Raw genomic sequence first — 111414 nt, forward strand, 5'->3', positions numbered from 1 at the left:
GCGGCCTTAACGCTTTAATGCCACAATACTTTTTTATCGGTTTGTGGGATGGATGATGAAAAAGATTGTTATGGCTGGCACGCTGCTTACCCTGGCCGGATGCGTTCAGGTTGATACCTATGAGGCGGTGGTCAAAGCGCCGGCGCCTGCAGGGCTGGAAGGGTTCTGGCAATCGAAGGGACCGCAGAGCGCAATGGTAAGTCCTGAGGCGATAGCGACGTTTATCGTTACCAAAGACGGAGATACTCTCGATTGCCGTCAGTGGCAGCGGGTAATTGCTGAGCCGGGAAAATTAATGAACCGCGACAATCAGGTTTATAATGTGACCAGCAGCCTCGATATTTATCCTATTGAACGTACTGGAAACACGCTGGAATACGATCGAATGACGTTAACCCGTGTTGAACGCTTAACGCCGGAATGCGAGCAGGCCTGGAAAAAGAACCAGACGGCGAGTACGACCGCGCAGTAATCGATGTTGGCGGGCCGGCTATAAAGCCAGCCCGCTGACCTCAAAGCACCTCTTCAATCACCCACACGCTTACGCTGCCTGCATTACAGGTGAATACGGCATTGCCCTCGTCATCAGTCTCAATAACCTCTTGTCGATTATTGAGAAAATCCTTCCAGCGTTTATTGGCATAATTCTCGCCAAGCGGTAACGTTTTCTCGCCATCGTCGCCGTTGGAGAGCACCACTACGCAGCCAGGATGTTCATCGGTGCCGCTGCGGCTGAAGGCGATACAGTTAGGATGATCGAACCACAGTGTTTGTACGCCGTGGGCGAAACGCTGACGCGCATCGATGAGTTCGTGAAGCTGCTCGATAACCGGCATCTCGATGGAGTATGTCTGGCCATCTCCGCCGGTATCTTCATAACTTGCGCCGAACAGGTCGGCGTAAAATACCGAGGGAACACCGTTTTCACGCAGTAAAATCAGCGCATAGGCTAACGGCTTAAACCAGGCCTCGACCGGCGCTTCCAGCGCCTGAAGCGGTTGGGTGTCATGATTTGTGACCAACGTGACCGCATGGAATGGGTCGGCTTCCACCAGCGTCCCGGTGAAGATTTGACTCATGTCGTAATCGCGGCCCTGACGCGAGGCTTCATGGAATTTCATCTGCAGCGGCGCATCAAACAGCATGGTATTACCGTCAACAAGGTCGATGTACTGCTGTAGCTTATCCACCTCGTGTGACCAGTATTCGGCAACAATGAATAGCGGTTTATCGGTGGACCCCTGCACATGCTCAATCCACTCTTTATAAAACCATGCCGGAATATGTTTGACGGCATCAAGGCGGAAACCATCGCAGCCGGTCTGTTCAATGACCCAGCGGGCCCAATATTTTATCTCTTCGGTCACGGCATGGTTACGGAAATCGATATTTTCGCCCATGAGATAATCGAAGTTGCCCATTTCATCGTCGACCTGATCGTTCCAGCCATCGCCGGTGTAGTCATTAACAACTTTGAATACGCCATCTTCATCGGGATTTTCGATATGGTCGATACCGCTAAAACATTTATAGTCCCAGATAAATTGTGAATATTTGCCACCGCGGCCCGGAAAGGTATAGCGGGTCCAGGCTTCACATTCGATGATTTCTTCCGCGATTTGCGTGCGGTCCTGTTCATCAACGCGTTGTACGCGGATGCGTTCTTTCTCATCGGCGCCCATCTTGTGGTTTACGACGACATCAAGAAGTACGGCAATTTGATGCTCTTTTAGCGCATTAATCGCCGCTAACAGCTGAGCTTTATCGCCGTATTTGGTGGCAACCGATCCTTTCTGATCGAATTCACCGAGGTCGAAAAGATCGTAACTATCGTAGCCAACTGAATAACCGCCGGAAGCGCCCTTATAGGCGGGCGGCAACCAAATCATATTAATGCCAATTTCATTGAGATTTGGCGCAAGGGCTTCTACTTCCCGCCATAACTCGCCACCTTCCGGGTAATACCAGTGAAAACATTGCAACAACGTGGGATTTTTCATCTTCCATGCTCCTGGCGTCATCAAGCTGACCTTTGCAGTATGGGAGATAACTGGCAAATATGAATAATTTCGTTGCTTTTTCGCTATACCCTAAATAGCCGCATATATAATAAATTGGCATAAGATGTAGCGGATAGATGTTGGTAGGCTGCTGCTAAACGCCTTACACTACACGAAAATCTCATTATATTCGGGGTATCTATGAAATTAGCACTTCTGGGTCGTCAGGCGCTGATGGGCGCAATGGCCGTAGCATTGATGGCTGGTGTAAGCGTGAAAACCTTCGCCGCTGAAAATCTGCTTAATCAGGTCAAAGAGCGCGGCACGCTACGCGTTGGCCTGGAAGGTACATACCCGCCGTTTAGTTATCAAGGCGATGATGGCAAATTGACCGGTTTTGAAGTTGAGTTTGCCAATGAACTGGCGAAACACATCGGGGTGAAAGCCGATCTCAAACCCACCAAATGGGACGGCATGCTGGCTTCTCTCGATTCTAAACGTATTGATGTGGTGATTAACCAGGTCACTATTTCCGACCAGCGCAAGAAAAAATACGACTTCTCCACCCCTTATACTATTTCTGGTGTTCAGGCGCTGGTGAAAAAGGGTAACGAAGGCGTGATTAAAACCGCGGCGGACCTGAAAGGTAAAAAAGTCGGCGTTGGCCTGGGTACCAATTATGAAGAGTGGTTGCGCCAGAACGTACAGGGCGTTGATATCCGCACCTATGATGATGACCCGACAAAATATCAGGACCTGCGCGTAGGCCGTATTGACGCCATTTTGGTTGACCGTCTGGCAGCGTTGGATTTGGTCAAGAAAACGAACAACACTCTGGCTGTAACCGGTGAAGCATTCTCCCGTCAGGAGTCCGGGGTGGCGTTACGTAAAGGAAATGAAGATCTGCTGAAAGCGGTGGACACCGCTATTGCAGATATGCAGAAAGATGGCAGCCTGAAGGCGCTTTCAGAAAAATGGTTTGGTGCTGACGTCACTAAGTAACGTCTGAAGATGAAAAAAGGCGCTGATAACGGCGCCTTTTTTTATTTCGCCAGCAACTGCGTGCATAATAAGGATAACTGAGTCTGGAGGTGCCATGTCACTACAAAATTTAACGCGTTTTCCGCGCCTGGAGTTTATTGGCGCGCCGACGCCGCTGGAATATCTACCACGCCTGTCCGATCATCTCGGACGGGATATTTTTATAAAACGCGATGATGTCACCCCCATGGCGATGGGAGGAAATAAACTGCGTAAGCTGGAGTTCCTCGCCGCCGATGCGCTGCGTGAGGGCGCTGATACGCTGATCACCGCAGGGGCGATTCAATCGAACCATGTGCGCCAGACGGCAGCCGTGGCTGCGAAACTGGGGCTGCACTGCGTCGCGTTGTTGGAAAATCCGATAGGCACGCGTGCTGAAAATTATCTGACTAACGGTAACCGCCTGCTGCTGGATCTGTTCAATACTCATGTTGAGATGTGTGATGCATTGACCGATCCCAACGCGCAGCTTGAAGAGCTGGCGACACGTATTGAAGCTCAGGGATACCGTCCTTATGTCATTCCGGTCGGCGGATCTAACGCCCTGGGCGCGTTAGGTTATGTCGAAAGCGCACTGGAAATCGCCCAGCAATGTGAAGGCGCGGTGGAGATCTCTTCGGTAGTGGTCGCCTCCGGTAGCGCGGGTACTCATGCCGGGCTGGCGGTAGGCCTGGAACAGCTGATGCCGAACGCAGAGTTAATCGGGGTGACCGTGTCACGTAGCGTTGCCGACCAGTTGCCTAAGGTGGTGACGCTGCAGCAGGCCGTTGCCAACAGTCTTGAGCTGCAGGCCAAAGCGGAGATTACCTTGTGGGATGATTATTTTGCTCCCGGATACGGTACGCCCAATGAAGAAGGCATGGAAGCGGTGAAACTGCTGGCGCAGCTGGAAGGTATCCTGCTGGATCCGGTTTATACCGGAAAGGCCATGGCCGGGCTGATTGACGGCATTAATCAGAACCGCTTTAAGGATGAGGGGCCGATTCTGTTTATCCATACCGGTGGCGCGCCCGCGCTGTTTGCTTATCATCCGCACGTCTAATGCAGAATAAATCGAATGCAAGAAAGTATCCAACTGGTCATTGACTCCGCGCCTTACCTTTTAAAAGGCGCGGTTTTTACGTTACAACTGAGCATCGGCGGTATGTTCTTCGGCCTGCTGCTGGGATTTATCCTCGCACTGATGCGCATGTCGTCAATCTGGCCGGTCAGATGGCTGGCGCGGATGTATATCTCTATTTTCCGCGGCACCCCGCTGATTGCCCAACTGTTCATGATCTATTACGGTTTGCCGCAGTTCGGCATTGAGCTGGATCCGATTCCGGCGGCGATGATTGGCTTGTCATTGAATACAGCGGCCTATGCGGCGGAAACGCTGCGCGCGGCGATTGCCTCTATAGACAAAGGGCAGTGGGAGGCCGCCGCCAGTATCGGCATGACGCCGTGGCAGACTTTGCGTCGGGCTATTTTACCGCAGGCTGCCCGCGTGGCGCTGCCGCCGCTCTCTAACAGCTTTATCAGCCTTGTCAAAGATACTTCGCTGGCGGCGACGATTCAGGTACCGGAACTGTTCCGCCAGGCACAGTTAATTACCTCACGTACGCTGGAAGTATTTACGATGTATCTGGCCGCCTCGCTGATCTATTGGGTGATGGCGACCGTACTATCCACCTTGCAGAATTATTTTGAAAATCAGCTGAATCGCCAGGAGCGTGATCCAAAATGAGTGCGATTGAAGTCAAAAAACTGGTGAAAAAATTCCACGGGCAGACCGTGCTGCACGGTATCGATCTCGAGGTTCAGGAAGGGGAGGTCGTGGCGATTATCGGCCCGAGCGGCTCTGGTAAAACCACGCTGTTGCGCAGCATTAACCTGCTTGAACACCCCGAAAGCGGTACCATTCGCGTAGGCGATGTGACTATCGATACTTCGCGTAGTATTGGCCAGCAAAAAGGGTTGATCCGCCGTCTGCGACAGCATGTTGGCTTTGTGTTCCAGAACTTCAATCTTTTCCCGCATCGTACGGTGCTGGAAAATATTATTGAAGGGCCGGTTATCGTAAAAGGCGAAGATAAGAACGAGGCCATTTCTCTGGCGCGTGAACTGCTGGCAAAGGTAGGGCTGTCGGGAAAAGAGAATAGCTATCCGCGTCGTTTATCCGGCGGGCAGCAGCAGCGTGTGGCGATTGCCCGCGCGTTAGCAATGCGCCCGGATGTTATTCTTTTTGATGAGCCAACTTCTGCATTGGATCCAGAGTTAGTGGGCGAGGTACTCAACACCATCCGTCAACTGGCGCAGGAAAAGCGCACCATGGTTATTGTCACCCATGAGATGAGTTTCGCTCGCGATGTCGCCGACCGCGCCATTTTCATGGATCAGGGGCGTATCGTCGAACAAGGTAAGGCCAGAGAGCTATTTGCTAACCCGCAGCAACCGCGTACTCGTCAGTTCCTCGAAAAATTTCTCATGCAATAACACTTCTCTCTCATCGTGGTCCTCACATTTGGCTGGGGGCCGCGATCGGACAACCTGCCAATCACCGCCGTTGCTGGCGTGGCAGAACATATTTTCTTCCTTAGTTCGATAAATAATCGTCAGCGAAAATCGAATAATGCGATGGCTACGTTATTTTATACATATAAATAAGATTTATGTGTTAGTTTTATGTATTTATAATAATGATTATCAATCAGGGGTTATTTGGTAGGCTATGAGGGACATTGATTTTTTCAGCTGGCGGCGGGAAATGCTGCAACAATTCCAGTCAACTCATGATGGGGATTCGGTTTATAACCTTCTCCAACAGCAAACAGAAGAACTGGAATACGACTACTACGCACTCTGTGTGCGCCATCCGGTGCCTTTTACACGCCCGAAACTGACGTTGCAATCAACTTATCCTCAGGCCTGGATGTCACATTATCAGGCGGAGAATTATTTTGCTATTGATCCGGTATTACGCAGAGAAAATTTTCTTCGTGGACATCTACCATGGAATGACCAGCTTTTTTGCGAGACCCCAGAATTGTGGAATGGCGCGCGCGATCATGGTTTAAATAAAGGCGTGACGCAGTGTCTGACCTTGCCAAATCATGCGTTGGGCTTCTTATCGGTTTCTGCTAAAAATGCGCAGCCGGGTCCGTATCACGAGGACGAATTAGAGTTACGTCTAAGAACGCTGACCGAGCTTAGCCTGCTGGCGTTGCTGCGGCTGGAGGATGAAATGGTGATGCCGCCGGAGATGAAGTTTAGCCGGCGCGAGCTGGAGATCCTAAAATGGACCGCAGAAGGAAAGACCTCGGCAGAGGTGGCGATGATATTGTCTATTTCAGAAAATACGGTCAATTTTCATCAGAAGAATATGCAGCGGAAATTTAACGCCCCCAACAAAACGCAAATTGCCTGTTATGCCGTCGCAACAGGATTAATTTGAGCGAATCGCTCGTTCTGCGTGTCAGACGTGAAACCGGCTGTCAGCGATCGCTTTCAGCCGGTCCTTTCTTACTGACGGTAAGCTTGTTTAATTTGCTTAACGGTGCTGGAGAATACGGCAGCCTGAGCCTCATCTTCCATCTGCGCGATTTGCTTTTCCATTTTAATAATCACGCGGCCAGCATCTGCCTGACCCATAGCCTGAAGCATTAGCGTCAGCAGGGCTTTCAGGCAGGAGACTTCCTGCGCCAACTGTTGATTATTTTCTGCAGTGGAAAAATCTGGTGTGCTCATCGATATCCTCGTTTGCTATCAGCGCTGTCGCGCAATACTAAATGTTAAGGCGGCGCAGTATACCACAAGCGGTAGAAAAAAAAGGAGCGCGTGATTTGTGTTGCTGATGTTGCGCGCTGAGCGGTTAAATTTACTGAATAATATCTGTTCATCTAAGTGCTCATCGTTAATATTTTCCGCCGCTTTTGGCGGAAGTTAATTATTGTTACATCTTTCGAATCCTATTAATCCGCAACCCGTTCTGTTGCTTTTTTTGCGCCTTCTGTAGGGTGAATGTTAAAAAAGAAACATAATCCAACTATATGTTCTGTATAGGTTTCCACCTGGTGTGGAGACAAATTGCCATAAATGGGAGGGAAATCTTCTTCAGGACACTTTTTGGGCTTTTAAAGTTACGATAAAACCCGGTAATATATGGGAGATAAACTATCAGTAGCGTTATCCCTAATTCTGGAGATTATTCCTTTGATCAACGTACTTCTTGTTGATGACCACGAACTAGTGCGCGCAGGGATACGACGCATTCTGGAAGATATAAAAGGGATTAAAGTTGTCGGTGAGGCCTGCTGCGGCGAGGATGCCGTTAAGTGGTGCCGTGCGAATCCTGTGGACGTCGTCCTGATGGATATGAACATGCCTGGTATTGGGGGGCTTGAAGCGACACGAAAAATCGCGCGCTCCATTGTCGATACCAAAGTGATCATGTTGACCGTGCATACTGAAAATCCGCTGCCTGCGAAGGTCATGCAGGCTGGCGCCGCCGGTTACTTAAGTAAAGGCGCTGCCCCGCAGGAAGTGGTAAATGCGATTCGTTGTGTTGCTTCGGGTCAACGTTATATCGCTTCCGATATCGCCCAACAGATGGCGCTCAGTCAGATTGAACCGGAAAAAACGGAATCACCGTTTGCCAGTTTGTCTGAACGTGAGTTGCAGATTATGCTGATGATCACTAAGGGCCAAAAGGTCAATGAGATCTCAGAACAATTAAATCTGAGTCCCAAGACGGTGAATAGCTATCGTTATCGAATGTTCAGCAAATTAAACATTCATGGCGATGTGGAGCTAACTCACCTGGCAATTCGCCATGGCCTGTGCAATGCGGAGTCGTTAGCAAGTCAGTGAGTGATGTTTTTGACGCAAAAGCTTTCCTCAAGACGGTGACCAGCCAACCGGGCGTCTATCGTATGTATGATGCTGGTGGTACCGTCATTTATGTTGGCAAAGCAAAAGATCTGAAAAAGCGCCTTAGCAGCTATTTTCGCAGCAACCTGGCTTCGCGTAAAACCGAGGCTCTGGTGGCGTTGATCGCGCAAATTGACGTGACCGTTACCCATACCGAAACGGAAGCGCTGCTGCTTGAGCATAACTACATCAAGCTGTATCAACCGCGTTATAACGTGCTGCTGCGTGACGATAAATCCTATCCCTTTATTTTCCTCAGCGGCGATACCCATCCACGACTGGCGATGCACCGTGGCGCTAAACACGCCAAAGGCGAATATTTTGGCCCATTCCCTAACGGCTATGCCGTTCGCGAAACGCTCGCGCTGCTGCAAAAAATTTTCCCCATTCGCCAATGTGAAAATAGCGTCTACCGCAATCGCTCTCGTCCCTGTCTGCAATATCAAATTGGCCGTTGTTTAGGACCGTGCGTCGCCGGACTTGTAAGTGAAGAAGAGTACCAGCAGCAGGTAGAATACGTGCGGCTGTTTCTCGCCGGGAAAGACGATCAGGTATTGACGCAACTGATTGCCCGGATGGAAAAGGCCAGCCAGGCGCTTGAATTTGAAGAAGCCGCCCGCATCCGCGATCAGATCCAGGCGGTACGTCGGGTGACGGAGAAACAGTTCGTTTCCAATAATGGTGACGATCTGGATGTTATCGGCGTGGCTTTTGATGCCGGAATGGCCTGTGTGCATGTGCTGTTTATTCGCCAGGGTAAGGTTCTCGGTAGCCGCAGTTATTTCCCGAAAGTTCCGGGTGGCACTGAGTTGGGTGAGGTAGTGGAAACCTTTGTGGGGCAGTTCTATCTACAGGGCAGCCAGATGCGAACCTTACCGGGGGAAATTTTACTCGATTTCAACTTGAGCGATAAAACCCTGCTTGCGGATTCGTTGTCCGAGCTGGCCGGTCGTCGGGTGAATGTGCAGACTAAACCCCGCGGCGATCGCGCGCGTTATCTGAAGCTGGCGCGCACCAACGCCGCCGTTGCGCTTACTACCAAACTGTCGCAACAATCAACGGTCAGCCAACGTCTGCAGGCTCTGGCGACACTACTTAAGCTGCCGGCGGTGACGCGGATGGAGTGCTTTGATATCAGCCATACCATGGGGGAGCAAACCGTCGCATCCTGCGTGGTGTTCGATAGCAATGGTCCGCTACGGGCGGAATACCGTCGCTACAATATTACCGGTATTACCCCTGGTGATGATTACGCGGCCATGAATCAGGTATTACGACGCCGGTACGGTAAAGCAATTGAAGAGAATAAAATCCCGGACGTTATCCTGATAGACGGCGGTAAGGGCCAGCTTGGTCAGGCCAAAGCCGTGTTTGCCGAACTGGATGTGCCATGGGATAAAAATCATCCGCTACTGCTGGGGGTGGCGAAGGGGAGCGATCGTAAAGCCGGGTTGGAGACGTTATTCTTTGAGCCAGAAGGTGAGGGCTTTAGTCTGCCGCCGGATTCTCCTGCTCTGCATGTTATCCAGCACATTCGCGACGAATCACACGATCACGCTATCTCAGGGCATCGTAAAAAACGGGCGAAGGTGAAAAGTACCAGTACACTTGAGACGATTGAAGGTGTTGGCCCGAAACGCCGACAAATGTTGTTGAAATATATGGGCGGCCTGCAGGGGTTGCAGAAAGCTAGCGTAGAGGAAATTGCGCAAGTACCGGGTATATCTCACGGACTGGCAGAAAAGATCTACTACTCGTTGAAACATTAGGGGCTCTGTAGCACCATAGGGCTAATTAACACTTACAACATACAGTTACCCGTTACCATGCGATTTAATATTCCGACGTTGCTCACTCTGTTTCGCGTTATTCTGATACCGTTTTTTGTGCTGGCGTTCTATCTGCCTTTTAGCTGGGCGCCTTTTGTCTGCGCATTGATTTTCTTTGTTGCCGCTGTTACCGATTGGTTTGATGGCTATCTGGCGCGTCGCTGGAACCAGAGCACTCGCTTTGGCGCCTTCCTTGATCCGGTTGCGGATAAAGTGATGGTGGCTATTGCCATGGTGTTGGTCGCAGAACACTATCATACCTGGTGGGTGACTTTGCCGGCAGCGACAATGATCGCGCGTGAAATTATTATTTCTGCTCTGCGCGAGTGGATGGCTGAGCTGGGTAAACGCAGCAGCGTAGCCGTATCATGGATTGGTAAAGTGAAAACGACGGCCCAGATGGCGGCGCTGGTCTGGATGCTGTGGCGGCCTAATGTGTGGGTGGAGTGGGCTGGTATCGTTCTGTTCATGGTTGCTGCGGTGTTGACGCTGTGGTCAATGTTACAATATTTGAACGCTGCGCGCGGCGATTTGCTTGAACAGTGATCGTTTCGACGCAAATTTCAGCAAACGACACGAAGTAGCGAAAAATACCGTTGACTCACCGCGTGAGATAAGTAGAATGCAACGCATCGAACGGCGGCACAGTCTTCCAGACGATAACAAAATCAAGTGATTAGCTAATCTACTTGATGATGCGGGAATAGCTCAGTTGGTAGAGCACGACCTTGCCAAGGTCGGGGTCGCGAGTTCGAGTCTCGTTTCCCGCTCCAAATTAAAAGCATCGGCAGTAGCGGGTGTTCAGGTATTAAAGGCGCGTTAGCAAAGCGGTTATGTAGCGGATTGCAAATCCGTCTAGTCCGGTTCGACTCCGGAACGCGCCTCCACTTTATATCCCGAGCCCGGATGGTGGAATCGGTAGACACAAGGGATTTAAAATCCCTCGGCGTTCGCGCTGTGTGGGTTCAAGTCCCACTCCGGGTACCATTGGGATAAAGTAGAATAATCAAAGCAATAAGCAGTGTCGTGAAACCACCTCCGGGTGGTTTTTTCATTTTCGAAGCGTCATTTCCGAAGATGCGTCCGAAGATGTTTTTTCTACGAACGCATAGCGATTCATTTTTTCTGACCGCCAACAACCGGCACAATTTTAGTTTTCCTGTCATAAATCGCCGTTTGTCTCGAATTCTTATGGCCAGAAATCGCCTGCTTCTCTTCGAGGCTTCCTTCCAGATCAGAAACACCTTTAGCCTTCAGATCGTGAAATGTGAAATCAATCTGCAGGTGTGGATATTTCTCCTGTGCTGCAATTTTGGCTTCGCGCCAGCGTGAATTAAAACCGTCGCGAGTGTATTTACTGCCGCTGGTCTGGTGAATGACAAACAGGCTACGGATACCAGGCTTTAACGGCAGGGAACGGGCGAGGGCGACGGCAGCGCGGAGGCGTGGCGACCATGCCTTGATTTGCTTCACTCCTGTTTTCCCCTGGCGGATAAATATCCCGGTTTCCCGAATCTGGTCTTCAGTTAAAGCCAGCACATCGCTTTGTCGGGCCAGACACAAATAAGCTATTTCCATGGTGGCGCGCACTACGTCCGGAGCAACATCGTAAACCGCTTTGTATTCTTCGTCGGTGATGTAACGCTCTCGGGCTGTCTCTTTGAACTTCTTAACGCCCTGGCAGGGATTGTGCTGGACGTAACCCCGCTCGTAACCCCAGCGGAATACCCGCGAAAGAAAACTCTTTTCCCGGTTGGCCTGCGTTTTACTGGCAATACCACGTTGATCCATATATCGCCGGATGTGTTCAGGTTTAATTTTATCAGGGTTAACTTTCCCGAATACTGGCAATACTTTTCCTGCGTATTTCGTATAGTCTTTTCTGGTTTCTGCCGCTAAATCCTGCCAGTCCGGGGACGCCATAAACTGTTCTGTGAGCGCCTGGAACGTTTTTCTGTCCGTCACTTCACCTACAGCTTTTTCATATGCCAGCCATACAGCGGATTGTGGTTCATTTAACCCACACAGGCGGATCCCTTTGTTGTCTTTCGTACGGAATTCAAATGCAGCCTTGCCCCGGTATACTCGCGGGGGCATCCAGCTATCGGCAGGATTCTTTCGCTTTCCGGCCATCGAATATAGCTCCAAAATCAGGTTCGTCATTTTCGTGTGTTATATCTTCCTTCTGGCCGCGGTACTTGATCGGGTTCAGGAAGTGGCCCCATGTGGTTTTAGGGTGGCCATCTGCTCTTTCCATAAAGAAGATGCCGGCCCGGCCCAGCGCCTCACATTGTTTTGATTTAAGTGACGTCCCCGTCAGCTCGATCATTTCCTCTCTGGTTATGATGTCGTGATCGTGTCTCATGGTCTTTCCTCAGCATGTCGGCTATAGCGTTGTCTGCTGCATCGCAAGCGCGCTGGATATCGGACTGGGTCAGAGTCCTCTTTCTAACGCTGGCTGATAGCCTGCCAATTTTGATATCGAATTCTGAAAGTAAAACTACACCTGGTTGCCAACGTAGCATTGTGATCTCCGGTTTATTGGTAGACCACAATGCTATCGGTAGTGATGGGTTATTTCTGATTACGCTTAATCAGGTTTTGTTTTGGTCGGAATGCACCATCTTCACGCGTTATCTTAATATTGCGGGGGAAGTGCATGCCGAGTTCGCAACGGGCCCGCGCTTCGATAATTGCGTTGGTTCCATCTGGTAAAACGACATGAACCGCATCACCTTTCTTCAGGGATAGTCTCAGCATATCAGCGCACCTGCAGTGAACGTTCGCCGATTTCAATATGGGCGCCCGGAACCGGGTTTAAGAGTTCTTCCGGGATTTCCCCACCATCTGCGGCAATCTGAGCTGCGGCCGCTTCTGCTGACTCGATAGCCTCTTTGATTGCCTTTTTGTCAGGCGCAACTACTGTCTGAACGGTCACCAATTCATCCGGGAGTAAATCAACGTTATCGATCACCACGTTGATTGCACCTTTACGGGCGGTGAAGGTGTTTTTTGCCGTTTTTACGGTATCCTGTCCGGCGGCCAGAAGGCACTGGAGAACATATTTCTTCAGGTTGGTGATCTTACCTTCGAAAGACTTTTTACGGGCGGCCAGGCGTTTGGCTTCTTCGTCGCAGGTTTTCGCCAGACCTTCAAGGTTGCGAACGTGGACGAATACCGCGTCCAGTTTGTCGCCGAGCTGCAGCTCGAGCCCCTCCATTGTATCGGCGATCATTTCAGCTGACAGACCAGAACCGTTTTCGTTTTCCAGAAGCGCCTGGAGTTTAGACATATCAGCAGCGATAGCAATTGCGGTTGTGGAAGTCATTATGCTTTCTCCTCGGCTTTATTCAGTTCTTTGATGCGGCCGTCTTTAATCGTAATGAGTCGGCGCAAGCGGCCAGACAGATAGCGTTCATGTTGCGCGTCACCGTTGGCCTGTGCGGCCTTAATGTGAACATCGATTTCACGTGCGATAGGGGAGAACACGCCGTTTATTTCGTTCACTGTCACGCCATGTGCCAGGGTGTTAGCAACACGGCTAAGTTTGTCGTCAAACTCCTGGCGAAGACGTACTGCGTCCTCTGCGGTTTCGCTGGCATTCTTCAGATCAAACTCTGCCTTGTTTCTCTGGCGGTATTCCAGATTGTCGTAAAGGCCCATGAAGATATCGCCACTGAATCCGAGTCCAGATAAAGCCTTTTTGGTTGCATCAGTCAGCGATTTTTTTGTTGCCTCACCATCGCAGGTAATACCGTACTTACTGCCGTAAATGTATGGCGTGCAACCGTAGGCCGTTTCCTCGCCGCGCACACCATTCAGGATGTACCAGAGTCGCACGGTAACGACGTGATGCTGCTCGTTGACGGTATTTCCATTCCCGTCGAGCACTAACTCCCATGACGCATTGTTATCTTTCCCTTTCACCTGGCGTGTAATGGGGGCGCCGATATCGAAACGTTCCTCGAGGATGTCCACACCCCAGCCGATTCCCTTTGGCCCAAACTCGCGAGTGGCAAGCATGGTTAAATAGGTACCGTTGATCGAGGTACCGCCGCCGTTCTGCGTAAAGGCTTTAGTAAACCGTTCATCAGTTTTGAATACACGTTTCCACAGTTCTAAATTATCCTGTCCGATACTCTGCGCGCCGGCAGACTTCATTACTTCTTCAGCGTCAGGCAGTCTTTCAGCATGAATAATTTGCTTTGCCAGCACCTCGGCGTTATCAGCTATTGTTTCCGCTTTAGTGCTTAACTTCTCTACTGGCTGTTCTGCATCACCAGAGGCATATACGCCATAGCCCATATCGTTGAGCGTCTCACGCGCCTGTTTGGCCTGGGTATCGGTTACCACCGGCTGTGGTACTTCCGCTTTTTCGACCACGTTTGAGGCGGTATTTTGCGTTGCCTCTGGTTGTTTAACGGATCCTGTCTCTGTTTCTTCAAAGCGGCCATTTGCGTCGAGCCATGAATCAATGTGGCGGCGTAGGCTGTCAGGGAAATGGTAGGTATCTTTTGCCGGTACGTTCTGCACTACGCCAAAAATACTGTCTCGGTCATATTTGAGAATGTGCTCCGTGGTGCGAAGCGCCATTGACCAACGTTTAAAATCTTCGCGCTCGTCTGCAATGATTTTCTCAGCATCGCGAAGGTTGCCTGATAATACTGGCGCGTCGGGAGAAATAGGGAGTAGGGCGACTGCGATCTCCTGATCCAGTGTTGCATAGGTATGTTTATAACCACGTTTTGGCGCGATTTTAACGTTGGTATCAGTGCTGGCGGCGCCGAGTGAGGAATTTTGGCCTGGTACCATTTCATCACGTTTGCCGGGGTTCTCCAGCCAGCGTCTTACAAATTGGGAAATGGCAGATCTGCCAGGTGTCTGATTCTCAAAATGGGAGAAAATCCCCTGAATAAGATTATTCAGGCCTTCAACATGCATGTGTTTAACTGGTTCGTTATTGTGCAGAGCACACAGAACGTTAAGGTTAAAACGATCTTCTTCTTCCAGTTCTGTATCACGGTTATTCAGGTTATCCAGATAATCCACAACCTGAGAATAAAGATGGCCATCAATTGCCGCGGCACTAAACAGCAGGACGGCAGCAAAGCGTTCGCTAGGAGAAACAGTCATCAGATCGATAACATCATCACCAGCGGGTAAATTTGATTCCCCACCGGCGGTACCGTTCGAGGCAATGGAAACCCATTTTTCACCGTCGAAAGTATGTTGCTGGGCGAATAGCTCGTCGAACTGGCCAACGGTCGGCAGCGGCTGGCCTTCTTCGTGTTCCCACAGCTTCGGTTTGAAATAGTTGTCACCGTTCGCCGGGTAAGATTCCCAGAGTTTGCCGGTGATAATGCTTTCGGCGATTTTCTTGTTTGGTGCTTCGACGGCGATCGCCAGCTGCACGGCGCCGCAGTCTTTGATGGCCGATTTTTTTGGCTCGAATAAGCCGTTGTAGATGGTCATTGGTCTTTCCTCTTGGTTGCAGGCGCAGGTCAAGCGCCAGTTAATTAAAACGGTACGTCGCTTTCTTCAATCGGAGAGTGGTCGATGCACAGCAGCTGCTGGATCTGGTCTTCAATAACGCTTAACTGTTTGTTGGCATCAGCAGATATTTGCTCTTTCTTCGCGCGAAGGGCATTAACCTGCATCCCGATAATATCGATTGGCTCTAAAGCAGGAATGGCAATCTCTACCGTTTTGGTAGTAACAAGCACGTACGAATCAGGATATTTCTGTGACATGTCACAGGTGAATGAGTGATAAGACGTTGGTAGATATGGATTGGTTGTTGCCATAACGTAGATAGTTACGGGGATGGTAAGCGCTTCCATAGCGACTCCTTGGTGATGTATACTCAGAGCCGATCGGCGACTCTGTCGTTGGTCTTTCCTCGCTACAGGGTTGGTCCCCTGTAGCACTCCTGGCGGATTGGTCTCCGCTGGGGTAAATCAGCCCACTCCGGTGGGCTTTTTTACGCCTGAAGGTTGCCGGTCTTTCCCGGCTGTCAGGATGGTCAGTCCCATTGGTCTTTCCTCGTTACCGTGTGAAAAAAATGCCCCGGGCGCCGGGGCCAAGACTACACACAGCAATTCGCATTCGTTGCGGTCTTTCCCGCATGTCATCGTACTGTCGGCGACCCGAAGAATTCTTGCCCGTCTTTCCGGACTGTCAGAACTGTTTCTGAACAACTGCCGCGTGGTTAGTGCGTCGTTGATGTGATGGAGCTTAACCAAAGGTAAGTTATTGGTCAATGCAATTTACTTAAAAAATGTTAAGTTTGAAGGGGTGCGATTATAACTAAATGAATTGTATGGTTATTTTTTTTGTGATTTTTTTCTTGTTGCTAAGAGCTCTTCAAATAGCTTGTTAAAGCCTTCAACGCGAGACTCCAATTCAGTCAAATGTCTATCTTTTTCAGATTCGGGAAGTGAATCAAATAGATCCAGAAGTTTTAACTGGCGAGCATCTAATTCTTTTGGCAATTCTTCAACGGGAAGGGGGGATTGATCTTCGTCGCCGTATAAGAGCCAGGTAGGGGAACACTTGAGAGCTTTACTCAATTTGAACAGGTTTTGCCCTCTAGGTTCTGTCTCACCGTTTTCCCATTTGAAAATTGTGACGTGCGAAACCTTCACAGCATCAGCCAGCTTTTGCTGTGACATATCGAGTTCTGTTCTTCTGCGACGAATACGGTCGTTTAGCTCTGCGTTTTTCATGGGGTTAATGTAAATTAATTTGACTTAGCTTTTGTTAAGTTATAATTTCCAAACAAACGTTAACGAAGGAGGTACCCAGTGCTAACCGAAGATGCAGTTAAGTATTTTGGCAGTAAGGCCAAATTGGCGAAGGCACTCGATGTCTCGCAACCAGCTGTTTCACGTTGGGGAACGATGATCCCTGAAAAGAGGGTTGCTCGTTTGTCACTGATGACTGATGGTGTTCTGGTCTATGACCCGAAGGCCTACCAACTGCCAGCTAAATCAGCTTAACAACCCGCGTGATCTAAATCTGATTACGCTTAATCAATTTTCAGCGACAGGAGACGCGAAGTGGAGAACCTCGAGGAACTGAAACGAGAGATATTTAGCTGGGCAGCTGAAAGCGGGCAGGAGCTGGTTGCTATCGAGATAAGCCGTATGTGGTTTCGTCTCGGTGGTAACACTGGCGTGCTGAAGCTGCACCAGATTGAAGATGCAGACGGAAATGCAGACTGGCGGGCCATCAACAATAACCGCCAACAGATTTTTCGCTGGCTGCGTGGTGAGACGAAAGCGGCCAGAACTAAAACCCAGACGCTGGCTAAAGCGATGGAAGCGGCACTGCCGGCAGAACGCTACGCGCGCCTGGACATGTCCACCCAGTATTTGATCTGCGTGGCCATACGCGAATTTGCGGCGGCCATTATCGCGTTATTGCTCGAGGCCAGAGACGGCCCGCAGCAAGTAGCGAAGGCATTGCAAGCGATGCGAGAAACACAGCGCCTGACCAGCGTTTAACCTGTACCGAGGAAAGACCAACATGCAGACAACTACAGACCGTATCACCTGGCGGAACGGCTTCCGCCTGAATGGTGAGCCTGCCTTCATGTGTGACGTGCAGGAGATTTTCGAAGAACGTCTCACTGCCAAAAAATGGGAACTCTACGAACTGCGCAAAGCCGAGCTGCGGGAAGAGAACCTCACGCCAAAAGAATACGAAAACGCCTGCCGCCAGCTGGCTGATATGCTGGGGATCTGATTATGAGTATGACGCTTATGGCCAAAGCTATGGCTATCAAGACCGGTAATCCGATTAGAAAACTGGTGCTGATCAAACTGGCCGATAATGCCAATGATTACGGCGAATGCTGGCCGTCTTACAAACATATTGCGGATCACTGCGAGTGCAGCAAAAGCGCAGTGCGCGATCACATCGATGCGTTGATTTCTATGGGCCTCCTGGTGAAAGAAAACCGCCCTGGCGTAAAAAACGGGAAGGGTAACGCGTCGAATCTGTACTGTATGAAACTTGATAACCCTATGCCGCCAAAAAGCATAGCCCCTATGCCGTCAGAAAGCACAGGTATGCCGCCAGAAAGCATACCCCCTATGCCGTGTGGCGGCACCAGAACCAGTCACTCTTTTGAACCAGTCATAGAACCTAAAGATCCCCCTAACCCCCAAACGGGGGAAAGCGGCGAGCGTATTTTTTCTGATGCTCAAAAAGCGCTTGAGTTTTACAACGAAAAAACCGGTACCCGCTGCCGTGACCTTAAGCCGTTTGTGATGATGCTGACGCCGACCACTACCCGGGACGGGTATACCCTGGCAGAAATCCAACTGGTGATCCGCTGGGTGCTTGCTACATGGCGCCGCCGCGGCGAAAGCCTGCCGAAGCCCGCGAACATCTGCCGGGTAAATCGCTTTGATGGTTATCTCGCTGACGCTGAAGCATGGGCGGTGACCGAAACCGATATTGACCCGGAAGCCGTCATGAGCGGCTACAACGAAATTTTTTCTGATACGTTGCCAGCGGCAGAACTGGACGACGATCGCCGCCGGATGATTACCAGACTGGCCGCCCACATGAAAAACAAAACTACAGGCGCATTCCTGGGCTACTTCGAAAAATTCCGTGCTGATGCGTCAGATTTTTATTTCGGCCTCAGCGGAGGATGGCGCGCCAGCTTTGACTACCTGATGAAACCTGAAACGTTACGTAAAACCCGGGAAGGTTCGCTATGACTCCGCAGGAACTGGAAGCTTGTGTGCTGGCCGGACTGCTGAACGGCGGCGCAAGCCCGGACGCATTCGACGTGATTGCTTCAACGCCTGAAGAATCTTTCAGCATCGGATTTCACCGTCGCGCGTTCTCCGAAATTAAAAAACAGGCGCTGGCGAACGGCCTTATCGACATGCTGTTTATCAGCGAAGCGCTGGGCGGTAGCAGCCTGGCAGATTTATCAGAAATTACGCGCATGCCGGCCACGGTACCGAACCTGAAAGGGTACGCCGGGAAAATGGTTAAGGCATGGCGCAGCCGCCGCATGGCAGAGCTACTACAGCAGGGTGCCGACGGCATCCGACAGGCCAATAACCAGGAGCAGCGCGATCAGGTTGTCGAAAGTGCGGTGGCGCAGCTGCTGGACATGACCGGCGATACTGGCGACGTGCAGCCGGTTCACATCAGCGATTTGCTGCCAACCTACATGGAGACGATACAGAAACGCATGGACGGCGAAGCCGGTACCCGAAACCTGAAGACTGGCATCGACGAACTGGATGATGCCACCGGTGGCATTAACCTGCAGGATCTGATTGTTGTCGCTGGCCGCCCGGGCATGGGTAAAACCGAATTCGCGTTGAAGATTGTCGATGGTGTTACCGCTGCCGGCGGCGGGGCGCTGATATTCAGTATGGAAATGGCCGCTGCGCAAATCGTAGAACGCTCTCTGGCAGGCTCTGGCAACATGTCGGTGTCACGCCTGCGTAATCCTCTAGATATGCAGGACGAGGACTGGGCGCGCTTTACAGCGGCCATGGAGACCATGAACGGGCGCGATATCTGGATCGTTGACGCTACCGATCTCACGATTGAGCAAATCCGCGCCGTTGCTGAGACACATAAGCGCCGTTATCCGCATCTGGCGATGATCGTAGTCGATTACCTCGGCCTGATTAAAAAGCCGAAGGCAGAGCGTAACGACCTGGCGATCGCCCACATTTCCCGAAACCTTAAAACTATGGCTATGCGCCTGCATACGCCGACGTTTGCACTCAGTCAGCTTTCGCGCGCGGTGGACTCCCGCCAGGCAGGCCAGCGCCGCCCGGTTATGTCAGACCTTCGTGACTCAGGTTCTATTGAGCAGGATGCCGACAGCATCATGTTTCTGTACCGCGATGAAGTCTACAACCCGGAAAGCCCTGCAGCAGGCATCGCCGAAATTATCCTGGGGAAAAGCCGATTCAGTGCCGCCGGCGCGGTTATCTACCAGGAGTTTAAAAACGGCCATTTCCTTCACGTCGATCAGCATGTCGGCAAAGAGAAAACCCGTATTCAACTGGAGGCAGCAAAACCACGAAAACAACCGCGTAAATACGCAGAGAAATATAACACCGATGCATTTTAACCGCGCCTGACCAGCGCGATATAACCGAGGAAAGACCAATGACCACGAATTTAAATTACCCAAAACCAGTTAATCCGGATGATGGTTGCAACTGGTTACCCGTTATTTTATGGCGCATGAACGCCGGCGCCCGCGCGCGTAGTCGTTCTGTATTTGTTGCCGCACCGCGACCAGAACCAGTGCCGGGGATTACTCCGCAAAAGCCAATTAAACGCGAAGCGCCGCTGCCAGCAGTTTCAGGCCGTCGCCGTAAAACCCATCTCGGTACCGTGATTTATTCCAAAGGCGAAAAAACCGTGCGCCTGAGCGAAGGTGTCACCGTCTGGTCTGCCGGCGCTAATGAGCATTTCGACAAAAAGACCGGTCAGCGTGTCGGCGGTGCTGGCCGTCATCGCCTGGTACTCGACAGCGTTCGTCCACTGCTTGCCAGCGACGATCAACCGGGCGCCGGGAAAGTTACCGCGCAGCAGCTGGTTGCCGTGATGAAAGGTAAAACTCTTTCTTATCAGACCATTCTCGCCCAGCTACAGAAACACTATCCAGAATGCCAGGTAACGATTAAAGAAATTCAGGATCGTGTGTTCAGCATGTTCAATTCGAACTATGTCGGCATCACTCGCCATGACGATACGCCAGTGGTTCATTTCACGCTTAACAGCGTGGATCCCCGTTATTACATCGAGTCAGCGAAAAACAAGAGGGTGTAAGGCATGGCCGGGCAATCAGATTACCTGCCGCCCGGCCTACCGCTCAATCGCGCCAAATGGCCGCAGGAGTACCAGCTCAAAGAGCACTACGACATGCGCGCCTCGGCACTCATACGACAGCTGTTTGAGAAGAAAGTCACTCGGCAGTCTATCGTAGAGCAAATTGCAGCGACGCCGGAAAGCTACCGTGAGTTTTTTAGAGAACGATTAAATTTTTGGCTAATGAAGTAGTAATTAAAGTTAAACTTAAGTGTTTACAGGTTGTGCAAAAACTAAACAGCAGAACTGTATTCGTCTTTAATCATGTTCATTTTGCTATCTCTGGTATCTATAGACTTTTGGGCTGGCGATATGTTAAAAATATACGCAGTTGTTTCATGTGGCATTAGTTTAAATACTATTGTTTAAGGGCTTATTAATACTAGGTTTTGTTATGATAAAAATAGATGAGTTAGAAGAAGCAATTTCAACTTTTGATGATGTTTCTGATATTGATGTTAATAAAAAAGGTGTTACTTTTAAATATCAAGGCGTTCATACTATCGTTAATACATATGAGGGTGATAGAGTCTCGTCAAATAAAATAGTCGTCATGAACTCTTTTAAATCTCCAGAATCTATTGACAGTAAGGTTGCTGGTGAAAAACTCGCTGAGTTAGTTAATATGACATCTTTGTCACCAGCTAAAACTACTTATGTGCACTTCTCTGATGAGGGCGGGGCGTTCATATGTAGAAATATATTCTCAGACAAAATGAATACATTGAAATATGATGATGATTTTTCCAGGAAATTATTTATATCTAATTTGAAGGTGGTAATTCTTGGGATGATGCTGGAGAATTATAGCTGTTTTTATGATATTAAAGCTGAGGCTTCTAGATTAAGTGAGGGGCAGGGCGATGAAAGTAAATGATGCTCCGCGTATAATCATTCAACTAATTTTAAGTGCATTAGTTTTTTTTGTTTTCTCTTTTAAATATAAGTCCCAATTAATAGGGGTTCTTTCGGAACAGGTATATTATCAATTATTAATAATTACAGTTATATTAACTGGATATTTTTCCCGTTGGATTGATGAGTTGCGAATTTGTTTGTGTCATCATTTCATGATGTTTTTTAATAAGAAATATAAAGTAAAATATCTCAAGGATAATGCGACTGTTTTATTAAAGCAGGCTGAGAATGCTAATATTTCAGATGAAGCTAAAGCTATGGTTTCTGAAATGACTAGTTCTGATTTTGAGTTGGAAGGAAAAATTAAATCGTTAAGTGAAGAGATAAGTAGAATAAAAAAATAACGCAACGCCTTTAATTATATTTTAACATTTATTAATTCTTGTAAATTTAAACACATGATGGGAACTCCCCTTCATGTGTTATTTTTTATTGTTATCTTTTTTACTGTGCGCAGGATATTTTATGTTGATGTGATTATTTAATTAGGATTCTGTACAAAATCGCAGGAATTGCGCCGCACGGGTTAGCTGTATGAATTGGCAAAGTACCTTAAAATCACTAATCCATCAGAGGGGATATGAGTTTATTTATGGGTGACAAGGAACGAAGTTGACTGTGTGACGTTCAACCATACCAGACGTGTGGAGACCGCCAGAAATGGCGGTTTTCTTTTTAATACAGATAGATAAACAATCAGTTAACTAAAAATTTTAACGTTTTGTGCCTTTAAAGGTTTGCGATTAATAACGGATGGGAGTATATATACTGTGAATTTATACAGTATAGTTATTGGGGGGTTTAGGAGTTGTGGTTGATAAGAACGATGCAGGAGTCCTTCTCCCCGATGATGGTGACGTCCTGATAAGGTGCAAAAGTGGTAAGGCAAGAAAGCTCCGCAACGTAAAGCCCGACGAGCATGTTGCAACACTTAACGCGTTGTTTGAATTAGCTAAATTGTCTGGTTACACCATTATAAAACCAGACGGGACTGTGCTATAATTAACACGTTGGCTTGAACACCCAACACACTGTATTTCTGAGCAATTGCTGCGCTAAAGGGGAACCCAATGGCGCAGTATTCTTTTGTAAAAGCACCTGGCAATGTATTAATTCCGGCGACGCCTGACGCCCGCGAATTTTTAGAAAAAAAAGTCCGTATGGGCGGTATTTTGTATGCGGATTTTAAGCAGGCAAGAAACCCGGCATTCCACCGTAAATTTTTTGCCCTCCTGAATCTGGGCTTTGATTACTGGCAACCGTCCGGCGGAGCAATATCGCCAGCCGATAAAAAACTGGTACACGGCTATGTGCAGCTGGTGGCCCACTATGCCGGGCATGCTGACACTTTGCAGGAACTGGCGGATCAGTATCTCCGTGATGAAGCAGAAAAACGCGCCGGGAATATCAGCGCGGTAAAATCTTTTGAAGCGTTCCGTTCCTGGGTGACTATCGAAGCCGGTTTTTATACCGAATACCAGATGCCTGATGGCACTACCCGCAAAGAACCAAAATCCATATCGTTCGCAAAAATGGACGATGTAGAATTTTCCCAGCTGTATAAATCCGTGTTAGACGTCCTCTGGAATTTTATTTTATTCCGCACATTCCCCAATCAGCAGGCAGCAGAAAACGCAGCCTCGCAATTATTCAGCTATGCCGCCTGAGAAATATCGCCATGACCAAAGACGATAAGCGCTGGCTGGAAGACGTTGCATCACTGGGTTGCGTCGTATGCAGAAATCTTGGCTATGGCGCCACACCTGCAGAAGTTCACCATATCCGCAAAGGGCAGGGCATCGCCCAGCGCGCCGACCATAAAAAAACACTCCCGCTTTGCCCGCCACACCATAGAACCGGAGGACATGGCGTAGCTATCCACGCAGGGCAAAAAACATGGGAAGAAAACTACGGTACCGAATCTGAATTACTCAATCAGGTAACCGCTGAGGTGGGGGAATTACGTTTATGCAGAATTTAATTCCATCCTTAAGAGCAGCAGATAAATCTAGAAAGTGTGGTTGGCCAACGCGACGGGAAAGCATGAAATTCTGTCTGGCTCCTTTTTCCATTCTGGTGGGTGGCGATTTTGCCCCTCTCTATGCTCGCGCACGCGCGCGTTTAGGGGGCTGATTTATGCCGCTGGTTGCCACCTTCCGAACAGACTGGTTCCGCGTGATTACCGACCTGACCAGAAAAAACCTCACCACTCAGCAAATCGCCGATGAACTTGGCGTTTCGAAATCTGCCGTTCTCGGTTGGAAATCCGGATCAGAACCTCGCCACGGTCACGGTGAGGCGCTAATTGCTCTCTGGTGTCTGGCTACCAGCTCAGACCGTAAAAAACTCCCCACGGTGCTTTATCGGCAGTGGTGGACGTTCCGCCGCCCTGTTTTTGGTCGGGAAACTGACCAGAAGGGCAACACACAATGACGACTCACTAATTCAGGAGTGAAAAAAATGGCTCGACCGAAAAAAATCGTTGAGACGCCGGGGCAGGAAAAAACTGTGTCGGATGAAAATACGCTTGTGGCGGAATCGCAATTGCTGAATTCAGAAACTGCGCCGCTTCCGGTCGCTGTGGAGAAAAAAGCCTCAGCGCCAGAAATTCAACAGCGTGTAGCGCAGCTGCTTGATGGTACCGCTCTTGCCGAACGTAACGCGATCCTTGCCGCTCTCAATTCTCAGGGTGCAACGATCATCGCTCGTTTTGATGAACTGGATTTTATTTCCATCAATGGCCAGCGCCTTACCGACAACCTCGAATTTCTTACCCTCGTACGCAAAGCCACTGATGTAAGCACCGGCGGCGCGGGCGCAATGGTGACGAACGAAGAGGGCAAGCCGCAGCCGGTACGTGGCGCACCTGTATTAACCGAACACGGCTGGCATGTGCCGGGCTAAGGAGACTTGTTATGTGTGGGGGTGGTGGACCAAAAGTCGTACAGCAGGATCCGCAGGCTGAGGCAGATGCAGCAGCCGATGCAGCAGCGAAGGCCGCGAACGCCGACGCCGCAGCGCGTAAGAAGCGCAAGAAAGGTTCCTCGCTGCTGGCAAGCGGTGCCGAAGGCGCAACGGATACAGGTTCATCCCTGCTTTCCTCCGGCGCTCAGGCAGCAAAAAACACCTTAGGGGCATAATCGATGGATGAACTCGCCGTAAAGCTGGTTAAGCGTGCCGATACGCTGAAAGCCAACCGACAGGTGCACGAAAGCGTCTGGCGGGAATGCTATGACTACACCTATCCGCTGCGCGGCGCGGGGCTATCCGATGAGGTGCTGGACGCACAGAGCGCAAAATCGAAGGTGGCACGGCTGCTTGACGGCACGGCCACCGACAGCGCCCGCATGCTGGCGTCAGCTCTCATGTCCGGCATGACCCCGGCAAACGCGCAGTGGCTGAATCTCGACAGCGAATCATTGCCGGATGATGCCGCCGCATGGTTGTCCACCTGCGCAACGCTGGTATGGGAAAACATCCACGCCGCCAACTTCGACGCCGAAGGCTACGAGGCGAATCTCGATGTGGTATGCGCTGGCTGGTTTGCGCTGTACATCGACGAAGACCGCGAAGAGGGCGGATTCTCGTTCCAGCAATGGCCGCTGGCGCAGTGCTTTGTCACTTCCACCCGCCGCGATGGCATCGTGGACACGATTTATCGCCGATGGCCGGCCAGTAGTTAAAGGGATGAAGTTAACGCAGCGTCAGTGCGACCATTACAACGCTATTGAGCGTGATAAAGCGCTGGCGTGGGTACAAAAGAATGTTCACGTTCCGCTAACTGAGCCGCAGAAAGTCGGCATTGCCAGCTTTTGCCCGTACAACATTGGGCCGGGTAAGTGTTTCCCTTCAACGTTTTATCGCAAGCTGAATGCCGGCGACCGCAAAGGTGCTTGCGCTGAGATACGGCGCTGGGTATTCGATGGCGGTCGCGATTGCCGGTTAACGAAAGGACAGGCCAACGGCTGTTACGGGCAGGTTGACCGCCGCGATCAGGAAAGTGCGCTGACGTGCTGGGGGCTTTACGAATGAATGGTAAAGCGAAGTTACTTATAGCGGGGGTATCGCTGGCGCTGGTCGCCGGTGTTTTCTACGCGGGATATCTGAAAGGCTGGTACGCACATTCAGAGCACGTTAATAGCCAGGCAAAGACGCGGGAAAAGAAGCAGGAAAAAGCGGTAGCGACTGGCGAACAGAAGGCGGCGACAGCGAACGCTGAAGCCAAAGTGATTTACCGTACTGTTTATCGTGATGTGGTGAAATATGTCAACGACCCGAATCATACTAAGTGCCAGTTTGATCCTGCTGCTGTGCAGCTGCGCCAGCGAGCAATCGACGCGGCCAACAATATCCCCGGATTTGATGAACCCGCCATGCAAACTAAGTAACGCAGGTTCCGATAGTGACGCCGATTTGCAGAATGATATTCAGACAGCAGAGTGCGGGCAGGAGCTTCGCACCAACATTTACCGTTGGCAGTCCTGGTACCGCGCGACTGAATAATTTTTGCTTATGCGACTGTTTTTCTGTCAGAAGATGGTGGCTTTGAGTGGCGCAACTACCTGATTGTTAAGTGCTCAAATAGTATTCTATGTTCGGAATAAAATTGTATGTGATTGATAATCATATATTTCACAACCAATTTAAAATCCCTCGGCGTTCGCGCTGTGTGGGTTCAAGTCCCACTCCGGGTACCATTGGGATAAAGTAGAATAATCAAAGCAATAAGCAGTGTCGTGAAACCACCTCCGGGTGGTTTTTTCATTTCCGAAGCGTCATTTCCTGACATCATTCCTAATATACTCCACCTGCAGAGATAGACTCTGAGTGCTATAAACGTTATTTGTCCTATGACAAAACCTGCGGTGCTTGCTACGCTTAACGGGATTTTCGAACCAGGCAACAGGAGTAGGGGAAATATGTTTACCGGATTGTGTGCTTTTCCGCTGACGCCGATGCGCAACAATGAAGTAGATAGTCGCGCGCTAATAAAAATCATCGAACGTCTGGTCTCGGCGCGAGTTGATTCGCTGGGCATTCTGGGCTCAACCGGCAGCTACGCCTATTTGAGCCGCGAGCAGCGCAAAATGGTGGTCCTGGCGGCAAAACAGCATGCGCAAGGGGTCCCGATGATGGTTGGGATAGGCGCGATGGCGACGGATATGATTCTACGTCTTGCTGAGGATGCTCAGCAGGCGGGGGCGAATGCTGTGCTGCTACCAGTGCTGAACTATCAGCCTCTGACGGATGATGAGGTGTTTACACTGTTCCAGACGGTTAACCGCCATGTGTCGGTACCTATTTGTATCTATGATAACCCGCGCACCACCCACAGAGCCTTTTCTGATGCGCTTGTTGAGCGTATTGCTTCGTTATCCAATATCGCATCAATCAAGATCCCCGGTTTGCCGGCCGACCAGGCTGGCGTCAGAGTGGCGACGCTTCGTCAGCGATTGCCGCAGCGAGTGAGTATTGGCGTCAGCGGCGACGCTTTTGCCGCAGCAGGGTTAAACGGCGGCTGTAATCTGTGGTATTCCGTTTGCGCCGGTCTGTTCCCGCAAATTGCCCAAAATATTACCGCAGCAGCGTTGAGCGGCGAGCGGCAGCAGGCATCGGCACTAAGCGAACGGCTGGAGCCATTATGGGCATTGTTCAGACAGCACGGTAGTCTCAAAGTGATTGCCGCTGCCGCCTCTATTCTTGAACTAGCCGAAGTAGAGTGTTTACCGCGACCGTTGGCCCCGCTCTCCGCGGAGGCCATTAACGATGTCAAATCGGTCATGGATAAGCTGGATCTACGCTGAAGTTTACCGCCTTTCCCTTACCTATGTTTATCAGGAAATCCGCAAGCCATTTAAGGTAATATATCACTGGCGTTAATGTTAACGCTGTATTGATATTCTTTGGGGATGTGATGCCTTTATGGCAATGATAACTATATATGAGGGATCTTATGGCCACGTTGCTTGAAAGCTACGGGAACTGTTTTCGAAAATATGCCACTTTCCGCGGCCGATCCGCGCGCCAGGAATATGTGGTTTTTACCATTGCTAACTTTATATTGTCCGCGATCCTGGGATTGATCCCCGTCGTTGGCGGTATCTTCGGGTTAATTATTATCATTCCGGGGATCGCGGTTGCGGTGCGTCGTTTGCACGATCTCAACAAATCCGGCTGGTGGTTGCTGGCGCCCTACGGCATTATGCTGATCGGTCTGATTGGTATTGCCGCTACCGTCGAAGAGGGTAGAGCCGCAGTATGGGTATGGGTGATCGCGCTGGGCGGCCTGGCCGCGTTGGTAATGTCGATTTGGATGATTTTTACCCGTGGTACCGTTGGCAGCAACCGCTTTGGTGATGAACAGAACGATGACAACAGCGGCGGTAATACGATGGGCAAGAGTTCTGCCGCGGATGATGTCAGAGAGCGCCTGGCACAGGCTAAGAAAATGCTTGATGACGGCGTTATTAGCGCAAGTGAATACGAAGTGATGCGTGCTAATATCATTAAAGATATGTAACCGATCCGCCGCCGGGCTTGCCCGGCGTTAATAAATTCACCTGTGTGAGCGAGAGCGGGTGGTTTTCTCCTCCCATTTTCGCTACTGTAAGCGCCATTTTTCTACCATCATGAGCCTGTAATGAAAACCGGACCCCTGAACGAAAGTGAACTTGAGTGGCTGGATGAGATCCTGTCGAAATATGCCACCGAGGGCGCCATCCTTGATGTCTCCGAACTTGATGGTCTGTTAACGGCTATCTTATCCGGGCCGAGCGAAATCGAACCAGCGCAGTGGCTGCTTGCTATCTGGGGCGGGGCGGATAATGTACCGCGCTGGGCTAACGATCGCGAGCGCGACCGTTTCGTTAACCTGACGCTGCAGCATATGAGCGACATCGCCGAACGCCTGGCTGACTATCCGGAGCAGTTTGATCCGCTGTTTGGCACCCGCGAGTTTGAAGGCCAGGAACTGACCATTGTTGAAGAGTGGTGCTTCGGCTATATGCGTGGCGTTGCCCTCTGCGACTGGTCGACGTTACCTGCGGAACTGCAGCCACAGCTTGATGCCATTGCGTTACACGGAACGGAAGAACGTTTCGAAGCGCTCGATACGCTGACCGCGGATGAATTTGTCGAAAGCGTTGATAGCATAAAGCCCGCCGCGCTGGCTTTATATAATTACTGGATGGAGAACGCTCAGCCGACGGCCGTGCAGCAACCGGTAAGAAATGAGACCAAGGTGGGGCGTAATGATCCTTGCCCCTGCGGTAGCGGCAAAAAGTATAAGCAGTGTTGTTTAGCTAAATAACAAAAGGGGCCAACCAGGCCCCTTTTGTTTACCCCACAGCGGGTAATAATCCTGCCACAATGCAGAATTGAATGGCCACTATTGCTACACCACAGCCCAATACCAGCCACAGTGTAATTGAGCCGCCCGGTACACGCCATGTCGCCTGTGTGTGCAGTTTACGGCTCTTCATCACCAGCAATGATGGCAGCATTAGCGCCAGTACGGCGAGCGCCACGCCGGCGTAGCCCAGCGCCATCACAAAACCTTGCGGATAAAACAGGGCGAAGGCCAGCGGCGGCAGGAAAGTGATGACGCCGCTCTGTATACGTCCGGCAGGGGTATTTTTACGTTGGAACAAATCTGCCAGGTAATCAAACAAACCCAATGCGACGCCGAGGAAAGACGTCGCCAGAGCGAAGTCGGCGAACAGATGTACCGCCACCTCTACATGCGGCGAGGCGACAACGTCGCGGATTGCTGCCAGCAGGCCGTTCAGGCCGGAATTCTGCGCCAGCACGGCGGTAAAGGCCGGAGAGTCGATGCTGCCAAGCGTGGCGAGTTGCCAGAAAATATAGGCGACCAGCGGAATAAAGCTACCGATGATAAAGACGCGGCGCAGCTTACGAATATCGCCATTCAGATAGCTAACGATGCTGGGAATACTACCGTGAAAACCAAACGAGGTGAAAATCACCGGAATAGCGGACAGCGCCAGGCCTTGCTGTAACGGCAGAGTCAGGAGATTTATCTGGTGAATATGCGGCAGCAGCAGCACCAGCATTACCGCAAGGAAGATAATTTTGGCGCTAAATAAAAAGCGATTAAACAGATCGACCAGAGAAGTCCCTATGCACACCACTGCGCCGCCAATGCCGGTAAAGAGCAATACGCCGGCAGAAGGCGGTAGGTTCCAGTTCAGCCACTGATTAAGGCTGGAGGCAAGCAGCTCCCCAGCACCGCTGATATAGGCCGCCGTAAGCGCATACATCAGAAATAGCATACAGAAACCGGTAATCCATTGGCCGTAGCGGCCGAGATAGCGCGCCGCCAGTGAGCCTAACCCCATATCCGCAGGGACATGCTGATAGACTTCCAGCAGCAGCAGGGCGGTATAGCACATCAGCGCCCACAGCGAGATCAGTAATACCAGGGTGACGCCAAAACCGACTCCCGCCGAAGCGAGCGGCATCGCCAACATACCGGCGCCAATGGTGGTGCCGGCAACGATTAAAATACTACCCAGAGTGCGGTTCTTCACGCTTTTCTCTATCTATGAAGGAAGGAACGAATAATTATGTCGCGCAGAGTATGTGAAATGAGTGATTTCGTCAAATGATGGTTACAAGTGGTGTAATTATATCTTTACGTCTCTGGAGGGCAGAAAAGACTGCGTTGGCGCAAAGCCGCCAGGCGCATGCTGATATATGCTGCCTGCTTTACAGGAGGAGTTATGTCATCTATTCACGGTCATGAAGTATTACAGATGATGATCGCATCGGGCGAGTCGTACAGCGTTGCCAGTCTCGAAGCGGCCATTAAGAGGCAATTTGGCGAAGATGCTCGCTTTCACACCTGTTCGGCGCAGGATCTGGACGCGGCGCAGCTGGTGACGTTTTTGCAGCAGAAAGGTAAATTCATTGCGGTGGAAGAGGGTTTCAATACCAGCGAGAGTAAAATTTGCCGTCATTGAGCGCGCGGCGGCCAGGGCGGCCGCCGCTGTGGGAATTAGTTTTGCGTGTCGAGGGTTGCCAGTTCTTTATCGATAAAGTACAGGCCTTCACCGCTTTTACCGGCAAGGGTCAGTTTATCAATAACAGATTTGAATAATTTCTCTTCTTCATGCTGTTCTGCTACGTACCATTGCAGGAAATTAAAGGTCGGGTAATCCTGATTAGTCATCGCGGCATGCGCCAGTTCATTAATTTTTTGCGTAATTAACTGTTCATGTTCATAGGTCTGGCGGAACAGTTCATCAAGTGAAGCATATTCGGCAAACGGCGAGCTAATGGCATTAATACGCGGCAGGCTGCCGGTATCGGTCAAATAGTCGAACAGGCGCTGCATGTGCGTCATTTCTTCCTGCGCGTGGCGGCGGAGAAAGGCGGCTGCACCTTCAAAGCTATGGTAGCTGCACCATGCGCTCATCTGCTGATAAAGCAAAGAAGAATAAAGCTCAAGATTCATTTGCTCATTAAGTTTTTCGATCATTTCTGCTTTCAGCATGGCGTCCACTCCGGAAATAAAGATTAAATCATAATGTGCCGTCACTATAATTTGTTAGTAATTTATTTGCAAAAAGTAAATTAAAAAATTAATTATTAAAAATGCAAATGGGAATAAAACGCATTGGCAATATAATAATAAATGAGAATGGTTTTAATTTGATATTTATTTCGTAAATTATCGCGTGAAGCGAAACGACGAATATTTAATGTTCTGAACCTGAAAGGGGAAAACTGGGCTGAGGGAGGCTCAAAATGTGACGCGCTAAGATTTTTGTAAAACAGCTTTTCATAAAGTTTGAAAACGCATTTATGAAGTAGTAGAGTCCTGTTAACGCTAACGAACTATCGGGCCGTGCCCGCAGAGCATTCAGGAGAGTGAAGCATGAAAATCGCACTGATGATGGAAAACAGCCAGGCCAGCAAAAATGCCATCATCCTCAACGAGTTAAACGCCGTTGCCGATGAAAAAGGCTTCCCGGTTTACAACGTAGGAATGAGCGATGAGCACGATCATCATCTCACCTATATCCATCTGGGAATCATGGCCAGCATCCTGCTGAATTCTAAAGCGGTCGATTTCGTGGTGACCGGTTGCGGCACTGGCCAGGGGGCGCTGATGTCATTGAATATCCATCCGGGAGTGGTCTGTGGTTATTGTATTGACCCTGCGGATGCCTTCCTGTTTGCCCAAATCAACAACGGTAACGCGTTGTCTCTGCCTTTTGCTAAAGGCTTTGGCTGGGGGGCGGAATTGAACGTGCGCTTTATTTTTGAGAAGGCGTTCACCGGCCGTAATGGGGAGGGGTATCCGCCGGAACGTAAAGAGCCGCAGGTCCGCAATGCCGGGATCCTGAATAAAGTGAAAGCGGCGGTGGTGAAAGAAAATTATCTTGATACCTTACGAGCTATCGATCCGGAACTGGTAAAAACCGCCGTTTCCGGGCCGCGGTTCCAGCAATGCTTCTTCGAAAACTGCCAGGATAAAGAAATCGAAGCTTTCGTACGCCAGATTATAGGCTAATAGGGCTTTTCAAACAGGCCTGCATCACTACGCGGGCCTGTTTGTTATGGTCGTGTTTTACTGGATACCGTGCTGCCGGCATCTCGCGTAAGATGTAGCGTATCAATCATCCCTACCAAACAAATCAGCGCAATAAAGACAAACGCCAAGCGGAAGCTAATTCCCGGTAGAGTCGTCAGATTCAACCACTCGCTCAACTGTTCACCGATGCGGATGCCGATGGCGCCGAGAGTGATACCGAGCCCAACCGCCAGCTGTGAAGCGGTGCTGAACAGCGTATTGGCATAACTCATCTGCGCGGAAGGAACGTCGGCAAAAGCGAGCGTACTGACGCCGGTAAATTGGATGGAACGGAACACCCCGCCAAGATAGAGGATCAACATTATCAGCCATACCGGCGTTTGCGGCGTTAACAGCGCGCAGGCAAGTAGCGAGGCGACATTCAGCGCACCGTTAATCAGCAATAAGCGGCGAAACCCCAACCAGCGGATGAGCGGCGTGGTTGCAGGCTTGATAGTGAGATTGCCGACAAAAACGGCCAGCACCAGCAGTCCAGAATGAAAAGGATCCATGCCGAAACCCACCTGGAATAGCAATGGAAGCAGGAATGGGACGGCGCTTATCGACGCGCGAAACAGTGAACCGCCGTACATGGTTACCCGGAATGTAGGAACCTGCAAAGCGTCCAACCGTACCATTGGCCAGGCGGCGCGGCGGAAATGGCGTAGAGCGAAAAACATACAGCCGATACCTGTCGCCATGAGCGCCAGCGTTTGCCAGCTCTGTGGCTGTCGGTCGCCGAGTCGTTCCATCGCTGCCACCAGGCTTATCATCGCCAGTGACGTCGTCAGAAAACCGGGTAGATCGAAGGGGCGGCGTTCTTCTTCACGGATATTGGGAATGATGCGTAGCGAGAGCGCCATCGCCAGTAGCCCGAGCGGCACGTTAATAAAAAAGATCCAGTGCCAGCTGGCGTAACTGGTAATGAAACCCCCGAGCGGCGGGCCGATTATCGGTGCGACCAATGCCGGCCAGGTCAGCGTGGCTATTGCCTTGATGAGCTGATCTTTGGGAGTGGTGCGCAATACCGCCAGGCGCCCGACGGGGACCATCAGCGCGCCGCCAACGCCCTGTAGAATGCGCATTGTCACAAAGCTTTCGATGTTGCGCGATAAACCGCAGAATACGGAGGCGAGGGTAAAAATGGCGAGGGCCAGAGTAAACACTTTCCGCGCGCCGAAGCGGTCGGCGATCCAGCCGCTGGCGGGGATCAGTACCGCGAGGGTGATCAGGTAGGCGCTGATGCCAATATTGAGCGCGACCGCCGCTACGCCAAAATCCTTCGCCATATCAGGCAGGGCGGTAGCGATGACCGTGCCATCGAGAAATTCCATAAAGAAAGCGCCAGCCACCAATAATGCCGGGGCGGAAAAAGCGCCTGTTTTTGGCGTAATTGTTGTTGTACCCATTGTGTCGTTGCCATAGCAAAATGAATAAGTATCTTTGCGGTACGTTTTCTTTTCGCCGCTCCCGCACATGTTTTTTTATCTGGTGCGATTTAGGTTACTATTACGCTCCTGAAAATAGGAGTAAAAAATGTCTCAACCTTTCACTGAACAAGATGAGTTGGTTTCCGATGTCGTCGCATGCCAGCTGGTCATCAAACAGATCCTTGATGTGATTGACGTTATCGCCCCGGTCGAAGTGCGCGAAAAAATGGCGACGCAGTTAAAAGCGATTGATTTTGCGAGTAACCCTGCTTCGGCGGATCCGGTGACGCTGCGCGCAGTACAAAAAGCAATTGCACTGATTGAACTGAAATTTACCCCGCAGGGTGAAGCGCACTAGCTCTAACTCTGAGAAGTTGATTGTCTGGCCGTTCCAGTCTGGAACGGCCAAATTCAGCTAGTGCTGTTGTGGCGAGATGAGATTAAGTAGTCGACGGTCTGTCTGCTCCATACCGAGCCCGGCTTTATCAGCAGTGCGTATTTCTTCAAGGACGGTTTGCAGTAACAGCCCATCTTGCTGCTGCTCTTTCTCCAGCAGGGTCAAAAAACGCCACGTCGTGTCATCGCGCTGCGCTTTTGCTTCCTGCGCCAGGCCGGACAGCATGCTGCTACGTTGCTGATACTCTTCGAGAGTTTTGGCAAACACTTCTTCAAGCGTTGTGCATTGCGGGGGATAGCTTTCGTCGGCTTTGACAATTGGCCAGGCGCCGGCCTTTTTCATATAGTCAAAAACCTGCATCATTAACGTCACGCTGGATTGCGCACGGGTGCGCAAGAAGGTTGCTGTGCCGTTGAGACGCTGCTGCGCGCACCATTCACCTAAATGTAGATAAACATTTGATGCGTGAAACTCAAGATTAATCTGGGTATTTAATTTCTGAACCATTCCTGGAACTGCCATAACAATATCCTTATTTATCCGCAAGGGAAGTATGACGCGCTACCATCGCCTCGCACAGGCGAGTTTTGCAAGCGCAACGCAATAGGCAGGAAATAAACACGGTGCAATCCATTTGCACGTGACTATTTATTTATATCTGCCAATACATCAAGAATACCCTTATGTGCCGAATAAGAAAACTCTCAACATGCGTTATTTACGATTTGTTACAACATCAGTTTTACTGCTTGTTTTAATTGTCTTTTTTGTGGATTTAAATCGTAATACATTGAATTTAAATGGTTATATTTAAGGATTCGTAGGGCTGGTAAATTTGTATTAATAAAGTTGATTTAACGGTAAATTCATATATCGATCATAGCTTATTCATTATTCGAAAATAGCGAGAGGATAATGAACTTGTGATAGATCATCTTTTGTTGGAAGTGGAAGAATAACATATATGCTGGCGGCAAATCGCAGGACAGAGTAGCCCGGGATGGCGTTAGCGAACCTACAAGGATAAGTCTGCTGGTGATATGGATTATTGTGCCACGCATAACGCTAATTGTCTGACAATTAGCGTTTTTTTTATGTCATTTTTTGCTGAATTTATGTACGCAACTACTGTAATTCTGCGGTGTGATGACGCTCTCGTATGGATAAATAATTTCCAGTTAAAACTATTTTAACAACGGCAATATTGATTGCGATTTTTCTAATGCCTTGTTTTAAGACCGATAAAAAATTTAAGTCCGATTTTCCCCTACAGAAAAGCGAATTAAAGCTGGAGTTTACCATGCACAAATTTACTAAAGCGCTGGCGGCCATTGGCCTCGCGGCGGTTATGTCACAATCAGCTATGGCTGAAAACCTCAAGCTCGGTTTCCTGGTGAAGCAACCGGAGGAGCCCTGGTTCCAGACCGAGTGGAAATTTGCTGATAAAGCCGGTAAGGATTTGGGCTTTGAGGTGATTAAAATCGCGGTGCCAGATGGTGAAAAGACGCTTAATGCGATCGACAGTCTCGCCGCCAGCGGCGCGAAGGGATTTGTCATCTGCACGCCGGACCCAAAACTGGGGTCGGCGATTGTTGCGAAGGCTCGCGGCTATGACATGAAAGTTATCACCGTTGACGATCAGTTTGTGAATGCCAAAGGTAAGCCGATGGAGAGCGTGCCGCTGGTCATGATGGCCGCCAGCGAAATCGGCGCTCGTCAGGGGCAGGAATTATATAAAGAGATGCAAAAACGCGGCTGGGATGTGAAAGATACCGGCGTGATGGCGATTACCGCCGATGAACTGGATACTGCCCGCCGCCGCACCACCGGCTCGATTGACGCACTGAAAGCAGCGGGTTTCCCGGAAAAACAGATCTATCGTGTACCGACCAAATCTAACGACATTCCAGGAGCGTTCGATGCCGGTAACTCCATGTTGGTGCAGCATCCGCAGGTTAAGCATTGGTTAATCGTGGGTATGAACGATAACACCGTGCTGGGCGGCGTAAGGGCAACTGAAGGCCAGGGCTTTAAAGCGCCGGATGTTATCGGCATCGGTATTAACGGTGTCGACGCGGTGAACGAGCTTTCGAAAGCCCAGCCGACGGGGTTCTATGGATCTCTGCTGCCAAGCCCGGATATCCATGGCTATAAAACCAGTGAGATGCTCTACAACTGGGTGACCAAAGGCACCGAGCCGCCGAAATTTACCGCCGTGACTGACGTGGTGCTGATTACCCGCGACAACTTTAAACAAGAGTTGGCGAAGAAAGGGCTGTAAGGCCGGGTTCATTCTGCCTCCCGCTCTGGCGGGAGGTTATGCGTAGAAGAGCGGAGTCGTTATGCAACAATCTATCCCTTATCTCTCATTTCGCGGTATCACCATGACGTTCCCGGGCGTTAAAGCACTGTCTGACATCAGCTTTGACTGCTATCGCGGGCAGATCCACGCGTTGATGGGTGAAAACGGCGCCGGGAAGTCCACCCTCTTAAAAATTCTCAGCGGTAACTACATTCCAACTGACGGGCATCTGCAAATTGATGGTCAGCAAATGGCATTTACGAATACTACCGCTGCGCTAAATGCTGGCGTAGCGATTATTTATCAGGAACTTCATCTGATCCCGGAAATGACCGTTGCCGAGAATATCTATCTTGGTCAGTTGCCGCATAAAGGCGGCATTGTGAATCGGTCTTTATTGAATTATGAAGCGCGGCTGCAGCTGGAACATCTGGGACTGGATATCGACCCGGAAACGCCGCTGAAGTATTTGTCGATCGGCCAGTGGCAGATGGTGGAGATCGCCAAGGCGCTGGCGCGTAACGCGAAGATTATTGCGTTTGATGAACCAACCAGCTCACTCTCTGCGCGCGAAATCGACAACCTTTTTCGCGTGATTCGCGAGCTGCGTGAAGAAGGGCGAGTGATTATTTACGTCTCGCACCGTATGGAGGAAATTTTCGCCCTCAGCGATGCCATTACCGTGTTTAAAGATGGCCGCTACGTGCGGACCTTTGACGACATGCGGCTGGTGGATCACGATGCCCTCGTGCAGGCGATGGTGGGGCGTAATCTTGGCGATATCTATGGCTGGAAAGCGCGTGAATATGGCAGCGAGCGGCTGCGACTGGATCAGGTTAAAGCGCCAGGTGTCAGAATGCCAATCAGTTTATCGGTACGCAGCGGTGAAATTGTCGGCCTGTTTGGTCTGGTCGGCGCCGGGCGCAGCGAACTAATGAAGGGGCTGTTTGGCGGCAGCAGAATTACCAGCGGTCAGGTCTATATTGATGGTCAGGCGATAAGTATTCGCAAACCGGCGCAGGCGATTCAGGCGGGCATGATGCTGTGTCCGGAGGATCGTAAAGCCGAGGGCATCATTCCGGTACATTCGGTGCGTGACAACATCAATATCAGCGCGCGGCGTAAGCATATTCATGCCGGCTGCCTGATTAACAATGCCTGGGAAGCGAGTAATGCCGAACAACATATCAAATCGCTCAATATCAAAACCCCGGGAGCTGAGCAGTTAATTATGAATCTCTCCGGTGGTAATCAGCAAAAAGCCATTCTGGGCCGCTGGTTGTCGGAAGAGATGAAGGTGATTCTGCTTGATGAACCGACCCGCGGCATTGATGTCGGCGCAAAGCATGAAATCTACAACGTTATCTATGCGCTGGCATCTTCTGGCGTGGCGGTTGTTTTTGCCTCCAGCGACCTGCCAGAGGTGCTCGGCGTCGCCGACCGCATCGTGGTGATGCGCGAAGGTGAAGTGGCCGGTGAATTGCTGCATGAAGATGCGAATGAACAGCAGGCGCTGAGCCTTGCGATGCCTAAAGTCAGCCAGGCCGTAGCCTGAGTAAGGAGTGAATGATGTCATCTGTAACTACGCCGAGCGCCGCACGATCCTCCTTCAGCTTCGGTCGAATCTGGGATCAGTTTGGTATGCTGGTGGTCTTCGCAGTGTTGTTCATCGGCTGTGTGATCTTTGTTCCCAACTTTGCCTCTTTCGTCAATATGAAAGGGCTGGGGCTGGCGATTTCCATGTCGGGAATGGTGGCCTGCGGCATGTTGTTCTGCCTGGCCTCCGGGGATTTTGATTTGTCAGTCGCTTCGGTCATTGCCTGCGCTGGTGTGACGACGGCGGTAGTGATTAACCTTACCGAAAGCTTATGGATTGGCATTGCCGCCGGGCTTTTGCTGGGTGCTGTCAGCGGGTTGGTAAATGGTTTTGTTATTGCGCGTTTGAAGATCAACGCGCTGATCACAACTCTGGCTACCATGCAAATCGTCCGTGGGCTGGCCTATATTATTTCCGATGGTAAAGCGGTTGGCATTGAGGATGAACGTTTCTTCACTCTGGGTTATGCCAACTGGTTGGGGCTGCCGGAGCCAATCTGGCTGACGGTTGCCTGCCTGATCGTCTTTGGACTGCTGCTGAATAAAACCACCTTTGGCCGCAACACGCTGGCCATAGGGGGCAATGAGGAGGCGGCGCGACTTGCAGGGGTGCCGGTTGTTCGTACCAAGATCATCATCTTTGTTCTTTCAGGTCTGGTATCGGCGGCGGCGGGGATTATCCTGGCTTCGCGCATGACCAGTGGCCAGCCTATGACCTCAATTGGTTATGAACTGATTGTGATCTCGGCATGTGTCCTGGGCGGCGTATCGCTAAAAGGCGGGATCGGTAAGATCTCTTATGTGGTGGCCGGGATCCTAATCCTGGGTACCGTGGAGAATGCGATGAACCTGCTGAATATTTCGCCATTCTCACAATATGTAGTCCGCGGGGTGATATTGCTGGCAGCGGTTATCTTCGACCGATACAAGCAAAAAGCGAAACGTGCGGTTTAATTGCGCGCAACTTTTAAGTCTACATCATAATGTGCCGCCGGCGCCCGCTGCGCTGGCGGTGACTATCAAAAATGGCGAGGCTGGTCACACTGTCTATACTTACATGGCTAACAATTAGTTAACAACCAGCGTAATGCTGGCCATGATAAGGAGGAACACAGGGTGGCTGACCAGATATCTGTACCGCCTGAGCTAACCGGAAACCACGCATTTTTTCTGGATCTTGACGGCACGCTTGCCGATATCAAACCTCATCCCGATCAGGTTGTTATCCCCGAAGACGTCCTTCAGATGTTGCGATTACTGGCACAGCGACAACATGATGCTGTGGCATTGATTTCAGGGCGCTCACTAACAGAGCTTGATGAACTAACCCGTCACTGGCGACTGCCGCTTGCCGGCGTCCACGGGGCTGAACGCCGCGATATCAATGGAAAAAGGCACGATGTATCACTGCCGCCGGCATTGAGCCGTGAGGTCGGCGAAGCATTAACTTCGGCGCTACAGGCGCTGCCTGGCAGCGAACTGGAGGATAAAGGCATCGCTTTTGCGCTGCATTACCGTCAGGCACCACAACACCAGAGCGCCATCCTGGCGCTGGCGCAGGATATCGTGCAGCGTTATCCGATTCTGGCCATTCAGCAAGGGAAGTGTGTCGTTGAGATCAAACCACGTGGCATTAACAAAGGTGAAGCAATCGCCGCGTTTATGCGGGAAGCGCCTTTTGCGGGACGAAAGCCGGTATTTATCGGCGATGACCTGACTGATGAGGCGGGTTTTACTATGGTTAATCAATTAGGCGGAGTATCGATTAAAGTTGGACAAGGCGACACACAGGCGCGCTGGCGGCTAGCGAATGTTGCCGCCGTACATCAGTGGTTACGCCATGTTGTCGGCAATATGCAAAGCCTGGATGTATTCACTAACGGGAGGGATGACCATGAGTCGTTTAGTCGTAGTATCTAACCGTATTGCAACGCCAAATGATAAAAAGGCCAGCGCAGGCGGCCTGGCGGTGGGTATTTTAGGTGCGCTGAAAGCGAGCGGCGGCACGTGGTTTGGTTGGAGTGGGGAAATCGGTGATGATAGCCAGCCGTTGAAGAAGGTGAGTAAAGGGGATATTTCGTGGGCCTCATTCAACCTTAGCGAAGAAGATCACGAGCTCTACTACAATCAGTTTTCCAATGCGGTGCTATGGCCCGCATTTCACTATCGTCTCGACTTAGTCAATTTTCAGCGTCCGGCGTGGGTGGGGTATCTGCGGGTTAATGCCGCCGTGGCGCAAAAGCTGCTGCCGCTGCTAGCCGATGACGATATGGTATGGGTTCATGATTATCATCTGTTGCCATTTGCCAGCGAATTACGCAAAAACGGTGTGAAGAACCGCATTGGTTTCTTCTTACATATTCCGTTTCCAACGCCTGAAATATTCAATGCGTTGCCCCCGCATGCCGAACTACTTGAGCAGCTGTGTGATTATGACCTTTTGGGCTTTCAAACCGAAAACGACCGGCAGGCGTTTGTTGATTGCGTCGCCCAACAAACTACCTTGTGCGAAGTGGGTCACCAGCAATACCGTGCCTGGGGTAAGACGTTCCGTACTGCGGTCTATCCAATAAGCATCGAACCTCAGGAAGTCGCGCGCAGCGCCAGCGGGCCGCTGCCGCCGAAGCTGGCTCAGTTGAAAGCTGAACTGAAAGGGGTGAAGAATATTTTTTCCGTTGAGCGCCTGGATTACTCCAAGGGGCTGCCGGAGCGTTTTCAGGCTTACGAAGCGCTGCTGGAAAACTACCCCCAGCATCGTGGGAAAATTCGCTATACCCAGATAGCTCCCACTTCGCGGGGTGATGTACAGGCTTATCAGGATATCCGCCACCAACTGGAAACCGCCGCGGGACGCATCAACGGCCACTATGGTCAATTGGGGTGGACGCCGCTGTATTATCTGAATCAGCACTTCGATCGCAAACTGCTCATGAAGGTATTTCGTTATTCCGACGTGGGCCTGGTCACACCGCTACGCGACGGCATGAACCTCGTGGCCAAGGAGTTTGTCGCCGCGCAGGACCCTGAAAACCCTGGGGTGTTGGTGCTATCGCAGTTCGCTGGCGCGGCTAATGAACTGACTTCCGCGCTCATCGTCAACCCCTACGATCGCGATGAAGTGGCGGCGGCGCTGGATCGCGCGCTAACGATGCCGCTTGCCGAGCGAATTATTCGCCATGGCAAAATGCTCAAGGCGATCGAGAGTAATGATATTGATAACTGGCAGGCACAGTTCGTTGCCGATCTAAAGCGGGTAAAGTCGCCTGAAGATAGCTGCCAGCAGCCAACCGTAGTTACTCCCTCCGCGTAGTCAAAACGGCTGATGCTTCGGCATCAGCTTATTCCAGGGATACCAACAGCACATCGACTCCGCTGCTGCCGACGATATTCTTCGCTGAACAGGTAGCGCGGGAAAACAGGCTCTGGTTATGGTTGCCGCAGATGACCAGGTCGACGTGATGCTGAAGGCAAAAATCCTTCACGTGGTGGCAAAGTTCGCCGCTGGTGATGGTCATTTTGCTGATAGGGTAGTCCGCCTGGGCGGCGAGTTCATTAAGAAAACTACGGGTCTCCTCCTGCATTATCTCTCGCAAATTTTCCATCATCGGCGCGGCGAACTGATTATACATTTCCGGATCTGTCGCCAGCGTAATCAGGCTGACCTGCGCATTGGACGGACGTGCGATAGACACCGCTTTATTGACCAACATGCGGCTTTCCGGCGTTGGGGCGACGGCGACTAACAGATGAGAGTAGGGCATCTAGCCTCCTTGAGATACGCAACGGGACCTTTCTTCCTTCTTTACTCCTAATTCCATTTTTCCACAAGGGTTATTCGCGCGGTTAAAAACGCCTTTCTCCGACCGTGTGGTATCAGATTCTGGCAGCCGACTCGCAAAAATGATTCTCTCTTTTGCTTTAAAAGAAACGCTGTTTTATAAATCGGTGACGCATGTTGCCCGCCCCTTTGTTTTTTTGCCACTGAATGATTGGTACTGGCAAAAACGCAAAGGTAAGCCGGTTTCCATGATCTTACTGTAGCCATGTATCCGCAAAACTTCGGTATAGCCCGTGGTAAGGCCGAAGTTATCTAATAAAAAGAGACAGGATTTACGGCGATGAAAACACGAAAAATCGGTTTGGCTAATTATCTCGCCTATGGTTCCGGCGATTTTCTCGGCGCGGGAACCACCGCGCTGACCGCAGCATGGCTACTCTATTTTTACACCACCTTCTGCGGGCTATCGCCCATTGAGGCGACGCTCATTTTCGCCACCGCGCGCGTGCTCGACGCGGTCGTCAGCCCGCTGATGGGCTTCTTAACCGATAACTTTGGCTCTACCTGGCTGGGTAAGCGGTTCGGCAGACGCAAATTTTTTATTTTGCTCGGTATTCCCTGCGTTTTTAGCTACTCAATGATGTGGGTAGGCGATATGGGGTTCTGGTACTACCTCGCAACTTATCTGCTGTTTGATATTGTCTATACCATGATTCTGGTGCCCTACGAGACGCTGGTGCCGGAGATGACCGATGATTTCAAACAGAAGACCAAATTTTCCGGCGCGCGCATTTCCATGGCGCAAATGTCGGCGATATTAGCCTCGTTTTTACCGGGGATCCTGCTCACCCAACTGGGTAAAGATAACGCCAGCTCATTTTTTTACGCGAGCCTGGTCTTTTCGGTCCTGTGCGCGCTAATGCTGACCTTCGTCTGGTTTTTCACCTGGGAACGTCCGCGGGAAGCGTGGTCTGAAGCAGCGTTACGCGCGGAAGAAGAAAAGCGCAACTTAACGCTCGCGCAGAGTCTTAATCGCCTGTTTATTGAGCTCAGCTCTACGCTGCGAATTAAAATCTTCCGTCAGCATCTTGGTATGTATCTGGGCGGTTATATCGCTCAGGACGTGTTCAACGCCGTGTTTACCTATTACGTGGTCTTTGTGCTGATGCAGGACGCTTCTGTCGCCTCTAACTTACTCGGCACGATGGCTATCTTCCAGTTCATCGCGGTTATCGCCATGATCCCGCTATGCATTCGCTTTGGCCCGGCGCCTTCATATCGCATGGTAGTGGTGCTGTTTGGTTTGAGCTCTCTCTCTTATGCGGTGCTCTATTACGCGGGGCTAAGCGACGTCTATTCATTATTACTGCTCATTTCCGCTATCGCGGGTCTGGGACGCGGCGGCATTAACTACGTGCCGTGGAATACTTACACCTATATTGCCGATGTCGACGAAGTCATTACCGGCCAGCGTCGGGAGGGCATTTTCGCCGGTATTATGACGCTGACCCGCAAAGCGTCGCAGGCGGGGGCGGTGATGCTGGTTGGCATTATCATGCAACTATCGGGCTTTGTCTCCGGGCAAAAAATTCAGCCGGCAGGCGTCAGTCATACCATTCTGTTGATCCTAAGCGTCGGTACTTTGGTGGTGCTGGCCTGCGGCTTCCTGGTCTCCCTGCGCTTTAAACTCAATCTGCATACGCACAGCGTGCTCCGCGCCGAGACGATGGTGATGCGTGATATCGGTTACGCACAGCCCGAGCAGACGACTGCCGAAAACCGCGCGGTGGTTGAGCTGCTGGCGGGGATGCCTTACGACTGCCTGTGGGGTAATAACAACATTGGCTACCTGAATCGCAATAAACCTGCCGCCCCGGCGCTGAATCAGGGCGGCACTTTGAATTCGACATATACCAGAGGTTAAGAACATGAAAGTTTGGCCGGTCAAACATAGCCCATTACTGCGTCAGCCTGAGCGCTTTATCGCTCGCAGCGAGCTTCAGGCATTGATCCGTAATGTGACGCAAAACCTGGTGAATATTAAGGATGACAACGGGCAGTTTTTACTGCGGCTGGACGATGGGCGAGTCATCGATACCAAAGGTTGGGCCGGTTGGGAGTGGACCCACGGCGTTGGGCTGTACGGCATCTACCAGTATTATCAACAAACCGGCGATACCGCGATGCGCGATATCATTGACGGCTGGTTCGCCGATCGCTTCGCCGAAGGTGCAACCACCAAAAACGTTAATACCATGGCGCCGTTTTTGACGCTGGCTTATCGCTATGAAGAGACCGGGCGCCAGGAGTATCTACCGTGGCTCGATAGCTGGGCCGAATGGGCGATGCATGAGATGCCGCGCACCGAGCAGGGAGGCATGCAGCACATTACCCTGGCGGAAGAGAACCATCAGCAGATGTGGGATGACACGCTAATGATGACGGTGCTGCCGCTAGCCAAAATCGGTAAATTACTAAATCGTCCGCAATACATTGAAGAAGCAACCTATCAGTTCTTGCTGCATGTACAGAACCTGATGGACAAAGAGACAGGCCTGTGGTTCCACGGCTGGAGTTATGACGGCCGACACAACTTTGCGCGTGCGCGCTGGGCGCGAGGTAACAGCTGGCTCACCATCGTGATCCCGGACTTCCTTGAGCTGGTGGATTTGCCAGAGGGGAGTGCGGTGCGCCGCTATCTGCTACAGGTACTGAATGCGCAAATTGCCGCGTTAGCGAAATGTCAGGATGAGAGTGGGCTCTGGCATACCCTGCTCGACGATCCGCATTCCTATCTTGAAGCGTCGGCGACGGCGGGCTTCGCTTACGGCATCCTGAAAGCGATACGTAAGCGTTATGTCGGGGCGGAGTACACCGAGGTTGCCGAAAAGGCGATACGCGGGATTGTGCGAAATATTTCACCAGAGGGGGAACTGCTGCAAACCTCGTTTGGTACCGGGATGGGCTCCGATCTCGATTTTTACCGGCAAATTCCGCTCACCTCTATGCCGTACGGCCAGGCGATGGCGATTCTTTGTCTGACGGAGTATCTGCGCAAATATTTCTGATAGCGGCATAGATTCCCCGGCCGCGTTGCGCGTACCGGGGCGACTAATAAAACAAACCCGGCTTTCACCGGGTTTGTTTTTTACATCCGCTCTACGGTCTCAATACCCAGAGTATCGAGGCCCAACTTCAGCGTCTTCGCCGTCAGCAGCGCCAGTTTCAGGCGGCTATTACGGGCCTCTTCGCTTTCGGCGCTGAGGATCGGGCAGTGTTCGTAGAAACCAGAGAACAGACCGGCCAGATCGTACAGGTAGGCGCACATTACGTGCGGAGTACCTTCACGGGCGACGACGGCCAGCGTTTCTTCGAACTGCAGCAGGCGGGCAGCCAACTGCGCTTCGCGATCTTCACTAATAACTACCGGCGCGGCAGCCAGCGCGCTTTCGTCGATACCGGCTTTACGGAACACCGACAGCACACGGGTATAGGCATACTGCATGTAAGGCGCGGTATTACCTTCGAACGCCAGCATGTTGTCCCAGTCGAAAATGTAATCGGTAGTGCGGTTTTTCGACAGATCGGCATATTTCACCGCGCCGATACCCACCGCATTGGCCAGTTTTTCCAGCTCATCGGCCGGCATATCCGGGTTCTTCTCGGCCACCAGGCGGCGTGCGCGCTCCAGCGCTTCGTCCAGCAGATCGGCCAGTTTGACGGTACCGCCGGCGCGTGTTTTGAATGGTTTACCGTCTTTACCTAGCATCATGCCGAACATGTGATGTTCCAGCGGTACGGATTCCGGTACATAGCCGGCTTTACGGACGATAGTCCATGCCTGCATCAGATGCTGATGCTGACGAGAGTCGATGTAGTAGAGCACGCGGTCGGCATGCAGCGTTTCATAACGGTATTTTGCGCAGGCGATATCGGTAGTCGTGTAGAGGTAGCCGCCATCCTTTTTCTGGATGATGACGCCCATCGGTTCGCCTTCTTTGTTTTTGTATTCATCAAGGAAGACCACGGTCGCGCCTTCGCTCTCGACGGCCATGCCTTTTGCTTTCAGATCGGCAACGATCCCCGGCAGCATCGGGTTGTACAGGCTTTCACCCATCACATCATCGCGGGTCAGGGTGACATTCAGGCGATCGTAGGTGATCTGGTTTTGCGACATGGTGATGTCGACCAGTTTGCGCCACATCTGCAGGAAGTACTCGTCGCCGCCCTGCAGCTTAACCACGTAGCTACGTGCGCGCTCGGCGAACGCTTCGTCTTCGTCATAGTGTTTTTTCGCTTCGCGGTAGAAACCTTCGAGGTCGGCCAGCGCCATTTCGCCGGCGTTTTCCTGCTGCTGCTTTTCCAGATAAGCGATCAGCATCCCGAACTGGGTACCCCAGTCACCGACGTGGTTGGCGCGGATAACGCGATGGCCGAGGAATTCCAGAGTACGTACCGAGGCATCGCCGATGATGGTTGAACGCAGATGGCCGACGTGCATCTCTTTCGCCACGTTCGGCGCGGAGTAGTCAACAACGATGGTCTGCGGCTGTGGTTTCGCCACGCCCAGGCGCTCGGACTGAAGCGCGAGATTGACGTTGTCCGCCAGGAAGGCTGGATCGAGGAAAATATTGATAAAGCCCGGTCCGGCGATTTCGACTTTATTGGCAATGCCGTTCAGATCGAGATGAGACAGTACCTGCTCTGCAAGTTGTCGCGGCGCCATGCCCAGTTTTTTGGCCACCGCCATCACGCCATTGGCCTGATAGTCGCCGAACTGAACTTTTGCTGACTGGCGGACCTGAGGTTCGCAATCGGCAGGCGCGCCTGCCGCGATCAGGGCCTGGCTGACTTTTTCTGAGAGAAGAGCCTGAATATTCACCGGAATACCTTACTTTTAAGGCGCGAGAACCCCTGTGGGGCGGCGCCGGAACATGGACAAATTAAGGCGGGAGTATACTGCATTTGCGCCCCGTCGTCAGCACCACACGCAAGTTGCCGGGCAGCACGCTTAATCAATAACCATTCGTTGTTTCGGCGCGCGGATTGGCGGTTGGTCGGGGCGGCGAAACAGGATAAATTAGCCTTTTTAGCGATCACCGAGGCGCAAGATGGCGAACTGGCAGCAAATTGATGAACTGAATGATATTTCGGCGGATTTACCGCGTTTTAACGATGCGCTGCAAGCGCTGGCCGAACGGTTGGGATTGGAGCTTGCGCCGCTGGACGCCGACCATATTTCGCTGCGTTGTCATCAAAATACGACGGCGGAGCGCTGGCGGCAGGGGCTGGAGCGTTGCGGCACGTTACTATCGGAAAATATCATTAATGGCCGCCCCATTTGCTTATTTAAGCTTGCCGAACCTATCTTTGTCGCCCACTGGCGCTTTACGGTTGTGGAGTTGCCCTGGCCGGGTGAAAAACGTTACCCGCACGAAGGCTGGGAACATATCGAAATCGTTCTGCCGGGTGACCCGGAAACCCTCAACGCTCGCGCCCTGGCCTTGCTTTCCGATGATGGACTCAGCCAGCCGGGGATTTTCGTGAAAACCAGTTCGCCGAAAGGGGAGCGTGAACGTTTGCCGAACCCGACGCTGGCGGTCACGGACGGCAAAGTGACCATTAAATTCCACCCCTGGTCGATCGAGCAAATCGTCGCCAGCGAGCGATCCGATACTTAACAGTGTGAAGCCGCGCGGCGTCTGCGGGGAAAAATCGTGACATGCTGTGTTGCCCGTGATGAAAATGGAGAAGGAATCGATGTTACTGGAAGTTTGCTGCTATAGCATGGAATGCGCGCTGGAGGCGCAGCGTTGCGGCGCCGATCGCATTGAACTTTGCGCCGCGCCGCAGGAGGGCGGGTTAACGCCGTCGTTGGGCGTGCTGCGTTCGGTGCGAAACAATATCTCGATTCCGGTTCATCCGATTATCCGTCCGCGCGGCGGCGATTTTTGTTACACCGACGGCGAGTTTGCCGCCATGCTGGATGATGTAGCGACGGTCAGAGATCTGGGTTTTGCAGGCCTGGTGATCGGCGTACTCGATGCTGACGGCCAGGTGGATATCCCCCGCATGCAAAAAATTATGGCGGCGGCGGGGCCGCTGGCGGTGACCTTCCACCGGGCCTTTGATATGTGCGCCGACCCGCGTCAGGCCTGGCATTCGCTTGCTGAACTGGGGGTTGCGCGTATCCTCACTTCTGGACAACGGCCAACGGCGGAGCAAGGTCTTGCAAAAATTATGGAACTAATTGCGCTGGGCGATACTCCAATCATTATGGCCGGAGCGGGAGTGCGGGCTGCCAATCTGCAAAAGTTTCTGCAGGCAGGCCTCAAAGAGGTGCATAGCTCAGCGGGGCAGTGGTTGCCATCGCCGATGCGCTTTCGTAATCCGGGGTTATCGATGTCCACCGACGCAGATGCCGATGAATATTGCCGCTATGCCGTTAACGGCGAGGCGGTGGCGGAAATGAAACAAATTATTTCTGCCGCGCGGGATTAGCCCGCGAAGCTAACCGTTTTTTGCTGCACATCATGTCGCCCAATATGATGATTGCCCGTACCAGGCCCCTGCAATTTCAACAGGGGCCTTTTTTTATCCCGCGAGCGTCAGTAGTCGCTCGAGGTCAATTACGCTCTGGCCGCGGCTGCTTTTTTCGCCAGTGACTGCTGCGTCTCTGGTTTAGTGGCGACGATCACCGCGCGCAGCGGCGCGGGATAACCTTCCAGCGTTTTGCTGCTGTCATGTGGATCGAGGAAGTCGGCGAGTGATTCCGTCGTCATCCATTCGGTGCGGCGCTGCTCTTCGCTGGTGGTGACGCAGGTATCAACAATGCGCACATCGATGAATCCGCACTTCTCCAGCCACTGTTTTAGCGCGGCGGCGGAAGGAATGAAATAAACGTTACGCATTTGCGCGTAGCGGTCGCCGGGCACCAGCACGGTGTTCTCATCACCTTCAATGACCAGCGTCTCCAGTACCAGCTCGCCGCCGGGGGCTAACTGATCTTTGAGCTGCCACAGATGATCCAGCGGGGAACGGCGGTGATAGAGCACACCCATCGAAAAGACGGTATCAAAGGCTTCCAGCGCCGGCAGTTGTTCGATGCCGAGCGGCAGCAGATGCGCGCGCTGATCGTTGCCGATGAGTTTGCGTACCGCTTCAAACTGGCATAAGAACAGCTGCGTTGGGTCGATACCGACCGCCAGATGCGCGCCGGCGCCAATCATCCGCCACATGTGATAACCACTGCCGCAGCCGACATCGAGGATAGTACGACCGGTGAGATCGGAAAGATGCGGCAGCACGCGTTCCCATTTCAGGTCGGAACGCCATTCGGTATCGATATTAATGCCATACAGCGAATAAGGGCCTTTACGCCACGGCATCAGGTTTCGCAGCAGATTCTCAATTCGCAGCTGGTGGCCTTCGCTGAGTGGCGTTTCGCTTTCCGCCGTGACGCTATGCAATAGATCGAGACGCCAGGGCGCCAGCTCGGGCAGAAACTCAACGGCGCGTTCCCATTCGCGAAACTTGCCGTGCAGCGCTTCGCGTTGCCAGGCCGCGACCTGAGCGGGCAGGGTTTCCAGCCAGTGGGAGAGCGGCCCTTTCGCGATCAACTGATAAAAATTACTGAAGTCGATCATGCCCGTTCCTCGGATTTAACCGCCACCAATGAACCAAAATTAAAGCACTGGAACCACAGTTCGGCATGTTCAAACCCCGCCTGGCGCAGTCGTGCTTTGTGGGTTTCCACTGAATCCGTCAGCATGACGTTTTCCAGCATGCTGCGCTTCTGGCTGATTTCCAGTTCGCTATAGCCATTGGCGCGTTTGAAGTCATGGTGCATGTTAAACAGCAGTTCGCCGACGTTGGCATCTTCAAAACTGAATTTTTCGGAAAGCACCAGCGCGCCGCCCGGATTGAGCCCTTGATAGACTTTATCCAGGATCGCCTGACGTTCGCTCGGCTCGAGGAACTGAATAGTGAAGTTCAGCACGACCATGGAGGCATTTTCAATGGCGATATGGCGAATATCGCCCTCAATAACCTCAACCGGCGTCGGCGCTTTATAGGCATCAATATGACGACGGCAGCGTTCTACCATCGCCGGGGAGTTATCAATGGCGATAATTTTGCATCCCGGATGCGCGATATTGCGACGCACGGAAAGCGTCGCGGCGCCGAGCGAGCAGCCGAGATCGTAAACCTGAGTGTTTGGCTGAACAAAACGCTCAGCCAGCATGCCGATCATCGAAATAATATTGGAGTAACCAGGAACAGAGCGCTGGATCATATCCGGGAAGACTTCGGCTACCCGTTCATCAAAGGTCCAGTCGCCGAGACTGGCGATCGGCGCGGAAAAAAGCGTGTCGCGGTGAGACATAACGTTAAACCCGAAAAAACGAAAACGGCGTATTGTGCGCTAACGCAGGGAGAAAACCAACTCCCAGGGCATATACCACAGGTTAGCCAGCACCATCAGCAACAGCGAGCACCAGGTGGCGCTCATTCCGGAACGCCGCCAGCGGAACAGGCGATGATGGAAACCGTACGAGTGCATCAGGCGTCCGGCAATCAGCAAAATACCGCAAACGTGCACCATCCAGGTTAGCGCGCCGTTCATTTCCATGAACAACAGCAGAATGAGCCCAATGGGGACGTATTCCACCGCATTGCCATGAACGCGAATAGCGACCTGTAGTTCGCTAAAACCACCGTCGCCATAGCCGACGCGATACTGCATGCGCAGACGTACCACGTCGAAGGAAAACTTGATTAACAATAACGCACCCAAAACCGCATACAGCGCGCTGACCATACCCAAAACTCCCTTTAATTATGTCAGGTGGCTCCGACTATCATAGCAGGATATCAGAAAAGCGAGGATTGCTGCGGAATTGACGGCGCGGCGCCGACGCCCGGCAGCACCGCACGTAAATCTTCCCATAGCGTATCCACCAGTTCAGGCGCCTGGGCGATATCCGGGGTATGTAGAAACAGCCATGGCGTGGCTGACTGATGCCACTTTGGCAGCGTCTGTAACCAGACGCGAAATAATTCGCGATTCTGCGCCATATCGTCGCTGCCGATAAAACGCACCATCGGCTGCTCCGCGGTCATGACCGCGTGAACCGGAACTTTGGGTTTCTTTTTTTGCGCGTCAATCATCGCCGGGTTGCGCGCGACGGCGCTATGTACCGGGCGGCTATCGAGGATCACGCGGTTGGCGTTGCGCTGGTGCAAGCCACGATTAAGCTGTTGTTCAGCATCGCCTTTGGCGAAAAACTCAGGATGGCGAACTTCAACGCCGTAGGTGAAGTTTTTCGGTAGCGTATCGAGAAACTGCCACAGGGCAGGGAGGTCTCGTGGCCCGAAGGTGGCGGGCAACTGAAGCCAGTACTGGCCGATGCGCGATTCCAGCGGCGCCAGACGAGTAAAAAATTCGTGGCTTAAGTCGTCGCAGTCGCGCAGCGCCGCCTGATGCGAAATCGTGGCCGGGAATTTAAAACAGAACCGAAAATCATCGTGAGTTTGTTGATACCAGCGATCGACAATCTCGGCCTTTGGTAAGGCATACAGGGTGGTATTACCCTCCACGCAGTTAAAATGGCGGGCATACTCTTCAAGGCCGGTGATGCCAAGGCGCACCCATTTAGGGTGCGACCATTGCGGGAGCCCGATATAAATCATAAGGCGGTGAGAATGTCCTCAGTGCTGCGCACGCGGGCGATGCGCGGGAAGATATGGGTCATACTGCCCTGATGCTGTTCGGCGGAGGCGGCGCTGCATGCATCCTCGGCGATGACCAGACTGAACCCCAGTTCCCAGACATTGCGGGCGGTGGATTCCACGCCGATATTGGTGGAGATACCGCAAAGAATAATGGTGTCGATACCGCGGCGGCGAAGCTGCAGTTCAAGATCGGTGCCGTAGAACGCGCCCCACTGGCGTTTCGTGACTTCGATATCGCTATCCTGTTTGCCGAGTGCCGGCGGATAGACCCACCAGTTTTCAGGTAATTTTACGGCGCCAGTCTGGGCATCTACCGGCTGTTTTAACGCTTCGGCGAAATCGGCGGACCAGCCCACTCGAACCATGATGACGGGCGAACCCTGTTGACGACATTTTTCAGCCAGCTTTGCCGCGCGCGTCACCACCTCGTCGGCGCGGTGCGGACCGCCGGCAAAAGGTAAAATGCCTTCTTGCAGGTCAATAATGACCAGCGCGGTCTTTTTCGCATTGAGTTCTAACATGGTATCCCCGTATCTTGTTCTCTTGTCAGGCCGCTACAATACCGTTGCTAATTCAGCTCAAGGGTAACAAATTTTGTTAATTTATGTGAGCACAAGCAATAAGCGCGCAGCAAAGCAGCGTACAAACTGCGTCGGGCTTATCGTCAGACAGAATTTCCAGTATAATAGCCGCCTTTTTTCATTCAGTAGTGACATTCAGCAAAGCTGCGACCTCGTCGCCTGCAAGGCAGGCAACATCCGCCTGCGGCTAAGTTAAGGGATATCTCATGCGTACAGAATATTGCGGACAGCTACGTCAGTCCCACGTGGGGCAGCAAGTGACCCTGTGTGGTTGGGTCAACCGTCGTCGTGATCTCGGTAGCCTTATCTTCATCGATATGCGCGACCGTGAAGGCATCGTGCAGGTGTTTTTCGATCCGGATCGTGCGGATGCATTAAAACTGGCTTCCGAACTGCGTAATGAGTTCTGCATCCAAATCACCGGCACCGTGCGCGCGCGTGAAGAGCGCAACGTTAACCGCGAGATGGCCACCGGCGAAATCGAAGTGCTGGCGTCTGACCTGACCATCATCAACCGCGCGGAAGCGCTGCCGCTGGACTCCAACCACGTCAACACCGAAGAAGCGCGCCTGAAATACCGCTATCTTGACCTGCGTCGTCCGGAAATGGCTCAGCGCCTGAAAACCCGCGCCAAAATCACCAGCTTCGTGCGCCGCTTCATGGACGATCACGGGTTCCTCGATATCGAAACCCCGATGCTGACCAAAGCTACGCCGGAAGGCGCGCGTGACTATCTGGTGCCGTCGCGCGTCCATAAAGGTAAATTCTACGCGCTGCCGCAGTCTCCGCAGCTGTTCAAACAGCTACTGATGATGTCCGGATTCGATCGTTACTATCAGATAGTCAAATGCTTCCGCGACGAAGACCTGCGTGCCGACCGTCAGCCTGAATTTACCCAGATTGATGTTGAAACTTCGTTCATGACCGCACCGCAGGTGCGTGAAGTGATGGAAGATCTGGTACGTAAGCTGTGGCAGGACGTGAAGGGCGTAGACCTCGGTCAATTCCCGGTGATGACCTTTGCCGAAGCGGAGCGTCGTTACGGTTCCGATAAACCGGACCTGCGTAACCCGATGGAACTGGTAGACGTAGCCGATCTGGTGAAAGCAGTAGAATTCGCCGTCTTCTCCGGCCCGGCTAACGACGCCAAAGGCCGCGTTGCTGCCTTACGCGTACCGGGCGGTGCGGCGCTGACCCGTAAACAGATTGATGAATACGGCAAATTCGTGCAGATCTACGGTGCGAAAGGGTTGGCCTATATTAAAGTGACCGAGCGTGCGAAGGGCCTTGAAGGCATCAATAGCCCGGTGGCGAAATTCCTCAACGCCGAAATCGTGGAAGCTATCCTTGAGCGCACCGGCGCGCAAGACGGCGACATGATCTTCTTCGGCGCTGACAACAAGAAAGTGGTTGCTGATGCCCTCGGCGCGCTGCGTCTGAAGCTGGGCAAAGACCTGAATCTCACCGACGAGAACAAATGGGCGCCGCTGTGGGTTATCGACTTCCCAATGTTCGAAGACGACGGTGAAGGCGGCCTGACCGCGATGCACCACCCGTTCACCTCGCCGAAAGATATGACCGCCGCTGAGCTGAAAGCCGCGCCGGAAGATGCTGTGGCTAACGCCTACGACATGGTCATCAATGGCTACGAAGTCGGTGGTGGTTCGGTGCGTATCCACAGCGGTGAAATGCAGCAAACCGTGTTTGGTATTCTGGGCATTAACGAACAAGAACAGCGTGAAAAATTCGGCTTCCTGCTGGATGCGCTGAAATACGGTACCCCGCCGCACGCCGGCCTGGCGTTTGGCCTCGATCGCCTGACCATGCTGCTGACCGGTACCGATAACATCCGTGACGTTATCGCCTTCCCGAAAACCACGGCTGCCGCGTGCCTGATGACCGAAGCGCCGAGCTTCGCGAATCCTGCCGCGTTAGGCGAACTGGGGATTCAGGTTGTGGCGAAAGAGGCAAAAGAGTCTCCGGAGAACAACTAAGATGTCATTCAAGCTGCCCGTCTCCGTTCTGGTGGTGATTTACGCCGAAGATACGAAGCGGGTGCTGATGTTGCAGCGACGCGACGATCCCGCTTTCTGGCAGTCGGTTACCGGCAGCCTGGAAGAGGGGGAAACCGCGTTGCAGGCCGCCGCGCGCGAAGTAAAGGAAGAGGTCGCCATTGACGTTGCTCGCGAGCAACTGGCCTTAATTGACTGTCAGCGTACGGTGGAGTTCGAGATATTTTCTCACTTACGTCATCGCTATGCGCCGGGCGTCGAGCGCAATACGGAATTCTGGTTCCGTCTTGCGCTGCCCCATGAGCGCCAGATTGTTTTCACTGAACATCTGGATTACCGCTGGGTTAGCGCGTCGGATGCCGCCGCGCTAACTAAATCGTGGAGCAACCGGCAGGCGATTGAAGAATTTGTAATTAACGCCGGGTAACTTCCCGCGGCGTTTGCCGCGGAAAGACGGCTTTTTTGGAGAGTTTTTTATGGCAGGTCATAGTAAATGGGCCAACACCAAACACCGCAAAGCGGCGCAAGATGCCAAGCGCGGTAAGATCTTTACTAAAATCATTCGCGAGCTGGTCACCGCTGCGCGTCTGGGCGGCGGCGATCCGGCATCCAACCCGCGTCTGCGCGCGGCGGTAGATAAAGCGCTGTCCAACAACATGACTCGCGACACCCTGAACCGCGCCATCGCGCGCGGCGTCGGCGGTGATGAAGACGCGAACATGGAAACCATCATTTATGAAGGTTACGGCCCGGGCGGCACCGCGGTAATGGTTGAATGTCTGAGCGACAACCGTAACCGTACCGTAGCCGAAGTGCGCCACGCCTTTACCAAAACCGGTGGTAACCTCGGAACCGACGGTTCTGTGGCCTATCTGTTCAGCAAAAAAGGCGTGATCTCCTTCGAGAAAGGCGACGAAGACACCATCATGGAAGCCGCGCTGGAAGCGGGTGCTGAAGACGTTGTCACCTATGATGACGGCGCCATTGACGTTTACACCGCCTGGGAAGAGATGGGCGCGGTACGTGATGCGCTGGAAGCCGCAGGCCTGAAAGCCGATGCTGCTGAAGTCTCAATGATCCCGTCGACTAAAGCGGATATGGATGCGGAAACCGCGCCGAAGCTGCTGCGTCTTATTGATATGCTGGAAGACTGCGACGACGTGCAGGAAGTGTATCATAACGGCGAAATCTCCGATGAGGTTGCCGCAACGCTGTGATGCCGGTAGCCGGTATTGCGGGTGAGTTATTACTGGAGGCGCGTGATGGCCATTATTCTCGGCATTGACCCGGGGTCACGCGTGACCGGTTATGGCGTGATTCGCCAGGTCGGACGGCAGTTGAGCTACCTTGGCAGCGGATGTATCCGCACCAAAGTAGACGATCTGCCGTCGCGGCTGAAGCTGATATACGCCGGCGTCACCGAAATTATTACCCAGTTCCAGCCCGACTATTTCGCTATCGAGCAGGTCTTTATGGCGAAAAATGCCGATTCGGCGTTGAAGCTTGGGCAGGCGCGCGGAGTGGCGATTGTCGCGGCGACGAACCAGGACCTGCCGGTTTTTGAGTACGCGGCTCGCCAGGTTAAGCAAACCGTCGTCGGTATCGGTAGCGCGGAAAAGAGCCAGGTACAGCATATGGTGCGTACTTTGCTGAAACTTCCGGCAAATCCGCAGGCGGATGCGGCGGATGCATTGGCCATCGCCATCACCCATTGCCACCTCAGTCAGAACCTGGCTCAGATTAGCGAGACCCGGCTCAATCTGGCGCGAGGGCGGTTACGATAATCACAAATCAGGCTGGATATTCATCCAGCCTTTTTTTATGATAACGCATTAGACTTTCGGCCCTTTATTCAGGAGCGCTACGTGATAGGCAGACTCAGAGGCATCATTCTCGAAAAGCAACCCCCGCTGGTATTACTGGAAACCGGGGGCGTAGGTTATGAAGTTCATATGCCGATGACCTGCTTCTACGAGCTACCGGAAGCCGGGCAGGAAGCCATCGTCTTCACCCATTTTGTGGTACGCGAAGACGCGCAGCTGCTGTACGGCTTTAACAACAAGCAGGAACGCACCCTGTTTAAAGAGCTTATCAAAACCAACGGCGTCGGGCCGAAGCTGGCGCTGGCTATCCTTTCCGGCATGTCGGCGCAGCAGTTTGTGAACGCCGTTGAGCGTGAAGAAGTCGCCTCGCTGGTGAAACTGCCGGGTATCGGCAAGAAAACCGCCGAGCGTTTAATCGTCGAGATGAAAGATCGCTTCAAAGGCCTGCATGGCGACCTGTTTACTCCGGCCGCCGATCTGGTGCTGACCACGCCTGCCGGCCCAACTGCCGACGACGCGGAGCAAGAAGCGGTTGCCGCGCTGGTGGCGCTGGGCTATAAACCACAAGAGGCCAGCCGGATGGTGAGCAAAATCGCCCGTCCGGATGCTAACAGTGAAACGCTAATCCGCGAAGCGCTGCGCGCGGCGTTGTGAGGTAAGGGATGATTGAAGCAGATCGGCTGGTATCAGGCGACAGCATTGGTTTCGAAGAGGCCGCTGACCGCGCTATCCGCCCCAAATTGCTCGCAGAGTACGTCGGCCAGCCGCAGGTGCGTTCGCAGATGGAGATCTTTATCCAGGCGGCGAAACTGCGTGGCGATGCGCTCGATCACCTGTTAATTTTTGGCCCGCCAGGGTTGGGGAAAACCACGCTTGCCAATATCGTTGCCAACGAAATGGGCGTGAATCTGCGTACCACCTCCGGCCCGGTGCTGGAAAAGGCTGGCGACCTGGCGGCAATGCTGACCAACCTTGAGCCGCATGATGTCCTGTTTATTGATGAAATCCACCGCCTTTCACCGGTAGTGGAAGAGGTGCTGTATCCGGCGATGGAAGATTACCAGCTGGATATCATGATTGGCGAAGGCCCGGCCGCGCGCTCGATTAAAATCGATCTGCCGCCGTTTACCCTGATTGGCGCCACCACCCGCGCCGGCTCATTGACTTCGCCGCTGCGCGACCGCTTTGGTATCGTACAGCGCCTCGAGTTTTATCAGGTGCCGGACCTGCAGCACATTGTTGGCCGTAGCGCCCGTCATATGGGGCTGGAGATGAGCGAAGAAGGGGCGCTGGAAGTCGCCCGTCGCGCGCGCGGTACGCCGCGTATCGCCAACCGCCTGCTGCGCCGGGTGCGCGACTTTGCCGAAGTGCGTCACGATGGCACTATCTCCGCTGAGATCGCCGCTCAGGCGCTGGATATGCTCAACGTGGATGCCGAAGGGTTTGATTATATGGATCGCAAGCTGCTATTGGCGGTGATCGATAAATTCTTCGGTGGTCCGGTCGGCCTCGATAACCTCGCGGCGGCTATCGGCGAGGAGCGGGAAACCATTGAAGACGTGCTGGAGCCGTACTTAATTCAGCAGGGGTTCCTGCAGCGCACGCCGCGTGGCCGAATGGCGACGGTGCGCGCCTGGAATCACTTCGGTATTACCCCGCCGGAAATGCCCTGATGAAACCCGGTAGCTTTGCGCTACCGGGTAGCCTCTCAATCAACTCGCCGTTTTCTTCATCATACTCAGAACAAACAGCGCCGCTGCGCACAGCACAACCGAAGGCCCTGCTGGGGTATCGTAGAACGCCGAGAAGGTTAATCCCCCGGTTACCGCCAGCATACCCACGCCAACGGCTACCGCGGCCATCTGTTCCGGCGTGCGGGCAAAGCGGCGGGCGGTAGCGGCCGGGATTATCAACAGCGAAGTGATGATCAGCGCACCGACGAATTTCATTGCCACGCCGATAGTCAATGCCGTCACCAGCATCAGCAGCAGCTTAACCCGCTGTAACTTCACGCCGTCAACAAACGCTAAATCAGGGCTGATGGTCATCGCCAGCAGGTTACGCCACTGCCAGAGCAATATCGCGACCACCACCACTACGCCTGATGCAATGGAGATTAAATCCTGTGGAGTAACGGCTAATAGATCGCCAAACAGATAGGCCATCAGGTCGACGCGCACGTTCGACATCAGGCTCACCACCACCAGACCGAGCGACAGCGCGCTGTGGGCCATAATACCCAGCAGGGTATCGACCGCCAGGTGAGGGCGTTTTTCCAGCCACACCAGGCCGCCCGCCAGCAGCAGCGTGACCACGATAACCGCATAAAACGGATTCACGTTGAGCAGCAGCCCAAACGCCACCCCAAGCAGCGAAGCATGCGCCAGCGTATCGCCAAAGTAGGACATTCTCCGCCAGACCACGAACGAACCCAGGGGGCCCGCCGCGCAGGCAAGCATCATGCCGGCTAACCAGCCGGGTAACAGTAATTCAATCATTAGCGGCCATTTCCCCGACGCAGTACAATCCGCCCCTGCAGGTCGTGGCGGTGATTATGTTGGTGACGATAAATCCCCAGCTGTTCCGCGCCGCGCGGGCCGAACATGGAGATAAATTCCGGGTGCATCGAGACCACTTCCGGAGTTCCGGAGCAGCAAATATGCTGGTTCAGGCACAGCACTTCATCGGTTTTGGCCATCACCAGGTGGAGATCGTGGGAAACCATTAAGACCGCGCAGTTCAGCTCCTGACGCAGTTGATTAATTAAATCATACAGCGCTACCTGCCCATTAACGTCGACGCCCTGGGTAGGTTCATCCAGCACCAGCAGTTGTGGCTGATTTAACAGGGCCCGCGCCAGCAACACGCGCTGGGTTTCGCCGCCGGAGAGTTTTTGCATTGGCGCATCGATAAGATGCCCGGCCTGCACGCGCTGCAGCGCCGGCATAATAACCTGCTTGCGCGTACCTGGACGCAGGCGCATAAAGCGGCTGACCGTCAGCGGCATAGTAGCATCAAGATGCAGTTTTTGTGGTACGTAGCCGATACGCAGATTTTTCTCGCGCTGGATAGCACCTTCGGTCGGCGTCACCAGGCCGAGCACTACGCGTACCAGCGTCGATTTCCCGGCGCCGTTCGGGCCAAGAAGCGTTAAAATTTTGCCTGGTTTTAGCGTTAGCGAAATGTCAGACAACACGCGCCGCTGGCCGTAGACGACCGCGACTTTTTCCAGCGTTACAAGATTCGTCATGTCAAATTAGGGGTTGCACTAGCGATTGAATGTTATAATATCACATCACTTTCGCTCATTACGATGATTAGTCGCATTATGTTACATAAAAATACGCTTCTTTGCGCTGGACTTAGCGCCGCTTTTTTGTTCGCTCATGCCCCGGTAGCTAATGCCGCCGTCGTCGCTTCCATGAAACCCCTTGGCTTTATCGCTTCCGCTATCGCCGATGGCGTGACGGATACTCAGGTGTTATTGCCTGACGGGGCTTCCGAGCATGATTATTCACTACGCCCGTCTGATGTAAAACGCTTACAGAACGCAGACTTAGTGGTATGGATTGGTCCAGAAATGGAAGCATTCATGGACAAGTCAACGCAAAGCATTGCGGAGCAGAAAAAGGTCACCATCGCCCAGTTGGATGGGGTGAAACCGTTGCTCATCAAAGGGACGGATGATGACGATGACGAACATGGTCACGAACATGCTAATGGCGAAAAAAGTGACGGCGATCACCATCACGGCATTTACAATATGCATCTGTGGCTCTCCCCAGAGATAGCGCGGCTCTCAGCGGTTGCAATCCACGATAAATTATTGGAACTTATGCCGCAGAGTCGAGCCAAACTTGACGCCAACCTGAAGGAATTTGAGGCAAAATTAGCCGCAACCGACAAACAGGTGAGTAACGAGCTGGCGCCGGTGAAAGGTAAGGGGTATTTCGTTTTTCATGATGCCTATGGCTACTACGAAAAACATTACGGTTTGACCTCATTGGGGCATTTTACCGTCAACCCTGAAATCCAGCCTGGTGCGCAGCGTTTACACGAAATAAGAACACAGTTGGTTGAGCAAAAAGCGACGTGCGTTTTTGCTGAGCCACAATTCAGGCCAGCGGTCATCGAAGCTGTTGCCAGGGGGACCTCCGTGCGCATGGGAACCCTGGATCCACTTGGAATCGGAATTAAGCTGGGTAAAGACAGTTACCCTCAGTTCCTGAGCCAGTTGGGGCATCAGTATTCAAGCTGCCTGAAAGGAGATTAACGAGGAAGTGAATACGTGCAACAGATAGCCCGCGCTGTCACTCAGGCATTCAACAATCTGCCACGACCCCATCGCGTTATGCTGGGGTCGTTGAGCGTTCTAACGTTAGCGGTCGCCGTCTGGCGGCCCTACATCTACCACCCGGAATCAGCCCCGATAGTCAGAACGATTGAGCTGGAAAAAAGCGAAATCCGCTCTCTGTTGCCGGAAGCTTCCGAACCCATCGATCAGGCGCCGCAGGAAGAAGAAGCTATCCCGCAGGATGAGCTCGATGACAAATCCGATAGCGACTCCGGCGGCCATGAATATGTGGTTTCTACCGGCGATACGCTGAGCAGTATTCTTAATCAGTACGGTATTGATATGGGCGATATCGCTCAACTCTCCTCTGCTGATAAAGAGCTGCGTAATCTTAAAATTGGTCAACAGCTCTCCTGGACGCTAACCGCTGATGGCGATCTACAAAGCTTGACGTGGGAGATGTCACGCCGTGAGACGCGTACTTATAACCGCGTCGCCAATGGTTTTAAAATGAGCAGCGAGCTGCAGAAAGGGGATTGGGTCAACAACGTCCTGAAAGGCACCGTTGGCGCCAGCTTCGTCTCCAGCGCCCGTGATGCTGGCCTTACCAGCTCGGAAATCAGCGCGGTCATCAAAGCGATGCAGTGGCAGATGGACTTCCGCAAGCTGAAAAAAGGCGATGAATTCTCTGTCCTGATGTCGCGTGAAATGCTTGATGGCAAGCGCGAGCAGAGCCAGCTGTTAGGCGTGCGTTTACGTTCCGATGGCAAAGACTATTACGCGATCCGCGCCGAAGATGGCAAATTCTACGATCGCAACGGTACGGGTCTGGCGAAGGGCTTCCTGCGCTTCCCGACCTCGCGTCAGTTCCGCGTGTCGTCTAACTTCAACCCGCGTCGCCTGAATCCAGTGACCGGGCGCGTCGCGCCGCACCGCGGCGTTGACTTCGCTATGCCGCAGGGCACGCCGGTGCTTTCTGTCGGCGATGGTGAAGTGGTGGTGGCGAAACGCAGCGGCGCGGCAGGCTACTATGTTGCCGTGCGTCATGGCCGAACCTATACCACCCGCTATATGCACCTGCGCAAGCTGCTGGTGAAACCGGGGCAGAAAGTGAAACGCGGCGATCGTATCGCGCTGTCGGGCAATACCGGGCGTTCTACTGGCCCGCACCTGCACTATGAAGTCTGGATTAACCAGCAGGCGGTTAATCCGCTGACGGCGAAACTGCCGCGTACCGAAGGCTTAACCGGTTCCGATCGTACCGATTATCTGGCGCAGGCCAAAGAGGTTATCCCGCAACTGCGCTTTGATTAGCCTGAATAATCATTACAGAAAGCCGGCGTCCGTAATGCGCCGGCTTTTTCTTTTGTGCGATGAGTGACGTATCGCTAAACTAAGCCATTATCTTTATTGATTGAGCAGACCTTCTGCGGACCGGGCATGGAAACGAAAAAAAATAACATTGAGTTTATCCCCAAATTTGAGAAATCTTTTTTACTGCCGCGCTATTGGGGCGCGTGGTTGGGCGTTTTCGCCTTCGCCGGTATTGCGCTGACCCCTCCCTCTTTCCGCGATCCTATTCTCGGCAAACTGGGGCGTTTCGTTGGGCGTCTGGCAAAGAGCTCGCGCCGTCGGGCGCAGATTAACCTGTTGTACTGCTTCCCGGAAAAAAGCGAGCAAGAGCGTGAAGCGATCATCGATGCAATGTATATGTCGGCTCCGCAGGCAATGGTGATGATGGCCGAACTCGGCATGCGCGATCCGCAGCGCGTGATGTCCCGCGTTGACTGGCAAGGGAAAGAGATCATCGACGAGCTGCAGCGTAATAATGAAAAGGTCATCTTTTTAGTGCCGCACGCCTGGGGCGTGGATATTCCGGCGATGCTGATGGCTTCGGGCGGGCAAAAAATGGCGGCGATGTTCCATAACCAGGGGAATCCGGTATTTGACTATGTCTGGAACACCGTGCGCCGTCGTTTCGGCGGGCGGATGCACGCGCGTAACGATGGTATCAAGCCATTTATTCAATCGGTTCGCCAGGGATACTGGGGCTATTATCTGCCCGACCAGGATCACGGCGCCGAGCATAGCGAATTTGTCGATTTCTTCGCGACTTATAAAGCGACTCTTCCGGCGATTGGTCGTTTGATGAAAGTCTGCCGCGCGCGTGTAGTACCGCTGTTCCCGGTGTATGACGGTAAAACGCATCGCCTGACGGTGCTGGTGCGCCCGCCGATGGACGATCTGCTGGAAGCTGATGATACGACGATTGCGCGCCGTATGAACGAAGAGGTTGAGATTTTCGTCAGGCCGCATCCTGAGCAGTATACCTGGATCCTGAAACTGCTGAAGACGCGTAAGCCGGGCGAAACCGAGCCTTACAAGCGCAACGAACTGTTTCCGAAGAAGTAAGCTGTATGCTGCGCTGAGCAGGGCTACGGCGCCTGCATTTACCAGACCGTAGGCCGGATAAGGCGCAGCCGCCATCCGGCGCAAAAGCAGCTTCTTATCCGCGGATATTGCCCGGCGGCGCCGCGCTTGCGCGGGCCTACAAAACATTTCCGTATGCTACCATCGCCGGCATGTTGTGATGCCTGCATTTACCAGGATAACAAGCATAAAAAAGCCTCCGTAAGGAGGCTTACCCATCACTGAAGGCGATTACTCAACGGTCAGGATACGGGTGGTGTTGGTGCTGCCGATGGTGCTCATCACGTCGCCCTGGGTGACGACCACCAGGTCGCCGGAGACCAGATAGCCTTTATCACGCAGCAGGTTAACCGCGTCGTGCGCGGCGGCAACGCCGTCGTTATGGCTGTCGAAATGAACCGGCGTCACGCCACGATAGAGCGCCGTCAGGTTCAGAGTACGCTCGTGACGGGAGAGGGCGAAAATTGGCAGGCCGGAGCTGATACGTGAAGTCATCAACGCGGTGCGGCCGGACTCGGTCATGGTGATAATCGCGGTAATACCTTTCAGGTGGTTGGCCGCATACATCGCCGACATGGCAATCGCTTCTTCGACATTGTCGAACTGGACGTCAAGACGGTGTTTGGAAACGTTGAGACTTGGGATCTTCTCTGCGCCCAGGCACACCCGCGCCATCGCGGCGACGGTTTCAGACGGATACTGGCCGGCAGCGGTTTCCGCGGAGAGCATCACGGCATCGGTACCGTCCAGTACGGCGTTCGCCACGTCCATGACTTCCGCGCGGGTCGGCATCGGATTGGTAATCATTGATTCCATCATCTGCGTGGCGGTGATGACCGAGCGATTAAGCTGGCGAGCGCGGCGGATCAGCGCCTTCTGGATACCCACCAATTCCGGATCGCCGATTTCCACACCGAGATCGCCGCGAGCTACCATCACCACATCGGAGGCGAGAATAACGTCGTCCATGGCATCCTGGTCGCAGACCGCTTCCGCACGCTCGACTTTAGCGACGATTTTCGCATCGCAACCAGCGTCACGGGCCAGACGGCGAGCGTAGTTCAGGTCTTCGCCGCAGCGCGGGAAGGAGACCGCCAGGTAATCAACGCCAATTTTTGCGGCGGTAACGATATCGGCTTTGTCTTTATCGGTTAACGCTTCTGCAGACAGCCCGCCGCCGAGTTTGTTGATACCTTTATTGTTAGATAGCGGGCCACCAACGGTAACTTCGGTGAAAACTTTCATCCCCTGTACTTCCAGGACCTTCAGCTGCACGCGTCCATCGTCGAGCAGCAGGATATCGCCTGGAACGACGTCCGCTGGCAGGCCTTTATAGTCGATGCCGACTTTTTCTTTATCGCCTTCGCCTTTGCCCAGGTTGGCGTCGAGCAGGAATTTGTCGCCAATGTTGAGGAAAATTTTGCCTTCTTTGAAGGTGGAGACGCGGATTTTCGGCCCCTGCAGGTCGCCGAGAATCGCAACGTGGCGGCCCAGTTTTGCTGCAATTTCACGGACTTTGTCTGCGCGGAGTTGGTGATCTTCCGGGGTACCGTGAGAGAAGTTCATGCGTACGACGTTAGCGCCCGCGGCGATAACTTTTTCGAGGTTGTTATCGCGGTCAGTTGCCGGGCCTAAGGTCGTTACGATTTTGGTTCTGCGAAGCCTTCTGGACATGTAATACTCCGTTGACTGAAACAACTTTGGTGTTGCGTGAACATGGATTCGGTAGCGCCAAATCCGCTAACGGGCGGAACTGCTACGCTACCGGGATATAATTGGTCTCTGACTTATAATGACTATTATTGTTTATCACTACTAATGAGTAGTTCTTTATCAAAGCGCGATTCCTTCAGCGCTTCCTTGACCCTCTTCAAGTTATCTCTGAATTTTGCTCCACGGCGCAGGGTAAAGCCGGTCGCCAGCACATCAATTACCGTGAGCTGGGCCAGGCGCGACACCATCGGCATATAAATATCGGTGTCTTCCGGAACATCCAGGGTAATGGCCAGCGTCGACTCCCGCGCCAGCGGGGTCCCGGCCGAAGTGATGGCAATGACCATGGCATCGTTTTCACGCGCTAACTGCGCCAGTTCAACCAGGCTTTTGGTGCGTCCGGTATGTGAAATGATGACCACCACGTCATCATCGTTACAATTCATACAGCTCATGCGCTGTAGGACAATATCGTCGGAGTAGATGACCGGGACGTTAAAACGGAAAAATTTATTCATCGCGTCATGCGCGACGGCTGCTGAAGACCCCAGGCCGAAGAAGGAAATTTTCTTCGCCTGGGTAAGCAGATCGACTGCCCGGTTGACCGCGGACATATCCAGCGCATGATGTACCTGATCGAGGCTGGCCATCGCCGATTCGAAAATTTTCGCCGTATAGGATTCGACGCTGTCGTCTTCATCGACATTACGGTTAACATAGAGGGTACCGTGTGCCAGACTTTGCGCCAGGTGCAGTTTAAAATCGGGGAACCCCCGGGTTTCCAGGCTGCGACAAAATCGGTTTACGGTCGGCTCGCTGACGCCGGCTTCCAGCGCGAGGGCCGCTATGCTTGAGTGAATGGCCTGCGCCGGTGTGGCAAGAATGACTTCCGCCACTTTGCGTTCAGATTTGCTAAGGTTTTCCAGTCGGGACTGGATTTTTTCCAGCATGTTCATTGTTTACAGGCGCTCATCAATGGAAACGATTTCATTAATGGGTGAAATCATCAGGCGTTTTAGCAAGAATATACCCCTCCGCAATCAGAAGCGGTGAGGAATGACGAGAAAAAATGTCGTTTTTTTTCATTACATGATCAGAGTCGTATTTTACTAACTGAAAACCAGACGAAACAACGAACATTCTTAGCCTGATGCCCAATTTGTCGGCGAACGCTTTTCCTCTATGTGCGGTAACGTCGGGAAAGCACCGCCAAGGGTTTCAGGAAATTCGTAAACACAGTACAGTGCAGCGTAAGAAAATTACAAATTTAGCCTGGCATAAGCACCAGACTATCAACTGAGGAGAATGACATGGCGGTAACGCAAACGGCCCAGGCATGCGATCTGGTCATTTTCGGCGCGAAAGGTGACCTCGCGCGCCGTAAACTGTTGCCTTCCCTGTATCAGCTTGAAAAAGCTGGCCAGATTAACCCTGAAACCCGCATCATCGGCGTCGGTCGCGCTGATTGGGATAAAGACGCTTACACCAAAGTTGTGCGTGAAGCGTTAGAAACCTTCATGAAAGAGAAAATCGACGAAGGTTTATGGGATACCCTGAGCGGTCGTCTGGACTTCTGTAATCTTGATGTCAACGATACCAGCGGTTTTACGCGTCTGGGCGATATGCTGGATCAGGAAAACCGCGTCACCATTAACTACTTCGCGATGCCGCCAAGCACGTTCGGCGCTATCTGCAAAGGCCTGGGCGAAGCGAAGCTGAATGCCAAGCCCGCGCGGGTGGTGATGGAAAAACCGCTCGGTACCTCGCTGGAAACCTCCCGGGAAATTAATGACCAGGTGGGCGAGTATTTCGAAGAGTGCCAGGTTTACCGCATCGACCATTATCTGGGTAAAGAGACGGTACTGAACCTGCTGGCGCTGCGCTTTGCTAACTCCCTGTTTGTGAATAACTGGGACTGCCGCACCATTGACCACGTTGAAATCACCGTGGCGGAAGAAGTGGGTATTGAAGGCCGCTGGGGTTATTTCGATCAAGCCGGGCAGATGCGCGACATGATCCAGAACCATTTGCTGCAGATCCTGTGCATGATCGCCATGTCGCCGCCGTCGGATCTGACTGCCGACAGCATCCGCGATGAAAAAGTGAAAGTGCTGAAATCGCTGCGCCGTATCGATCGCTCGAACGTGCGTGAGAAAACCGTCCGCGGTCAGTACACCGCCGGGTTCGCGCAAGGTAAAAAAGTACCGGGCTATCTGGAAGAAGAGGGCGCTAACAAATCCAGCAACACGGAGACCTTCGTAGCCATTCGCGTGGATATCGATAACTGGCGTTGGGCTGGGGTGCCGTTCTACCTGCGTACCGGTAAACGCCTGCCGACGAAATGCTCCGAAGTGGTGGTGTACTTCAAAACTCCGGAATTGAACCTGTTCAAAGAGACCTGGCAGGAGCTGCCGCAGAATAAATTGACCATTCGTCTGCAGCCGGATGAAGGTGTGGATATTCAGGTGCTTAACAAAGTTCCAGGCCTCGATCACAAGCATAATCTGCAGATCACCAAGCTGGATCTGAGCTACTCCGAAACCTTCAATCAGACGCACTTAGCGGATGCCTATGAACGCCTGCTGCTGGAAACCATGCGCGGTATTCAGGCGCTGTTCGTGCGTCGCGATGAAGTGGAAGAAGCGTGGAAGTGGGTTGACTCCATTACCGGCGCATGGGCGGCCGACGGCGATGCGCCGAAGCCTTACCAGGCTGGTACCTGGGGACCGGTGGCGTCGGTGGCGATGATCACCCGCGATGGCCGTTCCTGGAACGAATTCGAGTAAGACTAGCGTTAATCCGGGAGAGTTATTTTACCGGTAACATGATCTGGCGCAGTCTGGCGCATAATTTTTAATCTTTTAAGCCCCGGGAGGATTCACCCCCGGGGCTTTTTTTATTACACTGCCTGTAGACATTTTGCCCCTGAGCCCCAGTGGTGGTGCCATTTACACCATTTTTCGTCGTCATCGCGCGGTGGCCGGACAGATAAATTTTGAGGAGCCTCTATGAATTCGACAATGTTACGGGTAACAAATCGCATTATCGAACGGTCACGCGAAACCCGCTCAGCCTACCTCGCACGAATTAATCAAGCCAAAAGCGATACCGTCCATCGTTCGCAGTTGGCCTGCGGTAACCTGGCGCACGGTTTTGCCGCCTGTCAGGCAGATGATAAAGCGTCGCTGAAGAGCATGTTGCGCAACAACATCGCTATTATCACCTCCTATAACGATATGTTGTCCGCTCACCAGCCTTATGAACATTATCCGGATATCATCCGTAAAGCCTTGCACTCCGCCAATGCGGTAGGGCAAGTGGCTGGTGGCGTGCCGGCAATGTGTGACGGCGTGACGCAGGGCCAGGATGGCATGGAGCTGTCGCTGCTGAGCCGCGAAGTGATTGCCATGTCTGCCGCCATCGGTCTGTCGCACAATATGTTCGACGGCGCGTTGTATCTTGGCGTATGCGATAAAATTGTTCCCGGTCTGACCATGGCGGCGCTTTCCTTCGGCCATCTGCCGTCGGTGTTTATTCCGTCCGGCCCGATGGCCAGCGGCCTGCCGAATAAAGAAAAAGTGCGCATTCGTCAGCTGTACGCCGAAGGTAAAGTTGACCGTATGGCGCTGCTTGAATCCGAAGCTGCCTCTTATCATGCCCCGGGCACCTGTACCTTCTACGGTACCGCCAACACCAACCAGATGGTGGTTGAGTTTATGGGCATGCAGCTGCCAGGTTCCTCGTTTGTTCATCCGGACGCCCCGTTGCGCGAAGCGCTGACCAGCGCCGCAGCTCGTCAGGTGACGCGCATGACCGGCAACGGCAATGAGTGGATGCCGCTGGGTAAAATGATTGACGAAAAAGTGGTGGTCAACGGTATCGTTGCGCTGCTGGCGACCGGCGGCTCCACCAACCATACGATGCACCTGGTGGCGATGGCGCGCGCGGCGGGCATTATCATTAACTGGGATGATTTCTCCGATCTTTCTGATGTGGTGCCGCTGCTGGCGCGTCTGTATCCAAACGGTCCGGCGGACATTAACCACTTCCAGGCGGCAGGCGGCGTGCCGGTACTGGTGCGCGAGCTGCTGAAAGGCGGATTGCTGCATGAAGATGTCAATACCGTCGCCGGCTTCGGCTTGTCGCGTTACACCATGGAACCCTGGCTGAATAACGGTGAGCTGGACTGGCGTGAAGGGGCGACCGCGCCGCTTGACGATCAGGTCATCGCTACCTTCGAGAAACCATTCTCCCGCCATGGCGGTACCAAAGTGCTGAGCGGTAACCTCGGTCGTGCGGTCATGAAGACCTCCGCGGTGCCGGTTGAGAACCAGATTATCGAAGCGCCAGCGGTCGTCTTTGAGAGCCAGCACGACGTACTGCCGGCGTTTGAAGCGGGGCTGCTGGATAAAGATTGCGTAGTCGTTGTACGCCATCAGGGGCCGAAAGCGAACGGCATGCCAGAATTACATAAACTTATGCCGCCACTTGGTGTATTATTGGACCGCCGTTTCAAAATTGCGCTGGTCACCGATGGCCGACTTTCCGGCGCATCAGGCAAGGTACCGTCAGCCATCCATGTTACTCCTGAAGCCTACGATGGCGGGCTGCTGGCGAAAGTGCGCGATGGCGACATGATTCGCGTTAACGGGCAGACCGGCGAGTTGACCCTGCTGGTAGATGAAGCTGAACTGGCCGCACGCCAGCCGCATATTCCGGACCTGAGCAGCTCGCGGGTCGGAACCGGCCGCGAGATGTTCGGCGCGCTGCGTGAGAAGCTCTCCGGAGCCGAGCAGGGCGCAACCTGCATTACTTTTTAAGACGATTCGATTTGTAGATTTGGCGAGAGAAAACTCTGATGAAAAACTGGAAAACAACTGCAGAAGCAATCCTGACTAACGGCCCGGTCGTACCGGTTATCGTGGTGAAAAAGCTGGAACACGCGGTGCCGATGGCGAAAGCGCTGGTTGCCGGTGGTGTACGCGTTCTGGAAGTTACGCTGCGCACCGAATGCGCGCTGGAAGCTATCCGCGCTATCGCCAAAGAAGTGCCGGAGGCGATTGTCGGCGCCGGTACCGTGACCAACGTTGAGCAGCTGAAAGCCGTTACTGAAGCAGGCGCGCAGTTCGCTATCAGCCCGGGCCTGACCGAATCCCTGCTGAAAGCGGCGACCGGCGAAGGCACCATCCCGCTGATCCCGGGTATTAGCACCGTATCCGAGCTGATGCTGGGCATGCAGTATGGCCTGAAAGAGTTCAAATTCTTCCCGGCGGAAGCGAACGGTGGCGTGAAAGCGTTGCAGGCGATTGCCGGTCCATTCGGCCACATTCGTTTTTGCCCGACCGGCGGCATCTCTCCGGCGAATTACCGCGACTATCTGGCGCTGAACAGCGTGCTGTGCATCGGCGGCTCCTGGCTGGTTCCGGCCGACGCGCTGGAAAACGGCGACTACGATCGCATCACCAAACTGGCCCGCGAAGCGGTAGAAGGCGCGAAATAATTTCTGCGCCTGTAATGACAGAAGCCCGGCACGCGTGAGCGACCGGGCTTTTTTTATCCCTTCACAACGACCGCGGCGGCAGCGGTTTTGGCGCGGCCGATGGCTTCATCGACGTTGTCAGCAACCGCCAGGGTTATGCCCAGGCGACGCGCGCCGGCGATTTCCGGTTTACCGAACAGACGCAACTGCAGACCCGCGCCGACGGCGGCCTGTAGATTGCTAAAGGTCACGTTCTCACTGGTTAGCTGCGGTAAAATCACCGCCGATGCCGCTGGGCCATACTGGCGGATGGCGCCGATCGGCAGGCCGAGGAAGGCGCGAACGTGCAGGGCGAATTCCGAAAGATCCTGCGAGATCAGAGTGACCATACCGGTATCGTGCGGGCGAGGGGAGACTTCGCTGAAGATTACTTCATCGCCGCAAACGAACAATTCAACGCCGAACAGTCCATATCCACCCAGCGCCAGCACCACTTTGCGGGCGATCTCATGCGCGCGTTGCAGCGCGAGATCGCTCATCTGCTGCGGCTGCCAGGATTCACGGTAGTCGCCATCTTCCTGTCGATGACCTACCGGGGCGCAAAAGTGGACGCCGTCGACGGCGCTGACGGTGAGCAGCGTAATTTCAAAATCAAAATTTACCACCCCTTCGACGATGACGCGTCCGGCGCCTGCGCGCCCGCCTTGTTGGGCGTATTGCCAGGCGGCGCTGAGCTGGTCAGCCGAGCGGATAAAGCTCTGGCCTTTACCGGAGGAGCTCATCACCGGCTTAACGATACAAGGCAAACCAACTTCGTCGACGGCAGCGCGGAATCCCTCTTCACTGTCGGCAAAACGATAGGCAGAGGTGGGAATTTGCAGCTCTTCGGCCGCGAGGCGGCGAATGCCTTCGCGATTCATGGTGAGTTTTGCGGCTCTCGCCGTCGGCACTACTTTTTGCCCGGCCTGCTCCAGCTCAACAAGCGTGTCGGTGGCAATGGCTTCGATCTCCGGCACGATATAATCCGGCTTTTCTAAGGCGATCAGTTCACGCAGCGCGTCGCCGTGCAGCATATTGATGACGTGCGAACGATGGGCCACCTGCATCGCCGGCGCATCGGGATAGCGGTCGACGGCGATGGTTTCAATACCCAACCGCTGGCACTCAATGGCGACTTCTTTTCCGAGCTCGCCGGAACCTAACAACATTACCTTCGTGGCCGCGGGGCGCAGCGCGGTGCCTAATAAAGTCATAACCTACTCTCAGCGTAAACAGAACATGGCGCGCATTATAAACGAAAACGTTTGCGTCTGTCTTTACACGCGTAAGTTGAGAACAGCGGCGAAATTTGATATGCTGTATATAAATACAGTATAAAGAGGCTGCACAATGGCGGTTGAAATCAAATACGTCGTGATCCGTGAAGGTGAGGAAAAAATGTCTTTTGCCAGCAAAAAAGAGGCCGATGCTTACGACAAAATGCTCGATTTGGCAGAGGTGCTCAATGACTGGCTGGTCACGTGCCCGCTGGAATTGGATGAAGCTCAGCGTGACAATATGTCGATGTGGCTGGCCGAGCGCAAAGACGCCTTACACCACATTCTGAAGTCAGGGAAATTGCCGGAAGCAGAAGAGCATGCTGAGGCGGCGGCAGAAATGCCGGAGTCTGCGCCTACAGAGGATGAAGCTCAGCCTGGTGCCGCCGAAGAAGGCGCCGCGAAAAAGCCGCGCAAAGCAAAGGCCGCCTGATAACCGGCGAAGCGAAATTTTCGCATCTTTAGCCAGTCATAACATTTCCTGACGTCTCGTCGTTTAGGCTGATGGCATTGCATCTCGCGCTATGAGGAATGTTATGGCTAACTGGCTTAATCAACTCCAGTCCCTGCTGGGCCAGCAGGGCAATCCCGTCTCCGCTGAAAAATCTTCATCCGCTAAAAACCTGCTGCCCGGCGCCTTGGGCGGCCTTGCTGGCTTGTTGGTCGCCAGCAAATCATCGCGTAAGCTGCTGGCGAAATATGGCACCGGCGCGCTGCTGGTTGGCGGTGGCGCGGTGGCCGGCAGCGTGCTGTGGAATAAGTATCAGCAAAAAATGCGCGGCCAGCAGGCAGATATCGCGACACAGACATCAACAGCGTCTACCCAGGAACCGGTTGTGCTCGATGCGCGCAGCGAGCGGCTGATTACCGCGTTAGTCTTCGCCGCCAAAAGCGACGGTCATATTGACGAGCGTGAACGTCAGCATATAGAAGAGCAGTTGCGAGCGGCGAACATCGACGTGCAGGGCCGGGTGTTGATCGACAGGGTTTTAACCCAGCCGCTCGACCCGCAACGGCTGGCGCAAAGCGTGCGCGATGGGCAAGAAGCGCTGGAAATTTACTACCTCAGCTGCGCGGTAATTGATATCGACCATTTTATGGAGCGCAGCTACCTGGATGCGCTCGGTGACGCGCTTAAACTGCCTGAAGATGTCCGCGAAGAGATAGAACGCGATGTTCAGGCGCAAAAGCAGGCGCTTGATTCTTAAAAGAGAGCGTTCCGCTTGCATCGCTGGCCACTTTTGCCACCCTTATAGACACGACATCGTTCAGGGCGCACGATGCCCTGAGTGATTTTGTGATTCCATAATAAGACGCAGAAGAATAACGCATGCTACCGAAAGCTAAACGGATCCCCCACGCCATGACGCTACATGGCGACACTCGCATCGATAATTACTACTGGCTGCGCGATGACGAACGCGCGCGCCCGGAAGTGCTGGACTATCTCCATCAGGAAAATGACTACGGTAAAAAGGTGATGGACTCGCAAAGCAGCCTGCAGGAGCGGGTGCTGAAGGAAATCATCGATCGCATTCCGCAGCGGGAGGTCTCCGCTCCCTATAGCAAAAATGGCTACCGCTATCGCCAGGTTTATGAACCGGGCTGTGAATATGCGATCTACCAACGTCAGTCAGTGCTCAAAGAAGAGTGGGATGAATGGGAGATTTTGCTTGATGCCAACCAACGGGCGGCGAAAAGCGAATTTTACACCCTCGGCGGATTAGGCGTCGCGCCGAACAACCAACTGATGGCGGTGGCGGAAGATTACCTTTCACGACGTCAGTATGGCTTACGTTTTAAGGATCTGAGCAGCGGCGAATGGTCGGCGGAGATCCTGGAAAACGTCACGCCAGGATTCGCCTGGAGCAATGACTCGCGCTTCTTGTGGTACGTGCGCAAACACCCGACGACGCTGCTGCCGTATCAGGTCTGGCGACATGCCGTTGGTACCACCGCAGATAACGATGTCCTGGTCTACGAAGAGAAAGACGACACGTTTTATGTCAGCGTGCATAAGACCACCTCCCAGCAGTTTGTGGTGATTTACCTTGCCAGCGCCACTACCAGCGAAGTGTTATTACTTAACCCGGAGCTTCCCGATGCGGAGCCGGTGTGTTTTTTGCCACGACGCAAGGATCATGAATATAGCCTCGATCATTATCAGCACGCGTTTTATCTGCGTTCTAATCGCGATGGCAAAAACTTCGGGCTTTACCGCACCGTGCTCCGCGACGAAGACCAGTGGCAGACGCTGATCCCGGCGCGTCCCGATGTGATGCTCGAAGGTTTTACTCTATTCACCGACTGGCTGGTGGTCGAGGAGCGTCAGCGGGGCTTGACCAGCCTGCGGCAGATCAACCGTAAAACGCGGGAAGTGGTTGGCATTGCCTTTGACGATCCCGCTTACGTCACCTGGCTTGCCTATAATCCCGAACCGGAAACGTCAAGGCTGCGCTACGGTTATTCATCGATGACCACCCCGGATACGCTATTTGAGCTGGATATGGATACCGGCGAGCGGCGGGTTATCAAGCAACAGGAAGTGCAGGGCTTTGACGCCGCCTGTTATCGCAGCGAACACCTGTGGGTGAAAGCGCGTGACGGCGTGGAGGTGGCGGTATCGCTGGTTTATCACCGCGAACACTTTCGCAAAGGGGCCAACCCGTTACTGGTGTACGGCTATGGCTCTTACGGTGCCAGCATGGACGCTGATTTTAGCGCCAGCCGTTTGAGCCTGCTGGATCGAGGTTTTGTCTTTGCAATAGCCCATATTCGCGGCGGCGGCGAACTTGGACAGCAGTGGTATGAAGACGGCAAATTCCTCAACAAGAAGAATACCTTTAACGATTATCTGGACGTCTGCGATGCGCTGCTGGCGCAGGGATATGGCGACCCTAAATTATGTTATGGCATGGGCGGCAGCGCCGGCGGCATGTTGATGGGCGTGGCGATTAACCAACGACCGGATTTGTTCCACGGTGTGGTGGCGCAGGTGCCGTTTGTTGACGTACTGACCACCATGCTCGACGAATCTATTCCGCTCACGACCGGTGAGTTTGAGGAGTGGGGGAATCCGCAGGACGAAACCTATTATCACTATATGAAGAGCTATAGCCCCTATGATGGCGTCTCAGCCCAGGCTTATCCGCATATGTTAGTGACCACCGGGCTGCATGATTCGCAGGTGCAATATTGGGAGCCCGCGAAGTGGGTGGCGAAGCTACGCGAGCTGAAAACCGACGACAATCTGCTGCTGTTATGTACCGATATGGATTCCGGACATGGCGGTAAGTCGGGACGGTTTAAAAGCTACGAGGGCGTGGCATTGGAGTACGCCTTTTTAATCGCCCTCGCGCAAGGGACTTTGCCCGGCAAGGTGGAAGTGTAGCGTTATTCGCCGAGATAGTGTTTGAGGGTCAGACGCAGTTCCGGGCTCATCCGGTCCAGGTTATTGAACAGCCAACGTAAATAGCCTGGATCGTTTTCCGCTACTTCCGACACCGCTTTGCCGCGATATTTGCCGAAGGTAAAGGTAGTCAGCAGCGCCGGGCGGCCGGTTATGTCGGCCATTTCATCCGGCGACCAGCCGGAAACCTGCATGATATCCAACAGTAGGGCGGCGGTGATATAGCAGTCGTACAGCGCGCGGTGGTGATGCAAACCCGGCGGGGTGGCTACGCTCAGCTTGCGCGACTTATACAACCCCATATTGCTGTACTTAATCCCCGGCCACAGGCGGCGCGCCAGCTTCATAGTACAAATCCACTCGCCGTTCATTTCCGGTAATACCCGGCGATCAAAGCTGGCGTTATGGGCGACATACCATGGGCTGCCCTGGTAGTGCGGCACGATTTCTTCAATCCAGGGCTTATCGGCCACCATCTCTTCAGTGATGCGATGGATTGCCATTGCCTGCGGGCTGATTGGGCGGTCAGGGCGCACCAGATGACTCATGGGATTGGTTATCCGGCCGTCGATGATATCGACGGAGGCAATTTCAACAATGCCGCCCTGCAAACCGCAGGTTTCGGTATCGATTACGCGCAGCATGGCTTACTCCTCGCCAAAAAACCCAGCGTAATAGAATGTGCGGCGGTTGCCAATGGGGGGATCCTCAAGGAATGAGCAATCATTTCGCTTTCGGTTCATACGGCAGGCGGGAAAGTGACACGGATGCCAGACGGTGCGCGATCAATCGTTCACGAAACCAGTCGCGCAGGTGAGCCGGTTGCTCTCGCTCGACGAGATCGGCAACGACGGGGATATTGTAGCGTTCTTTAAAGGCGACGCCGGCCGCTGCGAGGTCAACGTTGACCTTGTCCATTTCATCTTGCGAAATTTTTGCCAGATTATTTGCCATCAGTACCTCCTTCATTACGGCGCAAAAGTTACTAAGCGTGACGCTGAAAGGCAAGTCCCGGATGCTTAGCTCGACTCTGCTATTATACAGGGTTATTCTCTGTCCAACATACATAACAAAAAGGAATGATGTTTATGCGAACCATCGCCGGACGCGCGCTAAGTGCCGCCGTATTTCTCAGCGCTATGTTAACCACCGCCAGCGCTTTTGCTCATGCTCATCTGCAACAACAAATCCCGGCGGCCGATTCGACGGTCTCCGTTTCGCCGCAGGCGCTCACGTTAACGTTTAGTGAAGGCGTCGAGCTCTCCTTCAGCGGCGTGACCCTCAGCGGCCCGCAGAATAAACCTGTCGCTACCGGCAAACTGGCCCGCAGCGACGGTAATAAAGCGCAATTAACGCTGCCGCTGAATGAACCGCTGGCGGCGGGCGAGTACACCGTAGAGTGGCATGTGGTCTCCGTTGACGGCCATAAGACCAAAGGGCAATACCACTTCAGCGTGAAGTAATCCATGCTGTCGGGAGTGTATGTCGGCCTGCGGTTTGTCCACTTCATCTCATTGATGACGGCCTTCGGTTGCGCGCTGTACGGCGCATGGTGGGCGCCAGTCTCGCTGCGTCGCCTGTTGATGCAGCGTTTTTATCCACTGCTGCGCTACCTGCTAATGATTAGCGCTATTTCAGCTACCTTGATGCTGATGGCGCAAGGCGGGTTGATGGGCGATGGCTGGAATGATGTCTGGCAACCCACAATCTGGCGCGCTGTTATCGGGACGCAGTTTGGCGGCGTTTGGCTGTGGCAGGTGGTGCTGGCGTGGATTGCGCTGGCGGTCGCGTGGATCAAACCCCGTCGCCCGGCGCGTCTATTGTTACTGCTATTTTGCGCGCAGCTGTTGTTGATGGCTGGCGTGGGGCATGCGGCGATGCATGATGGTTGGGTTGGCGCATTACAGCGCACCAATCACGCGTTACATCTGTTTTGCGTCTCGGCGTGGGCCGGCGGGCTGTTGCCATTTGTCTACTGCCTGCGACTGGCGCGCGGGCGCTGGCGTCAGGTAGCGATAACCGCCATGATGCGTTTTTCACGCTATGGGCATCTGGCCGTGGCTGGCGCGATTGCCAGCGGGATTGGCAATACGCTGTTGATACAGGGACAACTGATTGGCGACTCACCGTGGGGAACGGTGTTGTTGTTCAAATGTGCGTTGGTCGCCGGGATGGTAGCAATTGCGCTGGTGAACAGGTATGTTCTGGTACCGCGAATGTCAGGTAACGGCTCGTGGGCGGAACGAACTATTTTACGCACTACACAGCTGGAAATGGCGCTTGCCGCGCTGGCGATACTTGCCGTCAGCCTGTTCGCGACCTGGCAACCTAATTGAATTAACTGGCTAAATGATGAAAAAAATCGTTCTGACAATGTTGTTACTGGCAAGCTCAGGCGCCGCGCTGGCGGCGCCGCAGGTGATTACCGTGAGCCGTTTTGAAGTGGGTAAGGACAACTGGGCGTTCACCCGTGAAGAAGTGATGTTAACCTGCCGTCCGGGGAATGCGCTGTACGCCATTAACCCGAGCACCCTGGTGCAGTATCCGCTGAATGATGTCGCCGAGCAGGAAGTGAAGGCCGGCAAGACCAGCGCTCAGCCGATTTCTGTCATCCAGGCCGACGACCCGCAGCATCCGGGACAAAAAATGAGCCTGGCGCCATTTATCGAACGTGCGCAAAAGCTCTGCTGATAATTACCTATATCACTTTGTTTTAAAGATAAAAAAACCGCCGGCGTCCAGTAAGAAAACGCGGCGGTTTTTGTTGGCGCAACGGATTTTGTCAGCAATTTTTCAACCGCTTTTGTCGTGGACTGGAAAACCTGTCACAGTCAACTATTCTTATAAGGCAAGGCGACTTAGCCTGCATTAATGCCAACTTTTAGCGCACGGCTCTCTCCCAAGAGCCATTTCCCTGGACCGAATACAGGAATCGTGTTCGGTCTCTTTTTATCTATTATTCAGCGAGTTATACACATCCATTGTTAATGCTCATACGGCTGAACGCTGAGCTTTTTCCCTTATATCACAACAAAGTTATTCTTAACATTCCCTTTACAAAAAAACGTGACAATATAATCAATAGCTCACGGTAACCAATACCGTATCACTGTACACGCCAGCAGGTTGATTGCTCTGTGAGGCGTTCACCCGAGCTTTGAAGTTTGTTTGCTGTGCGTTGCCATTTCCCACCAGGCTGACATCTGCTGTTGGCGTCCAGGCGCTACCGTCGGTTTTATAAAGCTGATATTGCAGGTAATAATTTGTCGAATTAATCGTTTGGCTCATTTGCCGCCAACTGCCGTTAAGGGCGTTGATGCTGGAAAGATTAATGCTGTATGCCGCATTCTGCGTGCAGCGGATAGTTAACTGCCCGCTGACCTCGCTAAAAGCGGCTACCAGAGCCGCTGTGGAGAAGGCGACATCGGGCGCGTCATCAATATAGCAATAGTTAGTCACGTTCATAGTTATAAGAACTTGTGAAGTTAACGTGCCATCGTCCGGTACGCAGATCCCCAGCGCGCCTATCAGGCAATAGTGATATTTCCATTCAATGGTCAAGGTGTCGTTATAGGTTCCCGCAGGGATATTACTTCCTGTTATTGTCTGGAAATAAAGCGGAATGGTTCCGTCACTGGTATTAAATAAGCCTAATAGATCAACCAACGCGTTAATGGTCCAGGGGATTGCACCATCAATTTGATACGACGGGTTACAGCCGGCATCTTTACAAACTCGATAGGGGATCCAGGCGTTGTTAGCGCTGTTATAAAGTCGAGGGATTTTGCCACTTTTATTTGCCGAATCTTTGAGCGTTGCGGTAATGGTGCTGGTTGAAAAAAGCGATAGTATGTTGGTACAGCTAAAGCCTGCACCGGCGCTTACCCCTTGCGGAGTTGCCGCCACATCAAACGATCTCACTGAGCCAAAATTAGGCGAGCTAGGCTTAATCTTGCAATCTGCGTGTATCAAGCCGCTGTAGCCTGAAATAACGAGTAATGAACATAACCAAAGAATCGCTTTCAAAGTCATCTCCGTTCATTCTTAGCCACAGCTTAGTGGGCCGATACGTTGCGGCACCGGCGTAGATTCCGGCAGCGTGAATAAAGCCCGGCATTCGCCGTTAGCTGTGTGAATAACTAATTGGTTTTGCTGGTTTAGATGGGTAAACCACACCAGACCGTCATAACCGACCACGCCAGACTGCTGGCTGGTAAGTTCCTCAACGGCCGTTCCCAGCGGCAAAGGATGACCCGTTTTATCAACCAAAGTTATCGAGGCCGAACGCACGCGTGTAACCGGGAAATCAACCAGCGCGCCGCTGGCTTCCCGCACCGCAATGCGTTTCTCGACGACTTTAGCCTCAACGTCGGTTGGCAGCGGCAGAGTGTCGAGGGTCACTTTGCCCGGATACCAGGCGGCGGCCCACGGGATCAGCAGGTGCCCGCTATCGTCGGTAGTGCCGACTTTTCGATTTTCATAATTGACCGCGACGTCCGGATAGCCGGCGGTCGAGACGACGATAAATGAATCGCTGATTCGTCGCGCGAAGAACAGGCTGCTATCCATCATTACCACCGAGCCTGCTGCTTCAAACCAGCCCTGATTATCATGCTGCGAACCGTAATAACCGCCGCTCAAGGTTGAAACATCATTCACCCAGGTCAGATCCGCCTGGCTGTAGCGATCTCCACTGATGGAGTGGGCTAAATTCCAGCCGAAACCGCCTTCCGCAGGGGCGGAACGATTGTAGGCGACGTTTTGCCCCCACTCGCCGGAGCTGGCGCGCTGGCTGCTTAACTGCAGTGAACCGAAACTGTCGAAGGGAATGGTTATCTGCATCATGCTGGAGTAGGTGTCTGCCTGCAAATCGCGGTTGATGCTCAGGTTAAAGCTGCTGTTCCGCCAAAGGCTGCGGCTCCAGGAAAAGTTCATCAGCCGGGTGCGGCTGTTGTCCTGGGCCTGGATATCGAAATATCCGAGGCTAAATGCGCCAAGCACTTTTCCCCATGGGCTGAGACTTAATGTCGCCTGGTCTGACTGACGGCTGAGGGTTGTCGTTGAGCGATAGCTGGAGAGATTGGCGAAATTCTCGCTGCGTTGAATATGCTGATAGTTAATCCCCCAGATATTGCCGTAGTACGAATAGCCCGCGGAATACTGGTTGCCCTGCTTATCACCCTGGCTCGCACTGGCAGACAGGCTCAAGGTGCCAATCGTGCCAATAGTGATGTCGCTGCCGATACCGCCGTTGGTTAATCCTTGCCGGTCTTCAGTATGCGTTGACACCGTCAGCCAATTGGTCAAGCCATAGCGATAGATCGCGCTGACGGCGCCGGCACCGTAGTCGGCGTTTTTAGTGCCGTAATTATTACGCAACGCGCCGAGGGTAAAATCGAAATCGCTGAGTCCCTGGCGTAGCAGAGTGTTGGAGACATAAAAAGGCACGCTAGTGGAGACCTGGCGGCCAAGCGCATCGGTTGTGACGATAGTCGCTTCGCCGGCGCCGCTGATGTAGGGTACGTTGGTGAGAGTATAAGGGCCGCCGTTAATTTGCGTTGAGCTGGCTTTGTAGCCGTTGATAAAGAGATCGACACTGGAGGGGACCGCCGCGCTACCGGAAAGATTGAGCAAAGGGTAGGTGATCAGGTCAGGGCGTACCGCAAAGTTACGGCTGAGACGAATACCGCCAACACGTACTGAACTACTCCATGTTAAAGCATTACTTACCACATCCCCCGCCTGATAGCTGAGCAGACTTTCCGGGTCGCTATATTTCCACAGCGAATCGTAGCGAATATAGCCTTGTTGGCTATCGTCGTGACGAGATGACCAGTTCTGTCTGATCACTGCATTGTTTGAAAACACCCCGGCTGGGCCGAAAAGGCGAAATTCCGTCGAGGTGCTGGTGGTTCGCTCGCCGCCAGAAGAAGCCAGGCTATAGGAATCGTAGTTAAACAACAGCCCAGGGGTACTGATCGCCTGCAGATACTCCTGCTCGCGACTATTACCAATATGTTGCTCCGGCAGCCAATTATCCGGAACGGTTAATTTCAGCATTTGCCCGGGCTGGTCGTAAACGACCTTGACCTCCGCTATCTCTCCTACGTCAACCAGCGTTTTGCCGTCGGGAACAGGGATCCACATCTGCTTGAGTACCGCAGCAGAGATCCAATAACGATCATTAATCACTTTCACCGGCACGGTACCCACAGGCGTGTTGCCGTTGACGGAAATGCCGAGATACAGCACGTACTCCTGCTGTGTGCCTGGCGTGGCCGCAGGTGCGGGTAACGAATCATAGGTAGCCGCCCAGGCCGTTGCCGAAGCAATAGCCAGCAGACCACCGGTTCCGATGAGAAGCCTCATGGTTAACGCGCTGCCGGAATTTCCACCGCCTGACTATTATCAGTCAATTTCGCAAACAGGCGCATCCCGGATGCGTTCGCCGCGCGGCCTGATGTCGGGAAACAGACGCGACGTTTAGCCAGCACATACCCCAGTAAACCCTGAGTTTGTTCGACCTGCGGCTTTCCTGCTGATGTTGACCAGTAGACATTACTCAACCTGGCGTGTTGATTCCCGGCATTGTTAATACACAGATTCTGACCGCTAAGCGACCAGCTTAGCGCGGTTCGTATTGGTTCGACGCTGCTTTCCAGCTTCAGCGGTTGCGCGCCTTGCCCGTAGATAAACAAAGGCAGTACATAGCGCATGCGCATATTCAGGCCGGCGGAACTCTTGTCAGTCTGTTTTGTCGGCTGCGCCGCGGGAATTTCATCAATCACGATTCGATATGATTTTTCCTGGCCGCTGGCGACCGGAGACACACGCATCAGGCGAATAAGTTGACGTTGTCCTGGCTGAACATTGGCGAACGGGGGGCTGGAGACCACATCGTTTTGATCGGCATAAAGATCTTTAGATTCTTTTTGATCCCAACCGAAAATGCGTAGTTGTAAATTTACCGCCGTCGCGCCGCGGTTTTCCAGCCACAGTTCAGAGCCTTTATCGCTGGCGCTGATGGTTTGAAAAATAGGCCACACCAGCACCGAGCTGGCGGCCCAGGCGTTAAGACTTATTGATGAACCCAGCAAAACAACAATACAACGATGAATCATATTCAACCTGTCTTATTTTAATAGGTCAGCGTGACCGTAACGGTATCAGTGTATGAACCTTGCGCCGGGAAGCCATTCGTGGCAAAAAGGCGGCCATAAACCGTATAAGTTTGTGTCGTGTTGGGGAATGAGGCGACGCTGTAGGCTTGAGCGCCAGTCCCCCAAACGGTAGAGCGGTTAGCATCCTGAAAAAGCTGGTAAGCCAGCGTACTGCCGGTGGCGTTGGACATATAGCGTTGAGCCGCAGAGCCGCCGTTGACGCCATAGTCAAGCGCCAGCGAGATCGCCATCCCCGGCGTACACGCGACAACGATAGAGCCCGCGCCAGCGGAGCTGGCGACATCAACATTGCTATAAAGCGATGACATGGAGCCAAAATTTAAGGTGCCAAAATCAGCGCCAGGGGTCCCTGTTCCGTTGCCAAGCAGGCAGCCGGTCGTGATCTGCGCGGTCACTTTGAAGGTTTTCTGCGCACTGTCAGCCCAGACGGCTGTGGTCGAAAAAAAGAATATGAGTAGCCAAATTGCGCGCAACATGACATCCGTTTCTCCACAGCGTTACCAGGTTAATGTTGCAGTGACCACGTCCTGGTAGAAACCCTCAGCAGGGGCGGTTACGCCGCCTTGATCTGCCGGCAACACCCGGGCATAAATCGGGATTTCCTGAGCGCTACCCGTCCCCGTGATACCGATACCGGCACTGGTAAATTCAGCCTGACGGGTGCTATTTGAGTAAAGCCGGTAGGCAATTTGATCGCCGTCGGCGCTTTGCATTTGGCGCAGTCCGGTTGTCCCTACATGCTGACCGTTATTCAATGTCAGCGTTGCGGGAAGGTTATTGCTACAGATGATTGAGACCGCGCTGGCGCCGCCGCTGCCAATCAGATTGCTATCTATGGCGTTAACCAAATCGCTATAGGTGCCGAAATCAATGGTACCCCAGCTGTTTACCCCGCTTGCGCTGGAACCATTGGTGACGGTACAGCCCGAGCCGATAGTCAACTGCACCCCGACCTGACCCGTTAATGTACCGGTGGTTAGCCCAGCTGCAGCGACCCATGGCGCCTGAACGAGAAGCGCTGTTGTGATAAAGATACCAGGCAAAGTGCGCGAAAAAGTGTGGACGTTCATGATGAACCTCTGGATTGAAAGCCGCTAAGTAAAACCCTGTTTTTGTGAAGATGAGATTAATCCCATTAATCAACATATAATCGCTGTCTGGAAAAATGCTTATTTTTTTATATTTGTCTGTTTTATTGTTATTATTGGTGTTTTGAGCTGGTTTCTTGTTTTTGTATGGTTTTAACTTCTTGTTTATGATTGTTTTTCTGTGGTTTGTTCTGAATTTTATGAATAGCAGAAAGGAGGGCTTAGTATAATTTTTGCAATTGTCGTGTTAGCGCATATTTTTGGCGAAATGCCAGGGAAGAAGTTAGTAGGGGGGAGAGTAAAAAAACAACAGAAAGAAGACACCTGCACGCAACCAGACCCATAGTGCAGGTGAAAGGTGGGTCTACATCGGAAGCCGCTAGTATACATATTTGTATGATAAATAAAATAAGGCAATGATGGAATGCTATACTATTAATGCGGTTTACGTGTTGAGCGATGGAGTTATTCTGGGGTGATTAACGTTGGATAGAGTGAAGTTTCCAGATAGCTGACCAATACCCATATCTCGTCACTGAAAATAAACCACAGGGCACTGCCTAAAATAAGCAGGATAATCAGTAGCAGGAAAATTTCAGTTTTACTCATGGTGTCAATGGCCAACTTAAACCGATTATCAACAGGCCACGATATTAACCAAAGTATCTGCAAATGAAAACGCCGTTATTTAAAACGGCGAAATTTTTTCGTAATAAGAGATGAATATTTATTTTACGCGTAGCAGATTAGCCACCTGTACGGCCATATCATCCATTAACTGGAAACGGCGGCGATATTCGGCGCGTTTTTTGCTGGCGATACTTTCCAGCGATTTCCTTTCCAGCTTCAGCGGCAAGCGCCAGCGGTAACTATCGTTACGCACACCTTCAATTGATTGCCAGAACTCATCGTAGCTGGCATGGAAGTGCCGACCTTTGCTCAAACGATAGCGCAGAGCGCGGAATACGTGGCCATTATCGCTGACGGCGTAAATAGCCTGGATATTGCTTTGGCCGGCCAACAGCCAGATGAATTCCAGCAGCAGACGTTTGGGGAACAGGCCGTAGCAGGCGCGGGTCGCGTGTTTAATTGCGTCATGAGAGACATTGCGGCGCGGTCCCTGCAGGCCGCCGATGACCAGTTGCCACTCTCCTTGATGGTGAATCACACTAAACGTAGCGCTGGCTAACAGTTGCTGCTGGCTATCGCGAAGCCAAAGAGTCGTTTCACCTTCTCGTTCGGCTTTGCCGGCTGACGAGGCAAAGAGCGTGAAGGCCGCATCATCTTTCGCGGACAGGGTCAGTAACGGTCGTTCTGACGGCGATATCATGGCCGTTGCCAATCGGTTCTCGCCCAGCGAGTCGACGTACTGATAGTGGCTAATGATAGCCTGGGAACGCTGACGGGCGTTAAGGTCGCGCACTAAATACTGGCGATGTACTTTACCTGGCAGCGTAGCCTGCGCCGCCAGCAGTTGGCGGAAATCACCACGCGCAGAAAGGGTGTCCAGCATCTCGCGGGTCGGCTGATAGAACAGCGCCGTACGCAGCAAAAATTTAAGCCGATAGTTGCGCTTTTGCCAGATAGGCGCGGGCGTGATACGCCCCATTACCAGATCGGCAATCAAATTTGAGCGTTGCTGAAGTGTGCATGATGAATGCAGGCTATTGTCCGTCACGATGTCATACCTCGTCATTATTTTATCTTTATTCTACGGATGTCGCGGGACAAGCTTAATGGCTCGCCAGACTATATTTACGCCTTGTTTAACGTTGATTGACGTATGAATTAACGACCTCGCCTTCAGTAATATTTTGTATAATTAGCTGAGGGGGTGAAATATGTATCAGCGATTGGCAGGTAGCACCTGGCGTAATATTTGGCTGGTGGGCGATCTACATGGTTGTTTTGCTTTATTAATGTCTCACCTGCGCCAGCTAAAATTTGACCCCTGGCAGGATCTTCTTATTTCTGTTGGTGATTTGATTGACCGTGGGCCGCAAAGCGTGGAATGCCTGGGTCTGCTCGGTTACCGGTGGTTCAGAGCGGTGCGTGGTAACCATGAGCAGATGGCGCTTGATGCGCGGGCGAGCGGGGAGATGGCGCTGTGGACGTTGAACGGTGGCGACTGGTATCAAACGGCCTCACAAGAACAGAAACGGTTGGCTGATTTGTTGTTTATCCGCTGTCTGGAATTGCCGCTAATCATTGAACTGCGCTGCCAGGATGATACCACCCACGTGATTGCCCATGCCGACTATCCAGCCAGCGTCTACCGTTGGCAGTTGCCCGTGGCGGAGCATCAGGTACTCTGGAGCCGCCAGCGTTTGACCGATCATCTGGCGGGGCGGCACGGTGAGATCGCCGGGGCCGATCACTTTTGGTTTGGCCATACGCCGCTTAAACATCGTTACGATAGCGATAACCAACATTACATTGATACCGGCGCGGTATTTGGCGGCGAGTTAACGCTGGTGCAACTGCAGTCGGCTGTTTAAAAGTCGCTATATTCCGTCGCTGGACGCCAGAAGCCGTCGATAAAATCTTCTACCGGGAAACAGCCGCCCTGGCGAATTCGCTGATCGTCCATCGCGACGAGGCATTGTCGCTCGCTATTGTAAACATCAACCACGATGTCTTCGCACCCGCCGTCCAGATAGCAAATGAATAATACTAAGGCGAACATCCAGCCCTCATAAGCGAATAAACATAAGGTAAGTGTAGGGGAAGTTAGCGCAGCGGGGGAGGGATATAAATAACCCGTCTCAGGCGACGGGTTCATTTGAGTCAGGCAAGGCGCATGACCCAGGCATCGGATTGGCGATCGTAATGTTTACGGTAGAGTACAGAATGTTCGCCATTGAGAATGGCGGGAACGCTGGTCTCGGCATCCCAGGCGTCCAGTTGCATGCATAAGTCAGGATCGGATTTACAAGGAATGCTTAACGTTCGCTCACCCTGTGATTCGCCGTGCAGCTCGGCGTCGTCGATTTCAAACGCGCCGATTCGTACGTTAGTTTTACTCATCATTCACCCCGTTTGTCTGCTGAGTTGTGGTACGACCAGTTAGGCCGTCATTTTTCAGCGTAGACAACGGGGAGTAAATCGCCAGTCAAAAAGTGCGCTTTTTAGCGCGCGATCACGACTTTCCGGCGAAGAGTTTGCCGTCGCGCACCAGTTCGCGGGGATAACTATTTTTCAGACGTGACCCTATGCGTTTAGCGAGCCCTAATGGCATTCCCTGGAAAGTGACGATGACATCGTCCTGCTGCGGCGGCGCTTCGGGATAGACATCGCGTCCACGGTACCACTCCTCCGCTTCCGTTAAGGTGAGCTCAAAAGGAGCCTCTGGCGTGGCCAGTGAGATCACCGCTTCATGTTGCCAGCGGTAGCCTTTGTTATGTGTTTCAGCGAGACGAATCCCAATGCGAGAAAAACGAACCCTGCCGATTAACACTTCCAGTTCTTGCGGGAACAGCCAGATTTCTTTATCGCGTTGCCATAAACGAAGATGCTCTGGCCATTGCAGGCCAACAGCATTAGCGGCGGCGGCGACAGCGGCGGCTTCCCGGCCCTTCATCGGTGCGAAGGGGAACTTGCCTACTTTATAGCCAGGCGCAGGCAGCGGATCGATAGAGGCGGTTTTACGCAGGCGGGCAACGAAAAAACCCTCACAATCAAAAATCTGCGGGAATACGTGCAGGAAACCTTCGTCGGTGAGCGCTTCGCGAGCCTGCGGGAAGAGTGAATCCAGCGTCAGGACTTCAACCGCCTGCGGGTAGGTTTGCAGCAGCCAGTTAACCACTTCCTCGTTTTCTTCACGGTTCAGCGTACAGGTGGAGTAGACGAGGGTGCCGCCAGGACGCAGAGCATGAAAGGCGCTGTCAATGAGCTCACGTTGGGTGGCGGCAATCTCCTGATTACTTTCCGGCGACCAGTTTTTCAGCGCGTCGGGATCTTTACGCACTACTCCTTCGCCCGAGCAGGGGGCGTCGAGCAAAATGGCATCAAAGCATTCGGGCAGCGCGGCGCCGAAGACGCGCCCGTCGAAGTGGGTGAGGGCAACGTTATTAATGCCGCAGCGGCTGATATTGGCGTGCAGCACTTTCACCCGGCTGGCAGAAAATTCGTTGGCCAGGATCGCTCCGTGGTTGCCCATCCGGGCGGCTATCTGTGTGGTCTTGGAACCCGGCGCAGCGGCGACGTCCATCACTCGCTCGGGCATTTCACCATCGGCGAACAGCGCCGCCACCGGCAGCATCGAGCTCGCTTCCTGAATATAAAATAGTCCGCTCAGATGCTCGGCGGTGCTGCCCAGCGGTAGCACATCGTCATCATCACGCTCGATCCAGAAACCCTCGGCACACCACGGAACCGGCGTTAACTGCCAGCCGTAAGGGGCGACCAGTTGCAGAAAATCCGCGACCGTTATCTTCAACGTATTGACGCGAATGCTGCGGCGCAGCGGACGCTGGCAGGCGGCGATAAAGTCATCGAAAGAGAGATGCGTTGGCATAGCCGCACGCATTTGAGCGAGGAAGGGTTCCGGAAGATAGACAGCGTTTTGAGCCACGAGCAGCGCACCACAAGAAAAAAGGGTGCGCAGTTTATCATAAACGCCCCGGCGCGGGACACCGGGGCGTTTATGAGGCATTGGGAATTAATTAGGCAGTGCCGTTCCCCAATCGCGCCACTCTTTCGGCTCGCTTTCCAGCAGCAGGAAGTGTTTGCCATCCTGCGCTTTTGGCGCCAGTGGCGTTCCCGGCGGGGTGGCAAAGGCGATACCGCCGCGGATAAACTGGTTAAAGGTACCCGTCTTCACCACTCCGCCAATCAGGCCGAAGTCGAGGCTATAGCCGGAAGCCAGCCAGAACACCGAGTTATTGCGCACTAAGTACTGGTAGCGCTTACTGATACGCAGCTTAACCATTACGCGGTCGGACATCGAGCCCAGCGTCAGCCCGGTCACGGTACCCACTTCCAGGCCGCGGAACAGCACCGGCGTACCAATATCAAGCGAACCGGCTTCCGGCACTTCGACGATAATACTCAGGCCGTCGATGTAGCGCGAATCGGTGATGGTGGTGTCCTGAATCTCGAAGTCGCGGCGCGGCGAACCACGTCCAGGTTCAACGTTGATATATGACTGGAAGATCGTGTCCAGATGTTCAACGCCGGCGGCAGAGATCTGCGGCGTAATCACCGAGAAGCGGGTACCGGCACGGGCAAAGGTGCCGACATATTCCGGATAAAGCACCGCTTTCGCCTGAACTTCATTTTTTGCCGTAATCAACTCCAGCGACTGGATCTGGCCGATGTCGATACCGAGGTAGCGAATCGGCATGCCCGCCGCCATTTTACCGGCATCGAAAGCGTGCAGCGTGATCTGGCCACCCACCGCGCGGGCGGCGGTTTCGGAGGCGTACAGGACACGCTTATTGTTCAAGCGCGCGTTGGCGCTGCTGCCGTTGAGGTTATCAAAGCTGATCGCGCCTTTCAGCGCGCGCGCCAGTGGCGACGCCTGCACGGTTAGCCCATTACCGTCGAGTTTTACCTTCGCGCCGCCTTCGGCCCAGAAGACGCTGTTATTGGTCAGCAGGTGGCGATATTCCGGTTTGATATGCAGATCGATATCGAAAGCATTGCTACGAGGTTTCACCGAGATGATCTCGCCGACGGCGAATTTGCGATACAACACCACGGAGCCTGCCTGCACATCGGGCAGCGTTTCCGCGGAAAGGCTCAGCGTGGTGGTCGGGATTTCACTGAGGCTATTTTCCTGCGCTTTTTCCAGGTTGGCATACAGCGGATAGCGACTCTGCATTTCCCCTTTTTCGCCGGGGATGATGCGGATCCCGCCATCGACCCATTCGCTGGCGCTGGCGCCAAGCACCTGCACGCCATCCAGCCCAACTTTCACATCAAGGCGGCTGTTGACGACAAATTTGCTATCGCCGCGTACCAGATTGCGATACTCCGGCGCAATGGCGACCTGGAAAGTGACACCCTCTGCGGTTAGCTTGCGTTCCAGTACCTGGCCGACTTTAACGCCGTGCAGCATCAGCGGCTGGCCGGCGGAAACGCCATAGCTTTCCGGCGCCGATAAAGTAACGGTGGCGACGTTCGGCTCTTCCAGTAGCGCTTTATCGGCTGGCATCACCATAAAGTGATTGCGCGGCTCGCCGTCACCAGGGACCAGTTCAAAAGTATTGCCGGTGAGTAGGGCGCTAACGCTTGGGTTATCCAGTGAGATTTTCGGCTTCTTCATTTGAATCAGCGTTTTATCCCGAAGCAGGGTGACCACGCTCGGGTCGACGGTCATCTCACCGGTAACTTTACCGCCGGGATTGAGATTGAGTTTGGTTAACTGACCCACCTCCAGCCCCTGGTACATCAGCGGCGTAGAACCTGCTTTCAACCCATCGCCGTCGGGTAGCTCCAACGTCACCAGCACCCCGCGCTGGCTGTGCGCCAGATCTTCGTACAGATTGTACTCGTCGTTTTGCGCCGCCGCTTTGGAGTCGTCAGGCGAGTCAAAGGCGATGGCGCCGTTAACTAACGCTGAGAGGTTTTCCAACTGGACTTTGGCGCCGCTCAGGCTGACGTCGGCTTTAATCCCGGAGACGTTCCAGAACCGGCTGCCTTTTTTCACCAGATTGGTGAAGCGACGTTCGATTAATACATCAATCGTCACCCCCTGATTGTTGGCGTTGAGCGTGTAGTCATACACCCGGCCAACCGGGATTTTACGGAAATAGACCAGCGATCCGCTGTTCAGCGAACCAAGATCCGGCGCCTGCAGATGAATCATCAGTTCGCCGTTGTTGATGCGGTATTTCGGCTGAGTATCCAGGGCGACGAAATGATCTTCCGGTTCGCCTTTGCCCGGCATCATACCGATATAGTTACCGCCGACCAGCGCATCCAGCCCGGAAACGCCGGCCAGAGAGGCTTTTGGCGTCACCAGCCAGAACTGGGTATCTTTGCGCAGCGCGTCTTTCATATCGCTCTTCACGCTGGCGGAAACTTCAATCTTGCTGAGGTCCTTACTCAAAGAGATATCCTGTACCGTACCAACCTCTACCCCTTGATAGCGGATAGGGGTACGTCCCGGAACAATCCCGTTTGCGGACTGGAAATCGATGGTAATCGTCGTTCCCCGACCTTCAAAGCTGGTCCAGATGAGCCATCCGGCAATCATCAGCGCGATAACCGGCAACAGCCAGAATGGCGAGATACGGCGTTTGGTTTTTATTTTGGCTTCAGTCGGCGAAGCGGGCGTTTCCTGACTCATGAGCGTCCCAAAGTAAGCGGCTGTCCAGCCATTCAACTGCAAGGATAGTTAAAATCACCGCGCCGCCGAAATAGACCGCCGCCGGCCCCATGGTAAAGGCCAGGAGCTGATCGCGGTTTATCAACGACATGGTTAATGAGATAACAAACAGATCCAACATCGACCAGCGGCCGATCCAGGTAATCAGCCGCAGCAGCAGGATACGCGTACGTAGCCCCTGTTCGCACTTGAATTGTATGCTGACCAGCAGGGTAAATAACACTATAACTTTGGTGAATGGTACCAAAATACTGGCGATGAACACTACGCCGGCGATTGCGATGTTGCTGTTGGCAAGTGAAATGATCCCCGAAAGAATCGTATCTTCCTGGCGCGCGCCATTGACGTAGATAATCGAAATCGGCAGCAGGTTGGCCGGCAGCAGGAAAACCAGCGACGCAATCAAGGCCGCCCAACTGCGCTGCAGGCTTTGCGGCCGGCGATGATGCAGTGAGGTATGGCACCGGCGGCAGCGGCCGCGGGAGTCGCGATAACCGGTATAGTGACAGCCGGTGCAAACCTGAAGATTGGTGTCGTAGCGCATGGCCGGTCGTTCGGGATAAAAACGCTCCCACAACTCTTCAACGTTCATGTGGATGAGCGTCAGGATGCTGAGTAGGGTCAGCGCGATAAAGGCGATCAGGCCGATGCCGGGCTGCAGGAAAGCATAGTCCTGGACCTTAATGGAGGCGACGCCGATACCGACCAGATAAATATCCAGCATCACCCACTCTTTCAGTTTGCCGAGCATCAGCAGCACCGGACGTAGGTTCATCCCCAGCACGTTGCCAAGCCAAAGGTAGGCGATGGAGACCACCAGCAGGACGGGCGCAACCACCGCGCAGAAGAGCACCATCGCGGCGGTAATGGGATCGCCCTGGTTGGTCATCTGCCAGATCCCCTGCAGGACGTTGGCGTCAATACGCACGCCGAGCAGATGCAAACGCAGTAGCGGCTCGCTCCAGGCGAACGGCATCAGCAACATCATTGTAAACGCCATACTGGCGAGCCGGGAAAGGGACCAATCGCGGCCGTCGCGTACCTTCGCGTTGCACCGCGGACACCAGGCGCATTGATTTCTTTTCACAACCGGTATGCGGAACAGCATGTCGCACTGCGTACAGCGCTGATAGTGCGCATGCGGCGTTGGCGAACTGACCGAATGAACGGTAATCTTCTTCGTCGGCGTGATTGAGGGTGTTTTTATCAGCATTTATTACGTTCGGGAATGAATGTATCCCACTATATTAACCCAGGAATGAATTCATCTTGAGCCCGAAGGCATTTAATGCTTATTTTAGTAGGCATCTGCAGATGAGATAGTAAGACAACTAAGTGATTAAAAAATGAACAAAACAGAATTCTACGCGGATCTGAACCGCGATTTTCAGGCGCTTATGGCAGGCGAAACCAGTTTTTTGGCAATGATCTCAAATACCAGCGCGTTACTGTTTGAACGCCTGGAAGAGGTCAACTGGGCCGGTTTTTATCTCCTGGAAGGCGATACGCTGGTGCTGGGGCCGTTCCAGGGTAAGCTGGCCTGTGTACGTATTCCGGTCGGCCGCGGCGTGTGCGGTTCCGCCGTGGCGCAGAACCGCGTCCAGCGCGTGGAAGATGTCCATGCGTTTGATGGCCATATCGCCTGTGACGCCGCCAGCAATTCGGAAATCGTCTTTCCGTTGCAGGTGAATAATCAGATTATCGGCGTACTGGATATCGATAGCACGGCGTATTCCCGCTTCACCGCAGAAGACGAACAGGGGCTTGCAGAGCTGGTCTCGCGCCTCGAAACGCTGATTGCGGCGACCGATTATCAAAAAATCTTTGCCCACGTCGCAGGATAATCAACGGATAACGTAGCATTTAGCGATGACGTCATTATAATGACGCCTGTTCATGCCTGCGGCTTGTTGGCTACGTCCGTTGTAATCAGGAAATTTCATGGAAAATCAACCTAAGTTGAATAGCAGTAAAGAAGTAATCGCGTTTCTGGCCGAACGTTTTCCTCAGTGTTTCAGCGCTGAAGGCGAAGCGCGCCCCCTGAAAATCGGTATTTTTCAGGATCTTGTAGAGCGAGTTGGCGGTGAGATGAATCTCAGCAAAACCCAACTGCGCGCTGCCTTACGTCTTTATACTTCGAGCTGGCGTTATCTGTACGGCGTGAAAGCGGGAGCGATTCGCGTCGATCTCGACGGCAACCCGTGCGGTGAACTGGAAGAGCAACACGTTGCTCACGCCCGTCAGCAGCTCGAAGAAGCCAAAGCTCGCGTTCAGGCGCAGCGCGCCAGCCAGCAGGCTAAAAAGCGCGAAGCCGCTGCCGCGGCAGGCCAGCAGGAAGAAGGTGCACGCCGCGAGCGTAAACCGCGTCCTCAGCCGCAGGCTCGCCGTAAAGAAGGTAGTGAACAGCGTAAGCCGCGTCCTGCAGCTGCCAAAGCACCGCGTGAAGAGCAACGTCTTACCCCAGTGTCTGACGTCTCTGTATTGAGCGTCGGTCAGGCTCTGAAGGTGAAAGCAGGCAACAACGCAATGGACGCCACCGTTGTGGAAATCACCAAAGATGGCGTTCGTGTACAGCTGACTTCTGGTATGTCAATGATTGTACGCGCAGAACACCTGGTGTTCTGAAACGGAGGCCGGGCCAGGCATGAACAAACTTTTTAAGCTCACCGCGCTTGCGGGCCTGCTAGCAATAGCAGGCCATGCCTTCGCCGTGGACGATATCACCCGAGTCGATCAAATTCCCGTGCTGAAAGAAGAGCCGCAGCACGCGACGGTGAGCGAGCGCGTTACCTCGCGCTTTACCCGCTCCCATTATCGGCAGTTTGATCTCGACAACGCCTTTTCGGCAAAGATTTTCGACCGCTATCTGAATCTGCTGGATTACAGCCATAACGTGCTGTTGGCCAGCGATGTTTCTCAGTTTGCGGCGCAAAAAAATAAAATCGGCGATGAACTGCGCAGCGGCAAACTGGACGTTTTCTACGACCTGTACAACCTCGCGCAGAAGCGTCGCTTTGAGCGTTACCAGTACGCCCTGAAGGTACTGGATCGTCCGATGAATTTTACCGGCAACGACAACTTCAACCTCGACCGCAGCAAGGCGCCGTGGCCGAAGGATGAAGCCGAGCTTAACGCGTTGTGGGACGCCAAGGTGAAGTTCGATGAACTGAGCCTGAAGCTAGCGGGTAAAGACGATAAAGAAATTCGTGAAACCCTGACCCGGCGTTATAAGTTTGCGATTCGTCGCCTGGCCCAAACCAACAGCGAAGACGTCTTCTCGCTGGCGATGACCGCTTTCGCCCGCGAAATCGACCCGCATACCAACTATCTCTCCCCGCGTAACACCGAACAGTTTAATACTGAAATGAGCTTGTCTCTGGAAGGTATTGGCGCGGTGCTGCAGATGGACGACGACTACACGGTGATCAATTCACTGGTTGCCGGCGGCCCGGCGGCGAAGAGCAAAGCGATTAGCGTTGGCGACCGTATCGTCGGCGTTGGTCAGCCGGGTAAGAGCATGGTTGATGTTATCGGCTGGCGGCTGGACGATGTTGTCGCGCTGATCAAAGGGCCGAAGGGCAGTAAAGTTCGCCTGGAGGTTCTGCCAGCGGGCAAAGGGGCGAAAACCCGTATTGTTACTCTGACCCGCGAACGTATTCGTCTTGAAGATCGCGCGGTTAAGATGTCGGTCAAAACCGTCGGTAAAGAAAAAGTCGGCGTGCTGGATATCCCGGGTTTCTACGTTGGCCTGACTGATGATGTCAAAGTACAACTGCAGAAGCTGGAAAAACAGAACGTCAGCAGTATCGTCATCGATTTGCGCAGTAACGGCGGTGGGGCGCTGACGGAGGCTGTTTCGCTTTCTGGTCTGTTTATCCCATCCGGCCCGGTAGTACAGGTGCGTGATAACAACGGTAAGGTCCGCGAAGATAGCGATACCGACGGTGTGGTTTACTATAAAGGCCCGCTGGTGGTCTTAGTCGATCGCTTCAGCGCTTCAGCATCGGAAATTTTTGCTGCCGCGATGCAGGACTATGGCCGTGCGCTGATTGTCGGCGAGCAGACCTTCGGTAAAGGCACCGTTCAGCAGTATCGTTCGCTGAACCGTATCTACGATCAGATGCTGCGCCCGGAATGGCCGGCATTAGGTTCCGTGCAGTACACCATCCAGAAGTTCTACCGCATTAACGGCGGCAGCACTCAGCGTAAAGGGGTTACTCCGGACATCATGATGCCAACCGGTAAAGAAGATCGCGATACCGGCGAGCAGTATGAAGATAACGCGCTGCCGTGGGATAGCATCGATCCGGCGACCTACGTGAAGTCCGGGGATATGAAACCGTTCGAACCTGAACTGCTTAAGCGCCATGAAGACCGTATCGCAAAAGATCCGGAATTCCAGTACATCATGAAGGATATTGCGCGCTTTAACGCCATGAAAGATAAGCGCAATATCGTTTCTCTGAACTACGCGCAGCGTGAGAAAGAGAATGAAGAAGATGATGCGATTCGTCTGGCGCGGGTAAACGATCGCCTTAAGCGCGAAGGCAGGCCGCTTCTCAAAAAGATAGACGATCTGCCGAAGGATTATCAGGAACCGGATCCGTATCTTGATGAAACCGTGCATATCGCGATTGACCTGGCGCAACAGGAAAAAGCGCAGCCTCCGGTAGAACCACCGGTTAGCAAATAACTCCTCAACGGGCACAAGTGATTGTGCCCGTTTCTTTTTCTGTCCTCATCCGGCTGTCGACTTTATTCAACAAAATTGTCAACACTCGCCTGGGGTGTCAGCGATATGCTACAAAATGTAAAGTTGTGTCTTTCTCGTGACTTAGCGGGGTCTGATCGTTGAAAATTAGCATCTGACCCATACGATATGGGGTATCGCATAGTGCGTTTTGTTAAATCGAGGTAAAAAGAATATTATGATGCGAATCGCGCTTTTCCTGCTGACTAACCTGGCAGTCATGGTGGTGTTTGGCCTGGTGCTTAGCCTGACGGGGATCCAGTCGAGCAGCATGACCGGCCTGCTGATCATGGCGCTGCTGTTTGGTTTTGGCGGCTCGATCGTTTCGCTGTTGATGTCGAAATGGATGGCGCTGAAGTCGGTTGGTGGGGAAGTTATCGAACAGCCGCGTAACGAAACTGAGCGTTGGTTGATGAACACCGTCGCACAGCAGGCGCAGCAGGCAGGCATCGCCATGCCGCAGGTGGCGATTTATCACGCCCCTGACATCAACGCCTTCGCCACCGGCGCGCGCCGCGACGCTTCTCTGGTCGCCGTGAGTACCGGTCTGCTGCAGAATATGAGCCGTGACGAAGCGGAAGCCGTTATCGCTCACGAAATCAGCCATATTGCTAATGGCGACATGGTCACCATGACGCTGATTCAGGGTGTAGTGAACACCTTTGTTATCTTTATTTCCCGCGTTATCGCGCAGATTGCGGCCGGTTTCCTCGGCGGTAACCGTGAAGATGAAGGTGAAAGCAGCAACGGTAACCCGCTTATCTACTTTGCGGTCGCTACCGTACTGGAACTGGTATTCGGTATTCTCGCCAGCATCATCACCATGTGGTTCTCGCGCTATCGTGAATTCCATGCCGATGCAGGTTCCGCCAAACTGGTCGGTCGTGAGAAAATGATTGCTGCATTGCAGCGTTTGAAAACCAGCTATGAACCGCAGGAAGCCAGCAGCATGATGGCGTTCTGTATCAACGGTAAAGCGAAATCGATGAGCGAACTGTTCATGACCCACCCGCCGTTGGACAAACGTATTGAAGCGCTGCGTAGCGGAGAATACCTGAAATAATCTGCCGTGCAGACGCTGAAAATAAAAATCCGCAGCTTTCCGGCTGCGGATTTTTTTTGGCCGCTCGTTATCAGGCGGCGCGCGGTTGAGTTACACGTAGACCGCTGATGGCGGCGGCAATGACCGCCAGGGAACCGGCCAGCAGAAGCGCGGTGTGGGTGCCGCTATTGCCTGCCAGGTTAAACAGCAGGGCGACCAGCGCGGCGCCGCTACTTTGCCCCAGTAAGCGTGCGGTACCCAGCATACCGCTGGCGCCGCCGCTGCGATGGCCTGGCGCAGAGGAGACAATGGTATGGTTGTTTGGCGACTGAAACAGTCCGAAACCTGCGCCGCACAACGCCATCCGCCAGATAATATCGAGATCGGAAGGTGAAGAGGGTAATAGCGCAAGGCCAAACAGGCCGCAGGCCATGATCAGCAGTCCCATTGCCCCCAACAGCCCGGCATGAACCTTTTCGATCAAATAACCCGCCAGAGGGGCCATCACCATGGTCGCCAACGGCCACGGCGTTAACAGTAACCCGGTCTCTACTTCGCTGCGTCCGATAACGGTTTGCAGGAAAAAGGGCAGGGAAACCATCGCCAGCATCTGCGCGCAAAAAGAGCAGATCGAGGTGCAGATAGAGAGCGAAAAGATTGGAATGCGCAGTAAATCAACCGGCAGCAGTGGGACCGGCATGCGCAACTGCCGGCGAACAAAGAAGAAGCCGATAATCAGCATAGCAATGACCTCGGCCAATACCAGGTAACCGGATTGCCCCTGGGCAAAGCCGCCGAGCGCCGTGATGAGCAGCCCGAAGGTGAGGGCGTTCATCATCGCGCTCGGCAGATCGAAACGGGTAATCTTGCTGGCGCTGCTGTTGGGCGGTAAAAAGCGGATGGCGAGGAAGATGGAAATAATCCCCAGCGGTACGTTGATTAAAAACAGCCATTGCCAGGAAGCAAGCGAGAGGATAGCGGCGGCAATGGTAGGCCCCGCGGCGGAGGAGACGGCAACGACGAAAGAGTTGATGCCCATTCCGCGACCTAGCTGCCTCTTAGGATAGATAAGGCGAATCAGCGCCGTGTTGACGCTCATCAGCGCCGCGCCGCCCAGGCCCTGGGCCACACGCGCCAGCGTTAACATCTCGAGACTTCGGGAGAGAGCGCAAATCAGCGAGGTGATGGTAAACACTACCAGACCAATTTTATAGATTCGTCGATAGCCAACCATATCGCCAAGAAACGAGAGTGGCAGCAGGGCGATGACGATAGCGATTTGATAGGCGTTGACTATCCAGATTGAAGATGCCGGCGAGGCATTCAGGTCGGTGGCGATAGTCGGCAGGGCGACGTTGGCGATAGCGCCGTCGAGGACGGCCATCGTCAGGCCTAATACAATCGTCAGAATGGCGCCGTAACGTTGCGGAACCGGCAGGCCATCCAAAAGTTTTTTTTCCATGTGAAGTTTAAGTCTTAGAGGAAACTATTTTCTGATTAATGATTTTAGCATTGATTATTCAACCATAAGTCGCAGATTTGTAACCAACTCGCAGAACAACGATTGCGACGGTCATAATGTGAATTTATAATAAAAAACAGTTCTGAATTTTATAAAACAGTTACGATGAGGTGAACAATGGCAGCTGCTGATATGGATAAACAGCCAGATTCTGTCTCTTCAGTATTAAAAGTTTTTGGCATCCTGCAGGCTTTGGGCGAAGAGCGTGAGATTGGTATCACCGAATTGTCACAGCGTGTGATGATGTCTAAAAGCACGGTGTATCGTTTTTTACAGACTATGAAGTCACTGGGCTATGTCGCACAGGAAGGCGAGTCTGAGAAATATTCTTTAACGTTGAAGTTGTTCGAGCTTGGCGCGCGGGCGTTGCAGAACGTTGACCTGATCCGCAGCGCGGATATCCAGATGCGTGAAATTTCTCGCCTGACCAAAGAGACGATTCACCTCGGCGCGCTGGATGAAGACAGCATCGTTTACATCCACAAAATTGATTCCATGTACAACCTGCGGATGTATTCGCGTATCGGCCGACGTAATCCGCTGTACAGCACCGCCATTGGCAAAGTGCTGCTGGCGTGGCGCGACCGGGCTGAAGTCGAGCAAATCATGGACGGTGTCGAGTACAAACGTAGCACCGAGCGAACCATTACTGATACCAGCGCGCTATTGAAAGTGCTGGACCAGGTGCGCGAGCAGGGCTATGGCGAAGACAATGAGGAGCAGGAAGAAGGATTACGCTGTATTGCGGTGCCGGTCTTCGATCGCTTCGGCGTGGTGATTGCCGGCCTGAGTATCTCCTTCCCGACGCTGCGTTTCTCTGAAGAACGTTTGCACGAATATGTGGCGATGTTGCACGCTGCGGCGCGTAAGATTTCCGAGCAGATGGGTTATAACCGTTACCCGTTCTGATAGTGAATGATGAGCTACAGCGTAATACCTTACCCTGTAGCTCCTGTCATTTTAACCCTGGTCGATAACCTTCACGCTTTTGCGCAGAATAGGGCAGTTGGTAATACCGATAATACCGCTATCAGAATGAACATATTGTGCGGTGGTGATACCCTGCGCTGTCAGGTATTTGCATTGCAGTCCCAGCCCGCCAGCATTCTGATTGCTGCCAATTAACACGCCATAACCGCTTAATAATACGCCAATCCAGACAATCGCCAGTATGACAATAGAGCGAATGATCAATCGCATTTTTGCCTCGTTATTTGTATGATCCTGCCGTGTATTCTGGCACGAACACTATTTGATACAAGTCTATGATTCCTAAACTTGCCTTTCGTATTACAGTTAGCCGCGGTTTAAGAAGGTCGTGTTATCCTGGCAACATCTGATTATGGTACGGAGTGTGGAGTGAAAAAATTACGCTGGGTTTTGCTGATCGTTGTCATAGCGGGTTGTTTGCTGCTGTGGACTCAGATGCTTAACGTAATGTGCGATCAGGATGTGCAATTTTTCAGCGGTATTTGCGCTATTAACAAGTTCATCCCCTGGTAAGACATTTTTGTGCCGACGGATTTTCTTCTGCCGCGCGGGTGGTAGAATGAACGCCTTCTCTTTGAGGTGGTGAAATGAGTGAGTTACTGAATCCTGGGATTGTAAGTCTGGCGTCTCTGGCGCTTTCCGTTGTACTGCTGTTGGTGGGGCTGCTGTTATGGTTCTTTGTGAATCGCGCCAGTTCACGTAGCAATGAGCAAATCGAACTGCTGCAGTCGCTGCTGGATCAACAAAAGCGGCAAAATGCGCTGCTGCGCCGTCTCTGTGAAGCCAATGCGCCGCACAAAGAAGAGGTTGCTGAACCTTCAGCGGATGAGAAGGAGAAAAACGACGACGATTTCATTCGTCTCGTTGCCGAACGTTAAGTTTGAAGAACAGGTGTGCACATCGCGTGCGCGCCTGTGAGTGCTACAAAATTTTGCTATAACTTATTCTTATGTAATTCCCCATTTCGCGGCCGGTCGTTACCGTTTAATGAATTAAACATCCACGCTCTGTTTCACATATTGAATAATCTTTTGAGCTAATCAAAAAAAGTAATAACGAAACGTTTCTATTGCCTGACGGCAATACTTTGTCATTAATATTTCATTATTAAGGGCTATTTTAGCGGATATTTGGGCTGTAACGAGTTAGGGGTTTAATTAACACTACTACGCGGCGAGTTAAGGCGATTTCCTCTTGTTCTTTAAAGTTATTTGCGCATCATTATGCAGATGATGCCGCAACACCCCCTCAAATATGGCAGTTCGTATACGTACGTACCTGGACGAACAGAAGTTGTTGAGCTATGGTAAAAAAGTTGCATTTATCAGGCATACGTTATTGTGTGTTTGGTAACGATGCAAAGATAAGCCAGGCGCGGCAAAGACGCATAAATGTGCAGGCGATCAAATGATTTCCTGATAATTTGTGCGAACGATCGTGACACGTTTAAAAATGGCTTGCCATTATTTACGTTGTGTGTGATAACACGTTTCGGGTTAAACGAGGTACAGTTCTGTTTATGTGTGGCATTTTCAGTAAAGAAGTCCTGAGTAAACACGTTGTCGTTGAATACCGCTTCTCTGCCGAACCTTATATTAGTGCCTCATGCAGTTATGTGTCAGTTTTATCTATGTAAGCACCTGCGGGTGAAGAAAACAGTTTAAGGAATTTTGCAAATGGCAAAGATTAAAGGTCAAGTTAAGTGGTTCAACGAGTCTAAAGGTTTTGGCTTCATTACTCCGGCTGATGGCAGCAAAGACGTGTTCGTACACTTCTCTGCAATCCAGGGTAACGGCTTCAAAACTCTGGCTGAAGGCCAGAACGTTGAGTTCGAAATTCAGGACGGCCAGAAAGGTCCGGCTGCAGTTAACGTAACTGCTATCTGATTCAAGACCACTCATCTTGTAAGAAAGCCTCGCTATAGCGGGGCTTTTTAGCATCTGTTGCAAAGTATTTCCAATATTTCCCCTCCGACGCGCTTTGTTGCAAAACATCACCCTTATTAGCACTGTTTAGCAGTCTGTTTTGCCAATTTTCTGTTAAATCAGGTGGTTGCAAAATAATGCTGGAGCTACGGTGCAAAAGAATAAAAGTAAGTCCGCCACAAATTTTCTCCCTATCCGTTTTGGGTTGCTGTGTGTGGCGATTTTGGGATGTCTTGGATTTCTGCTGGCGAGGGTAGGTTGGCTGCAAATCGTCTCTCCGGATAATCTGGTTAAACAAGAGGATATGCGTTCGCTGCGCGAAGAACCCATTGCCGTAATGCGCGGAACTATCAGCGATCGTGAAGGACGCCCGCTGGCGGTGAGCGTGCCGGTAAGCGCAATCTGGATAGATCCACAGACCATGCTGGAGAAGGGCGGCGTCGGCTATGGCCCGCGCTGGCAGGCAATGGCGGAAGCGTTGCATATTGATCTTATTGACCTCTCTCATCGGGTGCAGTCACATCCGCATGCCCGATTCCTCTATCTCGCGCGTCAGGTTAATCCGGAACAGGCGGAGTGGATCGATAAATTACACCTGCCGGGCGTTTATCTGCGCGATGAATCACGCCGCTTCTATCCCGCCGGGCACGTCGCGGCGAACCTGCTGGGTTTTACCAACGTGGATAATCAGGGGATCGAGGGGGTTGAAAAAAGCTTTAACAAACAGCTCATGGGAACGCCGGGGCGTCGGCTGGTGCGTAAGGACCGCCATGGCCACGTGATTGAGAATATTACCGAGCAGGCCGCTGTGCCGGCGCATAACCTGCAGCTCAGTATTGACGAGCGCCTGCAGACGGTGACGGAAGATGCGTTGGATAATGCCGTACGGTGGAATAAGGCGGAATCCGGCGCGGCGGTATTAATCAAGATTGATACCGGCGAAATCCTGTCGATGGCCAGTTACCCGGACTTCAACCCTAATAACCGCGACAGCGCCCAGCTCGATGATTTTCGAAATCGCGCTATCAGCGATACCTTTGAGCCGGGTTCAACGGTCAAACCGCTGGTGATTATGACCGCGCTGCAGCAGGGGATTGTGCAGCCGGATAGCGTGGTTGATACCCATCCCTTTACCCTTGATGGTCATCGCATTCGCGATGTGGGTTATTATCCTGAGTTGACGCTCACCGGTATTTTGCAGAAATCGAGCGATACCGGGGTTTCGCACCTCTCACTGGCAATGCCGGTGCAACACTTGATCGACACTTATAAGGCCTTTGGCTTTGGCGACCCGACCGGGCTTGGCTTGACCGGCGAAAGCTCCGGGTTAATGCCGCATCGCCGTTATTGGGGTGAGCTGGATCGCGCCACCTTCGCCTTTGGCTATGGACTGATGGTAACCCCGCTGCAGCTGGCGCATGTCTATGCGACGATCGGCGGCTACGGCATTGAACGCCCACTGTCGATAACCCGTATCGATCCGCCGGTTATCGGTACGCGAGTTATGCCGCAGGAGATCGTGCATGAAGTGGAACATATGATGGAGAGCGTGGCGCTGCCGGGTGGGGGCGGGACGAAAGCGGCGGTACGCGATTATCGTATCGCGGTGAAAACCGGCACGGCGAAGAAAATTGGCCCCGACGGGAAATACATCGATAAATACGTCGCCTACACCGCCGGCGTGGCGCCGGCCAGTCAGCCGAAGTTTGCGCTGGTGGTGGTGATAAACGACCCCAGCAACGGTAAATACTATGGCGGGGCGGTATCCGCGCCGGTGTTCAGCCAGATCATGGGCGATGTGTTGCGTCTGGAAAACGTAATGCCCGACGGTATGCCGCAGGGCTCTGAGAATCTTATCGTCATGCATAACCGCGAGGATTCGGTTCCCGCGCTGTAACAGTGGTCTGCGAGGGCGAATAGCGCTACACTTTCGCCCTTTCAGCGCCACCGGAGTTATCATGTCTTATACCTGTCCACTATGCCACGCGCCGCTTAGCCGCAGCGAAAATAGCTATATTTGCCCGCAGCGGCACCAGTTCGATCTGGCAAAGGAAGGGTATGTCAATTTACTGCCGGTGCAGTTCAAACGTTCGCGCGATCCGGGCGATAGCGCCGAGATGATGCAGGCGCGCCGCGCCTTCCTCGATGGCGGATATTATCAGCCGTTGCGTGAGGCGATTTGCAGCTATCTGCGGGCTTTCGCGCCGGGCGAGTTGCTGGATATCGGCTGCGGAGAGGGATACTACACGCATGCTTTCGCCGCCATTGCCGCACGCAGTTTCGGCCTCGACGTCTCAAAATCGGCGATCCGCGCCGCCGCTAAACGTTACCCGCAGGTCGAATTCTGCGTTGCTTCCAGCCAACGGTTGCCTTTTGCCGATCGGTCTCTGGACGCGGTGGTGCGTATTTATGCGCCCTGTAACGCGGACGAATTAGCGCGTGTAGTGAAAGGCGGCGGTTGGGTGATTACCGCTACGCCGGGACCGCGCCATCTGATGGAGCTGAAAGGGCTGATCTACGATGAAGTTCGTTTGCATGAACTGAACCGGGAAGCGATGCCGGGCTTTACGCTGCGTCATGAGCAGCAGTTAGCCTATCCGATGCAGTTGAGCGGCAAGCAGGCGGAAGCGTTACTGCAGATGACGCCGTTTGCCTGGCGAGCGAAACCGGAGGTACGAGAATTACTGCGCCAGCAGGAGACCTTTGGCTGCCAGACCGATTTCATGATTCACTGCTGGCAGCGCGAGGCGTAAGGGCTACGGCGCGAAATGGCCCCACAGAATCTGCGCGCCGATACCGATTAGCACGATACCGCCGAGAATTTCGGCCCGTTTGCCGAGCAGCGGGCCGATAAAGCGGCCAACCATAATTCCTAGCGTTGACATGGTAAAGGTGGCGCAGCCGATAGCCAGCGCGGTGGCGATAATATTGACCTGCAGGAAAGCAAGCCCCACGCCAACGGCCATCGCGTCAAGACTGGTAGCGAATGCGGTAGTCACCAGCAACCAGAAGCCGTGGCGACGCGGCGCTTCACATTCATCGTCATCGCCGCCGCGAAAACCTTCAATCACCATACGCCCGCCGAGAAACACCAGCAGCACGAACGCGATCCAGTGGTTCCATTCCAGTACAAACTGGCTGGCCAACATGCCCAGCCCCCAGCCGACCAGCGGCGTCAGGGTTTCGATCGCGCCGAATATAAGACCGGTGCGCAGCGCTTCAGAAAATTTAGGTTTATGCAGGGTGGCGCCTTTACCGATAGAAGCGGCAAACGCGTCCATCGACATACCAAAGGCAAGAAGGATAGTGGCAGAAATATTCATGAGCGTGTCCTGACCGGGGAATATCCATATGACACATCGCTGCCCCCAGTAAATATACGCGGAGCCTGAGCATAACGTACAGCAGTGATGTATCTATGGTCTCGCCTGACTGAACGACCGCTCAACCCGTACGTGCCACGTTTTGCAACGAGTATGTTGACACGTACATTTTCCACCTGCGGAAAATCGGCTACTCCCCAACGACGGGCGCAACCTTAACATATTTTGAGAAGGTAAAACAATCACAGAAAAATAATATTAGCCACAATAAATGATAACGATTTTCATTTAAAATCTTAAGTGAAGGATTGGTTAAATAATATAACGAGGTGAGGCGGGTAAATATAGCCATGGCTATATATTCCCACAGTAATGAAAGGCGGGAATATAGCACAGGCTATATCTGTAACCTATTGACTGGTAACGAGTAGTTTGTATATTTTTTCCAGATCGTCGATATTTCGTACGCGAATAAGCAGGCGCCGCTGCTCTAATTGCATCACCAGTACGCCATCTTCCGACAAATTCATCGCTTTAATCCGCGGATATTCAATCCACACGTTGGCAAAGAAAAAACCGCTCTTTTTAAACAGAATTCGCGGCGTACGGATCCAGAACAGATATAACCCCATTAATGCCAGCGCAGATAATAACCATGTGGTGATTATTTCGCCATGGCTGGCAATATTGTTGTAAATGAGAATCGCCGTCAGGCCGACGAAAATCATCCCGTCGACGCGTCCACGACGCAGCAGGGGGATTGACAGCAGGGTGGGGCCATTGCGGCGCGGCATGATAAATTGGTCGTAGATAGCGAAAGCCACCAGGGCGACGATAAACAGAATGAGCACCAGCTCCGTGATTGCCATTGATCCTCCAGCCAGCGTGGACCTGCATACAGGTACACGTTTTAACGCTAAAAAAAAGCCGGGGACAAAGCTGTCCCCGGCCTACAACGTGATGATTATTGACCCAGCAGGCCGACCGCGTAGCCGGCGATACCGATGACGAAGAAGCCAACGATGATCCACAGCGGGTTGACTTTCTTACGCAGCAGCCACATACAGGCGAAGGTCAGCAGCAGCGGCACCAGTCCCGGCATCAGCTGGTCAAGGATGGTCTGCACGGTGGTCACGCGAGTCTGGCCATCCTGACCGGTGATCGTGGAAACCACCAGCGGGATATTAACGTGCGTCCATTTGTTAACCAGGGCCCCCATGACAAACAGGCCGAGGATTGACGCCCCCTCGGTCAGTTTCTGCAGGAAGCCGCCGCCCATATCCTTAACGATGTCCACGCCTTTACGATAGCCGTATGCTACGCCGTAGTAGCGGGTCAGCAGACGCACGGCATTGAACAGGATGAAGAACAGTAGCGGACCAAGCAGGCTACCGCTCATCGCGATACCGGCGCCGAGCGCGGCGAATACCGGACGCACGGTACCCCAGAAGATCGGGTCGCCGACACCTGCCAGCGGCCCCATCAAACCGACTTTGATACCGTTGATTGCGCCATCGTCGATTTCCGCGCCGTTAGCACGCTGCTCTTCCATCGCCAGCGTTACGCCGAGTACCGGCGCCGCGACGTACGGATGGGTGTTGAAGAACTCAAGGTGACGCTTAATAGCCTGCTTACGCGCATCGTTGTTCTCCGGGTACAGGCGACGGATTGCCGGAACCATAGAGAAGCAGAAGCCCAGCGCCTGCATACGTTCGAAGTTCCATGAACCCTGGAACAGGTTAGAACGAATGAACACGCCACGAATATCACTCTGAGTGAGTTTTTTCTCGGTGGTATTTTTAGTCATATCAACCATTTCGCTCACCTGTTAGTCCAGTTCGTTATCGAGATCGTTGTTACCAGCCGCCTGAGCCGGGGCACCCGCTACGCGGTTATATTTCGGGCTCAGCTGAATGTAGAGAATGGCCATAACTGCACCAATCACACCCAGCGCAACCAGGTTGAAATTGGTGAAGGCCGCGGTGACGAAACCGAGATAGAAGAACGGCATCAGATAGCCCGCGCGCATCATGTTGATGACCATCGCGTAACCGACGACGACGATCATGCCGCCCGCGATATTCAGACCGCCAGTCACGACTTCCGGAATGGCATTCAGCAGACCCTGAACTTCGCTGGTACCGACAGAGATGGCTACGATAACCGCCGGGATGGCGATACGCATTGCCTGCAGGAACAGCGAGGAAACGTGCAGCCAGGAGATGGCCGTCAGGTTACCGTTTTCAGCGGCTTTATCCGCCGCGTGCTGGAAGGCAACGGTGATGGTACGAACGATAATGGTCAGAACCTGGCCTGCCGCCGCCAGCGGGATAGCCAGAGCGATACCGGCGCCAATGCTTTGGTGACCGGCGATAACCAGTACGGTAGAAATAATGGATGCCAGCGCGGCATCAGGCGCAACTGCCGCACCGATGTTCATCCAGCCCAGAGCGATCATTTCCAGCGTACCGCCGATGATGATACCGGTTTTCATGTCACCGAGAACGGCGCCAATTAACGTACAGGCGACCAGAGGACGGTGGAACTGAAATTCATCAAGTACCGACTCCATACCCGCAATACACGCGACGATGAACACCAGCACAATCTGAAGAAGGGTAATCTCCATTGTACTTCTCCTGTTGATTAAGTCTTAAAGTGAAGGTTGGCTCGCGAGCGCCGGGTTAATTACCCACCTTGGCGATCAAATCCATCATTTTCAGTTTCTGGTCGGTGGAAACTTTACGCGCTTCCAGTTCAATACCGCGGGCATTCAACTTCTTGAATGCTTCGATATCTGTCGCATCGACCGAAATAGCGTTATTGACCTGCGTTTTACCCTGGCGGAAAGCCATACCGCCGATGTTGACGCTGGTAATTTTCACGCCGCCTTCAACAATACGTTCAACGTCCGTTGGGTTAGTGAACAGCAGCATGACGCGCTCGCCGGCGTATTTCGGGTTGTTATAGACGCGAATCATCTTCGCGACATCAACAACGTGAGCGGTCACGCCCGGAGGAGCCACCTGGGTCAGCAGCGTCTTGCGCACCGTGTCGGCGGCAACTTCATCGCTGACCACGATAATGCGGGTGACGTTGGTCTCTTTGGTCCAGCGGGTCGCAACCTGGCCGTGGATAAGACGGTCATCGATACGCGCCAGGCCAATCACCATGTAATCATTTGGACCCATCGGTTTAGCGGGCGTTGCCGCTTTCGGCGCGGCAGCCTGAACCGGCGCCGCTTTTTCAACCGGTTTGGCTTTCAGCGCTTTCACGCCTTCGCTACCGGTTTCCACCGCCAGCGCCACCAGCTCATCAAACGACGGATCGTCATCGCGGGCCATGAAGGTTTCAACCAGCATCGGGACGTTGACGCCAGCGATCACTTCATAGTTTTCTTTATCAACAACAATGCGGCTTGCCGCGTTAAATGGACTACCGCCCCACGTATCAACGAGGAACAGCACGCCTTTTGTGGTATCCAGTTTTGCCAGCTGTGCATTGTACTTTTCGATCAGCGTTTCGGCATTTTCGCCAGGAACGAAATCGATCCAGCCAACGTTTTCCTGCTCGCCCAACAGCATTTCTGCGGTTTTCAGCAGTTGTTCTGCAGCCCAACCATGTGTGCCTATTACAATAGCAATCGTCACTTGCTACCTCCGTTATTATGGTGAATGCATCATCTGGTCTGATACATCCTGAATCACTCTTGTGGAAAAATCGATTCAGTAAGGGTGTAAGATCTAAATTAATTACTACCGGGAATTATTTTAGATAGTGAAAAAATAATTAATGTGATGGAGCTCCGTAAATTACGCTTCAATAATCAATAATTTCGCAGCGCAAAAAATAGCCTTAGCTATTGCAAAGACAGGTAAATTTTTGCCAATTCTGCGCTATATTTTGCTATGTTTAGCTTCCGTTTAATTACTCAGGAGTATAGGGCATAGCCCGCCGTATGGACCGTCATCGACGTCTTTTCACCCTCAGGCACTCGTCTGCCGCCTCAACCACACACGCTTTTTTACCAGCAACCATTGTTTCGCCGGTGCATGACATCGCGATGACTACCGCTGTCGTTAACAGGAGCCGCTCATGGAATTCTTAATGGATCCCACCATCTGGGCTGGCCTGCTGACGCTGGTAGTCCTCGAAATTGTTCTGGGTATCGATAACCTGGTCTTTATTGCCATCCTTGCCGATAAACTGCCGCCAAAACAGCGTGATAAGGCACGTATCATCGGCCTGTCGCTGGCGCTGATTATGCGCCTGGGGCTGCTCTCGGTTATCTCGTGGATGGTCACGTTGACCAAGCCTTTGATAAGCATAGGCGATTTTTCGTTCTCCGGGCGCGATCTGATCATGCTGGTCGGCGGTATCTTCCTGCTATTCAAGGCGACGACAGAGCTTCATGAACGACTGGAAAACCGCCAGCATGATGCCGGTCACGGCAAAGGCTATGCCAGCTTCTGGGTCGTCGTGCTACAAATTGTGGTGCTGGATGCCGTCTTCTCGCTTGATGCGGTGATTACCGCCGTCGGCATGGTAAACCATTTACCGGTGATGATGGCTGCGGTCGTTATTGCGATGATCCTGATGCTGCTGGCCTCGAAGCCGTTAACCCGCTTCGTGAACCAACATCCGACGGTTGTCGTGCTGTGTCTGAGCTTCCTGCTGATGATTGGTCTGAGTCTGGTGGCAGAAGGCTTTGGCTTCCATATTCCGAAGGGTTACCTGTACGCGGCGATTGGCTTCTCGATTACCATTGAATTCTTTAACCAGGTGGCGCGGCGTAACTTTATCCGCCACCAGTCGACGTTGCCGCTGCGCGCGCGTACCGCTGATGCGATTCTGCGCTTGATGGGCGGTCGCAAACAGGCGACCGTGGCGCACGATAGCGATAGCCCGGCGGCAGTGCCGGTGCCGGAAGGGGCGTTTGCTGAAGAAGAACGCTATATGATTAACGGCGTGCTGACCCTGGCGCAGCGCTCATTGCGCAGTATCATGACTCCGCGAGGCGAAATTAGCTGGGTGGATGCTGAGCAGAGCGAAGACGAAATTCGTCGCCAGCTGCTTTCTTCCCCGCACAGCATGTTCCCGGTTTGCCGCGGCGAACTTGATGAAATCATCGGTATTGTACGCGCCAAAGAGATGCTGGTGGCGCTGGAGGCGGGCGAGAACGTTGCCGCGATGGCATCCGCTTCCCCGGCGATTGTGGTGCCGGAAACGCTGGATCCGATCAATCTGCTGGGCGTGCTGCGCCGGGCGCGCGGCAGTTTTGTCATCGTCACCAACGAATTTGGCGTGGTGCAGGGTCTGGTGACGCCGCTGGACGTCCTGGAAGCCATCGCTGGTGAGTTCCCGGACGCCGACGAAACGCCGGAAATTGTGCTGGATGGCGAGGGTTGGCTAATCAAAGGGTCAACCGACCTTCATGCGCTGCAGCAGGCGCTGGGGCTGGACGACCTGGTCAACGAAGACGATGATATCGCGACCGTTGCCGGGCTGGTTATCTCCGCGAACGGTCATATCCCGCGGATAGGCGATGTTGTCGAACTGCCGCCGCTGCAGTTCACCATCGTTGAAGCCAATGATTATCGCGTCGATCTGGTACGGGTCATTAAAACCGTCCACGATAACGACGAAGAAGAGTAATGCCGAACCCGCCGGGCTAAACTTGCCCGGCGGGTTGTTTTTTACCCCCAGTCGCCGCCAGACGGTGCTTCTCTTCCGCCAGCCAGCGCGGAAAATCCTCCACCGGCAACGGGCGGGCATAATAATATCCCTGTAGTAAATCCACGCCGTGGCTACGCATGTAAATCTTCTGTTCCTGAGTTTCGACGCCTTCGGCAATGGTGACGATTTTGAGCCGGTGCGCCAGGGCGATAATCATATCGGTCACCGTCGCGTTGACCCCATCAATGCCAATGGCGCCGGTATAAGATTTATCAATTTTCAGTACATCCGGGCGAAGTTTTTCCAGCCAGGATAGCGAACTATTACCGGTGCCAAAGTCATCAATGGCAAGCTGGACGCCTTTAAAATGCAGGTGCTCCGCCATGTGATGATCGCCTTCACGCAGGACATCACGTTCGGTCAGCTCGACCACCAACTGCTGTACCGGATGAGCGCTGAACCAATAGGTGTGCAGATCGCGCAGCAGCTCGCCGTTGCTGAAATGACGCGCCGCCACGTTAATACCAATATGAAAATTGGCATCCTGCGGGAAATAATGCAGCCGGCGGGCGGTTTCAGCGATGACGTAGCGGGTGAGGGGGACTATCAGGTTGTAGCCTTCAGCAATTGGGATAAAAACATCCGGCGAGATATTTCCGCGGCGCGGATTGTTCCAGCGCAGCAATATTTCCACGCCACAACACTCCTGAGTACGTAAATCCTGCAGCGGCTGGCACCACAGCTCGAATTCATGGGCGGCGATGCCCAGGGTTATTTCGCGCGAGAAAGTCATTCGTCCTGCGGTCGTCAACCAGGCGATACCGGTCATCAACAGGCTGAACATCAGCGCCAGCGGTAATTCGGCGGGCAGCTCTTCTAAGGCTACCGCGGAGGCTCCCGGGCCGCTGATGTTGATGGTAAAGGGAAACTGGCTGGAGCTTTGCCGGTAAATTATCGGCAGACCCGGCAACCGATCGCTTGCAACGACGCCAACATCGCTGAGAAAACTCTTGTTGCCTACCGTGAGGCTGATGTCGCTTATCAACGATGATTTTTCTTTGAGAATCAATTCGCCAAGCAGCTCAATATTGATAATTAACAACGCGCCGTCGGCGCCGCTTACGGAGGAGGGATACCACTGAATCAGTACCGGTGTGCCTTTGAGCAGCGAGTTATCGGTTGAAAAGGCCAACAGCGGGTTGACTGCCGGCAACGTTGGCTGCAGCTGATGAATGGCCACATGGCGCGGGCCAAAAATGCTGGAGCAGTAGGCCATCCCGGATTGAACAAGGATGATTGAGCGTACGGTCTGCAGTGTGGCCGCGGTTTTACGCAGCTCAAGATGCACATCCTGACAGGGTTTGCCCACCATACTCAGCAGGGTAGCGTGTTTTGCCGCCAGCGGCTGCAGGATATTGTCCATCGCGATCACCATATTGCGGGTCACCGTCTGGATGCGCTGTTGATTTTGGCTACGCTGTGAAATAAATCGGATTGTCAGGGTGACGGCAAGCGTCAGAAATGCAACGGCCAGGCACACCAGAATGCGCTTGCGGCGGTATGTCGAAATGACCTTCTGTGCATTTTGCATGCGAGGCGCCCTGTCGGCTAAATAGAGGAATAAGAGTAACAGCCGGCTTAAAGCAAGTGTAGTGGGTAAGATAAGTTGGTGGGAGAAAAAGAAAAATGCGCCCGGAAAGGGCGCATTTCACAGACGTGTTTTAGTCACACTGGACTTTGATCGCCAGGCCGCCGCGAGAGGTTTCGCGATATTTGGCGTTCATGTCTTTACCCGTTTCGTACATGGTCTCGATAACTTTATCGAGAGAGACGCGCGGTTCACTGGTGCGGCGCATCGCCATACGCGCGGCGTTAATCGCCTTCACGGAGGCGATAGCGTTTCGCTCGATGCACGGCACCTGAACCTGGCCGGCGACCGGGTCGCAGGTCAGGCCGAGGTTATGTTCCATGCCGATTTCCGCCGCCACGCAAACCTGCTCCGGGCTGGCGCCAAGCAGTTCAGCCAGGCCCGCCGCCGCCATTGAACAGGCGACGCCGACTTCGCCCTGACAGCCGACTTCCGCGCCGGAAATGGACGCGTTCATCTTGTACAGCGCGCCAATCGCGCCGGAC

117 protein-coding genes, 3 tRNA genes, 4 pseudogenes and 1 riboswitch (1 of these 125 cut by a window edge) are annotated in these 111414 nt (G+C 53.1%); of the genes and pseudogenes, 75 read left to right on the forward strand and 49 right to left on the reverse strand.

Annotation, left to right across the window (positions count from 1 at the left end; all coding sequences use genetic code 11):
- Nucleotides 1-52 precede the first annotated feature (52 nt).
- A complete protein-coding gene (gene yedD, locus ABLU86_RS03400; protein WP_162184148.1) occupies nt 53-472 on the forward strand; it encodes a lipoprotein YedD in 420 nt (139 codons plus the stop codon).
- Between the two features lie 40 nt (nt 473-512).
- On the opposite strand, the gene amyA is transcribed toward yedD, so the two are convergent.
- A complete protein-coding gene (amyA, locus tag ABLU86_RS03405) occupies nt 513-2000 on the reverse strand; it encodes an alpha-amylase (protein ID WP_045365625.1) in 1488 nt (495 codons plus the stop codon).
- Nucleotides 2001-2201: 201 nt separating this feature from the next.
- On the opposite strand from amyA, the gene tcyJ reads away from it, so the two are divergent.
- The 5 genes from tcyJ (at nt 2202) to sdiA (ending at nt 6474) form a co-directional block, all read left to right on the forward strand.
- Entirely contained in the window at nt 2202-3002 is an 801-nt protein-coding gene (gene tcyJ / locus ABLU86_RS03410; RefSeq protein WP_015365902.1) for a cystine ABC transporter substrate-binding protein, read from the forward strand.
- Between the two features lie 94 nt (nt 3003-3096).
- Nucleotides 3097-4083 (forward strand): D-cysteine desulfhydrase, encoded by a 987-nt coding sequence (gene dcyD, locus ABLU86_RS03415; RefSeq protein ID WP_348795924.1) that lies wholly within the window; start codon nt 3097-3099, stop codon nt 4081-4083.
- A gap of 15 nt (nt 4084-4098) precedes the next feature.
- Nucleotides 4099-4767: a cystine ABC transporter permease gene (gene tcyL, locus ABLU86_RS03420; protein ID WP_015705981.1), complete on the forward strand. Its 669-nt coding sequence runs from the start codon at nt 4099-4101 to the stop codon at nt 4765-4767.
- On the forward strand, nt 4764-5516 hold the full coding sequence (gene tcyN / locus ABLU86_RS03425; RefSeq protein ID WP_032708677.1) for an L-cystine ABC transporter ATP-binding protein TcyN: 753 nt from the start codon (nt 4764-4766) through the stop codon (nt 5514-5516). Before tcyL ends, tcyN begins: the two co-directional genes overlap by 4 nt.
- Nucleotides 5517-5751: 235 nt before the next feature.
- Nucleotides 5752-6474 carry a transcriptional regulator SdiA gene (gene sdiA / locus ABLU86_RS03430; protein ID WP_020078446.1) on the forward strand — a complete coding sequence of 241 codons (723 nt, stop codon included), beginning with the start codon at nt 5752-5754 and terminating at the stop codon, nt 6472-6474.
- Nucleotides 6475-6542: 68 nt separating this feature from the next.
- Here the strand turns inward: sdiA and ABLU86_RS03435 are convergent, their stop codons facing one another.
- Nucleotides 6543-6767 (reverse strand): DUF2594 family protein, encoded by a 225-nt coding sequence (locus ABLU86_RS03435; protein ID WP_015365908.1) that lies wholly within the window; start codon nt 6765-6767, stop codon nt 6543-6545.
- A gap of 465 nt (nt 6768-7232) precedes the next feature.
- Between ABLU86_RS03435 and uvrY the strand changes: the two genes are divergently transcribed.
- From uvrY to ABLU86_RS03465, 6 genes are all read left to right on the forward strand, one after another.
- Nucleotides 7233-7889, forward strand: coding sequence for a UvrY/SirA/GacA family response regulator transcription factor (gene uvrY / locus ABLU86_RS03440; RefSeq protein ID WP_015705978.1), 657 nt, complete (start codon nt 7233-7235; stop codon nt 7887-7889).
- On the forward strand, nt 7886-9718 hold the full coding sequence (gene uvrC, locus ABLU86_RS03445) for an excinuclease ABC subunit UvrC (protein ID WP_015705977.1): 1833 nt from the start codon (nt 7886-7888) through the stop codon (nt 9716-9718). The genes uvrY and uvrC overlap by 4 nt, the downstream gene beginning before the upstream one ends.
- A gap of 57 nt (nt 9719-9775) precedes the next feature.
- The gene (pgsA, locus tag ABLU86_RS03450; RefSeq protein ID WP_015365912.1) at nt 9776-10324 is read left to right on the forward strand and encodes a CDP-diacylglycerol--glycerol-3-phosphate 3-phosphatidyltransferase; all 549 of its coding nucleotides are present in this window, start codon (nt 9776-9778) and stop codon (nt 10322-10324) included.
- 151 nt (nt 10325-10475) lie between these two features.
- Nucleotides 10476-10551: transfer RNA gene (locus ABLU86_RS03455), tRNA-Gly, on the forward strand.
- A 40-nt stretch (nt 10552-10591) separates the two neighbouring features.
- Nucleotides 10592-10665, forward strand: a tRNA-Cys gene (locus ABLU86_RS03460).
- A gap of 13 nt (nt 10666-10678) precedes the next feature.
- Nucleotides 10679-10765, forward strand: a tRNA-Leu gene (locus tag ABLU86_RS03465).
- 129 nt (nt 10766-10894) lie between these two features.
- On the opposite strand, the gene ABLU86_RS03470 is transcribed toward ABLU86_RS03465, so the two are convergent.
- The 8 genes from ABLU86_RS03470 to ABLU86_RS03505 form a co-directional block, all read right to left on the reverse strand.
- Nucleotides 10895-11911 carry a tyrosine-type recombinase/integrase gene (locus ABLU86_RS03470; protein WP_243211823.1) on the reverse strand — a complete coding sequence of 339 codons (1017 nt, stop codon included), beginning with the start codon at nt 11909-11911 and terminating at the stop codon, nt 10895-10897.
- The gene (locus tag ABLU86_RS03475) at nt 11880-12143 is read right to left on the reverse strand and encodes a DUF4224 domain-containing protein (RefSeq protein WP_348795925.1); all 264 of its coding nucleotides are present in this window, start codon (nt 12141-12143) and stop codon (nt 11880-11882) included. Before ABLU86_RS03475 ends, ABLU86_RS03470 begins: the two co-directional genes overlap by 32 nt.
- Nucleotides 12079-12303: a hypothetical protein gene (locus ABLU86_RS03480; RefSeq protein WP_260201022.1), complete on the reverse strand. Its 225-nt coding sequence runs from the start codon at nt 12301-12303 to the stop codon at nt 12079-12081. The genes ABLU86_RS03475 and ABLU86_RS03480 overlap by 65 nt, the downstream gene beginning before the upstream one ends.
- Nucleotides 12304-12352: 49 nt before the next feature.
- Nucleotides 12353-12538: a hypothetical protein gene (locus ABLU86_RS03485; protein WP_023282799.1), complete on the reverse strand. Its 186-nt coding sequence runs from the start codon at nt 12536-12538 to the stop codon at nt 12353-12355.
- Between the two features lies 1 nt (nt 12539).
- Nucleotides 12540-13106, reverse strand: coding sequence for a siphovirus Gp157 family protein (locus tag ABLU86_RS03490; protein WP_348795926.1), 567 nt, complete (start codon nt 13104-13106; stop codon nt 12540-12542).
- Nucleotides 13106-15250 (reverse strand): hypothetical protein, encoded by a 2145-nt coding sequence (locus ABLU86_RS03495; protein WP_348795927.1) that lies wholly within the window; start codon nt 15248-15250, stop codon nt 13106-13108. Before ABLU86_RS03495 ends, ABLU86_RS03490 begins: the two co-directional genes overlap by 1 nt.
- A 44-nt stretch (nt 15251-15294) precedes the next feature.
- A complete protein-coding gene (locus ABLU86_RS03500; RefSeq protein ID WP_023282796.1) occupies nt 15295-15618 on the reverse strand; it encodes a hypothetical protein in 324 nt (107 codons plus the stop codon).
- Between the two features lie 483 nt (nt 15619-16101).
- A complete protein-coding gene (locus tag ABLU86_RS03505; RefSeq protein WP_023316172.1) occupies nt 16102-16503 on the reverse strand; it encodes a helix-turn-helix domain-containing protein in 402 nt (133 codons plus the stop codon).
- Nucleotides 16504-16581: 78 nt separating this feature from the next.
- Here ABLU86_RS03505 and ABLU86_RS03510 point away from each other — a divergent pair, with 78 nt between their 5' ends.
- The 20 genes and pseudogenes from ABLU86_RS03510 (at nt 16582) to ABLU86_RS03605 (ending at nt 28868) form a co-directional block, all read left to right on the forward strand.
- On the forward strand, nt 16582-16776 hold the full coding sequence (locus ABLU86_RS03510; protein WP_348795928.1) for a Cro/CI family transcriptional regulator: 195 nt from the start codon (nt 16582-16584) through the stop codon (nt 16774-16776).
- 60 nt (nt 16777-16836) lie between these two features.
- Nucleotides 16837-17283, forward strand: coding sequence for a toxin YdaT family protein (locus ABLU86_RS03515; RefSeq protein ID WP_023316173.1), 447 nt, complete (start codon nt 16837-16839; stop codon nt 17281-17283).
- 22 nt (nt 17284-17305) lie between these two features.
- Complete coding sequence (locus ABLU86_RS03520) at nt 17306-17524, forward strand: hypothetical protein (RefSeq protein WP_023282794.1); 219 nt, start codon at nt 17306-17308, stop codon at nt 17522-17524.
- 2 nt (nt 17525-17526) lie between these two features.
- The gene (locus tag ABLU86_RS03525; protein WP_047053729.1) at nt 17527-18510 is read left to right on the forward strand and encodes a helix-turn-helix domain-containing protein; all 984 of its coding nucleotides are present in this window, start codon (nt 17527-17529) and stop codon (nt 18508-18510) included.
- On the forward strand, nt 18507-19895 hold the full coding sequence (locus ABLU86_RS03530) for a replicative DNA helicase (RefSeq protein WP_348795929.1): 1389 nt from the start codon (nt 18507-18509) through the stop codon (nt 19893-19895). Before ABLU86_RS03525 ends, ABLU86_RS03530 begins: the two co-directional genes overlap by 4 nt.
- Nucleotides 19896-19933: 38 nt before the next feature.
- The gene (locus tag ABLU86_RS03535) at nt 19934-20602 is read left to right on the forward strand and encodes a hypothetical protein (RefSeq protein ID WP_348795930.1); all 669 of its coding nucleotides are present in this window, start codon (nt 19934-19936) and stop codon (nt 20600-20602) included.
- Nucleotides 20603-20605: 3 nt separating this feature from the next.
- Nucleotides 20606-20833: a hypothetical protein gene (locus ABLU86_RS03540; RefSeq protein WP_348795931.1), complete on the forward strand. Its 228-nt coding sequence runs from the start codon at nt 20606-20608 to the stop codon at nt 20831-20833.
- Nucleotides 20834-21035: 202 nt separating this feature from the next.
- Nucleotides 21036-21518 (forward strand): hypothetical protein, encoded by a 483-nt coding sequence (locus ABLU86_RS03545; RefSeq protein ID WP_348795932.1) that lies wholly within the window; start codon nt 21036-21038, stop codon nt 21516-21518.
- Nucleotides 21505-21903, forward strand: a complete 399-nt coding sequence (locus tag ABLU86_RS03550) for a hypothetical protein (protein ID WP_348795933.1) — start codon at nt 21505-21507, stop codon at nt 21901-21903. Before ABLU86_RS03545 ends, ABLU86_RS03550 begins: the two co-directional genes overlap by 14 nt.
- Nucleotides 21904-22629: 726 nt before the next feature.
- A complete protein-coding gene (locus tag ABLU86_RS03555; protein ID WP_348795934.1) occupies nt 22630-23226 on the forward strand; it encodes a DUF1367 family protein in 597 nt (198 codons plus the stop codon).
- A gap of 11 nt (nt 23227-23237) precedes the next feature.
- A complete protein-coding gene (locus ABLU86_RS03560; protein ID WP_032723121.1) occupies nt 23238-23540 on the forward strand; it encodes a Ref family recombination enhancement nuclease in 303 nt (100 codons plus the stop codon).
- A 155-nt stretch (nt 23541-23695) separates the two neighbouring features.
- A complete protein-coding gene (locus tag ABLU86_RS03565; RefSeq protein ID WP_015365933.1) occupies nt 23696-23992 on the forward strand; it encodes a hypothetical protein in 297 nt (98 codons plus the stop codon).
- Nucleotides 23993-24019: 27 nt separating this feature from the next.
- Nucleotides 24020-24463: a hypothetical protein gene (locus ABLU86_RS03570; protein WP_216502473.1), complete on the forward strand. Its 444-nt coding sequence runs from the start codon at nt 24020-24022 to the stop codon at nt 24461-24463.
- A gap of 11 nt (nt 24464-24474) precedes the next feature.
- A complete protein-coding gene (locus tag ABLU86_RS03575) occupies nt 24475-24699 on the forward strand; it encodes a hypothetical protein (protein WP_023316185.1) in 225 nt (74 codons plus the stop codon).
- A 3-nt stretch (nt 24700-24702) separates the two neighbouring features.
- Nucleotides 24703-25227, forward strand: a pseudogene (locus tag ABLU86_RS03580) (portal protein); the annotation flags it as partial.
- A pseudogene (locus tag ABLU86_RS03585) lies at nt 25223-25591 on the forward strand (glycoside hydrolase family protein); the annotation flags it as partial. The pseudogenes ABLU86_RS03580 and ABLU86_RS03585, both read left to right, overlap by 5 nt.
- The gene (locus ABLU86_RS03590; protein ID WP_064168633.1) at nt 25588-25947 is read left to right on the forward strand and encodes a hypothetical protein; all 360 of its coding nucleotides are present in this window, start codon (nt 25588-25590) and stop codon (nt 25945-25947) included. The pseudogene ABLU86_RS03585 and the gene ABLU86_RS03590, both read left to right, overlap by 4 nt.
- A gap of 531 nt (nt 25948-26478) precedes the next feature.
- Nucleotides 26479-27363, forward strand: coding sequence for a dihydrodipicolinate synthase family protein (locus ABLU86_RS03595; RefSeq protein ID WP_045365628.1), 885 nt, complete (start codon nt 26479-26481; stop codon nt 27361-27363).
- Nucleotides 27364-27512: 149 nt separating this feature from the next.
- Nucleotides 27513-28079: a DUF805 domain-containing protein gene (locus ABLU86_RS03600; protein WP_015705974.1), complete on the forward strand. Its 567-nt coding sequence runs from the start codon at nt 27513-27515 to the stop codon at nt 28077-28079.
- 120 nt (nt 28080-28199) lie between these two features.
- Complete coding sequence (locus ABLU86_RS03605; protein ID WP_015705973.1) at nt 28200-28868, forward strand: YecA family protein; 669 nt, start codon at nt 28200-28202, stop codon at nt 28866-28868.
- A gap of 28 nt (nt 28869-28896) precedes the next feature.
- Here the strand turns inward: ABLU86_RS03605 and tyrP are convergent, their stop codons facing one another.
- A complete protein-coding gene (tyrP, locus tag ABLU86_RS03610; RefSeq protein ID WP_045365631.1) occupies nt 28897-30108 on the reverse strand; it encodes a tyrosine transporter TyrP in 1212 nt (403 codons plus the stop codon).
- Nucleotides 30109-30300: 192 nt separating this feature from the next.
- Here tyrP and ABLU86_RS03615 point away from each other — a divergent pair, with 192 nt between their 5' ends.
- Nucleotides 30301-30540, forward strand: a complete 240-nt coding sequence (locus ABLU86_RS03615; RefSeq protein WP_015365959.1) for a YecH family metal-binding protein — start codon at nt 30301-30303, stop codon at nt 30538-30540.
- A 35-nt stretch (nt 30541-30575) separates the two neighbouring features.
- On the opposite strand, the gene ftnA is transcribed toward ABLU86_RS03615, so the two are convergent.
- Nucleotides 30576-31073 (reverse strand): non-heme ferritin, encoded by a 498-nt coding sequence (gene ftnA / locus ABLU86_RS03620; protein WP_015365960.1) that lies wholly within the window; start codon nt 31071-31073, stop codon nt 30576-30578.
- Nucleotides 31074-31457: 384 nt separating this feature from the next.
- On the opposite strand from ftnA, the gene ABLU86_RS03625 reads away from it, so the two are divergent.
- Complete coding sequence (locus ABLU86_RS03625) at nt 31458-32096, forward strand: RpiB/LacA/LacB family sugar-phosphate isomerase (RefSeq protein ID WP_015705970.1); 639 nt, start codon at nt 31458-31460, stop codon at nt 32094-32096.
- A gap of 44 nt (nt 32097-32140) precedes the next feature.
- Here the strand turns inward: ABLU86_RS03625 and ABLU86_RS03630 are convergent, their stop codons facing one another.
- Nucleotides 32141-33565 carry an MFS transporter gene (locus tag ABLU86_RS03630; protein ID WP_026612266.1) on the reverse strand — a complete coding sequence of 475 codons (1425 nt, stop codon included), beginning with the start codon at nt 33563-33565 and terminating at the stop codon, nt 32141-32143.
- Nucleotides 33566-33692: 127 nt separating this feature from the next.
- Here ABLU86_RS03630 and ABLU86_RS03635 point away from each other — a divergent pair, with 127 nt between their 5' ends.
- Complete coding sequence (locus tag ABLU86_RS03635; RefSeq protein ID WP_015365964.1) at nt 33693-33944, forward strand: DUF2766 family protein; 252 nt, start codon at nt 33693-33695, stop codon at nt 33942-33944.
- A gap of 57 nt (nt 33945-34001) precedes the next feature.
- Here the strand turns inward: ABLU86_RS03635 and ABLU86_RS03640 are convergent, their stop codons facing one another.
- Nucleotides 34002-34505: a non-heme ferritin-like protein gene (locus ABLU86_RS03640; RefSeq protein WP_032711938.1), complete on the reverse strand. Its 504-nt coding sequence runs from the start codon at nt 34503-34505 to the stop codon at nt 34002-34004.
- Between the two features lie 778 nt (nt 34506-35283).
- On the opposite strand from ABLU86_RS03640, the gene ABLU86_RS03645 reads away from it, so the two are divergent.
- The 5 genes from ABLU86_RS03645 to otsA all read left to right on the forward strand — a co-directional run bounded on the left by ABLU86_RS03645 (nt 35284) and on the right by otsA (nt 41191).
- Nucleotides 35284-36264, forward strand: a complete 981-nt coding sequence (locus tag ABLU86_RS03645; RefSeq protein WP_015705967.1) for an arabinose ABC transporter substrate-binding protein — start codon at nt 35284-35286, stop codon at nt 36262-36264.
- Nucleotides 36265-36325: 61 nt separating this feature from the next.
- Nucleotides 36326-37840, forward strand: coding sequence for an L-arabinose ABC transporter ATP-binding protein AraG (gene araG, locus ABLU86_RS03650; protein WP_045365634.1), 1515 nt, complete (start codon nt 36326-36328; stop codon nt 37838-37840).
- 14 nt (nt 37841-37854) lie between these two features.
- Nucleotides 37855-38835, forward strand: a complete 981-nt coding sequence (araH, locus tag ABLU86_RS03655; RefSeq protein ID WP_348795935.1) for an L-arabinose ABC transporter permease AraH — start codon at nt 37855-37857, stop codon at nt 38833-38835.
- Between the two features lie 162 nt (nt 38836-38997).
- The gene (otsB, locus tag ABLU86_RS03660; RefSeq protein ID WP_015365971.1) at nt 38998-39801 is read left to right on the forward strand and encodes a trehalose-phosphatase; all 804 of its coding nucleotides are present in this window, start codon (nt 38998-39000) and stop codon (nt 39799-39801) included.
- Nucleotides 39776-41191, forward strand: a complete 1416-nt coding sequence (gene otsA / locus ABLU86_RS03665; RefSeq protein WP_348795936.1) for an alpha,alpha-trehalose-phosphate synthase — start codon at nt 39776-39778, stop codon at nt 41189-41191. The genes otsB and otsA overlap by 26 nt, the downstream gene beginning before the upstream one ends.
- A gap of 28 nt (nt 41192-41219) precedes the next feature.
- Here otsA and uspC read toward each other — a convergent pair whose 3' ends face one another.
- Nucleotides 41220-41642 (reverse strand): universal stress protein UspC, encoded by a 423-nt coding sequence (gene uspC, locus ABLU86_RS03670; protein WP_032708626.1) that lies wholly within the window; start codon nt 41640-41642, stop codon nt 41220-41222.
- A 357-nt stretch (nt 41643-41999) separates the two neighbouring features.
- Between uspC and ABLU86_RS03675 the strand changes: the two genes are divergently transcribed.
- Nucleotides 42000-43583 carry an MFS transporter gene (locus ABLU86_RS03675; protein ID WP_042893375.1) on the forward strand — a complete coding sequence of 528 codons (1584 nt, stop codon included), beginning with the start codon at nt 42000-42002 and terminating at the stop codon, nt 43581-43583.
- A 4-nt stretch (nt 43584-43587) separates the two neighbouring features.
- A complete protein-coding gene (locus ABLU86_RS03680) occupies nt 43588-44727 on the forward strand; it encodes a glycoside hydrolase family 105 protein (RefSeq protein ID WP_042893377.1) in 1140 nt (379 codons plus the stop codon).
- Nucleotides 44728-44807: 80 nt separating this feature from the next.
- On the opposite strand, the gene argS is transcribed toward ABLU86_RS03680, so the two are convergent.
- Nucleotides 44808-46541: an arginine--tRNA ligase gene (argS, locus tag ABLU86_RS03685; RefSeq protein ID WP_015365977.1), complete on the reverse strand. Its 1734-nt coding sequence runs from the start codon at nt 46539-46541 to the stop codon at nt 44808-44810.
- 229 nt (nt 46542-46770) lie between these two features.
- Here argS and ABLU86_RS03690 point away from each other — a divergent pair, with 229 nt between their 5' ends.
- On the forward strand, nt 46771-47340 hold the full coding sequence (locus ABLU86_RS03690; RefSeq protein WP_348795937.1) for a VOC family protein: 570 nt from the start codon (nt 46771-46773) through the stop codon (nt 47338-47340).
- Between the two features lie 79 nt (nt 47341-47419).
- Entirely contained in the window at nt 47420-48160 is a 741-nt protein-coding gene (gene cutC, locus ABLU86_RS03695) for a copper homeostasis protein CutC (protein ID WP_015365979.1), read from the forward strand.
- Between the two features lie 128 nt (nt 48161-48288).
- Here cutC and cmoB read toward each other — a convergent pair whose 3' ends face one another.
- From cmoB to ABLU86_RS03720, 5 genes are read right to left on the reverse strand one after another with little or no spacing between them, the layout of a single operon-like run.
- Nucleotides 48289-49305: a tRNA 5-methoxyuridine(34)/uridine 5-oxyacetic acid(34) synthase CmoB gene (gene cmoB, locus ABLU86_RS03700; protein WP_015365980.1), complete on the reverse strand. Its 1017-nt coding sequence runs from the start codon at nt 49303-49305 to the stop codon at nt 48289-48291.
- Entirely contained in the window at nt 49302-50045 is a 744-nt protein-coding gene (gene cmoA / locus ABLU86_RS03705; protein WP_015365981.1) for a carboxy-S-adenosyl-L-methionine synthase CmoA, read from the reverse strand. Before cmoA ends, cmoB begins: the two co-directional genes overlap by 4 nt.
- Nucleotides 50046-50084: 39 nt before the next feature.
- Nucleotides 50085-50480, reverse strand: a complete 396-nt coding sequence (locus ABLU86_RS03710; RefSeq protein WP_015365982.1) for an MAPEG family protein — start codon at nt 50478-50480, stop codon at nt 50085-50087.
- Nucleotides 50481-50533: 53 nt separating this feature from the next.
- Nucleotides 50534-51352: a DUF72 domain-containing protein gene (locus ABLU86_RS03715; protein ID WP_015365983.1), complete on the reverse strand. Its 819-nt coding sequence runs from the start codon at nt 51350-51352 to the stop codon at nt 50534-50536.
- Nucleotides 51349-51915 carry a hydrolase gene (locus ABLU86_RS03720; protein ID WP_348795938.1) on the reverse strand — a complete coding sequence of 189 codons (567 nt, stop codon included), beginning with the start codon at nt 51913-51915 and terminating at the stop codon, nt 51349-51351. The genes ABLU86_RS03715 and ABLU86_RS03720 overlap by 4 nt, the downstream gene beginning before the upstream one ends.
- Nucleotides 51916-52181: 266 nt before the next feature.
- Here ABLU86_RS03720 and aspS point away from each other — a divergent pair, with 266 nt between their 5' ends.
- From aspS to ruvB, 6 genes are all read left to right on the forward strand, one after another.
- The gene (gene aspS, locus ABLU86_RS03725) at nt 52182-53969 is read left to right on the forward strand and encodes an aspartate--tRNA ligase (protein WP_032705959.1); all 1788 of its coding nucleotides are present in this window, start codon (nt 52182-52184) and stop codon (nt 53967-53969) included.
- Nucleotide 53970: 1 nt separating this feature from the next.
- On the forward strand, nt 53971-54414 hold the full coding sequence (gene nudB, locus ABLU86_RS03730; protein WP_015365986.1) for a dihydroneopterin triphosphate diphosphatase: 444 nt from the start codon (nt 53971-53973) through the stop codon (nt 54412-54414).
- Nucleotides 54415-54463: 49 nt separating this feature from the next.
- Entirely contained in the window at nt 54464-55204 is a 741-nt protein-coding gene (locus ABLU86_RS03735; protein WP_015365987.1) for a YebC/PmpR family DNA-binding transcriptional regulator, read from the forward strand.
- Nucleotides 55205-55249: 45 nt separating this feature from the next.
- Nucleotides 55250-55771: a crossover junction endodeoxyribonuclease RuvC gene (ruvC, locus tag ABLU86_RS03740; RefSeq protein ID WP_015365988.1), complete on the forward strand. Its 522-nt coding sequence runs from the start codon at nt 55250-55252 to the stop codon at nt 55769-55771.
- An 81-nt stretch (nt 55772-55852) separates the two neighbouring features.
- Nucleotides 55853-56464, forward strand: a complete 612-nt coding sequence (gene ruvA / locus ABLU86_RS03745; protein WP_015365989.1) for a Holliday junction branch migration protein RuvA — start codon at nt 55853-55855, stop codon at nt 56462-56464.
- An 8-nt stretch (nt 56465-56472) separates the two neighbouring features.
- Nucleotides 56473-57483 carry a Holliday junction branch migration DNA helicase RuvB gene (ruvB, locus tag ABLU86_RS03750; RefSeq protein ID WP_015365990.1) on the forward strand — a complete coding sequence of 337 codons (1011 nt, stop codon included), beginning with the start codon at nt 56473-56475 and terminating at the stop codon, nt 57481-57483.
- Between the two features lie 39 nt (nt 57484-57522).
- On the opposite strand, the gene znuB is transcribed toward ruvB, so the two are convergent.
- A complete protein-coding gene (gene znuB / locus ABLU86_RS03755; RefSeq protein ID WP_015365991.1) occupies nt 57523-58308 on the reverse strand; it encodes a zinc ABC transporter permease subunit ZnuB in 786 nt (261 codons plus the stop codon).
- The gene (znuC, locus tag ABLU86_RS03760; RefSeq protein ID WP_015365992.1) at nt 58308-59060 is read right to left on the reverse strand and encodes a zinc ABC transporter ATP-binding protein ZnuC; all 753 of its coding nucleotides are present in this window, start codon (nt 59058-59060) and stop codon (nt 58308-58310) included. The genes znuB and znuC overlap by 1 nt, the downstream gene beginning before the upstream one ends.
- A 78-nt stretch (nt 59061-59138) precedes the next feature.
- Between znuC and znuA the strand changes: the two genes are divergently transcribed.
- The 3 genes from znuA to lpxM all read left to right on the forward strand — a co-directional run bounded on the left by znuA (nt 59139) and on the right by lpxM (nt 62516).
- A complete protein-coding gene (gene znuA, locus ABLU86_RS03765) occupies nt 59139-60083 on the forward strand; it encodes a zinc ABC transporter substrate-binding protein ZnuA (RefSeq protein WP_042893478.1) in 945 nt (314 codons plus the stop codon).
- Nucleotides 60084-60098: 15 nt separating this feature from the next.
- On the forward strand, nt 60099-61418 hold the full coding sequence (mepM, locus tag ABLU86_RS03770; protein WP_015365994.1) for a murein DD-endopeptidase MepM: 1320 nt from the start codon (nt 60099-60101) through the stop codon (nt 61416-61418).
- Between the two features lie 126 nt (nt 61419-61544).
- The gene (gene lpxM, locus ABLU86_RS03775; RefSeq protein ID WP_032705956.1) at nt 61545-62516 is read left to right on the forward strand and encodes a lauroyl-Kdo(2)-lipid IV(A) myristoyltransferase; all 972 of its coding nucleotides are present in this window, start codon (nt 61545-61547) and stop codon (nt 62514-62516) included.
- 249 nt (nt 62517-62765) lie between these two features.
- Here the strand turns inward: lpxM and pyk are convergent, their stop codons facing one another.
- Together pyk and ABLU86_RS03785 are read right to left on the reverse strand one after the other, a co-directional pair.
- Nucleotides 62766-64208: a pyruvate kinase gene (gene pyk / locus ABLU86_RS03780; protein ID WP_015365996.1), complete on the reverse strand. Its 1443-nt coding sequence runs from the start codon at nt 64206-64208 to the stop codon at nt 62766-62768.
- A gap of 125 nt (nt 64209-64333) precedes the next feature.
- Nucleotides 64334-65238, reverse strand: a pseudogene (locus ABLU86_RS03785) (MurR/RpiR family transcriptional regulator).
- Nucleotides 65239-65557: 319 nt separating this feature from the next.
- Here ABLU86_RS03785 and zwf point away from each other — a divergent pair.
- From zwf to ABLU86_RS03800, 3 genes are all read left to right on the forward strand, one after another.
- The gene (gene zwf, locus ABLU86_RS03790; RefSeq protein WP_015365999.1) at nt 65558-67033 is read left to right on the forward strand and encodes a glucose-6-phosphate dehydrogenase; all 1476 of its coding nucleotides are present in this window, start codon (nt 65558-65560) and stop codon (nt 67031-67033) included.
- A 222-nt stretch (nt 67034-67255) separates the two neighbouring features.
- Nucleotides 67256-69067 carry a phosphogluconate dehydratase gene (gene edd, locus ABLU86_RS03795; RefSeq protein ID WP_015366000.1) on the forward strand — a complete coding sequence of 604 codons (1812 nt, stop codon included), beginning with the start codon at nt 67256-67258 and terminating at the stop codon, nt 69065-69067.
- 38 nt (nt 69068-69105) lie between these two features.
- Nucleotides 69106-69747 (forward strand): bifunctional 4-hydroxy-2-oxoglutarate aldolase/2-dehydro-3-deoxy-phosphogluconate aldolase, encoded by a 642-nt coding sequence (locus ABLU86_RS03800; protein ID WP_015366001.1) that lies wholly within the window; start codon nt 69106-69108, stop codon nt 69745-69747.
- Nucleotides 69748-69800: 53 nt separating this feature from the next.
- Here ABLU86_RS03800 and purT read toward each other — a convergent pair whose 3' ends face one another.
- Nucleotides 69801-70979 (reverse strand): formate-dependent phosphoribosylglycinamide formyltransferase, encoded by a 1179-nt coding sequence (gene purT, locus ABLU86_RS03805; protein ID WP_046883143.1) that lies wholly within the window; start codon nt 70977-70979, stop codon nt 69801-69803.
- A 136-nt stretch (nt 70980-71115) separates the two neighbouring features.
- On the opposite strand from purT, the gene ABLU86_RS03810 reads away from it, so the two are divergent.
- The 3 genes from ABLU86_RS03810 (at nt 71116) to ptrB (ending at nt 74433) form a co-directional block, all read left to right on the forward strand.
- Entirely contained in the window at nt 71116-71475 is a 360-nt protein-coding gene (locus ABLU86_RS03810; RefSeq protein WP_015705951.1) for a YebG family protein, read from the forward strand.
- Nucleotides 71476-71578: 103 nt separating this feature from the next.
- Complete coding sequence (locus tag ABLU86_RS03815; protein WP_015705950.1) at nt 71579-72250, forward strand: DUF533 domain-containing protein; 672 nt, start codon at nt 71579-71581, stop codon at nt 72248-72250.
- A gap of 122 nt (nt 72251-72372) precedes the next feature.
- Nucleotides 72373-74433 carry an oligopeptidase B gene (ptrB, locus tag ABLU86_RS03820; protein WP_047040802.1) on the forward strand — a complete coding sequence of 687 codons (2061 nt, stop codon included), beginning with the start codon at nt 72373-72375 and terminating at the stop codon, nt 74431-74433.
- A 2-nt stretch (nt 74434-74435) separates the two neighbouring features.
- Here ptrB and exoX read toward each other — a convergent pair whose 3' ends face one another.
- Both exoX and ABLU86_RS03830 read right to left on the reverse strand, forming a co-directional pair.
- On the reverse strand, nt 74436-75095 hold the full coding sequence (gene exoX, locus ABLU86_RS03825; RefSeq protein ID WP_015366006.1) for an exodeoxyribonuclease X: 660 nt from the start codon (nt 75093-75095) through the stop codon (nt 74436-74438).
- 79 nt (nt 75096-75174) lie between these two features.
- The gene (locus ABLU86_RS03830; protein ID WP_348795939.1) at nt 75175-75405 is read right to left on the reverse strand and encodes a DNA polymerase III subunit theta; all 231 of its coding nucleotides are present in this window, start codon (nt 75403-75405) and stop codon (nt 75175-75177) included.
- Nucleotides 75406-75539: 134 nt separating this feature from the next.
- On the opposite strand from ABLU86_RS03830, the gene yobA reads away from it, so the two are divergent.
- Genes yobA through ABLU86_RS03845 form a run of 3 tightly spaced genes read left to right on the forward strand, consistent with a single transcriptional unit; the run spans nt 75540 to nt 77142 of the window.
- On the forward strand, nt 75540-75914 hold the full coding sequence (gene yobA, locus ABLU86_RS03835) for a CopC domain-containing protein YobA (RefSeq protein ID WP_042893410.1): 375 nt from the start codon (nt 75540-75542) through the stop codon (nt 75912-75914).
- A 3-nt stretch (nt 75915-75917) separates the two neighbouring features.
- Nucleotides 75918-76787: a copper homeostasis membrane protein CopD gene (gene copD, locus ABLU86_RS03840; protein WP_032708610.1), complete on the forward strand. Its 870-nt coding sequence runs from the start codon at nt 75918-75920 to the stop codon at nt 76785-76787.
- A gap of 13 nt (nt 76788-76800) precedes the next feature.
- Nucleotides 76801-77142, forward strand: a complete 342-nt coding sequence (locus ABLU86_RS03845) for a YebY family protein (protein ID WP_015705946.1) — start codon at nt 76801-76803, stop codon at nt 77140-77142.
- Between the two features lie 387 nt (nt 77143-77529).
- On the opposite strand, the gene ABLU86_RS03850 is transcribed toward ABLU86_RS03845, so the two are convergent.
- The 7 genes from ABLU86_RS03850 to ABLU86_RS03880 all read right to left on the reverse strand — a co-directional run bounded on the left by ABLU86_RS03850 (nt 77530) and on the right by ABLU86_RS03880 (nt 84416).
- Entirely contained in the window at nt 77530-78483 is a 954-nt protein-coding gene (locus tag ABLU86_RS03850; protein WP_348795940.1) for a spore coat U domain-containing protein, read from the reverse strand.
- Nucleotides 78484-78495: 12 nt separating this feature from the next.
- Nucleotides 78496-80820, reverse strand: a complete 2325-nt coding sequence (locus ABLU86_RS03855; RefSeq protein ID WP_048228936.1) for a fimbria/pilus outer membrane usher protein — start codon at nt 80818-80820, stop codon at nt 78496-78498.
- A 2-nt stretch (nt 80821-80822) separates the two neighbouring features.
- Complete coding sequence (locus ABLU86_RS03860) at nt 80823-81572, reverse strand: molecular chaperone (protein WP_015366013.1); 750 nt, start codon at nt 81570-81572, stop codon at nt 80823-80825.
- A 17-nt stretch (nt 81573-81589) separates the two neighbouring features.
- Nucleotides 81590-82108, reverse strand: coding sequence for a spore coat U domain-containing protein (locus tag ABLU86_RS03865; RefSeq protein ID WP_015366014.1), 519 nt, complete (start codon nt 82106-82108; stop codon nt 81590-81592).
- 21 nt (nt 82109-82129) lie between these two features.
- Nucleotides 82130-82702 carry a spore coat protein U domain-containing protein gene (locus ABLU86_RS03870; protein WP_015705943.1) on the reverse strand — a complete coding sequence of 191 codons (573 nt, stop codon included), beginning with the start codon at nt 82700-82702 and terminating at the stop codon, nt 82130-82132.
- 483 nt (nt 82703-83185) lie between these two features.
- A complete protein-coding gene (locus ABLU86_RS03875) occupies nt 83186-83329 on the reverse strand; it encodes an Ecr family regulatory small membrane protein (RefSeq protein WP_015366016.1) in 144 nt (47 codons plus the stop codon).
- A 118-nt stretch (nt 83330-83447) separates the two neighbouring features.
- Nucleotides 83448-84416 carry a VirK/YbjX family protein gene (locus tag ABLU86_RS03880; RefSeq protein ID WP_162198566.1) on the reverse strand — a complete coding sequence of 323 codons (969 nt, stop codon included), beginning with the start codon at nt 84414-84416 and terminating at the stop codon, nt 83448-83450.
- A 145-nt stretch (nt 84417-84561) separates the two neighbouring features.
- Here ABLU86_RS03880 and pphA point away from each other — a divergent pair, with 145 nt between their 5' ends.
- Nucleotides 84562-85218: a protein-serine/threonine phosphatase gene (gene pphA / locus ABLU86_RS03885; protein WP_015366019.1), complete on the forward strand. Its 657-nt coding sequence runs from the start codon at nt 84562-84564 to the stop codon at nt 85216-85218.
- Here the strand turns inward: pphA and ABLU86_RS03890 are convergent.
- The 5 genes from ABLU86_RS03890 to yebS form a co-directional block, all read right to left on the reverse strand.
- Nucleotides 85215-85406, reverse strand: a complete 192-nt coding sequence (locus tag ABLU86_RS03890; RefSeq protein WP_015366020.1) for a YebW family protein — start codon at nt 85404-85406, stop codon at nt 85215-85217. The two genes, pphA and ABLU86_RS03890, sit on opposite strands and share 4 nt — an antisense overlap.
- A 101-nt stretch (nt 85407-85507) precedes the next feature.
- A complete protein-coding gene (locus tag ABLU86_RS03895) occupies nt 85508-85747 on the reverse strand; it encodes a YebV family protein (protein WP_015705939.1) in 240 nt (79 codons plus the stop codon).
- Nucleotides 85748-85859: 112 nt separating this feature from the next.
- Nucleotides 85860-87293, reverse strand: coding sequence for a 16S rRNA (cytosine(1407)-C(5))-methyltransferase RsmF (rsmF, locus tag ABLU86_RS03900; RefSeq protein ID WP_348795941.1), 1434 nt, complete (start codon nt 87291-87293; stop codon nt 85860-85862).
- A gap of 87 nt (nt 87294-87380) precedes the next feature.
- Nucleotides 87381-90014, reverse strand: a complete 2634-nt coding sequence (locus ABLU86_RS03905) for a PqiB family protein (protein WP_015366023.1) — start codon at nt 90012-90014, stop codon at nt 87381-87383.
- Nucleotides 89983-91266, reverse strand: a complete 1284-nt coding sequence (yebS, locus tag ABLU86_RS03910; protein WP_015705937.1) for a membrane integrity lipid transport subunit YebS — start codon at nt 91264-91266, stop codon at nt 89983-89985. Before yebS ends, ABLU86_RS03905 begins: the two co-directional genes overlap by 32 nt.
- Before the next feature lie 133 nt (nt 91267-91399).
- On the opposite strand from yebS, the pseudogene ABLU86_RS03915 reads away from it, so the two are divergent.
- From ABLU86_RS03915 to htpX, 4 genes and pseudogenes are all read left to right on the forward strand, one after another.
- Nucleotides 91400-91913: pseudogene (locus ABLU86_RS03915) on the forward strand (GAF domain-containing protein).
- 81 nt (nt 91914-91994) lie between these two features.
- Nucleotides 91995-92678: an RNA chaperone ProQ gene (proQ, locus tag ABLU86_RS03920; RefSeq protein ID WP_015366026.1), complete on the forward strand. Its 684-nt coding sequence runs from the start codon at nt 91995-91997 to the stop codon at nt 92676-92678.
- A 19-nt stretch (nt 92679-92697) separates the two neighbouring features.
- Nucleotides 92698-94746, forward strand: a complete 2049-nt coding sequence (gene prc / locus ABLU86_RS03925; RefSeq protein ID WP_348795942.1) for a carboxy terminal-processing peptidase — start codon at nt 92698-92700, stop codon at nt 94744-94746.
- Nucleotides 94747-94981: 235 nt separating this feature from the next.
- Nucleotides 94982-95866 (forward strand): protease HtpX, encoded by an 885-nt coding sequence (gene htpX, locus ABLU86_RS03930; RefSeq protein ID WP_015366028.1) that lies wholly within the window; start codon nt 94982-94984, stop codon nt 95864-95866.
- A gap of 70 nt (nt 95867-95936) precedes the next feature.
- Here htpX and ABLU86_RS03935 read toward each other — a convergent pair whose 3' ends face one another.
- The gene (locus ABLU86_RS03935) at nt 95937-97307 is read right to left on the reverse strand and encodes an MFS transporter (RefSeq protein ID WP_032714816.1); all 1371 of its coding nucleotides are present in this window, start codon (nt 97305-97307) and stop codon (nt 95937-95939) included.
- Nucleotides 97308-97484: 177 nt separating this feature from the next.
- Between ABLU86_RS03935 and kdgR the strand changes: the two genes are divergently transcribed.
- Nucleotides 97485-98276, forward strand: a complete 792-nt coding sequence (gene kdgR, locus ABLU86_RS03940; protein ID WP_015366030.1) for a DNA-binding transcriptional regulator KdgR — start codon at nt 97485-97487, stop codon at nt 98274-98276.
- Between the two features lie 51 nt (nt 98277-98327).
- Here kdgR and ABLU86_RS03945 read toward each other — a convergent pair whose 3' ends face one another.
- Nucleotides 98328-98567, reverse strand: a complete 240-nt coding sequence (locus ABLU86_RS03945; protein ID WP_015705933.1) for a YobH family protein — start codon at nt 98565-98567, stop codon at nt 98328-98330.
- 159 nt (nt 98568-98726) lie between these two features.
- Here ABLU86_RS03945 and mgrB point away from each other — a divergent pair, with 159 nt between their 5' ends.
- The 6 genes from mgrB (at nt 98727) to rlmA (ending at nt 103035) form a co-directional block, all read left to right on the forward strand.
- The gene (gene mgrB, locus ABLU86_RS03950; protein WP_015366032.1) at nt 98727-98870 is read left to right on the forward strand and encodes a PhoP/PhoQ regulator MgrB; all 144 of its coding nucleotides are present in this window, start codon (nt 98727-98729) and stop codon (nt 98868-98870) included.
- A gap of 74 nt (nt 98871-98944) precedes the next feature.
- Nucleotides 98945-99235, forward strand: coding sequence for a YebO family protein (locus ABLU86_RS03955; protein ID WP_015366033.1), 291 nt, complete (start codon nt 98945-98947; stop codon nt 99233-99235).
- A 641-nt stretch (nt 99236-99876) separates the two neighbouring features.
- Nucleotides 99877-99993, forward strand: coding sequence for a DUF2627 domain-containing protein (locus ABLU86_RS03960; protein WP_071530300.1), 117 nt, complete (start codon nt 99877-99879; stop codon nt 99991-99993).
- A 40-nt stretch (nt 99994-100033) separates the two neighbouring features.
- On the forward strand, nt 100034-100243 hold the full coding sequence (gene cspE / locus ABLU86_RS03965; protein WP_001062678.1) for a transcription antiterminator/RNA stability regulator CspE: 210 nt from the start codon (nt 100034-100036) through the stop codon (nt 100241-100243).
- Nucleotides 100244-100433: 190 nt separating this feature from the next.
- The gene (gene ftsI, locus ABLU86_RS03970) at nt 100434-102179 is read left to right on the forward strand and encodes a peptidoglycan glycosyltransferase FtsI (protein WP_020078474.1); all 1746 of its coding nucleotides are present in this window, start codon (nt 100434-100436) and stop codon (nt 102177-102179) included.
- A 61-nt stretch (nt 102180-102240) separates the two neighbouring features.
- The gene (gene rlmA / locus ABLU86_RS03975) at nt 102241-103035 is read left to right on the forward strand and encodes a 23S rRNA (guanine(745)-N(1))-methyltransferase (RefSeq protein ID WP_032714814.1); all 795 of its coding nucleotides are present in this window, start codon (nt 102241-102243) and stop codon (nt 103033-103035) included.
- Between the two features lie 3 nt (nt 103036-103038).
- Here rlmA and mntP read toward each other — a convergent pair whose 3' ends face one another.
- From mntP to manX, 5 genes are all read right to left on the reverse strand, one after another.
- Nucleotides 103039-103605 (reverse strand): manganese efflux pump MntP, encoded by a 567-nt coding sequence (mntP, locus tag ABLU86_RS03980; RefSeq protein ID WP_015366036.1) that lies wholly within the window; start codon nt 103603-103605, stop codon nt 103039-103041.
- 62 nt (nt 103606-103667) lie between these two features.
- A riboswitch (yybP-ykoY riboswitch) is annotated at nt 103668-103816 on the reverse strand.
- 199 nt (nt 103817-104015) lie between these two features.
- Complete coding sequence (locus ABLU86_RS03985) at nt 104016-104474, reverse strand: DUF986 family protein (protein WP_015366037.1); 459 nt, start codon at nt 104472-104474, stop codon at nt 104016-104018.
- A 95-nt stretch (nt 104475-104569) separates the two neighbouring features.
- On the reverse strand, nt 104570-105421 hold the full coding sequence (locus ABLU86_RS03990; protein ID WP_015366038.1) for a PTS mannose transporter subunit IID: 852 nt from the start codon (nt 105419-105421) through the stop codon (nt 104570-104572).
- Between the two features lie 12 nt (nt 105422-105433).
- Nucleotides 105434-106234, reverse strand: coding sequence for a PTS mannose/fructose/sorbose transporter subunit IIC (locus ABLU86_RS03995; RefSeq protein WP_015366039.1), 801 nt, complete (start codon nt 106232-106234; stop codon nt 105434-105436).
- Between the two features lie 55 nt (nt 106235-106289).
- Nucleotides 106290-107255: a PTS mannose transporter subunit IIAB gene (gene manX / locus ABLU86_RS04000; protein WP_015366040.1), complete on the reverse strand. Its 966-nt coding sequence runs from the start codon at nt 107253-107255 to the stop codon at nt 106290-106292.
- Nucleotides 107256-107700: 445 nt separating this feature from the next.
- Here manX and yoaE point away from each other — a divergent pair, with 445 nt between their 5' ends.
- Entirely contained in the window at nt 107701-109260 is a 1560-nt protein-coding gene (gene yoaE / locus ABLU86_RS04005; protein ID WP_015366041.1) for a CNNM family cation transport protein YoaE, read from the forward strand.
- 16 nt (nt 109261-109276) lie between these two features.
- On the opposite strand, the gene ABLU86_RS04010 is transcribed toward yoaE, so the two are convergent.
- Nucleotides 109277-110872: an EAL domain-containing protein gene (locus tag ABLU86_RS04010; RefSeq protein ID WP_032714811.1), complete on the reverse strand. Its 1596-nt coding sequence runs from the start codon at nt 110870-110872 to the stop codon at nt 109277-109279.
- A 130-nt stretch (nt 110873-111002) separates the two neighbouring features.
- Nucleotides 111003-111414, reverse strand: partial view of an L-serine ammonia-lyase gene (sdaA, locus tag ABLU86_RS04015; RefSeq protein WP_015705929.1) — the end only. It continues 953 nt past the right edge of the window; only the last 412 of its 1365 coding nucleotides appear in the window; its start codon lies off the right edge, out of view; its stop codon occupies nt 111003-111005.

Source organism: Klebsiella sp. JN_Kp121 (assembly GCF_040062145.1).
In the GTDB taxonomy this organism is placed as follows: Bacteria; Pseudomonadota; Gammaproteobacteria; order Enterobacterales; family Enterobacteriaceae; genus Klebsiella; species Klebsiella aerogenes.

Excerpts from the sequence above, each read along its gene's own strand:
- araG (WP_045365634.1), top strand. The coding sequence starts at position 36,326 with ATGCAACAATCTATCCCTTATCTCTCATTTCGCGGTATCACCATGACG.
- ABLU86_RS03715 (WP_015365983.1), bottom strand. The coding sequence starts at position 51,352 with ATGATTTATATCGGGCTCCCGCAATGGTCGCACCCTAAATGGGTGCGC.
- ABLU86_RS03895 (WP_015705939.1), bottom strand. The coding sequence starts at position 85,747 with ATGAGTAAAACTAACGTACGAATCGGCGCGTTTGAAATCGACGACGCC.
- ABLU86_RS03645 (WP_015705967.1), top strand. The coding sequence starts at position 35,284 with ATGCACAAATTTACTAAAGCGCTGGCGGCCATTGGCCTCGCGGCGGTT.
- ABLU86_RS03485 (WP_023282799.1), bottom strand. The coding sequence starts at position 12,538 with ATGCTGAGACTATCCCTGAAGAAAGGTGATGCGGTTCATGTCGTTTTA.
- cutC (WP_015365979.1), top strand. The coding sequence starts at position 47,420 with ATGTTACTGGAAGTTTGCTGCTATAGCATGGAATGCGCGCTGGAGGCG.
- ABLU86_RS03845 (WP_015705946.1), top strand. The coding sequence starts at position 76,801 with ATGATGAAAAAAATCGTTCTGACAATGTTGTTACTGGCAAGCTCAGGC.
- znuC (WP_015365992.1), bottom strand. The coding sequence starts at position 59,060 with ATGACGAATCTTGTAACGCTGGAAAAAGTCGCGGTCGTCTACGGCCAG.
- ABLU86_RS03865 (WP_015366014.1), bottom strand. The coding sequence starts at position 82,108 with ATGTTGCGCGCAATTTGGCTACTCATATTCTTTTTTTCGACCACAGCC.
- ABLU86_RS03870 (WP_015705943.1), bottom strand. The coding sequence starts at position 82,702 with ATGAACGTCCACACTTTTTCGCGCACTTTGCCTGGTATCTTTATCACA.
- ABLU86_RS03890 (WP_015366020.1), bottom strand. The coding sequence starts at position 85,406 with ATGTTCGCCTTAGTATTATTCATTTGCTATCTGGACGGCGGGTGCGAA.
- ABLU86_RS03595 (WP_045365628.1), top strand. The coding sequence starts at position 26,479 with ATGTTTACCGGATTGTGTGCTTTTCCGCTGACGCCGATGCGCAACAAT.
- uspC (WP_032708626.1), bottom strand. The coding sequence starts at position 41,642 with ATGCCCTACTCTCATCTGTTAGTCGCCGTCGCCCCAACGCCGGAAAGC.
- ABLU86_RS03680 (WP_042893377.1), top strand. The coding sequence starts at position 43,588 with ATGAAAGTTTGGCCGGTCAAACATAGCCCATTACTGCGTCAGCCTGAG.
- ABLU86_RS03560 (WP_032723121.1), top strand. The coding sequence starts at position 23,238 with ATGACCAAAGACGATAAGCGCTGGCTGGAAGACGTTGCATCACTGGGT.
- ABLU86_RS03625 (WP_015705970.1), top strand. The coding sequence starts at position 31,458 with ATGAAAATCGCACTGATGATGGAAAACAGCCAGGCCAGCAAAAATGCC.
- znuA (WP_042893478.1), top strand. The coding sequence starts at position 59,139 with ATGTTACATAAAAATACGCTTCTTTGCGCTGGACTTAGCGCCGCTTTT.
- ABLU86_RS03550 (WP_348795933.1), top strand. The coding sequence starts at position 21,505 with ATGAAAGTAAATGATGCTCCGCGTATAATCATTCAACTAATTTTAAGT.
- ABLU86_RS03985 (WP_015366037.1), bottom strand. The coding sequence starts at position 104,474 with ATGGCAATCACGGAGCTGGTGCTCATTCTGTTTATCGTCGCCCTGGTG.
- amyA (WP_045365625.1), bottom strand. The coding sequence starts at position 2,000 with ATGAAAAATCCCACGTTGTTGCAATGTTTTCACTGGTATTACCCGGAA.
- ABLU86_RS03520 (WP_023282794.1), top strand. The coding sequence starts at position 17,306 with ATGCAGACAACTACAGACCGTATCACCTGGCGGAACGGCTTCCGCCTG.
- ABLU86_RS03850 (WP_348795940.1), bottom strand. The coding sequence starts at position 78,483 with ATGACTTTGAAAGCGATTCTTTGGTTATGTTCATTACTCGTTATTTCA.
- ABLU86_RS03800 (WP_015366001.1), top strand. The coding sequence starts at position 69,106 with ATGAAAAACTGGAAAACAACTGCAGAAGCAATCCTGACTAACGGCCCG.
- ABLU86_RS03630 (WP_026612266.1), bottom strand. The coding sequence starts at position 33,565 with ATGGGTACAACAACAATTACGCCAAAAACAGGCGCTTTTTCCGCCCCG.
- yebS (WP_015705937.1), bottom strand. The coding sequence starts at position 91,266 with ATGCTGATAAAAACACCCTCAATCACGCCGACGAAGAAGATTACCGTT.
- nudB (WP_015365986.1), top strand. The coding sequence starts at position 53,971 with ATGTCATTCAAGCTGCCCGTCTCCGTTCTGGTGGTGATTTACGCCGAA.
- ABLU86_RS03570 (WP_216502473.1), top strand. The coding sequence starts at position 24,020 with ATGGCTCGACCGAAAAAAATCGTTGAGACGCCGGGGCAGGAAAAAACT.
- purT (WP_046883143.1), bottom strand. The coding sequence starts at position 70,979 with ATGACTTTATTAGGCACCGCGCTGCGCCCCGCGGCCACGAAGGTAATG.
- copD (WP_032708610.1), top strand. The coding sequence starts at position 75,918 with ATGCTGTCGGGAGTGTATGTCGGCCTGCGGTTTGTCCACTTCATCTCA.
- ABLU86_RS03955 (WP_015366033.1), top strand. The coding sequence starts at position 98,945 with ATGAGTGAGTTACTGAATCCTGGGATTGTAAGTCTGGCGTCTCTGGCG.
- exoX (WP_015366006.1), bottom strand. The coding sequence starts at position 75,095 with ATGCTGCGCGTAATCGATACCGAAACCTGCGGTTTGCAGGGCGGCATT.
- rlmA (WP_032714814.1), top strand. The coding sequence starts at position 102,241 with ATGTCTTATACCTGTCCACTATGCCACGCGCCGCTTAGCCGCAGCGAA.
- pphA (WP_015366019.1), top strand. The coding sequence starts at position 84,562 with ATGTATCAGCGATTGGCAGGTAGCACCTGGCGTAATATTTGGCTGGTG.
- ABLU86_RS03545 (WP_348795932.1), top strand. The coding sequence starts at position 21,036 with ATGATAAAAATAGATGAGTTAGAAGAAGCAATTTCAACTTTTGATGAT.
- ABLU86_RS03875 (WP_015366016.1), bottom strand. The coding sequence starts at position 83,329 with ATGAGTAAAACTGAAATTTTCCTGCTACTGATTATCCTGCTTATTTTA.
- ABLU86_RS03490 (WP_348795926.1), bottom strand. The coding sequence starts at position 13,106 with ATGACTTCCACAACCGCAATTGCTATCGCTGCTGATATGTCTAAACTC.
- ABLU86_RS03830 (WP_348795939.1), bottom strand. The coding sequence starts at position 75,405 with ATGGCAAATAATCTGGCAAAAATTTCGCAAGATGAAATGGACAAGGTC.
- ABLU86_RS03540 (WP_348795931.1), top strand. The coding sequence starts at position 20,606 with ATGGCCGGGCAATCAGATTACCTGCCGCCCGGCCTACCGCTCAATCGC.
- aspS (WP_032705959.1), top strand. The coding sequence starts at position 52,182 with ATGCGTACAGAATATTGCGGACAGCTACGTCAGTCCCACGTGGGGCAG.
- prc (WP_348795942.1), top strand. The coding sequence starts at position 92,698 with ATGAACAAACTTTTTAAGCTCACCGCGCTTGCGGGCCTGCTAGCAATA.
- cmoA (WP_015365981.1), bottom strand. The coding sequence starts at position 50,045 with ATGTCTCACCGCGACACGCTTTTTTCCGCGCCGATCGCCAGTCTCGGC.
- cmoB (WP_015365980.1), bottom strand. The coding sequence starts at position 49,305 with ATGATCGACTTCAGTAATTTTTATCAGTTGATCGCGAAAGGGCCGCTC.
- pgsA (WP_015365912.1), top strand. The coding sequence starts at position 9,776 with ATGCGATTTAATATTCCGACGTTGCTCACTCTGTTTCGCGTTATTCTG.
- sdiA (WP_020078446.1), top strand. The coding sequence starts at position 5,752 with ATGAGGGACATTGATTTTTTCAGCTGGCGGCGGGAAATGCTGCAACAA.
- ABLU86_RS03505 (WP_023316172.1), bottom strand. The coding sequence starts at position 16,503 with ATGAAAAACGCAGAGCTAAACGACCGTATTCGTCGCAGAAGAACAGAA.
- edd (WP_015366000.1), top strand. The coding sequence starts at position 67,256 with ATGAATTCGACAATGTTACGGGTAACAAATCGCATTATCGAACGGTCA.
- tcyN (WP_032708677.1), top strand. The coding sequence starts at position 4,764 with ATGAGTGCGATTGAAGTCAAAAAACTGGTGAAAAAATTCCACGGGCAG.
- ABLU86_RS03495 (WP_348795927.1), bottom strand. The coding sequence starts at position 15,250 with ATGACCATCTACAACGGCTTATTCGAGCCAAAAAAATCGGCCATCAAA.
- ABLU86_RS03815 (WP_015705950.1), top strand. The coding sequence starts at position 71,579 with ATGGCTAACTGGCTTAATCAACTCCAGTCCCTGCTGGGCCAGCAGGGC.
- yoaE (WP_015366041.1), top strand. The coding sequence starts at position 107,701 with ATGGAATTCTTAATGGATCCCACCATCTGGGCTGGCCTGCTGACGCTG.
- ABLU86_RS03710 (WP_015365982.1), bottom strand. The coding sequence starts at position 50,480 with ATGGTCAGCGCGCTGTATGCGGTTTTGGGTGCGTTATTGTTAATCAAG.
- ABLU86_RS03530 (WP_348795929.1), top strand. The coding sequence starts at position 18,507 with ATGACTCCGCAGGAACTGGAAGCTTGTGTGCTGGCCGGACTGCTGAAC.
- ABLU86_RS03945 (WP_015705933.1), bottom strand. The coding sequence starts at position 98,567 with ATGCGATTGATCATTCGCTCTATTGTCATACTGGCGATTGTCTGGATT.
- ABLU86_RS03690 (WP_348795937.1), top strand. The coding sequence starts at position 46,771 with ATGGCGAACTGGCAGCAAATTGATGAACTGAATGATATTTCGGCGGAT.
- ABLU86_RS03605 (WP_015705973.1), top strand. The coding sequence starts at position 28,200 with ATGAAAACCGGACCCCTGAACGAAAGTGAACTTGAGTGGCTGGATGAG.
- ABLU86_RS03635 (WP_015365964.1), top strand. The coding sequence starts at position 33,693 with ATGTCTCAACCTTTCACTGAACAAGATGAGTTGGTTTCCGATGTCGTC.
- pyk (WP_015365996.1), bottom strand. The coding sequence starts at position 64,208 with ATGTCCAGAAGGCTTCGCAGAACCAAAATCGTAACGACCTTAGGCCCG.
- ABLU86_RS03880 (WP_162198566.1), bottom strand. The coding sequence starts at position 84,416 with ATGACGAGGTATGACATCGTGACGGACAATAGCCTGCATTCATCATGC.
- ABLU86_RS03960 (WP_071530300.1), top strand. The coding sequence starts at position 99,877 with ATGTGTGGCATTTTCAGTAAAGAAGTCCTGAGTAAACACGTTGTCGTT.
- znuB (WP_015365991.1), bottom strand. The coding sequence starts at position 58,308 with ATGATTGAATTACTGTTACCCGGCTGGTTAGCCGGCATGATGCTTGCC.
- proQ (WP_015366026.1), top strand. The coding sequence starts at position 91,995 with ATGGAAAATCAACCTAAGTTGAATAGCAGTAAAGAAGTAATCGCGTTT.
- tcyL (WP_015705981.1), top strand. The coding sequence starts at position 4,099 with ATGCAAGAAAGTATCCAACTGGTCATTGACTCCGCGCCTTACCTTTTA.
- ABLU86_RS03990 (WP_015366038.1), bottom strand. The coding sequence starts at position 105,421 with ATGGTTGATATGACTAAAAATACCACCGAGAAAAAACTCACTCAGAGT.
- ruvC (WP_015365988.1), top strand. The coding sequence starts at position 55,250 with ATGGCCATTATTCTCGGCATTGACCCGGGGTCACGCGTGACCGGTTAT.
- ABLU86_RS03855 (WP_048228936.1), bottom strand. The coding sequence starts at position 80,820 with ATGAGGCTTCTCATCGGAACCGGTGGTCTGCTGGCTATTGCTTCGGCA.
- cspE (WP_001062678.1), top strand. The coding sequence starts at position 100,034 with ATGGCAAAGATTAAAGGTCAAGTTAAGTGGTTCAACGAGTCTAAAGGT.
- ABLU86_RS03810 (WP_015705951.1), top strand. The coding sequence starts at position 71,116 with ATGGCGGTTGAAATCAAATACGTCGTGATCCGTGAAGGTGAGGAAAAA.
- ptrB (WP_047040802.1), top strand. The coding sequence starts at position 72,373 with ATGCTACCGAAAGCTAAACGGATCCCCCACGCCATGACGCTACATGGC.
- ABLU86_RS03535 (WP_348795930.1), top strand. The coding sequence starts at position 19,934 with ATGACCACGAATTTAAATTACCCAAAACCAGTTAATCCGGATGATGGT.
- ABLU86_RS03615 (WP_015365959.1), top strand. The coding sequence starts at position 30,301 with ATGTCATCTATTCACGGTCATGAAGTATTACAGATGATGATCGCATCG.
- dcyD (WP_348795924.1), top strand. The coding sequence starts at position 3,097 with ATGTCACTACAAAATTTAACGCGTTTTCCGCGCCTGGAGTTTATTGGC.
- yobA (WP_042893410.1), top strand. The coding sequence starts at position 75,540 with ATGCGAACCATCGCCGGACGCGCGCTAAGTGCCGCCGTATTTCTCAGC.
- ABLU86_RS03720 (WP_348795938.1), bottom strand. The coding sequence starts at position 51,915 with ATGTTAGAACTCAATGCGAAAAAGACCGCGCTGGTCATTATTGACCTG.
- ABLU86_RS03565 (WP_015365933.1), top strand. The coding sequence starts at position 23,696 with ATGCCGCTGGTTGCCACCTTCCGAACAGACTGGTTCCGCGTGATTACC.
- ABLU86_RS03590 (WP_064168633.1), top strand. The coding sequence starts at position 25,588 with ATGAATGGTAAAGCGAAGTTACTTATAGCGGGGGTATCGCTGGCGCTG.
- ABLU86_RS03600 (WP_015705974.1), top strand. The coding sequence starts at position 27,513 with ATGGCCACGTTGCTTGAAAGCTACGGGAACTGTTTTCGAAAATATGCC.
- zwf (WP_015365999.1), top strand. The coding sequence starts at position 65,558 with ATGGCGGTAACGCAAACGGCCCAGGCATGCGATCTGGTCATTTTCGGC.
- ABLU86_RS03500 (WP_023282796.1), bottom strand. The coding sequence starts at position 15,618 with ATGGAAGCGCTTACCATCCCCGTAACTATCTACGTTATGGCAACAACC.
- ABLU86_RS03525 (WP_047053729.1), top strand. The coding sequence starts at position 17,527 with ATGAGTATGACGCTTATGGCCAAAGCTATGGCTATCAAGACCGGTAAT.
- ABLU86_RS03470 (WP_243211823.1), bottom strand. The coding sequence starts at position 11,911 with ATGGCCGGAAAGCGAAAGAATCCTGCCGATAGCTGGATGCCCCCGCGA.
- otsA (WP_348795936.1), top strand. The coding sequence starts at position 39,776 with ATGAGTCGTTTAGTCGTAGTATCTAACCGTATTGCAACGCCAAATGAT.
- ABLU86_RS03735 (WP_015365987.1), top strand. The coding sequence starts at position 54,464 with ATGGCAGGTCATAGTAAATGGGCCAACACCAAACACCGCAAAGCGGCG.
- ABLU86_RS04010 (WP_032714811.1), bottom strand. The coding sequence starts at position 110,872 with ATGCAAAATGCACAGAAGGTCATTTCGACATACCGCCGCAAGCGCATT.
- ABLU86_RS03995 (WP_015366039.1), bottom strand. The coding sequence starts at position 106,234 with ATGGAGATTACCCTTCTTCAGATTGTGCTGGTGTTCATCGTCGCGTGT.
- kdgR (WP_015366030.1), top strand. The coding sequence starts at position 97,485 with ATGGCAGCTGCTGATATGGATAAACAGCCAGATTCTGTCTCTTCAGTA.
- ABLU86_RS03935 (WP_032714816.1), bottom strand. The coding sequence starts at position 97,307 with ATGGAAAAAAAACTTTTGGATGGCCTGCCGGTTCCGCAACGTTACGGC.
- lpxM (WP_032705956.1), top strand. The coding sequence starts at position 61,545 with ATGGAAACGAAAAAAAATAACATTGAGTTTATCCCCAAATTTGAGAAA.
- htpX (WP_015366028.1), top strand. The coding sequence starts at position 94,982 with ATGATGCGAATCGCGCTTTTCCTGCTGACTAACCTGGCAGTCATGGTG.
- ruvB (WP_015365990.1), top strand. The coding sequence starts at position 56,473 with ATGATTGAAGCAGATCGGCTGGTATCAGGCGACAGCATTGGTTTCGAA.
- ftnA (WP_015365960.1), bottom strand. The coding sequence starts at position 31,073 with ATGCTGAAAGCAGAAATGATCGAAAAACTTAATGAGCAAATGAATCTT.
- tcyJ (WP_015365902.1), top strand. The coding sequence starts at position 2,202 with ATGAAATTAGCACTTCTGGGTCGTCAGGCGCTGATGGGCGCAATGGCC.
- araH (WP_348795935.1), top strand. The coding sequence starts at position 37,855 with ATGTCATCTGTAACTACGCCGAGCGCCGCACGATCCTCCTTCAGCTTC.
- ABLU86_RS03475 (WP_348795925.1), bottom strand. The coding sequence starts at position 12,143 with ATGAGACACGATCACGACATCATAACCAGAGAGGAAATGATCGAGCTG.
- mntP (WP_015366036.1), bottom strand. The coding sequence starts at position 103,605 with ATGAATATTTCTGCCACTATCCTTCTTGCCTTTGGTATGTCGATGGAC.
- ABLU86_RS03435 (WP_015365908.1), bottom strand. The coding sequence starts at position 6,767 with ATGAGCACACCAGATTTTTCCACTGCAGAAAATAATCAACAGTTGGCG.
- ABLU86_RS03555 (WP_348795934.1), top strand. The coding sequence starts at position 22,630 with ATGGCGCAGTATTCTTTTGTAAAAGCACCTGGCAATGTATTAATTCCG.
- ABLU86_RS03675 (WP_042893375.1), top strand. The coding sequence starts at position 42,000 with ATGAAAACACGAAAAATCGGTTTGGCTAATTATCTCGCCTATGGTTCC.
- yedD (WP_162184148.1), top strand. The coding sequence starts at position 53 with ATGATGAAAAAGATTGTTATGGCTGGCACGCTGCTTACCCTGGCCGGA.
- ABLU86_RS03860 (WP_015366013.1), bottom strand. The coding sequence starts at position 81,572 with ATGATTCATCGTTGTATTGTTGTTTTGCTGGGTTCATCAATAAGTCTT.
- ABLU86_RS03575 (WP_023316185.1), top strand. The coding sequence starts at position 24,475 with ATGTGTGGGGGTGGTGGACCAAAAGTCGTACAGCAGGATCCGCAGGCT.
- ABLU86_RS03905 (WP_015366023.1), bottom strand. The coding sequence starts at position 90,014 with ATGAGTCAGGAAACGCCCGCTTCGCCGACTGAAGCCAAAATAAAAACC.
- ABLU86_RS03480 (WP_260201022.1), bottom strand. The coding sequence starts at position 12,303 with ATGCTACGTTGGCAACCAGGTGTAGTTTTACTTTCAGAATTCGATATC.
- ABLU86_RS03640 (WP_032711938.1), bottom strand. The coding sequence starts at position 34,505 with ATGGCAGTTCCAGGAATGGTTCAGAAATTAAATACCCAGATTAATCTT.